Source organism: Psychrobacter proteolyticus (assembly GCF_038155145.1).
GTDB classification, from domain to species: Bacteria; Pseudomonadota; Gammaproteobacteria; order Pseudomonadales; family Moraxellaceae; genus Psychrobacter; species Psychrobacter proteolyticus_B.
The window spans coordinates 519,042-634,384 of record NZ_JBAKAY010000001.1 but is presented as its reverse complement, the minus strand read 5'-3'; the positions used below and the strand labels follow the sequence as shown (position 1 = coordinate 634,384).

91 protein-coding genes (1 of these 91 only partly in view) are annotated in these 115,343 nt (G+C 43.0%); 46 read left to right on the top strand and 45 right to left on the bottom strand.

Going from position 1 to position 115,343, the window contains the following annotated elements:
• Nucleotides 1–408 precede the first annotated feature (408 nt).
• Nucleotides 409–2,055 (bottom strand): sensor histidine kinase, encoded by a 1,647-nt coding sequence (locus V6252_RS02495; protein ID WP_341609131.1) that lies wholly within the window; start codon nucleotides 2,053–2,055, stop codon nucleotides 409–411.
• A gap of 14 nt (nucleotides 2,056–2,069) precedes the next feature.
• The gene (locus V6252_RS02490; RefSeq protein ID WP_341609130.1) at nucleotides 2,070–2,756 is read right to left on the bottom strand and encodes a response regulator transcription factor; all 687 of its coding nucleotides are present in this window, start codon (nucleotides 2,754–2,756) and stop codon (nucleotides 2,070–2,072) included.
• Nucleotides 2,757–3,133: 377 nt separating this feature from the next.
• On the opposite strand from V6252_RS02490, the gene V6252_RS02485 reads away from it, so the two are divergent.
• Entirely contained in the window at nucleotides 3,134–3,646 is a 513-nt protein-coding gene (locus V6252_RS02485) for a Spy/CpxP family protein refolding chaperone (protein ID WP_341609129.1), read from the top strand.
• A 149-nt stretch (nucleotides 3,647–3,795) separates the two neighbouring features.
• Here V6252_RS02485 and V6252_RS02480 read toward each other — a convergent pair whose 3' ends face one another.
• Both V6252_RS02480 and V6252_RS02475 read right to left on the bottom strand, forming a co-directional pair.
• On the bottom strand, nucleotides 3,796–5,394 hold the full coding sequence (locus tag V6252_RS02480; protein WP_341609128.1) for a hypothetical protein: 1,599 nt from the start codon (nucleotides 5,392–5,394) through the stop codon (nucleotides 3,796–3,798).
• A 55-nt stretch (nucleotides 5,395–5,449) separates the two neighbouring features.
• Nucleotides 5,450–7,570 (bottom strand): hypothetical protein, encoded by a 2,121-nt coding sequence (locus V6252_RS02475; RefSeq protein ID WP_341609127.1) that lies wholly within the window; start codon nucleotides 7,568–7,570, stop codon nucleotides 5,450–5,452.
• Nucleotides 7,571–7,909: 339 nt separating this feature from the next.
• Between V6252_RS02475 and ggt the strand changes: the two genes are divergently transcribed.
• The 5 genes from ggt to cysE all read left to right on the top strand — a co-directional run bounded on the left by ggt (nucleotide 7,910) and on the right by cysE (nucleotide 16,315).
• Complete coding sequence (gene ggt, locus V6252_RS02470; protein ID WP_341609126.1) at nucleotides 7,910–9,868, top strand: gamma-glutamyltransferase; 1,959 nt, start codon at nucleotides 7,910–7,912, stop codon at nucleotides 9,866–9,868.
• A 295-nt stretch (nucleotides 9,869–10,163) separates the two neighbouring features.
• Complete coding sequence (gene dnaE, locus V6252_RS02465; protein WP_341609125.1) at nucleotides 10,164–13,883, top strand: DNA polymerase III subunit alpha; 3,720 nt, start codon at nucleotides 10,164–10,166, stop codon at nucleotides 13,881–13,883.
• A gap of 72 nt (nucleotides 13,884–13,955) precedes the next feature.
• Entirely contained in the window at nucleotides 13,956–14,336 is a 381-nt protein-coding gene (locus V6252_RS02460) for an Hpt domain-containing protein (RefSeq protein ID WP_341609124.1), read from the top strand.
• Complete coding sequence (locus V6252_RS02455; RefSeq protein WP_341609123.1) at nucleotides 14,336–15,217, top strand: RNA methyltransferase; 882 nt, start codon at nucleotides 14,336–14,338, stop codon at nucleotides 15,215–15,217. The genes V6252_RS02460 and V6252_RS02455 overlap by 1 nt, the downstream gene beginning before the upstream one ends.
• A 189-nt stretch (nucleotides 15,218–15,406) precedes the next feature.
• Nucleotides 15,407–16,315, top strand: coding sequence for a serine O-acetyltransferase (gene cysE / locus V6252_RS02450; protein ID WP_341609122.1), 909 nt, complete (start codon nucleotides 15,407–15,409; stop codon nucleotides 16,313–16,315).
• A 206-nt stretch (nucleotides 16,316–16,521) separates the two neighbouring features.
• Here the strand turns inward: cysE and V6252_RS02445 are convergent, their stop codons facing one another.
• The 6 genes from V6252_RS02445 to pheA all read right to left on the bottom strand — a co-directional run bounded on the left by V6252_RS02445 (nucleotide 16,522) and on the right by pheA (nucleotide 23,575).
• Complete coding sequence (locus V6252_RS02445) at nucleotides 16,522–17,019, bottom strand: 2-amino-4-hydroxy-6-hydroxymethyldihydropteridine diphosphokinase (RefSeq protein ID WP_341609158.1); 498 nt, start codon at nucleotides 17,017–17,019, stop codon at nucleotides 16,522–16,524.
• 25 nt (nucleotides 17,020–17,044) lie between these two features.
• Nucleotides 17,045–17,482 (bottom strand): dihydroneopterin aldolase, encoded by a 438-nt coding sequence (folB, locus tag V6252_RS02440; protein ID WP_341609121.1) that lies wholly within the window; start codon nucleotides 17,480–17,482, stop codon nucleotides 17,045–17,047.
• A gap of 42 nt (nucleotides 17,483–17,524) precedes the next feature.
• The gene (gene rarD / locus V6252_RS02435) at nucleotides 17,525–18,487 is read right to left on the bottom strand and encodes an EamA family transporter RarD (protein ID WP_341609120.1); all 963 of its coding nucleotides are present in this window, start codon (nucleotides 18,485–18,487) and stop codon (nucleotides 17,525–17,527) included.
• Nucleotides 18,488–18,682: 195 nt separating this feature from the next.
• Nucleotides 18,683–21,016 carry a bifunctional prephenate dehydrogenase/3-phosphoshikimate 1-carboxyvinyltransferase gene (locus tag V6252_RS02430; protein ID WP_341609119.1) on the bottom strand — a complete coding sequence of 778 codons (2,334 nt, stop codon included), beginning with the start codon at nucleotides 21,014–21,016 and terminating at the stop codon, nucleotides 18,683–18,685.
• Nucleotides 21,017–21,126: 110 nt separating this feature from the next.
• Complete coding sequence (gene hisC / locus V6252_RS02425; protein ID WP_114701083.1) at nucleotides 21,127–22,269, bottom strand: histidinol-phosphate transaminase; 1,143 nt, start codon at nucleotides 22,267–22,269, stop codon at nucleotides 21,127–21,129.
• A gap of 133 nt (nucleotides 22,270–22,402) precedes the next feature.
• A complete protein-coding gene (gene pheA, locus V6252_RS02420; RefSeq protein WP_102092477.1) occupies nucleotides 22,403–23,575 on the bottom strand; it encodes a prephenate dehydratase in 1,173 nt (390 codons plus the stop codon).
• 474 nt (nucleotides 23,576–24,049) lie between these two features.
• Between pheA and V6252_RS02415 the strand changes: the two genes are divergently transcribed.
• Both V6252_RS02415 and V6252_RS02410 read left to right on the top strand, forming a co-directional pair.
• Complete coding sequence (locus V6252_RS02415) at nucleotides 24,050–24,994, top strand: transaldolase (protein ID WP_341609118.1); 945 nt, start codon at nucleotides 24,050–24,052, stop codon at nucleotides 24,992–24,994.
• A 110-nt stretch (nucleotides 24,995–25,104) separates the two neighbouring features.
• Nucleotides 25,105–25,572, top strand: a complete 468-nt coding sequence (locus tag V6252_RS02410; RefSeq protein ID WP_341609117.1) for a hypothetical protein — start codon at nucleotides 25,105–25,107, stop codon at nucleotides 25,570–25,572.
• A 150-nt stretch (nucleotides 25,573–25,722) separates the two neighbouring features.
• Here V6252_RS02410 and V6252_RS02405 read toward each other — a convergent pair whose 3' ends face one another.
• Complete coding sequence (locus tag V6252_RS02405) at nucleotides 25,723–26,289, bottom strand: adenine phosphoribosyltransferase (RefSeq protein WP_341609116.1); 567 nt, start codon at nucleotides 26,287–26,289, stop codon at nucleotides 25,723–25,725.
• 365 nt (nucleotides 26,290–26,654) lie between these two features.
• On the opposite strand from V6252_RS02405, the gene V6252_RS02400 reads away from it, so the two are divergent.
• On the top strand, nucleotides 26,655–26,819 hold the full coding sequence (locus V6252_RS02400; protein WP_057759803.1) for a rubredoxin: 165 nt from the start codon (nucleotides 26,655–26,657) through the stop codon (nucleotides 26,817–26,819).
• Nucleotides 26,820–26,846: 27 nt separating this feature from the next.
• Complete coding sequence (locus V6252_RS02395) at nucleotides 26,847–27,896, top strand: alpha/beta hydrolase (RefSeq protein WP_341609115.1); 1,050 nt, start codon at nucleotides 26,847–26,849, stop codon at nucleotides 27,894–27,896.
• A gap of 279 nt (nucleotides 27,897–28,175) precedes the next feature.
• Here V6252_RS02395 and V6252_RS02390 read toward each other — a convergent pair whose 3' ends face one another.
• Entirely contained in the window at nucleotides 28,176–29,198 is a 1,023-nt protein-coding gene (locus V6252_RS02390; protein WP_341609114.1) for a WG repeat-containing protein, read from the bottom strand.
• A 466-nt stretch (nucleotides 29,199–29,664) separates the two neighbouring features.
• On the opposite strand from V6252_RS02390, the gene V6252_RS02385 reads away from it, so the two are divergent.
• On the top strand, nucleotides 29,665–30,597 hold the full coding sequence (locus tag V6252_RS02385; protein ID WP_341609113.1) for a DMT family transporter: 933 nt from the start codon (nucleotides 29,665–29,667) through the stop codon (nucleotides 30,595–30,597).
• Nucleotides 30,598–30,748: 151 nt separating this feature from the next.
• On the opposite strand, the gene V6252_RS02380 is transcribed toward V6252_RS02385, so the two are convergent.
• Nucleotides 30,749–32,173 carry a solute carrier family 23 protein gene (locus V6252_RS02380; protein WP_102092484.1) on the bottom strand — a complete coding sequence of 475 codons (1,425 nt, stop codon included), beginning with the start codon at nucleotides 32,171–32,173 and terminating at the stop codon, nucleotides 30,749–30,751.
• 583 nt (nucleotides 32,174–32,756) lie between these two features.
• Between V6252_RS02380 and V6252_RS02375 the strand changes: the two genes are divergently transcribed.
• The gene (locus V6252_RS02375; RefSeq protein WP_425355842.1) at nucleotides 32,757–34,193 is read left to right on the top strand and encodes an L-serine ammonia-lyase; all 1,437 of its coding nucleotides are present in this window, start codon (nucleotides 32,757–32,759) and stop codon (nucleotides 34,191–34,193) included.
• A gap of 115 nt (nucleotides 34,194–34,308) precedes the next feature.
• Here the strand turns inward: V6252_RS02375 and V6252_RS02370 are convergent, their stop codons facing one another.
• From V6252_RS02370 to xthA, 3 genes are all read right to left on the bottom strand, one after another.
• A complete protein-coding gene (locus V6252_RS02370; protein ID WP_057759787.1) occupies nucleotides 34,309–34,707 on the bottom strand; it encodes a DUF4377 domain-containing protein in 399 nt (132 codons plus the stop codon).
• A gap of 361 nt (nucleotides 34,708–35,068) precedes the next feature.
• Entirely contained in the window at nucleotides 35,069–36,292 is a 1,224-nt protein-coding gene (argJ, locus tag V6252_RS02365; protein ID WP_341609111.1) for a bifunctional glutamate N-acetyltransferase/amino-acid acetyltransferase ArgJ, read from the bottom strand.
• A gap of 191 nt (nucleotides 36,293–36,483) precedes the next feature.
• Nucleotides 36,484–37,308, bottom strand: coding sequence for an exodeoxyribonuclease III (xthA, locus tag V6252_RS02360; protein WP_341609109.1), 825 nt, complete (start codon nucleotides 37,306–37,308; stop codon nucleotides 36,484–36,486).
• A gap of 205 nt (nucleotides 37,309–37,513) precedes the next feature.
• Here xthA and V6252_RS02355 point away from each other — a divergent pair, with 205 nt between their 5' ends.
• From V6252_RS02355 to V6252_RS02335, 5 genes are all read left to right on the top strand, one after another.
• Nucleotides 37,514–38,101, top strand: a complete 588-nt coding sequence (locus tag V6252_RS02355; protein WP_425355836.1) for a hotdog domain-containing protein — start codon at nucleotides 37,514–37,516, stop codon at nucleotides 38,099–38,101.
• Between the two features lie 6 nt (nucleotides 38,102–38,107).
• Nucleotides 38,108–38,947: an ABC transporter ATP-binding protein gene (locus V6252_RS02350; RefSeq protein ID WP_341609107.1), complete on the top strand. Its 840-nt coding sequence runs from the start codon at nucleotides 38,108–38,110 to the stop codon at nucleotides 38,945–38,947.
• A gap of 145 nt (nucleotides 38,948–39,092) precedes the next feature.
• A complete protein-coding gene (locus V6252_RS02345; protein WP_341609106.1) occupies nucleotides 39,093–39,869 on the top strand; it encodes an ABC transporter permease in 777 nt (258 codons plus the stop codon).
• Between the two features lie 461 nt (nucleotides 39,870–40,330).
• Nucleotides 40,331–42,028: an AMP-binding protein gene (locus tag V6252_RS02340; RefSeq protein ID WP_341609104.1), complete on the top strand. Its 1,698-nt coding sequence runs from the start codon at nucleotides 40,331–40,333 to the stop codon at nucleotides 42,026–42,028.
• A 653-nt stretch (nucleotides 42,029–42,681) separates the two neighbouring features.
• Nucleotides 42,682–44,382 carry an AMP-binding protein gene (locus V6252_RS02335; protein WP_341609103.1) on the top strand — a complete coding sequence of 567 codons (1,701 nt, stop codon included), beginning with the start codon at nucleotides 42,682–42,684 and terminating at the stop codon, nucleotides 44,380–44,382.
• 92 nt (nucleotides 44,383–44,474) lie between these two features.
• Here V6252_RS02335 and V6252_RS02330 read toward each other — a convergent pair whose 3' ends face one another.
• From V6252_RS02330 to sohB, 5 genes are all read right to left on the bottom strand, one after another.
• Nucleotides 44,475–45,344 (bottom strand): SDR family oxidoreductase, encoded by an 870-nt coding sequence (locus V6252_RS02330; protein WP_341609101.1) that lies wholly within the window; start codon nucleotides 45,342–45,344, stop codon nucleotides 44,475–44,477.
• 118 nt (nucleotides 45,345–45,462) lie between these two features.
• Nucleotides 45,463–46,227, bottom strand: a complete 765-nt coding sequence (locus V6252_RS02325; RefSeq protein WP_341609100.1) for a histidine phosphatase family protein — start codon at nucleotides 46,225–46,227, stop codon at nucleotides 45,463–45,465.
• A gap of 47 nt (nucleotides 46,228–46,274) precedes the next feature.
• Complete coding sequence (locus tag V6252_RS02320) at nucleotides 46,275–47,519, bottom strand: phosphotransferase family protein (RefSeq protein WP_341609099.1); 1,245 nt, start codon at nucleotides 47,517–47,519, stop codon at nucleotides 46,275–46,277.
• Between the two features lie 241 nt (nucleotides 47,520–47,760).
• On the bottom strand, nucleotides 47,761–49,011 hold the full coding sequence (locus V6252_RS02315; RefSeq protein WP_341609156.1) for an acyl-CoA dehydrogenase family protein: 1,251 nt from the start codon (nucleotides 49,009–49,011) through the stop codon (nucleotides 47,761–47,763).
• A 258-nt stretch (nucleotides 49,012–49,269) separates the two neighbouring features.
• Nucleotides 49,270–50,250 (bottom strand): protease SohB, encoded by a 981-nt coding sequence (sohB, locus tag V6252_RS02310; protein WP_341609098.1) that lies wholly within the window; start codon nucleotides 50,248–50,250, stop codon nucleotides 49,270–49,272.
• 374 nt (nucleotides 50,251–50,624) lie between these two features.
• On the opposite strand from sohB, the gene aspS reads away from it, so the two are divergent.
• The 4 genes from aspS to V6252_RS02290 all read left to right on the top strand — a co-directional run bounded on the left by aspS (nucleotide 50,625) and on the right by V6252_RS02290 (nucleotide 55,455).
• Nucleotides 50,625–52,451: an aspartate--tRNA ligase gene (gene aspS / locus V6252_RS02305; protein ID WP_191115386.1), complete on the top strand. Its 1,827-nt coding sequence runs from the start codon at nucleotides 50,625–50,627 to the stop codon at nucleotides 52,449–52,451.
• 67 nt (nucleotides 52,452–52,518) lie between these two features.
• A complete protein-coding gene (locus V6252_RS02300; RefSeq protein WP_341609097.1) occupies nucleotides 52,519–53,550 on the top strand; it encodes a lysophospholipid acyltransferase family protein in 1,032 nt (343 codons plus the stop codon).
• 150 nt (nucleotides 53,551–53,700) lie between these two features.
• Nucleotides 53,701–54,501 (top strand): glycosyltransferase, encoded by an 801-nt coding sequence (locus V6252_RS02295; protein ID WP_341609096.1) that lies wholly within the window; start codon nucleotides 53,701–53,703, stop codon nucleotides 54,499–54,501.
• 96 nt (nucleotides 54,502–54,597) lie between these two features.
• A complete protein-coding gene (locus tag V6252_RS02290; RefSeq protein ID WP_341609095.1) occupies nucleotides 54,598–55,455 on the top strand; it encodes a hypothetical protein in 858 nt (285 codons plus the stop codon).
• Nucleotides 55,456–55,514: 59 nt separating this feature from the next.
• On the opposite strand, the gene V6252_RS02285 is transcribed toward V6252_RS02290, so the two are convergent.
• Complete coding sequence (locus tag V6252_RS02285) at nucleotides 55,515–56,681, bottom strand: glycosyltransferase (protein ID WP_341609094.1); 1,167 nt, start codon at nucleotides 56,679–56,681, stop codon at nucleotides 55,515–55,517.
• A 260-nt stretch (nucleotides 56,682–56,941) separates the two neighbouring features.
• On the opposite strand from V6252_RS02285, the gene V6252_RS02280 reads away from it, so the two are divergent.
• From V6252_RS02280 to V6252_RS02265, 4 genes are all read left to right on the top strand, one after another.
• Complete coding sequence (locus V6252_RS02280) at nucleotides 56,942–57,943, top strand: capsular polysaccharide biosynthesis protein (RefSeq protein ID WP_341609093.1); 1,002 nt, start codon at nucleotides 56,942–56,944, stop codon at nucleotides 57,941–57,943.
• Between the two features lie 100 nt (nucleotides 57,944–58,043).
• Nucleotides 58,044–59,210: a nucleotide sugar dehydrogenase gene (locus V6252_RS02275; RefSeq protein ID WP_341609092.1), complete on the top strand. Its 1,167-nt coding sequence runs from the start codon at nucleotides 58,044–58,046 to the stop codon at nucleotides 59,208–59,210.
• Nucleotides 59,210–60,223 carry an NAD-dependent epimerase gene (locus V6252_RS02270; protein WP_341609091.1) on the top strand — a complete coding sequence of 338 codons (1,014 nt, stop codon included), beginning with the start codon at nucleotides 59,210–59,212 and terminating at the stop codon, nucleotides 60,221–60,223. The genes V6252_RS02275 and V6252_RS02270 overlap by 1 nt, the downstream gene beginning before the upstream one ends.
• 93 nt (nucleotides 60,224–60,316) lie before the next feature.
• Nucleotides 60,317–61,084, top strand: a complete 768-nt coding sequence (locus tag V6252_RS02265) for a hypothetical protein (protein ID WP_341609090.1) — start codon at nucleotides 60,317–60,319, stop codon at nucleotides 61,082–61,084.
• Here the strand turns inward: V6252_RS02265 and V6252_RS02260 are convergent.
• The 5 genes from V6252_RS02260 to glnE all read right to left on the bottom strand — a co-directional run bounded on the left by V6252_RS02260 (nucleotide 61,081) and on the right by glnE (nucleotide 68,315).
• Nucleotides 61,081–62,181, bottom strand: a complete 1,101-nt coding sequence (locus tag V6252_RS02260) for a glycosyltransferase (RefSeq protein ID WP_341609089.1) — start codon at nucleotides 62,179–62,181, stop codon at nucleotides 61,081–61,083. The two genes, V6252_RS02265 and V6252_RS02260, sit on opposite strands and share 4 nt — an antisense overlap.
• Before the next feature lie 64 nt (nucleotides 62,182–62,245).
• Entirely contained in the window at nucleotides 62,246–63,112 is an 867-nt protein-coding gene (locus V6252_RS02255; RefSeq protein WP_341609087.1) for a glycosyltransferase, read from the bottom strand.
• Nucleotides 63,113–63,215: 103 nt separating this feature from the next.
• Nucleotides 63,216–64,052, bottom strand: a complete 837-nt coding sequence (locus V6252_RS02250; protein ID WP_341609086.1) for a glycosyl transferase — start codon at nucleotides 64,050–64,052, stop codon at nucleotides 63,216–63,218.
• Nucleotides 64,053–64,158: 106 nt separating this feature from the next.
• A complete protein-coding gene (locus V6252_RS02245) occupies nucleotides 64,159–65,088 on the bottom strand; it encodes a branched-chain amino acid transaminase (RefSeq protein WP_238069605.1) in 930 nt (309 codons plus the stop codon).
• Between the two features lie 362 nt (nucleotides 65,089–65,450).
• On the bottom strand, nucleotides 65,451–68,315 hold the full coding sequence (glnE, locus tag V6252_RS02240) for a bifunctional [glutamate--ammonia ligase]-adenylyl-L-tyrosine phosphorylase/[glutamate--ammonia-ligase] adenylyltransferase (RefSeq protein WP_341609085.1): 2,865 nt from the start codon (nucleotides 68,313–68,315) through the stop codon (nucleotides 65,451–65,453).
• Between the two features lie 408 nt (nucleotides 68,316–68,723).
• Between glnE and tusD the strand changes: the two genes are divergently transcribed.
• The 4 genes from tusD (at nucleotide 68,724) to V6252_RS02220 (ending at nucleotide 70,313) form a co-directional block, all read left to right on the top strand.
• The gene (gene tusD / locus V6252_RS02235; protein ID WP_341609084.1) at nucleotides 68,724–69,185 is read left to right on the top strand and encodes a sulfurtransferase complex subunit TusD; all 462 of its coding nucleotides are present in this window, start codon (nucleotides 68,724–68,726) and stop codon (nucleotides 69,183–69,185) included.
• Between the two features lie 67 nt (nucleotides 69,186–69,252).
• Nucleotides 69,253–69,576: a hypothetical protein gene (locus tag V6252_RS02230; protein WP_341609083.1), complete on the top strand. Its 324-nt coding sequence runs from the start codon at nucleotides 69,253–69,255 to the stop codon at nucleotides 69,574–69,576.
• Between the two features lie 54 nt (nucleotides 69,577–69,630).
• Nucleotides 69,631–69,960, top strand: a complete 330-nt coding sequence (locus V6252_RS02225) for a hypothetical protein (protein WP_341609082.1) — start codon at nucleotides 69,631–69,633, stop codon at nucleotides 69,958–69,960.
• Complete coding sequence (locus V6252_RS02220; protein ID WP_341609081.1) at nucleotides 69,957–70,313, top strand: TusE/DsrC/DsvC family sulfur relay protein; 357 nt, start codon at nucleotides 69,957–69,959, stop codon at nucleotides 70,311–70,313. Before V6252_RS02225 ends, V6252_RS02220 begins: the two co-directional genes overlap by 4 nt.
• 152 nt (nucleotides 70,314–70,465) lie before the next feature.
• Here the strand turns inward: V6252_RS02220 and V6252_RS02215 are convergent, their stop codons facing one another.
• Nucleotides 70,466–71,026: a tRNA (cytidine(34)-2'-O)-methyltransferase gene (locus V6252_RS02215; protein WP_341609080.1), complete on the bottom strand. Its 561-nt coding sequence runs from the start codon at nucleotides 71,024–71,026 to the stop codon at nucleotides 70,466–70,468.
• A gap of 256 nt (nucleotides 71,027–71,282) precedes the next feature.
• Between V6252_RS02215 and V6252_RS02210 the strand changes: the two genes are divergently transcribed.
• The gene (locus V6252_RS02210; RefSeq protein ID WP_057759705.1) at nucleotides 71,283–71,423 is read left to right on the top strand and encodes an entericidin A/B family lipoprotein; all 141 of its coding nucleotides are present in this window, start codon (nucleotides 71,283–71,285) and stop codon (nucleotides 71,421–71,423) included.
• 101 nt (nucleotides 71,424–71,524) lie between these two features.
• Here the strand turns inward: V6252_RS02210 and hemW are convergent, their stop codons facing one another.
• Nucleotides 71,525–72,826: a radical SAM family heme chaperone HemW gene (gene hemW / locus V6252_RS02205; protein WP_341609155.1), complete on the bottom strand. Its 1,302-nt coding sequence runs from the start codon at nucleotides 72,824–72,826 to the stop codon at nucleotides 71,525–71,527.
• Nucleotides 72,827–73,142: 316 nt separating this feature from the next.
• Between hemW and V6252_RS02200 the strand changes: the two genes are divergently transcribed.
• From V6252_RS02200 to accC, 4 genes are all read left to right on the top strand, one after another.
• Nucleotides 73,143–73,622, top strand: a complete 480-nt coding sequence (locus V6252_RS02200; RefSeq protein WP_341609079.1) for an EVE domain-containing protein — start codon at nucleotides 73,143–73,145, stop codon at nucleotides 73,620–73,622.
• A gap of 392 nt (nucleotides 73,623–74,014) precedes the next feature.
• Nucleotides 74,015–75,382, top strand: coding sequence for an MATE family efflux transporter (locus V6252_RS02195; RefSeq protein WP_341609154.1), 1,368 nt, complete (start codon nucleotides 74,015–74,017; stop codon nucleotides 75,380–75,382).
• Nucleotides 75,383–75,622: 240 nt separating this feature from the next.
• Nucleotides 75,623–76,054 (top strand): acetyl-CoA carboxylase biotin carboxyl carrier protein, encoded by a 432-nt coding sequence (accB, locus tag V6252_RS02190; RefSeq protein ID WP_341609078.1) that lies wholly within the window; start codon nucleotides 75,623–75,625, stop codon nucleotides 76,052–76,054.
• A 125-nt stretch (nucleotides 76,055–76,179) separates the two neighbouring features.
• Nucleotides 76,180–77,541, top strand: coding sequence for an acetyl-CoA carboxylase biotin carboxylase subunit (gene accC, locus V6252_RS02185; protein ID WP_057759692.1), 1,362 nt, complete (start codon nucleotides 76,180–76,182; stop codon nucleotides 77,539–77,541).
• Between the two features lie 130 nt (nucleotides 77,542–77,671).
• Here accC and V6252_RS02180 read toward each other — a convergent pair whose 3' ends face one another.
• Together V6252_RS02180 and leuA are read right to left on the bottom strand one after the other, a co-directional pair.
• The gene (locus tag V6252_RS02180) at nucleotides 77,672–78,304 is read right to left on the bottom strand and encodes a hypothetical protein (RefSeq protein WP_341609077.1); all 633 of its coding nucleotides are present in this window, start codon (nucleotides 78,302–78,304) and stop codon (nucleotides 77,672–77,674) included.
• Between the two features lie 222 nt (nucleotides 78,305–78,526).
• Entirely contained in the window at nucleotides 78,527–80,311 is a 1,785-nt protein-coding gene (gene leuA / locus V6252_RS02175) for a 2-isopropylmalate synthase (protein WP_160021915.1), read from the bottom strand.
• A 221-nt stretch (nucleotides 80,312–80,532) separates the two neighbouring features.
• Between leuA and V6252_RS02170 the strand changes: the two genes are divergently transcribed.
• The gene (locus V6252_RS02170) at nucleotides 80,533–81,021 is read left to right on the top strand and encodes an Lrp/AsnC family transcriptional regulator (RefSeq protein ID WP_238053030.1); all 489 of its coding nucleotides are present in this window, start codon (nucleotides 80,533–80,535) and stop codon (nucleotides 81,019–81,021) included.
• 5 nt (nucleotides 81,022–81,026) lie between these two features.
• On the opposite strand, the gene V6252_RS02165 is transcribed toward V6252_RS02170, so the two are convergent.
• The 5 genes from V6252_RS02165 to V6252_RS02145 form a co-directional block, all read right to left on the bottom strand.
• The gene (locus V6252_RS02165; RefSeq protein WP_341609076.1) at nucleotides 81,027–82,283 is read right to left on the bottom strand and encodes a YbfB/YjiJ family MFS transporter; all 1,257 of its coding nucleotides are present in this window, start codon (nucleotides 82,281–82,283) and stop codon (nucleotides 81,027–81,029) included.
• A 128-nt stretch (nucleotides 82,284–82,411) separates the two neighbouring features.
• Nucleotides 82,412–83,755: an AarF/ABC1/UbiB kinase family protein gene (locus V6252_RS02160; RefSeq protein WP_341609075.1), complete on the bottom strand. Its 1,344-nt coding sequence runs from the start codon at nucleotides 83,753–83,755 to the stop codon at nucleotides 82,412–82,414.
• Between the two features lie 170 nt (nucleotides 83,756–83,925).
• A complete protein-coding gene (locus V6252_RS02155) occupies nucleotides 83,926–84,729 on the bottom strand; it encodes a HesA/MoeB/ThiF family protein (RefSeq protein ID WP_425355841.1) in 804 nt (267 codons plus the stop codon).
• A gap of 47 nt (nucleotides 84,730–84,776) precedes the next feature.
• Nucleotides 84,777–85,649 (bottom strand): peptide chain release factor N(5)-glutamine methyltransferase, encoded by an 873-nt coding sequence (gene prmC / locus V6252_RS02150; protein ID WP_341609073.1) that lies wholly within the window; start codon nucleotides 85,647–85,649, stop codon nucleotides 84,777–84,779.
• 50 nt (nucleotides 85,650–85,699) lie between these two features.
• Nucleotides 85,700–87,616 carry an AmpG family muropeptide MFS transporter gene (locus V6252_RS02145; RefSeq protein ID WP_341609072.1) on the bottom strand — a complete coding sequence of 639 codons (1,917 nt, stop codon included), beginning with the start codon at nucleotides 87,614–87,616 and terminating at the stop codon, nucleotides 85,700–85,702.
• 783 nt (nucleotides 87,617–88,399) lie between these two features.
• On the opposite strand from V6252_RS02145, the gene katG reads away from it, so the two are divergent.
• From katG to V6252_RS02120, 5 genes are all read left to right on the top strand, one after another.
• Nucleotides 88,400–90,583 (top strand): catalase/peroxidase HPI, encoded by a 2,184-nt coding sequence (gene katG / locus V6252_RS02140; protein WP_341609153.1) that lies wholly within the window; start codon nucleotides 88,400–88,402, stop codon nucleotides 90,581–90,583.
• Nucleotides 90,584–90,964: 381 nt separating this feature from the next.
• On the top strand, nucleotides 90,965–91,894 hold the full coding sequence (locus V6252_RS02135) for a LysR substrate-binding domain-containing protein (RefSeq protein ID WP_057759664.1): 930 nt from the start codon (nucleotides 90,965–90,967) through the stop codon (nucleotides 91,892–91,894).
• A gap of 204 nt (nucleotides 91,895–92,098) precedes the next feature.
• Nucleotides 92,099–94,633 (top strand): membrane-bound PQQ-dependent dehydrogenase, glucose/quinate/shikimate family, encoded by a 2,535-nt coding sequence (locus V6252_RS02130; RefSeq protein ID WP_341609071.1) that lies wholly within the window; start codon nucleotides 92,099–92,101, stop codon nucleotides 94,631–94,633.
• 330 nt (nucleotides 94,634–94,963) lie between these two features.
• Nucleotides 94,964–95,965 carry an LLM class flavin-dependent oxidoreductase gene (locus tag V6252_RS02125; RefSeq protein WP_191115163.1) on the top strand — a complete coding sequence of 334 codons (1,002 nt, stop codon included), beginning with the start codon at nucleotides 94,964–94,966 and terminating at the stop codon, nucleotides 95,963–95,965.
• A 48-nt stretch (nucleotides 95,966–96,013) separates the two neighbouring features.
• Nucleotides 96,014–96,178 carry a hypothetical protein gene (locus V6252_RS02120; protein ID WP_166739203.1) on the top strand — a complete coding sequence of 55 codons (165 nt, stop codon included), beginning with the start codon at nucleotides 96,014–96,016 and terminating at the stop codon, nucleotides 96,176–96,178.
• Nucleotides 96,179–96,287: 109 nt separating this feature from the next.
• Here V6252_RS02120 and V6252_RS02115 read toward each other — a convergent pair whose 3' ends face one another.
• The 5 genes from V6252_RS02115 to ispF form a co-directional block, all read right to left on the bottom strand.
• Nucleotides 96,288–97,247, bottom strand: a complete 960-nt coding sequence (locus V6252_RS02115; protein ID WP_298807703.1) for an AEC family transporter — start codon at nucleotides 97,245–97,247, stop codon at nucleotides 96,288–96,290.
• A gap of 239 nt (nucleotides 97,248–97,486) precedes the next feature.
• Nucleotides 97,487–99,382 (bottom strand): tRNA uridine-5-carboxymethylaminomethyl(34) synthesis enzyme MnmG, encoded by a 1,896-nt coding sequence (gene mnmG / locus V6252_RS02110; RefSeq protein WP_341609070.1) that lies wholly within the window; start codon nucleotides 99,380–99,382, stop codon nucleotides 97,487–97,489.
• 428 nt (nucleotides 99,383–99,810) lie between these two features.
• Nucleotides 99,811–100,359 carry a hypothetical protein gene (locus tag V6252_RS02105; RefSeq protein WP_341609069.1) on the bottom strand — a complete coding sequence of 183 codons (549 nt, stop codon included), beginning with the start codon at nucleotides 100,357–100,359 and terminating at the stop codon, nucleotides 99,811–99,813.
• 267 nt (nucleotides 100,360–100,626) lie between these two features.
• On the bottom strand, nucleotides 100,627–100,977 hold the full coding sequence (gene grxD / locus V6252_RS02100) for a Grx4 family monothiol glutaredoxin (protein WP_057759647.1): 351 nt from the start codon (nucleotides 100,975–100,977) through the stop codon (nucleotides 100,627–100,629).
• 116 nt (nucleotides 100,978–101,093) lie between these two features.
• Entirely contained in the window at nucleotides 101,094–101,597 is a 504-nt protein-coding gene (gene ispF / locus V6252_RS02095; protein WP_341609068.1) for a 2-C-methyl-D-erythritol 2,4-cyclodiphosphate synthase, read from the bottom strand.
• Between the two features lie 260 nt (nucleotides 101,598–101,857).
• Here ispF and mnmA point away from each other — a divergent pair, with 260 nt between their 5' ends.
• A complete protein-coding gene (gene mnmA, locus V6252_RS02090; RefSeq protein ID WP_341609067.1) occupies nucleotides 101,858–103,084 on the top strand; it encodes a tRNA 2-thiouridine(34) synthase MnmA in 1,227 nt (408 codons plus the stop codon).
• Between the two features lie 212 nt (nucleotides 103,085–103,296).
• Nucleotides 103,297–104,688, top strand: a complete 1,392-nt coding sequence (purB, locus tag V6252_RS02085) for an adenylosuccinate lyase (protein ID WP_296207684.1) — start codon at nucleotides 103,297–103,299, stop codon at nucleotides 104,686–104,688.
• Nucleotides 104,689–104,901: 213 nt separating this feature from the next.
• Here the strand turns inward: purB and V6252_RS02080 are convergent, their stop codons facing one another.
• The gene (locus V6252_RS02080) at nucleotides 104,902–105,087 is read right to left on the bottom strand and encodes an NF038104 family lipoprotein (protein WP_057759633.1); all 186 of its coding nucleotides are present in this window, start codon (nucleotides 105,085–105,087) and stop codon (nucleotides 104,902–104,904) included.
• Between the two features lie 190 nt (nucleotides 105,088–105,277).
• Here V6252_RS02080 and V6252_RS02075 point away from each other — a divergent pair, with 190 nt between their 5' ends.
• The gene (locus V6252_RS02075) at nucleotides 105,278–106,450 is read left to right on the top strand and encodes a cupin domain-containing protein (RefSeq protein WP_341609066.1); all 1,173 of its coding nucleotides are present in this window, start codon (nucleotides 105,278–105,280) and stop codon (nucleotides 106,448–106,450) included.
• A gap of 192 nt (nucleotides 106,451–106,642) precedes the next feature.
• Here V6252_RS02075 and V6252_RS02070 read toward each other — a convergent pair whose 3' ends face one another.
• The 3 genes from V6252_RS02070 to V6252_RS02060 all read right to left on the bottom strand — a co-directional run bounded on the left by V6252_RS02070 (nucleotide 106,643) and on the right by V6252_RS02060 (nucleotide 112,645).
• Entirely contained in the window at nucleotides 106,643–107,335 is a 693-nt protein-coding gene (locus V6252_RS02070) for a 1-pyrroline-5-carboxylate dehydrogenase (protein ID WP_101204808.1), read from the bottom strand.
• Nucleotides 107,336–107,346: 11 nt separating this feature from the next.
• Complete coding sequence (gene putA / locus V6252_RS02065) at nucleotides 107,347–110,610, bottom strand: bifunctional proline dehydrogenase/L-glutamate gamma-semialdehyde dehydrogenase PutA (protein ID WP_341609065.1); 3,264 nt, start codon at nucleotides 110,608–110,610, stop codon at nucleotides 107,347–107,349.
• A gap of 739 nt (nucleotides 110,611–111,349) precedes the next feature.
• The gene (locus tag V6252_RS02060; protein ID WP_101204806.1) at nucleotides 111,350–112,645 is read right to left on the bottom strand and encodes an NCS2 family permease; all 1,296 of its coding nucleotides are present in this window, start codon (nucleotides 112,643–112,645) and stop codon (nucleotides 111,350–111,352) included.
• 628 nt (nucleotides 112,646–113,273) lie between these two features.
• Between V6252_RS02060 and tolQ the strand changes: the two genes are divergently transcribed.
• From tolQ to V6252_RS02045, 3 genes are all read left to right on the top strand, one after another.
• Entirely contained in the window at nucleotides 113,274–113,996 is a 723-nt protein-coding gene (gene tolQ / locus V6252_RS02055; RefSeq protein WP_057759620.1) for a protein TolQ, read from the top strand.
• Nucleotides 113,993–114,451 carry a protein TolR gene (gene tolR / locus V6252_RS02050; RefSeq protein WP_101204804.1) on the top strand — a complete coding sequence of 153 codons (459 nt, stop codon included), beginning with the start codon at nucleotides 113,993–113,995 and terminating at the stop codon, nucleotides 114,449–114,451. Before tolQ ends, tolR begins: the two co-directional genes overlap by 4 nt.
• Nucleotides 114,452–114,524: 73 nt before the next feature.
• Nucleotides 114,525–115,343 carry the 5' portion of a cell envelope integrity protein TolA gene (locus V6252_RS02045; protein WP_341609064.1) on the top strand. Its footprint extends 204 nt past the window's final position, so the window shows 819 of its 1,023 coding nt (coding positions 1–819); it begins with the start codon at nucleotides 114,525–114,527; its stop codon lies beyond the right edge, outside the window.

The following is a 115,343-nucleotide window of genomic DNA, read 5'->3' as shown; positions in this document are numbered from 1 at the left end:
TTGTCAGATTTAAAAAATCAGAGATAAGATCTATGTCAGAGAGACGATGTGACAAAATAAAACGGGTTATAAGCTTATAATAACGAGACCTTGTTCAAATAATAGTTGTAGTAGTCTTTAAGGAATAAGACGTTCTGTTTTGTATAATCTTTATCACTCTCTGTATATATTAGTATTACCGAATATATACAGAGAGACAATGCCGTTCATCCGTGTTTTGATACCGTTCGTCAGTTATATTCATATAACCGAATATAATTACTTTTAATTTTTGTCTATTTATAATAAATTACGTCGGTTTTAAAAAGAGTCAGCTTTTATCTATTACTAAATATGCGCTTATACACATTAAAAATACATGATAAGCACATATTGGTTACATAAGTTATTTCTACATTATTTATCTTTTTATCTGCTAGGTAGCACTATTTGAACCACCAACCCTTGAATACCATCTTGCCGGTTATGAGCATTGATATATCCTTTATGCGCCATAACCACAGCATGAACAATGGCCAATCCAAGACCATAGCCGCCAGTATCACGATGCCGAGCAGTATCGAGCCGCACAAAGGGATGGAAAATACGTTCTAAGTCTTTTTCTGCGACACCGCCACCTTCGTCTGTTATATTAATTTGAACAGCTGGTGCCTTATTGTCCATTTGTATTGCCTTTATTTCAGCAATCACTGTCGAACCCGCTGCCGTGTGCATAAAAGCATTGCGAATGACATTTTCAAGTGCGCTATACAGCTGTTCAGCATTGCCTTGTACTGTCCAAAATCCTTCCAAATCATCCAACGCTGAGGCTTCAGGCGGTTGCCATTGCCAATGTACGTCTTTATGTTGAAACTCAAAGCAGACATCCTCTCCGATATTACTAATAATGTCAGATATATCGACTGCCTCACTCTCTAAGTTATCAACGGTATATTGCTGCATTTGCAGGGATTGAATATGAATGATTTGCTCAATTAGCTCATTCATTCGTGTAGATTCTTTATCGATACGGTCCAGATAACGATTGGCATTGGGCGCAAAGTCTCGAGTCAGCTCAGTCGCGACATCCAGACGAGCAAGCGGCGAACGCAGCTCATGTGAGATATCACTAAGCATTTGCTTACGTGCAAGCTCACTATCGACGAGCCTCGTTGATAGATGGGCAACGTCTTTGGCAAGTAGCCCCAACTCATCATCACCCATCTTAGACAGTTCTGGGTTGGCTTGATAATTACCATCAATCATACGGTGTACGGTATTTTGTACACGGCCAATTCGCTGGGTTAACGTACGACTGAGCCATATGCAGACCAATACACTAAAGATAACGATCAATAGCAAACGTATTGGGAAATTACCGTGCTGTATCTCTACCACGTCTGAAAAACGTAGGTGCGGACGCAACTGTATGATGATTGACTGACCATCAGGTAACTCAACAGACATATCGGCCAGTTCAGGACGAGTATCGATATCAGCCACTGCTGCGCTACTTGCCGTTCTTGGCTTTAGGAATTTTTGCCAAAAAGAAAGCTCATCTTTTGGTATCTCATTGTCGTGTTCACGCAGTCTATTGTCAGCATTACGACCTTCTACACCATAAACGTTATTCTCTACTCTAGGCGGTCTAGGCGACACCGGTCGCACCGGTTGTATCGGTTGTATCGCCCGATCCATTAGCTGCCGACCACTTTGCAGTTGTCCTTGCGTGCGCTCATCTTTGTCACGATAACGCGGGAATATGATAGCGCCCTGCTCATCATAGACTCTGATTTGATTCATCAACTGGCGGTCTTGACGATACATCTGCCTGACAGACTCTATATCACCAGCCCGTAGTGACGCGACCATCTCTTCACGCTTTATCAATAGACTATCGATTTGCACGTCCATACGAGAGGTCAGCTCTTTTTCAGCTAACCAGCGCTCTACCATGATAGACAATACAGAAGTAATTAAAATCGTCAATAATAGGCTCAGAAACAGACGCCAAAACAGAGTAATGCGCATCTTAAACTTAGGTGCTTTTTTGAGGGTCTGCTCAGAAGCTTTCATCGATATGTCCGTCATTACAGCACCAGTTGATAACCTTTACCACGCACCGCTTTTATTGGTTCATCGTGGAAAGGCTGAAGTTTTTTGCGTAAGCGAGATACGTGTACATCGAGGCTACGGTCAAATGGCTGCAACTCACGCTGCAAGACATTTTCTGACAACCATGCTTTACTTACCACCTCCCCTTTTTGTTTGAGCAAGGCCACGAGCAGATCAAACTCTGTACCAGTGACTTGCAGCGTCACCCCATCTATCTGGCAGGCACGTTGATTTTGATCGAGATGCAAACGACTTTCTGGCAACGGAGTATGCTCTGATACAGTCGTATTGGTACGTTTAATCACTGCATTGATACGCGCTAGCAGCTCTCTAGGGTTACAAGGTTTGGTAATATAATCATCAGCGCCAAGCTCTAGACCAATGATACGATCAATCTCTTCCCCTTTTGCCGTCAGCATAATGACTGGAATATCGATGATATTTGGTAATTGGCGCAGGACACTTAACCCATCTAGTTTTGGCATCATAATATCGAGTACGAGTAAATCATAAACCGTATCTTCGTGTGCTACTGCTTTGAGTCGTTGTATGACTGCTGCACCATCATGTACGCAGTCACAGCGAATGCCGTGATTGTCCAAGTACTCTTGCAATAACTGAGTTAACTCTTCATCGTCGTCGCCTATCAAGATGTTTGGCATGCTTCTCTCCTTTAATTTTTATTTATCTCTATTTACTCAATCCAATCACTCTATAATAATCATGACGCAATAAGTCCACGTACAAGTGTCATTTTGATATGGTTAGCAAAATTGCCGCCGTGGCATTTTTATTATCGTTAGACTGTAGTTAACCATATTATCAGGCAAGCACTTGCCAATTCACCAGAAACGTTACCTTTCTTAATACTTCATAAATGTTCGTAACCTTTAACTGTCGTAATATACTCCTATCAACAGCAAGTATTGCATTTCTAAGATGGCTGACCATAACGAGCGATAACGTTCAACAGATGGTACTTGCAAGATAAAAATTTAGTACTTATGAAATCAAACTCAATGTAATCAAGGATATTATGATGAAAAAATTATTATTAGGCTCAGTATTAGCAGCGTCTAGCATATTTACAGTAACGGCTTGCACCAGCGTTAACGCGACTACTGATACAACACCAACTGCACAAATGCAAAAGAACCACAAAGATGGCGCGATGAGAGGCCCAATGTCAAAACTGGATCTAACAGCGACACAGCAAGCGCAAATCAAAGCCATCATGCAAAACAAACGTGGCGATCGCACTGCTGACCGTGCAGAACATAAAGCAGAACGCGCGCAAATGGATCAGCAAATACAAGCACTGACCAATGCCAGCACTTTGAATACTGCTGCTTTAAACCGTCTGGCTGATCAAAGAGCGGCAAAAGAAAAGCAACGCTTTATCGAACGTGTACAAACACAACATGCTATCGCTCAAGTGTTGACTGCTGAGCAACGTGCAAAGATGGAACAAATGAAATCAGAGAGACAAGAAAAAGGTCGCAAGCACTCAAAAGAACGTAAAGGCCATGACAAACAGCATCAAGGTATGTAATAAGCCACTCCGGAAAAGTGTTATTTTACCTAGCTGTATACGTATAAAATGAAAAAGCGCGCCGTTAATAGGTGCGCTTTTTTTAATGTAAAATTATCCTGTTCAAAAACTAATAATGCTTTCTATTTACTCATTAATACTCTAATCAGTTACTCAACCGAACCAAAACGCTCTCTGACCATCGGCAACATGTTAAAGACCATTTTACCTACTGCTGTGCCATTACCATCTTGGTAATATTGCAGCAGCTCTGGAGCATACTTTCGTAAATCAATGCTATTGCTAGCGCTCGGCGTCTGCACATTACTTGGTAGGTTAGGAAACGCCAAGTCCTTAGTGCTGATAGCAGAATACTGCTGCAACACATCTATCCTCATACCTTTGTTGTTATTCGCTTCGCTAGTATTGTCCAACTGACGACGTAAGTGCTCCCACTTGAGTTGACCACTTTTATCAAACCCGTACAGTTCCTGTACTTCTGTATTGGCAACGACCTCACCTGTCGTGGATTCCTCATTCATTTGATTTTTTATCATAGCCAGTATTTTTTGTACAACAGACTTACTGGTGAATGCCTTTGGATTTTGAATCGACTCAAACGCTGTCATCGGTTCGGGTTCTTGTACCAGCTCTGGGTATTTTTCACTGATCCGATCATAAAAAATCTGCATATATTTCTGTTGCGACGCTTGATAATCCTCAAAGCTTTGTACTCGGCGAATGATTTGATCACTTGGTAACATAGCCGATAACTGGTGCGCAGGCAGCTTTGGAGACAGTGAAGCAAGTGAGTCAGGGGCAACATAATTAAACTGGCTGACAGGAGCCGCATCATAAGTCGCATCTAACGCCGCAAAGTGGCTTTTGATGACTTCACCACCAATCCCTTTAGGCAATGTACCATCATCAATGGCTATTTTTAACCACTTGTTTTGCCATTTTGTACCGAGTTTATCGTCTAACAATTCTGAGTTTAAAATCGCAAAATTATCTGCCCACAGGTAAATATCACCGTTTTTAAAATTCATATAAATAGGCTGGTTGATACTGCTGTGATGATTACGTGCTTGATATTGCGCACTAGCGAGCATCGTAGCCTTGCCTGCCATCGGTTGGTAGATACCTTGAGAGTCGATAGAGAGCGGCTTTAGTAGATACTCATCTAATAACTGTGCTTTCTTCCTATCTAACGGTCTTTGTTTATCTTCATAACTATCAAATAGCGCTTGATAATCTGGTGCTACTTTTACATCGCTATCGTATTGATGGTCATCCCATGCATGATAGGCATCTACGCACTCAAAATACGACTGCCTTATGCTGTCACGCTTAGTATCGTAATCCACCGCCAGGATATCTTTGTTTTGCTGTTCGGCTTGTAAGATTAGAGCCGCGTATGCTTGATCGTGGGCCTCTTCGCAGTGTTCATCTACATAGTTTGATGCCGCCATTTTCTCCGTACTAGTACTAGTATTAGTATCAGCATCTGTAAATTGTTGGTTATTACCAATTTCAAGATTGCTATGGTAGCTAAATGACTGACGACGCTGTTTTTGTAGTGCTGTTTCTAATGTCTTTTTGGCAACGCTAGGCGTTTGTTTTACAGCCGCCGTGCTGGACTGGCTCAAACTGGTAGACTGGCAACCTGTTAACAACAGTGCCCCTGTCAAAAATGCGCTGGTGACTAACAGATTGTTTTTAGTCTTACATGGCAGACGTTGTGCAATGGTGTGATGTACTGTTTTCATTTTTTATCCTTAATAGATATGAGCGTAAATGCAATGAGATAATGTCATTTGACTTCTATTTTTCATTCATATCATCTTGAGCATCGTCAACTCGGCTCTCATCGACAGCACCATTGTCATTGTCATTGTCATTGTCATTGTCATTGTCATTGTCATTATCGTTACCATACTCATCACTGCCATATTCGTTACTGCTATAAGCACCTTCGACACCGCTATCTTGATAGTCGTAGCGTGCATAGCGAGCCGTTTGTAATCTGTCTTTTTTATCGCGCTGCTTAGCTATCCATGCATTGCCATCGATAGGAGGCGTAGCGTCTGAACCAAAAGACTCAGCGAGCAGTGGTGTCAAGGCATGACGGTTAAAGCTGGCTTTATCGTAACGTACTTGGTTTAGCATGGTTGTGGTCGACCCCATAAAATCACTACCGATATTGACACGTTGCTGCTTGGCCAGCAGTCGATCTGAGCTGTCTAAGTAATAGTAGTTGATTTGATTAAACGAGATAGGACCGATGGCTTCAATCAGCTGCAATAGCGAACCGACATCCGCGCTTTGATAGCCTTTATTGTATAATTGCACTTTAGCTAGTGCTGTCTTTAGTGCAGCACCATCAGGATATTTATCTGGATTGGCATCTACATATTCTTGCAGTGATTTCGTCACATATTTGAGCGTCTTGCCAATTACTTCACCGCTTTGCTGGCTACCGAAATAGACTTTTACGGCGCGAGTCGCACCGACTTCTTTGGCAAACGCGTCACCACTGATATCTACTGCGCTAAAATGCTCGGGCGCCAGCTCAGCCATGCTGCTCTGTATCGCATTGAGCACCGCATCGTAGAGCACCGCTGGTGGCAATTGTGCCGTAATGCTTTCAGGCAGACCAAAGCTCACTGTATGCGAGGTCATCTGTGATGGTAATGGCGTATTCTCAGGGTTAACAAGTGCAACGATCGGCATAATGGCCGATGGATCTACTACGACACTGCTGTTATTAAAATCAAATGCTAACGGTATCTGTATCGATGAGCTAATCGTTGGTGTGGCGTAGTCGTAGCTATAGACGCTTTGTAGTTGGCGCTGCTTGGGACGGTATTGACTGACGCTATTGAATGTTAAATGCTCATACTGATAAGCATTGGATGCAGCTATTTGCTCAGGAGTACGATGGAACATATCAAGTATATTGCCAATCATGCCTGTAGATGACATTGGTAGGCTGCCACGATTTACCGTCTCTGTCTTAGCTTGCTGTTTTGCCATTTGCATGGCTTCATACTTTGCAGCCATTGACTTGGGACTTAACCCTGACATCCCTGAGAGCATACCTTCACCACCGCTACTGTATTCATCATAATTATCATAGTCGTCACTACTATAATCAGCGCTATCATAATCTGCTGTATCATAGGCATACTCGTTATCGCTGTTGGTATCACTGCTCGTAGGCTCATTCTCCCCCACTTCAGCCAATATAGCAGCAATAGCTCTTCTTTCTGCTTCAGCTTCTGCTCTAGACTTATCATAATCACTAGGATAGTCGGATTCTATCGAATCTTTCGCGTCATCATAATCGTTATAGTCATCATTGTATGGCTCATCATCACTTTCGCTATATGCACCCTCAGGCTGATACATATAGGTTTCTATAATCGTTCTAAGCAAGCTACTAGATCCTGCATCAATACTACTTGGGTCAATGAATGGTGCTAAGCGATAGTTGGCTGTGGCGACTGCGACATGCTCGGTCGCCAAGTGCTGACGAATGGCTGCAAGCAAGTGTGATTTGGCTTGGTTTTCGGTATTTGGATACTTCTCTTGATCAAACAGCTGCTCATAACGCGCGGCCTGAACGTTTTGACTGGCAGTAAAGGCTTGACCCTGACGTTGGCTCTGCGCGGCATCTGCAACACTAAAGTCCATCATGGTACTAGAGACGCTGCTATTCGAAGACAGATTGGAAGATGAGCTGGCTGGAGTTGATTGGCAACCTGCGAGTACAAGTGAAGCACTACCAACTATCAAGGCGATAGACGTCAATTTACTGGTTGGATATAGATGACTGTTATTGCTTTTGCCATTATAGTTTTTATGATCAGTGTTCGATAAACAAGCAGGCGCAGTCTCAGAGTAGCGCTGTCGATTGCGGTTATTAATATGGTGTGATGACATAGTAATCTCTTTGTATGAATAGACAGTCGATAATGAGTGTACATTGGTACCGTTATTTATATCACAAGACGTTACAATTTAGTAATATTAGCGAATATTTTTAAAGAATTTCTTCATTCATAAATAATTTTCTCTGCATAACTGCTGTCTTATCAGTAGCTTCATTTACTTGAAAATTAGCCTCATTTATTTGAAATACAGCTGATACAGACAAGCGCTATAAAAGCGTACACCACAAAAGATAATAAACAACTTTCTACTATTTCATATTTTCGTTACTATTTAGGCTTATCTATTTTTTAGCTCTATTCTCTCCACTCGCGTAAAAAGGACTTTGCGATGTCACAGTTATTATCTCGCCACCATCGAACCGCTCAGCAGCGTAAACCGAAAATTAATACCTTACTCAAATCTAGCGTCGTGCTCATTACCAGTACGCTACTGCTATCTATATCCGCACAGGCTGTAGAGTCAACGACCTCAGTAAGTAATGCGACGGTCAACAACACATCAATCAATACCAGTGCCATAAACTTGGCCATCGTGGCTGATAGTCCAACGGTATTATCTGAAACCAAACGCATCACGCGAGCGAAGACCAATACACTTAACATCACATCGAACAATGCTAACAATACTAATAGTGACCAAGCCATCTATTCTGAAGACGCCATTCATCATCCAGTTTGGGCAAAAAACGGCATGGTCGCTACCCAAGAAGCGCTTGCCTCTGACATCGGTTTACAGATTCTAAAGGACGGCGGTAATGCGGTAGATGCTGGCGTTGCGGTGGGTTTTGCCCTAGCAGTGACCTTGCCGCGCGCAGGTAATATCGGTGGCGGCGGTTTTATGATGATTTATGATGCCAAGCAAGGAAAAACGGTGGCGCTTGATTACCGTGAAAAAGCACCGAGTAGCGCCTCGCGCGATATGTACCTCGATGAAGCAGGCAATGCTGTCAGCGACTTATCTCGTTATCATGGCTTGGCAGTTGGCGTGCCAGGGACAGTAGCAGGACTACTAAAAGCGCTAGAAGAGCATGGTACGATGAGCCGCGAGCAAGTTATGACACCAGCGATAGCACTGGCTGAAGACGGCATAGAAGTCACCGCTGGCTTGTCAGAGTCACTCACGGCGCTGAGCGATCGCTTACAGAAATGGCCAAGTACCAAAAAAGTGTTTTTTAAGCCTGATGGCAGCGCTTATCAGCCAGGTGAACGTTTAAAGCAGCCTGAGCTTGCGCGTTCGCTAAAGCGGATTGCGGTACAGGGTACCGATGGGTTTTATAAGGGTGAGACCGCTCAAAAACTGGTCAAAGCAGTCAACGAAGCAGGCGGTAGCATGAGCCTGCAAGATTTGGCCAATTATCAAGCCATTGCTCGCGAACCTGTCAAAGGCGACTACCGTGGCTATGAGATTGTTTCTATGCCGCCGCCCTCCTCTGGTGGTATTCACATCGTGCAGATTTTGAATATATTAGAAGGCTATCCGCTCAAAGACTACGGACAAAACAGCGCACAGACTATTCATCTAATGGCGGAAGCGATGCAGTTGGCGTATGCAGATCGAGCTGAGTATCTGGGAGATGCCGACTTTATCGATGTACCTGCCAGCGGCTTAACGTCACAAGCCTATGCAGATAAACTGCGTACATTGATTGACCCCAATAAAGCCACGCCAGCATCTACTATCAAAGCTAACAACCCTCTGCCGTACGAGAGTGATCAGACCACGCATTTCTCTATCGTTGATAAAGAAGGTAATGCCATAGCCAATACTTATACATTGAACTTCTCTTATGGTACTGGTCTCGTTGCGGACGGTACAGGCATTCTGCTCAATAATGAAATGGACGATTTCTCTGCCAAACCGGGCGTACCAAATGGCTACGGTTTACTTGGTGGCGACGCCAATGCGGTGGAGGCCAATAAGCGTCCACTGTCTTCTATGAGTCCGACGCTCGTATTCAAAGACAGCAAACCTTATATCGTTACTGGTAGCCCAGGTGGTAGCCGTATCATCACGACTGTCACTCAAATTATCTCCAACGTCATCGACCATGATATGAATATCGCTGAGGCAACACATGCGCCGCGTATCCACGATCAATGGTTACCTGATGAGATTCGAGTCGAAAAAGCACTGAATATTGATACCGTGAAAAAGCTCGAATCAATGGGTCATACGGTCAGTCCAAAATCTGCAATGGGATCTACACAATCGATCATGCTCACACCAAACGGTGTTTATGGATCGTCTGATCCACGTATTGTCGATGCGGCAGTGGTTGGTTATTAAACAAACTGACTTTAATTATCAATTACGTAGCCCTCTATACCTCGTTGTATTGAGGGCTTTTTGATGTTGCCTATAACCGAGTTTTTATGACGTAATGACTTAACTTACGCAGATTAAACCCTTTGAACCTGTGGCTGTCTGCGGCAAATAATGCTATTATTGACGACCCCATTTAAAACGTATCAATATGACTATCGAGGTCTTATCGGCCACTAGATATCAGTATAATTGATTGATAATAATCAATTATTTTATCGGTAGCTTATTTCTTTGATCGTACCAGTAAGAGTCTTCTATGGCATTTGTACACCTTGGCATTCACAGCGAATATTCCATCACCGATTCTATCGTGCGTATCAAACCGCTGGTAAAAGCTGCTGCGGCTGACAATCAGCGTGCGTTGGCATTGACCGATTTGTCCAATTTATATGCCACGGTGAAATTTTATCGTGCCTGCTTAGGTGCTGGTATAAAGCCTATTATTGGCAGTGAAGTCATCATGGATAATGAAGACACACGCCTCACCTTACTTGCGATGAATAACGAAGGGTATCAAAACATTACCCGTATCGTATCGCTTGGGTTTACCGAAGGTCGCGCTGATCCTATTAATCATGGTACGCCGGTTATTAAGCGCAGTCATATCTTAGAGCATGCAGCAGGTGTGATTGTACTGCTCACCGAAAAGTCAGACGTGGGTCAAGCATTGGTCGGCTCGATGCCAGAAAAGGCTGATGAGCTACTTACTGAGTGGCAGGCGAAATTTGACGATCGTTTGTACTTTGCGATCAAGCGTACCAATCGCTCAGGCGAAGATGCTTTTATTAGAGCAGCCATCCATTCAGGTGCCAAACACAACATCCCTATCATTGCGCATAATGACGTGCGTTTCTTAGAGCAAGATGATTTTGATGCCCATGAAGCCCGCGTGTGTATTGCAGGCTCTTATGTTCTTGCTGATCCAAACCGCCCGCAGACTTATTCGGATGAGCAGTATCTAAAAACCCAAGCTCAGATGGAGCAATTATTCGTTGATATTCCGCAAGTCATTGACAATACCTTGCGCCTCGCTACACGCTGCAATGTAACTTTGACACTTGGTATTAACGTCCTACCTGATTTTCCTGTGCCTGAAGGCGAGACGATTGAATCGTTTTTCCGTGCAGAGTCACAACGCGGTCTTGAGCAGCGCTTAGATAAGCTGTTTCCTGTCGAAGCACGTACGGACAATTGGAGCGACTTCCGTCAGAGATACGATGAGCGCCTTGCATATGAGTTAGATATTATTCTATCCATGGGCTTCCCCGGTTACTTCCTAATCGTCATGGACTTTATCCGCTGGGCAAAAGCCAATGGCGTGCCAGTAGGCCCTGGACGTGGCTCTGGTGCAGGTTCATTGGTCGCATACGCATTAAACATTACCGACCTAGACCCGATTCATTACGATCTACTATTCGAGCGCTTCTTGAACCCTGAGCGTGTATCGATGCCCGATTTCGATATCGACTTTTGTATCGAAGGTCGTGACCGCGTCATTGATTATGTCGCGCAAACCTATGGCCGTGATGCCGTCTCACAGATTATTACCTTTGGTACCATGGCAGCGAAAGCAGTTGTGCGAGATGTGGCACGCGTACAAAGCAAATCGTACTTTTTGGCCAATAAAATATCTAAGCTGATTCCAAAAACGCCTGGCATCACACTGAGCCAAGCGCTTGAGCAAGAACCACAGCTCAAAGACTTGATCTCTAATCCTGACAATATGGATTATGAGGATGCCATTGAGATTTGGGAGATGGCGATTAAGCTTGAAGGCGTCTGTCGAAACGTCGGTAAACATGCTGGTGGTGTATTGATTGCTCCGCACAAAATCACTGACTTTAGTGCCATTTACTGTGATGATGAAGGTCACCGTGTCAGCCAGTTTGATAAAGACGATGTAGAAGCTGTTGGTTTGGTGAAGTTTGACTTTTTGGGTTTACGTAACTTAACCGTCATCAACGCTGCGGTTGAGAATATTAATTTACGCCGTGCAAAAGAAAACGTACCTGCCTTAGTTTTAGAAGATTTGCCGCTAGATGACAGCAAAGCCTATAAGCTGCTGCAAGATGCCAAAACCACGGCTGTCTTTCAGCTAGAAAGTATGGGCATGAAAAAGTATCTGGCCAAACTGCAACCGACCAACATCGAAGATGTCATCGCTATGTGTGCGCTGTATCGTCCCGGCCCACTCGATGCAGGCATGGTAGAGATGTATATCGACCGTAAGCATGGTCGCGAGGAAGTCATTTATGACCATCCTAATCTTGAGCCAATTTTAGAAAACACCAATGGCGTTATTGTCTATCAAGAACAGGTAATGCAAATCTCGCAGGTGATGGCAGGTTATAGTCTGGGCGGTGCGGATATGCTACGCCGTGCGATGGGTAAAAAGAAACCTGAAGAGATGGCCAAGCAGCGCGATATTTTTGTTACTGGTGCAACCTCACAAGGCATTGATGAAGTTACGTCAGGTGGCGTATTTGACTTGATGGAAAAGTTCGCAGGTTACGGTTTTAACCGCTCGCATTCTGCGGCTTACGGGGTATTGGCTTATCAAACGGCCTACCTAAAGCAATACTACCCTGCTGAATTTATGGCAGCGGTCTTAACTTCAGATATGAACAACACCGACAACGTCGTGTTCTTTATCAATGACTGCCGTGAAAACTTCGGGTTAACCGTAGTCAATCCTTCGGTCAATCGAAGTGAATGGCATTTCGTCGCCGATACTCCGACCAATATCATCTATGGTCTTGGCGCAATCAAAGGCGTGGGTGAAGGTGCGGTAGAGTCCATCGTAGATGCACGCCGCCGCGAAGGTCCTTTTAAAGATTTATACGACTTCTGCCGCCGTGTCGACATCAAAAAAGTCAATAAACGCACCCTTGAAGCGTTGGTCAGCGCTGGCTGTTTTGACGACTTTGCCGCCACGCTACGACCTGACTTGCCAGCCGATGAAGCTTACGAGATTCGCGGTGCCTTGATGAGTCAACTGCCAAGCGCGGTACAAGCCGCTGAGCAAGACCGTCAAAACCGCGAAATCGGTATGATGGATTTGTTTGGTGAAATGGATGGTGTGGTCGCAGCGCCGCCGTTAGTGATGACGCCAGAACTCATTTGGGGTGACAAACACCGTCTAAAAGCGGAAAAGAACACCTTGGGACTGTACTTAACGGGACATCCAATCAATGAGTATTTGGATGAGTTGAAGCGCTATACCTCTGGTGCGCGTCTCGATAAGTTAACCGATACTGGTTATAACGGCAGCTGCTATTTCTCGGGGCTTATCATAGATATTGCCAACTTTGGTAATCGCAATGTGATTACTTTAGATGATGGTACATCGAGACTCGAGGTCAGCTGCTATGCTGAGCGTTTTAATCGTGTCAAAGAACAGTTGAAAATCGATGAAGTCGTCATCATCAAAGGCAGCATCCGTGAGCGTGATGGGCGCTTATTTGCACGTCTTGATAGTGCCATGAGTATGGTAGATGCCAGACTACGTTGGCTCAAAAAAATCAGTATCAAAGTTCACGGTAGTGATATTAATCTGCTCACACGTCTACAGCCATTACTTAAATCAGCCCAAGCTGACATTATTCCCGAGCCGCGTCTGGCTTATAACCAAGAGCAAGACGAACAAGGTAATGGCGGTAACAATGTCTACGACCCTGCAATGGGTGGCAGCTTGTATGATGAGAACGGTAATGATTTATTGGCATTAGAGAGCGACATGAACCATGATGCGGCCAATCAAAACGGTATGTCAGCCAGTTATGCCAATAATGCCCTGAGTAATACTGACGCTTCTATCAATGATAACTGTCTGCCACTTGGACTAAGCATTTATGAAGTCTATGGCATCGCAAATGTTGGACTGTCTGAGCACTGGCGCGTTTATCCAAATGACGACAACCTGCAGACATTAAAGACTTTGGTCAGTGAAGAGAACTTACATTTCCATTACAGCTAAGACGTACATTACGTTTTAAAAATTCATTATAGTAATCTTATTGCTTTAACTTTTATAAATTGGACAACCACCATGGATGACACTATAAATAATAATATGCTCGGACAAACTGATGAAGAGATTATCAATCATGAACAGTTCGAGGACATGCGTGACCTGCTCGAAGAAGACTTTGTTGATTTGATACAAGTATATTTTGCTGATAGTAAGCAAAGAGTTGCAGCGCTGCGAATTGCCCACCAGAAAGACGATAACGCCAATGGTTTTGAAACTGCTCATGCTTTAAAAGGTGCCAGCGCCAACTTAGGTACGACTCAATTAGTCCGTCTTAGCAGCCAGTTACAAGAATACTGCCGTGAGCGCCGTATCAATGAACAAGCCGTCCTGATCGAAGAGATTGCCATTGCATTACACCGTGCTGAACAAGAAATCAATCAGAGACTGGGACAATAATGAGTAACGACGCTTCATTAGCCGTATCATCACGCATAGTGAACGACTACCTTGATTGCCTACAAGTGGTCATGGTTAATACAACTTTACCTGCCAATATTGGTTCGGCTGCCCGTGCGATGCATACCATGGGCTTGTCTCGCTTAACGGTGGTCGATCCCAAATTACCGATTGACGAAACCAGTGTATCTCATGCAGCGGGTGGCAGTGAATTATTATCGTCAGCTTTGATTGCACCCACTTTAGAGTCTGCTATCTCTGGCTGTCAGTTGGTGTTTGCCGCTAGCAGTCGTAGCCGTCATATGCCGCGCCCTGTCGTGACACCTACGCAAGCCGCTAAGATTATGTTTGACTTTATCGATGCACAGGCAGCTCTAAGTGTAGACGATAGTAATGCTGATACCTCATCTGCTGCGACTTCTAACAAACCAAATATTGCTATACTGTTTGGACGTGAAGACCGTGGATTGACCAATGAAGAATTGGCTTATGCCGATTATCACATTCAAATCGATGCCAATCCTGCTTACCCTGTGCTAAATGTTGCATCAGCCGTGCAAGTGATCGCCAGCTTTATTTTTGCTTATGCTCAAACGCACACTCAGACAGCTGATAGTTTAGATTCGGATACAAGCACAGACGCCCAATCGACAATCAATGTGAATTTGCGTCAGCAATGGGATGAGCCTGCTATTAATCAGCAGCAGTTGCAACAGCTCACTCAGCGCACCACTGACCTTATGGTGCAGCGTGGCCTAGCAAATAGCGAACATCTGAAGTCATTGCCATCACGCTTGTCTAGGCTTGGGTCACGCCTACAGCTTGATCAAAAAGAGTATCAGCTATTAAGCGCTTTGATTGCAAAACTATCAAAAGACTAAAACAAGCCATAGTTTATAAGCTTGTTTTTATTTGACAGCTTTTTACTATATTTTGCCGTATAAAGCTGTTATAACTTGCAGAAGCTTAGCGAAAATATATATTCCTGATTATCCGAGCTTTATGACCACAGATTAGAGGCATCGCTGTTTTCGCAACGACACTCTACCGACGAATAGATAGGACGCTTTATGTCATTGCCATCCAAATTGTTCAAATCACTTGTTACCATCAAGAATGATTTGAAAGAAGATATTGATGCAGTATTCACCCGAGATCCTGCGGCGCGTAATAGTCTGGAAGTGATTCTAACTTATCCAGGCATACATGCGCTTGTTTTGCATCGCGGTGCACACTGTCTTTGGAACAATGAACAGAAACTAGCCGCTCGCGTGATCTCTTACGGCTCGCGCATCATGACAGGTATCGAGATTCACCCTGCTGCTAAGATTGGTAGACGCTTTTTTATCGATCATGGTGTCGGCGTCGTCATCGGTGAGACTGCTGAGATCGGCAACGATGTGACGCTATACCATGGTGTTACTTTGGGCGGTGTATCTTGGAATAATGGCAAGCGTCACCCAACGCTAGAAGACGGTGTAACGGTCGGTGCTGGTGCAAAAGTTTTGGGGCCGTTTACTGTTGGTAAAAATGCTAAAATCGGCTCGAACGCAGTGGTAGTCAAGCCAGTACCAGCAGGTGCTACGATGGTCGGCAGTGCCGCGCGTATGATCTCAGATCATCACGATGAAAAAGGTAATCCAATCGCGACAAAAGTACAAGATGCCAAGCAACAAGAAAAAGTTGCGCATGCTGGTGAGAGCAACGATCAAACTAAAGACACTACCCCTACTGCCAAACGCACCAATACCTTCCGTGCTTATGGTATCGACCCTTATTCACAAGACCCTGTTGCAGAAGCTTTTGCTAAAATGCTTGAACACATCCAACAGTCAGAGAATCGCCTCGATCAACTACAGTCAGCGATGTGCGATATTGATCCTAATTTTTGCAAAAAAGAATATGACAAGCTTTGTCTAGAAGATTTAGATGTGATTGGTCGTGCTGATATCAATGACGCAGATAACGAGCAGAAGTAACTACTATAACTTCAGTAAAAGAAATAAAACTAAGGGGCGTACACTATACTGTACGCCCCTTAGTTTTATGTACTGCAAAAATATTAGATGTAGTCAGTGTCAGTGTCAGTGTCAGTGTCAGTGTCAGTGTCAGTGTCAGTTAAAATAAATTAATTTACCATCTATCTACTTATTATCAATTTTTTCTCAAAACGCTATTCAAACATCTAATCAGTAGATATGGTTAATTCCTTGACCCCCGCTTCCTCATGCGTTTTAAATGGATAACGATCGGCCATGACAATCCAATCAGACATTGATTTAGATGTCGATTCTTTGCTTAGGCTATTATTTTTATCAGTCAGCTTAATCATCAAAATATCAATATCCATCGTCACTTGTCGCACTTGATTTGGCTTAATCTGTCGACATCTATTACAGTCCCCTTCAAGCGTTCTAAAGGTTTGCTGTAGTTGTTGTAGGCTCACAGGTGTGGTCAGTGCTAGATGGACACACTGATTGGTATAGTCAGGCTTTGGTAATTGGGTAGTCGCGGTAAAATCAGGGTTTTGAAAAGCCGTAGACAATCGCACCTCACCTAGCGCTGCTAATCGCTGCCTAGCAAGCGGTAGATACTTGTCGGCTTGATAGTTACTACCTAGCGCTAACACTACCTCTACCACGGGCTGCGCTTGCACAGTCTCAGGTGCGCATTGTGTTAGCATTGCCAAATTCAAATCCATTGATGTTTTATGCATCATCAGATTGGCTGACGTTAACTTCTTTGGCATCTTCTTTAGTAGCTAGCTCGTTGGTTGATGCTGGCGCATAGCGCGTTATTTGCACCCCTACCGCATCAGCTTGAGCAATAGCGGTAGGCTTAGCAATGCTCAACGTTATTTTTTGACAGTCATATTTTGCAAATATCTTATCAGAGATCTGACCAGCCAAATGCTCAAGCAGCTTTGCTTGTATCTCTTTACACCACTCACTCACATCATCGCAGACTTCTTTATAACTCAGGGCATCGCTGACATCATCTGACACAGCAGCACGGCTAATGTCAGTCTCAAGCGCGATATCAATGAGTAATGGCTGAGTAATGGCTCGCTCCCAATCAAACACACCGATTACTGCATCGACTTTTAGACCTTTTATAAATACCACGTCAGACTGAGTATGAAACATGCTTTCATCCTTGTTTGCTAATTTTTTTCGTGTTTTTAATATTTACTTAACTGATTTTAGCGCTTCTTCACGTAGGCGCGCCGCTTTTAACGCTTTACTTGGACGATGGCGCCACAGGTCAATGCTGAATAATAGCAGACCTAACCAAATCAAACCAAATACTGCCAAACGTTGTAAATCGAACGGTTCTTTATAATAGAACACCGCCAAAAAGAAAATAAAGGTCGGCGTCAGATAGTTCATAAAGCTCAGAATACTGTATGCAACGAGCTTGGTAGATTTATTGAATAATAAAAGCGGTATTAGCGTAATCGGACCTGCGATCATAAGCAGCCAAATATTTGAGCTAAACCAAAAGCTCAGTTGATGACTTGCCACATCAGATTGCCAAAACCACCACAGACATAACGGTACTAGCATTGCGGTCTCGACAAACATGGCATCGACAGCAGTCAATGGCGTTTGTCGTTGAATCGTCCCGTAGGTACTAAAACTGAACGCCAAAATCAACGATATCCACGGCAGACTGCCAAGCATCACCACTTGAATGATGACAGACAGCAGTGCAAATCCAATAGCGACCCATTGTAGCGTGCGCAAACGCTCTTTGAACAAAATCATGGATAGCGCAACGCCGACCAATGGCCCGATAAAGTAACCCAAACTGGCCTCAAGAATACGGTCTTGATTGACCGCCCATACATAGGTCAGCCAGTTGGTCGCAATAATTAAACCAGACAAAAAGGTGAATACAATCCATCTTGGATTTTGCTTTAAGGTGTCAATCCACTGCCAGCGCTTGGTCGCTACCAGCAGCACCAGCAGACATAAAAATGTCCAAATAATGCGATGGCCAATAATTTCAGTGGCATCGTATTCAGATAACTGCTTGAAATACAATGGAAACCCGCCCCATATAAAAAAGGCAATGAGCGCAGTAATAATGCCGCGTCTGGTTGTGGTTATCGGGGCAACGGGTTTTTTGATGACATTTTGGGTAGTCATAATATAGGACAACTTTTTAGAGCAAAGCGCACTCTCACCTAATTCTAATTATTATTGTTAATCAAATCGTGAGAGCGCAGGGTTACTACAGTGAGATTATAAGGTAAAAAGCAATGTACTCATGCCAATAGTGACATGAGTACATTGCTAACGATGTTAGATTAAATCTTTAAGAGTTAATGATAGCTTAGCGACTTACTCAGCACCAGTATCCACTTGGATAGACATACCGATTTGGTTGGCAAGTTCAGCGAATCCTGGGAAACTGGTATTAACCGTTTCAACCCCTTCAATGGTAATTTGCTGGGATGCACGCAGACTGGCTACAGAGAAGCTCATCGCAATACGGTGATCATGATGCGAGACAATATGACTGCCACCAAAGACAGGTTGGCTATTGTTTACTTCACCGTTTTCAGTAGCAGCGCCTTTACCTTCGATAATCAGACCATCATCAGTTACAGTACAATCAATACCAAGTGTATGTAACCCTTCTGCCATCACAGCAATACGGTCTGATTCTTTGACACGCAGCTCTTTAGCACCAGTCAATACCGTACGACCTTGTGCACAGCTAGCCGCGATAAATAGCACAGGGAACTCATCAATGGCCAGTGGTACAAGATGCTCTGGTATCTCAATACCGACCAAATTTGAGCTGCGAATCGTAATATCAGCAACTGGCTCGCCGCCCACATGTGTCTCATGGCTTAAGCTAATATCTGCATTCATTAATTTAAGAATATCAATGATGCCAGTACGTGTAGGATTGATACCTACTTGGGTCAAGGTCAGCTCACTGTTTTGACTGATGGCCGCTGCCACCATAAAAAACGCTGCAGATGAGATATCAGCAGGAACCGCGATATCGCCGCCTGTTAGTGTGCCGCCACCAGTAACACTGATGCGATTGCCTTCTACGGTTACCGGATAACCAAAGGCCGATAGCATACGCTCAGTGTGGTCACGGCTGATCTCAGGCTGTGTGACCGTTGTCGTACCTTCTGCCCATAGACCTGCTAGTAGCAAGCAAGACTTTACCTGAGCTGAAGCAACTGGCATATCATATTCAGTGCCTTGTAATGGCTTACCCACCGTGTCACGACCAGTGATACTGAGCGGCGCAGTACCACTATGACCAGTGCTCTGAATCACAGCTCCCATCGTGCGTAGCGGTGCCGCCACGCGCTCCATTGGGCGTTTATTCAAGCTAGTATCACCTGTCAACACGCTATCAAACGATTGCGCTGCCAAGATACCAGATAGCAGACGCATACTGGTACCAGAGTTACCCATATACAGTGGGGTTTTGCTAGGTTTTAGACCATTCATACCGACGCCATGGATGGTCAAGTTGCCATTATCAGGGCCTTCGATAGCCACACCCATATCACGGAATGCTTGTAGCGTCGCTAGCGCATCTTCTCCTTCCAAAAACCCAGTCACATTTGTCACGCCTGTGGCAAGACTGCCGAGCATAATGCTGCGATGCGAGATAGATTTGTCACCAGGAATCGCGATGGTGCCAGAAACAGTATTGCTAGGGGTAATATTATAAGAAGCTGACATAGCAGAAGTATCCGTATAAGGGGTGCTGGCTAACATATGGCCGAAATGTCGCCGTGCGGCTTGCGCGCGGCCCAAAAGTCCCATCAGGGCGGTTGAATTTTGATCAATGATAAGCTGGCGCATCGTCTGTAAATAGACACCATACTCATCAAGGGCGCTAACAATCGCGTTTTGGTTGGCAAAAAATATATCATGCCACATTTTAGGGTCACTGGCAGCGATACGCGTAAAATCGCGGAACCCACCAGCAGCATAACGAAACATATCTAAATTATCATCATGGCTTGCCAATTGCTCAACCAAATTAAAGGCAAGTAAATGTGGCAAATGGCTGGTGTGCGCTAATATGCGGTCATGATGCTCAGCATCCATTGACATAACATTTGCGCCCACTGATTCCCATAATAGTCGCAACTTTGCAATAGCAGTTGCACTGGTTGTCGGTAGCTCGCAAATAATAACGCTATGATTAACAAATAAACTGGCGCGGCGCGCATGATACCCTGAATTTTCAGCCCCAGCAATTGGATGCGCTGGCACCAATCCTATCGGCAGCGAGCCGAACACTGCTTTAGCGGCATCAATGATATTGACCTTAGTACTACAGACATCTGTCATGATGCAATCATTGGCAAGCTGTCCGTTATCCATCGCTTGTTTGATATCAATGAACACTGCTTGAACTGCCTGTACTGGCACTGCAATAATGATTAAATCACTGTCAGCGATAACGTCTTGTAAGTTTGCACTACCTGCATCTAGCAGACCATGCTCAATAGCTTCTGTAATACTTGGCGCATGTCTATCGACTGCTACCAGACGCGCGCTTAAGCCATTATCTTTAATAGCTTGCGCAAAACTGGCACCAATCAGCCCAAGTCCAATCACACAAACTTGTTTAAATATAGGTAGCGTAGTATTTAGAGACGATTGAAGTTTATTATTTTTCTGACTACTCACGGCTTTTCTCGTTGGACACACTAAGACATAGATAGGGCCAGTCTTAGTGTTATAAATTTTAATGGCTAACAAAGAACAACTTTTTAATGAAAAAACATTAATAGATGCGCTTAGTCTTCAGTCAAAATAGAACGCAAAGTATCAATCAAACGTAGGTTGTCTTCAGCCACACCTACTGTGATACGTAGCCAGTTAGGTAGTCCATAAGCATCCAACGGACGGACAATAACGCCTTGTTCAAGTAGTGCCTGATGGATAGAAGCAGCGGTTATATCTTCCATCTCAACCTGCACTTCGACCATAATAAAATTGGCATGCGACTTCACAAAACCCAATCCTAGCGCGTCAAACTGCTTTTCTAACCAGCGCATTTGCTCATCGTTTATCAGACGAGTTTTTTCGATAAAGTCTTGATCAGCAAGTGCAGCAGCAGCAGCAGCTAAACCGACACGGCTGACGTTAAATGGCTGACGAATACGGTTTAGTAAATCCGCCACTGCCACCGAGCTTAGAGCATAACCGACGCGTAAACCTGCCAGCCCATAAGCTTTAGAAAAAGTACGCACGATAATGACATTATCGAACTCATCTAATAGTGCGCGGTTGTTACTCTCAGGACTATACTCGATATAAGCTTCATCTAGTACCACCAAGACTGAGCTTGGCACACTGGTAACGAACTGATACAGCTCTTTTTGCTCTAGCTGCGTACCCGTTGGATTGTTCGGATTGGCAATAAAGACGATTTTGGTATTCGGATTGTCTTGAACCGCTTGGCTCATGGCTTTTAGATTATGGCCGAAGCGTTGAGCAGGCACTTCAATGCCCGTGGCACCTTGCATCTTCGCTAGCATAGGATATACCACAAAAGCATACTGACTATAGACGATGGCATCATCAGCACCCACAAAGCTGCGTGCTAAAATATCGAGCAAATCATCAGAGCCATTACCTAAGGTAATTTGATTGGCATTGACATCGTTAAAATCAGCCAGCGCTTGCTTTAGATAGTAACCATTGCCATCAGGATAGCGCGACAACTGCCCTAGCTGCTCAGTCACTGCTAGCGTCACTCGTGGGGAGCATCCCATTGGATTCTCATTGCTAGCCAGCTTGACCACATCTGAGACACCATACTCACGTGTCAGCTCCTCAATTGGCTTACCGGTTTGATAAGGTGCCAATGCCAAAATACTGTCGTAAGCTGGCGTTAACGGCGATAGATCTGACGCGGTCAATTGAGTAGTCTGCATGGTTTATCCTTAGATGGTATCTGTAAATGCTTTTTTTGAATACTATCTGCAAAAGCTAAGACCCATCTATTATGTATGAATACCAGTGAGTAAGCCTGTAATTATCTATAAGTAGTTGTCTATAGGTAGTCGTCTATAAGACAGCTTTTGGATATGAGCCCAATATGCGCAAATCCTTGACCAATGGACGAATATCATTGATGGCAGCGCTAACGTTTGGATCATTAACATGACCATTCATATCGATAAAGAATACGTATGCCCACTTGTTAGGACGCTCAGGACGCGTCTCAATACTGGTCATCGATACGCCATGATATGACAAAGGTTTCAAGATTTCGATCAGTGCGCCTGCTTTGTCGTGAGCGGAGACGACGATAGAGGTTTTGTCTTGACCAGATGGCGCAATTGCTTCATGACCGATAATAAGGAAGCGTGTGGTGTTACTTGGATTGTCTTCGATATTTGAGTAGAGCTTATGCAAGCCATACTCTGCAACAGCGACATCACCTGCAATCGCAGCTGAATGCCATTCATTTTTAAGGCGGCGAGCAGCTTCACCGTTGCTTGATACTGCAACGCGCTCAACATTAGGGAAGTTTACATCTAGCCAATGACGGCACTGAGCAAGCGACTGCTGGTGCGAATAAATACGGCTTAAGCCATCAATCTTAGTATGTTCAGCAACCAAGAAGTTTTGATGAATTGGCAGTTCAACTTCGCCAATGATTTTCAAAGTAGAAGATAAGAAGCCATCTAGAGTATGGTTGACTACGCCTTCTGAAGAGTTTTCGACAGGAACCACGCCATACATCGCTGTACCCGCTTCGACTTCGCGGAACACATCAGTAATGGTCGTCATCGGTACGGTATCAGCGGCTTTACCAAAGTGCTTGAGCGCAGCGGCATGCGTAAAGGTACCGACAGGGCCCAAGAAGGCAATACGCTGCGGCGCTTCTAAATCCAAGCATACTGACATGATTTCACGGAACAAACGCGCCATTTTCTCATCAGCGATTGGACCTGCATTACGCTCCATGACAGCTTTTAGTACCTGTGCTTCACGCTCAGGGCGGTAAAAGATAGGATTGCTATTGTCATCAGCAGCGGTATGATTTTTCTTTACCATGGCTACTTGCTGAGCCAACTTTGCACGGTTATTGATTAACGTTTGGATCTCACAGTCTACTGCGTCAATATTTTGGCGAATATTGTCTAAAAACTCTTTTTCAGTTGCGGTATCGCTAGCGCCTGTAGTGGTTTGATTTAGATTATCCATTGTTTGCTCTGGTGACTGCTCGCTCATTACCGCCCATCCTTTTTAGATTTTATCGCTGTTAGATATTACTATTATTTAAATATTGTTATTACATTGCTATTACTTAGGTAGCTCTATTGCCAAATCTGACTGTTTTCTGTTTTTAGTTAAAGACTAAGACTGATAGTAGAAACTATATTCAAAATCAACCTCAAAACAGTCTATCAAAAACACCTTATATTGCTAGTGCCATTTAGCGTTAATGCTATATTTACTGCCAAATACAGCAGCTTAATACATAGCCGGCTCTACTATAGCAAAAACTAAGGTCAGTGCCCATGCGTAAATGCGTATAAATATACCAACTGTTATTAATATTAGCACAGCTGAGCCAGATAACAGCGACGCATAGCATAACTATGAGGCAACACCTGCCCAAAACTGTGTTACAGTTCCAGTTCAGCTCCCTACCCTGTTATATATAAGAGGAGCATCATGTGATTAATAAGAAAAGGATACCTGATGAGCGCATTACAACAGCTACGCACTATGACCACGATTGTTGCTGATACTGGTGACCTTACCGCTATTGCCCGTTTAAAACCTATTGATGCAACCACCAACCCAAGCCTTATTACCAAGGCTCTGATTCATCCTGACAACCAAGGCATGTTGTCAGAGACCATGAGTCGTCACAATGGTGACGTGGATGCCGTAATCGATGCGCTGACCATTCAGGTTGGCTGCGATATTTTAGAGCTGATCGAAGGCCGAGTCTCTACCGAAGTGGACGCTCGCTTATCTTATGATACTCAAGCGACGATAGATAAGGCTCTGGCGTTTATGGATGCTTACCAAAAAGCGGGCGTCGATTCAGAGCGAGTATTGATCAAAATGGCGGCAACTTGGCAAGGTATCGAGGCAGCACGCTATCTTGAGACTCAAAATATCCACTGTAACCTGACCCTACTTTTTGGACAACATCAAGCGATTGCTTGTGCAGATGCTGGCGTGACCCTGATATCACCTTTCGTTGGCCGTATTCTAGATTGGCAAAAACGCCAACAAAGCCGTCAAAACGTACCGGCTGCTGATGACATGGGCGTACAGTCAGTCAAGCTCATTTACCAGTATTACAAACAGCATGGTTACCAGACGCAAGTAATGGGCGCCAGTTTCCGATCTACCGAGCAAATTTTGGCATTGGCAGGTTGTGACTTACTGACTATAGCTCCCAACCTCATTGATGAGTTGGCAGCCATGGATACCGATGTAACTCGCCAACTGTCTCCAAGCATGTCGATGGGTATGAAAGCGATGACTCAGGTAAGCTTAACGCATGAAGAGTTTAGTGCTGCGTATCAGCAAGACAAGGTTACGCAGGACTTATTACCTAAAGGTATTGACGGCTTTATCGGCGCGCGTGACGAGCTGGCTAAGACATTAGCAGCCATTCGCGGACAATAATAACCACACGACAGAGCACGACGGATACTGGGCTGGCACAAAAGATATTTGCCTACTAATAGTAAGTTGGCTATCATTACCTACTTCAAATGACAAGAAGCAAGGCTTATATGAAACGGCTATCAATATTATTGGCAGGCAGTGCTTTAGCGATCAGCGCCCAGGCAGTTAACTGGGTAGAGGTGTCCGAGAGCAGCTCTGGATCAATTTTTAGTATAGATTTGGATTCTATTGAAAGCTCTGACATCAGTATCATAGATGAAAAAGACGTCGAAAATATCACAGTATCTATCCTTAGAACCTATCCTAAAGACAAAGATGCCGATAAAGATGAATCGAAGGAAGAAAAAAGCAATATTGACCATAGTGAGCAACAACTACTCATTTCATGTAAAGACGCCAGTTACTATAGACGAGCCTTCGTTAACTACGATGCTGAAGGCAAAGTAACCAAGTCATGGCAGTCAGAAAAACCAATATTGACCACAAAAGATTTTAAAGTCACTACCCCAAAGACAGTCGGTCGTACGGTGATAGAGCAGTCTTGTAAGGACTACGAACAAGACGAAGAGCAATGAATACAGCCTACTCAACACAGTACTAAAAAACATCAATACAGTACCAAAAAAGCGCCCTGACATAGTATCAGGGCGCTTTTTTATTTGGAGAATCGTTTAACTATATCGACAATACGATGTGTCTAGTAGTCAAAAACATAGCAATTTACTTTAGGCTTTTAGTACCGTATAAACAGGTACTGGGAACTCGCCATGCAAGTCGACCAAGTCCAGTAACACTAGCGCACCGACCACAGTATGGTCAGCTGATTGACACAGCTCGTAGGCAGTGGTCAACGTACCACCAGTTGCCAAGATATCATCGACCAATAGTACACGCTCAGGTGGTAGATTGTTTTGCATCTCAAGCGTGTCTTTACCATACTCCAGTGCATAGGCTTTATTGGCAACAGGTGGCGGCAGCTTACCTGGTTTACGTAGCAAGATCATGCCTTTGCCCAGACGACCTGCTAACATACTGGCAAATACAAAACCGCGCGCTTCTACTGCGCCTAGACAATCTACCTCGTCCATAAGCCCTTCTGGCAAAGCGGTAAGTAGCGCATCGATAACAGCGTCAACATGACTGCGCAGTAACGGGGTAATGTCATAAAAATCAATGCCAGATTTTGGAAAGTCTGGTACTGTGCGAATAATCTGCCAAAACGGATGGTCAGTATTGAGCACATGGGACGTCTCATTGTTGGTGGCGGATGTGGCGGCGGCATTGGTACTCATGATGACCCTTAGCTTATGTATTTAGATGGTTTAGTTAGTTTAGATAAGACAACAACTAGATGATATATCAGCGATAAATGCTAAGCATTACTGTGAATTTAGCGGCGATCATTATAGCATAATTGGTTTTCGTATGGCGGGCTGGCGTCCAGTCTTGTTATTAAGCGCTAATAAGGTAACGTATGTGATTGACTTGATAAAAGAAAAGTCATCTCAATATACAAGTGTAAACTTAACTATGAAAATTGCGGTTATATGCTAAACTACGTGCGTTTTTGCAGTCTAATATAATAGCTGTAATATTAAAAATGAGCGTTTATAGCACGCTGTAACTGTAATACTGGTAATGATCGATAGGACTATTTATGAAACGTTATGAATGTATTGTCTGCGGCTGGATATATGATGAGGCGCTTGGCTGCCCAGAAGAAGGTATCGCACCTGGTACTAAGTGGGAAGACATCCCTGATGACTGGACTTGCCCTGAGTGCGGTGTCGGTAAGCTTGATTTTGAGATGCTTGAGCTGTAGTAGATGACCCTCTAATTAGGACACTTCATGACAAAATCAAATGACATCAATAGTGCCAAATTGCCTGAAACGCTAGATAACCATCTAGAAGATCATCTGAATAACTACCCTACTCCTGAGTGGCGCAAATTTGGGGAGCATCAATGGCGCGACTCTGACTTGAGTAAGCACCTTCGTCAAGCAATGATTGACATCGGTGATGGTATTGAGTTGTGCGTCGAAGCTGGCGGTAATCCCAATAATCCGCCGCTGCTGATGATCATGGGGCTAGGCTCACAAATGATATTTTGGCCAGACAATTTTATTAAGCGCTTTATCGATGCTGGTTTTTTTGTGATTCGTTTTGATAATCGTGATATCGGCTTGTCTTCTAAAGTACAGATAGAAGGCTTGCCGCGTATTAGCCAGCTCAAAATGATGGTACGTCTACAGACAGGGCTGTCTAACAAAAGCACACAGGTTGCTTATAACTTGACGGACATGGCTGAAGACACCGCACGTTTGATTAAAGCACTCAAGCTTGGTAAGACACATCTGCTTGGGGCTTCGATGGGCGGTATGATTGCACAAATCGTGGCGGCACGTTATCCAAGCTTAGTGCAGCGAATGGCGCTTATGTTTACCACGACCAATCGTGCGTTTTTGAAGCCACCCAAGCCCAAACAGCTATACACCCTTATCAATCGTCCAGAGAGTCATTCTGAGCGTGATATCGTGCGTCATAGTGTTTGGTTTATGAAGACCGTTGGTACACCAGGTCATGTGAATGTGCGGATGGTTCGTGAAATCGCTAAGATTCGCTATCAGCGCAATTTTCACCCGCTTGGTACAGTACAGCAGCTCAATGCTATCTTGGCATCAGGCTCTATCAGTCGATTTAGTAAGCAAGTCAAAGCACCAACGATTGTATTACATGGTAGCGCTGATGGACTCCTACCTGCCTCGCAGGGCCGAGTCGTTGCCAAGACTATCCCTAATGCTACGTTCCATCTCATCGAAGGCATGGCACACGATATTCCAGAGTATTATCAGCCTTATATGGTTGACTTAATCAGCAATCATTTATCGAGCAAATAGCTTTAAAAACATCAATGTCAAAAAAAGAGTATAAAACCTAGCGAAAAATCACAGGTTTTACACTCTTTTTATTGCCTATTTAATCCTAGGGCGTGTCCTCAATTCAATCGATAGTTATCTAAATGGGTTAAAAATGGCTAAATCTTGCCAGACAGCGTCAAATAGCTGACTAATATCTCGATATTATCTGCGCTATTTTCCTTGTTTGACTGCGATTTATCTCATTTTATCTCATTTTTATCACCATTTTTAAAATGAGGACACGCCCTAGTAATTGCATCAATCACAAGCAACACCAGCCCCTTCTTTATCAATGCACATTTTATTCCCATTCTTTAGGTTACCAATCCACGCCTTACCACCTGTAAATACAAAGGAAGGTTTGCCCTGATAGCTATCGTTAGCGTTCAGACCATTGTTAGCAAAGCGAAAAGGAATCACCAGCTCACCGCCTAAATTGATAAAGCCCCACTCTTCACCGATACGCACGCCAGCATATTCCTCAGAAAACGGACGCACTTCATCAAATGAGTACGTAATCATCGTGACATTATTGTCATCGACGAAACCCCATTTACCATCTTGCTGACGCGATTGAAGCGTCGTAAAGCGCGCTGGTACAGACTGTGATGCTGTGCTAGATTTTTCGTTAGAAGAAGTAGGTTTATTCACTGCCTGAGTGTCATTCTGGGCATTTGGATCATGTGCTGCATTACCGTTTTTATCTACCCAACTGGTTGCACGGCCTTTGCGTACACGCGCCACCCCATTACGATAATTATCAATATCATCAATCGCTGCAGAAAACGAGACAACGGTACTATTGGCTGTATTAATCACACCATAGTTACCCTCTTTTTTTACCACGATACGCCCATCCGATACAGGACGCGCCCAACCTTGACTCTCTGTCAATATATCGTACATGGCAGGCACGACTTCACGGCCCTGCATATTAAGATAACCAACGCGACTGTTGCGCAGTACAGGTAACAGACCGCCTGACAGTTTATCGGCATCGACTTTTTGATAACGTGATAAATCAACGACTCGTTTGCCTTTTTTATCGATTAAAGCCACTGGCGCACCAAAGTCTTTGATCGCCAAAAAGTAACTGCTACTGGCTGTGCAGGAAACGTTTTTATAATAACTTTTTGGGATTTTACAACTAGCGGCATATGCACTAGGCATCAAAAACAATGCGCTAGATAGCATCGTTACGACAAAACTGTATTGCGATATTTTTGGTAGCAAGCCAGACAATGTATGTGGCTGTTTTTTTGATAGCAATCGTTGAAGCATAAATAAACCTAGACAAATAATATAGATTGTTTGGTATAACAAATCAGACGTTGAGTACATTATATCGTCAATCTACTATACATGTGTTGCCGCGTTAATGTCGCTTAAAGTGCTACACACATATCCTCCGTGCAGAAATATCACTTGCATACATTATGCGCTTTCATACTCCTACGAATCGTCGCTCTGATACAAATATTTTGATATAAATACTATTACCCAATTATCATAAGTCTATTGTGAAAAACGCAGCCATATCAAACACTTTGATTATTTATTTGCGTCCAACATGCCCAATAATTTTCCTTACAGCGATAGCATCTGCATTCACCGTAATAAATTGTGGTTTTGCCATTTCATTTTGCACTTAAAACCACGACAATATGGCTCTATGTCAACATAAGTTCTGACATGATGCAATGATAATAAGAGTGCTGTTATTCAAATACTGTTATAAGGATAAATTATGGCTATTGCTTCAACGCGATCTGCACCTATTGGCTTAGTCATTGGTTGTATCATTTTTGGATTGGGCAGCTTAATTGTCGCTCATGTCGATATTGGCGGTTGGGCCATGTCGTTTTGGCGATTGGCTGTTTCTGGTATTGTATTTGCGGTATTGGCTAAGATAATGGGCCAACGTATGCCCAAATCAAGACGGGCCATTTTTTATGCGCTACTATCAGGGGCGTTTTTAGGATTAGATTTGGCGCTGTGGCATGAGAGTATTTATGCGGTTGGGCCTGGTATTTCGACGCTGCTTAATAGTCTGCAAATATTTTTCTTGGCCGCGATTGGGTTTATGTATTTTAATGAGCGTCAGTCTATCGTACAGCTTATTAGTTTGTTTTTAGCCATGATAGGCGTGGCAATGATAGGTAGCCCTGAATTTGCACACAACACTGCTGCGACTTGGGGCTTTGTCACTGGTATTGTATCGGGTGCCATGTTAGCAGCGTCAATGACATTTATCCGCAAAACGCATGACACTGAACCGACGCCTATATTTATGCTCATGCAGCTAATTAGTATCGGCGGCGTCTTAGCCATGATTATACCGATGTTTGTATTTGATACAGGTAATATCCTGCCCAATACATGGTCTGAGATTGGTTGGGTACTTATCTATGGTACGGTGATGCAGTGCTTGGCATGGGGATTGATTGCCTACTCTATTCCTAAGCTATCTCTGGCACTGACTGGACTGCTATTATTGACTGAACCTATTGCAGCCCTTGTCATTGACTATAGTTGGCTGGACAAGCCGATTAATATTTTGCAGTGGAGTGGCGCACTACTAACGATGTTTGCTATTTACTTAGGCTCTTTAAAACCAAAGCCACGTGCCCTTCGCCGCTATCGGTTTTTTTCAAGATTTTATAAGCGAGATTATAAATAGTTCCCATACTGTTGTTCGCTACTACTGTTGCTCAATATTGCCATACAAAAAAGCGCCCATGCTATCGATAGCATGGGCGCTTTTTGTTAGATGAGATATGCTTGGACCATCTTTATCTGATAGGCACAAACTTCAATCTCATCAGTATTACTTATTTCGCTTCAGAGCTTTGGTTAAACAAAGCATTCAACACGATAGCAGCTAAAGTAGCAGTACCGATACCGCCTAAATCAAAGCCGCCTAAGTGCAAGCTAAAATTACCAGTACCCATAATGACCGTCACTGCCGCGATGATTAGGTTGCTGTTTTTACTAAAATCAATATGGCTATCGATCCAGATTTTTATCCCAGCAACCGTGATAAGACCGAAAACAACAATAGAAGCACCGCCCAATAAAGCCGCTGGGATGGTCTGAATGATCGCACCAAACTTTGGTGAGAGTCCCAATATGATAGCAACCAATCCTGCTACGACAAATATCGTCGTGCTATATACTTTGGTAACCGCCATGACACCGATATTTTCAGCATAAGTAGTAACACCTGTACCACCAAATCCTGCCGAAAAAGTCGTGGCTAAACCGTCCGCCAAAAATGCTCGGCCCATATAAGGGGTCACACGAGCCTTGGTCATACCCTCTACTGCCTTAAAATGCCCTAGGTTTTCAGCTACCAAGATAAAGGCCACAGGTGCAATTAGGATAATAGCGCTCATCTCAAAGCGCGGCGTATGAATGCTTGGTAGTCCAAACCATGAAGCGGCGGCTACCGTACTAAAATCAATCGCAGTACCAAAGCCTAAAATATTGGTCATGACAAAATAAGCAACGTACGACAGAACCAGACCAACGAGTAGCAACAAACGACGCAACATGCCGCGAGTAAATACTGCCACACCACTAATGAGCAATACGGTTAAGGTAGCCATCCAAGCATCAAACTGATTGGCAGACACCCCTTGAATGGTCACTGGCGCCAAGTTAAGACCGATAATCATGACAATCGCACCCGTCACGATAGGCGGCATCAAACGCTCAATCCAACCTGTACCCGTCTTCATCACTAGCAGACCAATTAATGCATAAATAATACCGCAGGCCATAATACCGCCTAGCGCAACATTTAGATTGTCATTGAACCCTGCGCCTGCATAAGCGGTCACCGCGATGACTGGGCCTATAAAAGCAAAGCTCGATCCCAAGTAGCTCGGCATGCGCCCACCGGTAATCATAAAGAACATTACCGTACAGATACCGGACATCAAGATGGCTAAGTTAGGATCAAACCCCATCAATAAAGGCGCAAGCACAGTTGCACCAAACATCGCAAAGGTATGCTGTATACCGAGCAATACGCTTTTTGACGGAGGTAAATAGTCGTTGATACCGACTGGATCACGATCCAAGTCGCCCTTATAAGGACGCCATGTCGGAAACCAACGGCCATTTTCAAAATCTGGATTGTGCGGATAATTGATAGCGGCTGAATCAATGCCTGCAGACTCCAAGGCATTTTGAGTCGATAGATCTTGAGCGCTATTGTCTGACGCTGATGAAGGGTCTTTTTGAGATGGCATGCGCGCTTGTCCTATGTGAGCTAAGCTAAAGTAATAGGCTGGGGCGTGTTGAATATTCGGCCATGGCACTGACAGAGACTATTTGTGAATGTTCAATACGCCCTTGAATAACTGATAAAATAAGTATATTAATAAATGGACATATTTCTAAGGGCTTGTATAAATAGCAGAACGTTGAGTCTTTCTATCTATAATATGTCATCCCAATTCATTCATTTATGTTGTAATATGACAAACCAAAAGTATTATTTGGTATGATAACCATATCTTGCTAGATGTATGAATACGGATATGTCTGACTGAAAAACTCAGTCTTTTTTAATCCGTCTTATTTTACGATGATAACCAACTTACAGGATGTTACATAGTTGTTGACTGCGAGCATGATAACGGAGTTTCAAAATAAATAAAAGTTATTATTCAACTGCCTTCAGTGCTCATTTACCTTATAACCTTCATAAATAGTGTCTCGCGCCCACCTATCAATGGTGACTAGGAGCGATGGCTGTCTATTATATTTTTCACAAAAGCGCCCAATGCCATAGATAAAATAGGCTAAAGCGCTTAAAATTTTTGGTGACTTATTATGATCAGTGTTTTTGATTTATTTAAAATCGGCATCGGCCCATCCAGTTCGCATACAGTCGGACCGATGGTCGCTGCAAACTTATTTTTGACCTCGCTAACTGAGCAGATGGAACTGACTGCGGTTAAGACCATTGAAATTGAACTGTATGGCTCTTTGGCAGCGACTGGAAAAGGCCATGCGACAGATACCGCTATATTGTTAGGACTGCTTGGACATACGCCTAGCACAATAGACACACGTATGACCAGTAGCTACCTATCTCCTATCTTCTCTGACAAAATTCTCAATGTATCAGGCACGCATACGATTGCTTTTGATACAGAGCAAGATATCTACTGGTATGACGATACCGTGCTACCTTATCACCCTAATGCATTAACGCTACGCGCTATTTCAACTGAAGGCGTTCGCTATCAGCAGACGTACTATTCAGTCGGTGGCGGTTTTGTGATTAATGAAGAAGATGCAACTAACCCAGACGAAGATCATGCCAGCCCGACCATCGATAGAGTTCCCTACCCGTTCAATAACGCAGCAGAGCTACTAGAGCAATGTCGTGAGCATGACTTGAGCATCAGCGAATTGGTACTAGCAAACGAATGTCACTTCCATGCCAAAGAAGAAGTATTTGATTATCTAGATAGCATTTGGGAAGTAATGCAAGACTGCGTCAAACAAGGCTGTGAAAATGGCGGTATCCTACCGGGTGGATTAGATGTAAAGCGCCGTGCCCAAGATTTGCATACGCAGCTGTGCGCTGAAAAAGACCAACCTATCACCAAGACTGATAAGTTAGCCGCTATGGACTGGGTCGATTTGTACGCGCTCGCCGTTAACGAAGAAAACGCCAATGGCGGCAAAGTAGTTACAGCGCCAACCAATGGCGCAGCAGGTATCATCCCTGCCGTACTGCACTACTATCGTGATTTTTTGCCCAACTACAGCCAAGATGGCGTTCGTAAATTTTTGCTAAACGCCACTGCTATCGGTAGCCTTATCAAACAAAATGCTTCAATCTCTGGTGCTGAAGTTGGTTGCCAAGGTGAGGTTGGTTCTGCGTGTGCAATGGCAGGCTCTGCACTGGCAGAAATCATGAATGGCACACCAGCTAAATGCTTAAATGCTGCTGAGATTGGTATTGAGCACAATCTAGGCCTTACTTGCGACCCTATTGGCGGACTGGTACAAGTGCCTTGTATCGAGCGTAATGCGATGGGTGCAGTTAAAGCAATCAATGCAGCACGTCTAGCCTGTAGAGGTAATGGTCAGCACTTCGTCTCTTTAGACAAAGCGATAGAGACGATGAAGCAAACAGGTGCCGATATGTCTGATAAATATAAAGAGACGGCACGAGGCGGTCTGGCGGTCTATGCTGATAGTAGAATCCCTACAGCAACGCGCGGTGTTAGCGTCAACTACAGTCAATGCTAATTTGACTTCTCAAAAACTAATTTACTGATAATAAAAACAACAAAAAGGCCTCTAATTCGTTAGAGGCCTTTTTGTCATGTATAACTGGTTTATCGTCTATATATTGCTATCAATATTATTCAGCAGTTTTTGATACCACTTCGTTTAGAATCCAAACTGGCTGTACGACATTAGAGCCCTCTGCTGTTACTGCTTCTTGACGTACATCTAGGACATAACGATAGTTCGGCTCATAGGTAAAGCCTTGAATATTACCGTTTAGCGTGGTGTAGTTTTTCTGATAGGTCTGACGATACTGCAAGCACTGTGATTCGACCATGCTGCCATCAGTAGCAGTCAGGTCACATACTGCTTTACGCGGTGCAATTTCTACTTCAAAACTTGGAATATTTACTACTTTTACATTCATAGGTTGTCCTTCAACAACCATCGTGCGCTCATTGTCCATACCCATCGTAGAGCAACCAGAAAGGGCAAAAGTCGTCATCAATGCTGCAAGTGCTAATTTCTTCATTATTCAATCCTCAGATAATTTATTATTGATTCTTTATTGATAGCTTAGTTACTGGCTTATTTATTGATTTAGCTAATAACTCACTGTTACTTAGATAAACTTATTATTTTGAACACTTTATCTTGCTTTGCTACAAGCTAATAAGGCTGTTTGCTTCTTACTGAAACCAGTATAGGTCGCTAGTCGTCTTGCCCTCTATGACTGCTTTGTAAAGTAACGTCAGCTTTTGCAACTGATGTTAATGAAGCGTATTAAATAGCGGAGTTATTTGCTACTGAGGAGATGATTGACATTAAAAAGCCAGAACAATATTTGTTCTGGCTCTTATACAACTATGCAAATTCTGTTTTATTGAAGAGTACTAGCTACGATAATCAGCATTTATTTTGACATAATCGTATGATAAATCGCAGGTATATACGGTATCACTAGCATCGCCACGTGCAAGGTCGATATGAATGGTAATCTCAGGTCGGCTCATGACTGTTTTGCCCGCTTCCTCTGTATAGTCAGGTGCAACACCGCCATTTTGACAAATCATTACCTCGTCTAGATACACATCAACTTGCTCTGTGTCTAAATTTTCGATACCAGCATAGCCCACTGCTGCTAATATGCGTCCCCAGTTAGCGTCACTGGCAAAGAATGCCGTTTTTACTAAGGGTGAATGTGCGACTGCATAAGCCACATCGCAGCATTCTTGCGTGGTTTGACCGCCAGTCACTTTGACCGTCATAAATTTAGTAGCGCCTTCGCCATCACGTACAATCAGTTGTGCCAGACGGACAAATACGTCGGCTAATGCATCGAATACAGGCTGATAATGTGGATGCTCTGGACTATCAATCACCTCTGAGCTAGCAGCGCCTGTTGCAATCAACACACAACAGTCATTGGTTGAGGTATCACCATCAACAGTAATTCGGTTGAAAGACTGCTCATTGATAGCGCTTAGCATTTCTTGCAGTAAGTCAGCGGTGATATTAGCATCTGTCGCCACATAGCCCAGCATAGTCGCCATGTTCGGACGTATCATTCCTGAACCTTTAGACATACCAGTAATATGATAGCTAGTACCTGCTACATCAATTTTTTGGCTAGCCAATTTAGGAATGGTATCTGTTGTGCGAATGCCATTAGCAGCAGCTAGCCAGCTATCTGGCGCTAGATTAGCCAATGCATTATCCAAACCTGCGATGACCGCATCACTATTCAATGGCTCACCAATCACGCCAGTAGAGAATGGCAATATCGTATTGGTATCTACACCGGCCTTTTCAGCCAATGCTGTACAGATATCAATAGCGCGGCGCTTGCCATCAGCGCCCGTACCTGCATTTGCGTTACCTGTATTGGTGACTAAATAGCGCGGGCTGACCTTAGCAAAGTGCTCACGCAATACTCGCACTGGCGCTGCACAAAAGGTGTTTTTAGTGGTTACAACCGCAATAGTAGCTTTGTCAGATATTTCGATGACTACTAGATCGTCGCGGTCCTTATAACGGACACCTGCCGCTGTGGCACTGAGCTTGATGCCGTCGATAGGATAGATAACGTCAGGTACTGATACATTTCCAACAGCCATAATAAAATCCTTATTTCTCAATTTTTATCGTTATTTATGGAATACGAAGTGATAAATATATAGTCAGTTTAAGACAGTTCAGATACAAGAAGAACTAGCTGCAGCACTACAATAAGCAGACTGAACAAGCTAATAATCGTATCTAATTGACATCAGAATTGACTATATATAGGTATCACGGTATATAAGTATTACGGTTTCTTTAAGTCAAATGCCGACCAAATCGGTGCATGGTCAGATGGTTTCTCCATAGCACGTAGCTCATAACTGATACCAGCATCGATACATTTATCGATTAGATCTGAGGTACATAGGATATGATCAATACGTAACCCGCGCTTAGGTTCATCATTGAAGCCGCGACTGCGATAATCAAACCAACTGTATAACTCGGTGCTCTCTGGATAATGCAGACGGTAAGTATCTGTCAGCTCACGTGACATCAATGCTGAATACCATTCGCGCTCTTCCGGCAGAAATGAGGTTTTTCTGTTTTTCAACCAACGCTTGGCATTAACTTCACCAATACCAATATCGATATCTTCTGGCGCGATATTCATATCACCCATGACGATGATCGAACGACCTTCAGATTTTAGCGTATCAATATAAGCCATCAAGTTGGCATAATAAGCGCGCTTCATTGGAAATTTGGTCGGGTGATCTTGGCTCTCTCCTTGCGGGAAGTAACCATTGAGCACATCCACTTCACGACCTTCAAACTCATAACGTGCATGGATAAAGCGCTTTTGGGCTTCTTCATCTTCGCCAGGGAAGCCTTTTTGTACAAACACAGGTGCAGCTTTGGATAATAGTGCAACGCCGTAATGCCCTTTTTGTCCAAAGTACTCTACGTGGTAGCCCAGACCTTCGATATCGCTAAGCGGAAATTGATCATCATGAACCTTGGTTTCTTGTAGGCCCATGACATCAGGATCGATTACCTCGCGCACCGCCTCGAGCTGATGCTGACGTGCACGGATACCATTGATGTTAAAACTGACAAAACGGGTCATAAACTGTCCTATACTGATTGGTTAGAATATAGCGCTCTATAAATGGGGGAAATATAAACGGCTATGATAACAAATGTAAGCGGTTCTAGCGGTTGCATGGCCTGATATCTTAAGCTAGAGTAACTCTATTATAAGCACTATTTATTATTGGTCTATCTGAAACACTTTTATTCAACAATACTTATTAAAAATATCGAGCATCATTATGACAACAATTAAGCAAAAAAATACGACATCAGCCATGAATGATGACACTAAACCATTATTTGCTAAAGATTATAACGTCTATATTAACCATACTGATGCTGGCGGTATAGTCTATCACGCCAATCACTTGGTGTTTTTTGAAAACTGCCGACGCGACTGGTTTACTGAGCTGGGCTTAAATGGGTATTTTTTGCAGACTGATAGCGGTGAAGTGCAGCATTTTGTCGTGAGTCAGGCGGACTTGCAATACAAAAGAGCCATTCTATTAGATGAGGTAATTAGCGTACGTATTGATAAAGTGGAGCTAAAACCTGCCAGCATCATATTTTATCAAAGTATATATCGCAATTTACCAAATCATGGCTCTACCGAAACAGATAATAGCCAGCTACTAAGCAGCACCAAAATCGTCATTGCCTGCGTACAAAACCTCGTCAAACCAGAGCCAATGAGTAATGATGAAATAGGCAGCGATAAACCAGATACTTCAGCGACAACCCCACCAATGCGTCCTATTCGTGTGCCAAAAAAACTGCGCGTTACGATCGAACAGGCTATCTCTGAGCAAGTGCATGGTCAGCAGTAGAACGCTATGAGCATAGATACCGATAGAGTATTGCTTGAATTTGATAATCTATGGGTACATAGCCAACGAACGATACGTACTCATAGTATTAAAAAAAGCAAAGAAGCCTCGAATAAAATCCCTATGCTGTCTAGCATTTATCAAAAATGGACAAGCAAGCTAACCGGTAACGCCTCACTGGATAAAGAGCCATCAATTCATGATCGAACGCTAATAAGCGGTGCGAACGGTACGCTATTGTCAGGGCAGGTCACTGTTTTGACAGGAGCGTCTGGTAGCGGTAAATCAGTACTATTGCGAGTATTGGCAGGATTATTGCCAATGAGCAACGGTACTATTCGTTTGCATGATAATGACACGTCAAGTAATGTTTATCACGATACTCATGAGACTGCACCTATACGGTGGCGCCAGCAAGTTGCCCTACTTGCTCAGCACCCACAGTTGTTAGACGGCAGTGTCCTTGAAAATTTACAAATGCCTTATCAATTGCATGCTCACCAGCCACAGACTTTTGATAGAGACTGGCATGTTGCTCAGCTTGAACACTTAGATAGAAGTGCAGATTTTTTACAACAAGACGCCAAACATTTATCTGGTGGCGAGCGCCAACTGGTCAATACATTGCGCCTATTGCAACTCAGTCCACAAGTTCTATTACTAGACGAGCCAACCGCCGCTTTGGACATTGACACTTCAGCACAGCTAGTCAACTTACTTATCAACTGGTTGCACGCAGATGCACAGCGCACACTCCTATGGGTAACTCACGACATAAAAGATATCATGCCTTTGGCAAATAGACACTGGCATATGCAAGCAGGTGTGCTCACTGCGGACTCTTGAAGAGCTTTTATCAGAAACATTTAATCAAATGAGTAAGTCGTCGCTTAGTTGCTAAGAAATTTGGCACGTTAATGACCTCAACCCTCACCTTATATTATTACCATAATTACTTCTTAAATAAGCTCATACGAGTGGTACGAATGATATGCAAATTTTTCTCACTTATAGTGATATTGCTCTTGCCAGTAGTTTAATTATTATCGTATTACTCATCTCTTGGCGGTTACGTTTAAAGCTAAGCAAGACCCTTTTAATAGCGGCACTTCGTACGATTATACAGCTTAGCTTTATTGGGCTGATACTGGCGTGGATTTTTGCACGTGAACAATGGTATGAAGTGCTACTTATCTTAACGGTCATGACTCTAATTGCAGGAAGTGCCGCCAAAAATCGCGTTAAACGCAGTTATAAAGGGTTATTGACAGATACATTATTGGCAGTCGGTATCTCAGCAATACTAGTAACGGCGATTGCGATTATAGCGATTTTGAATGTGCAACCTTGGTATACACCGCAATTCATTATTCCTATATTGGGTCTGATATTAGGTAACTCTCTGACTGCCATTTCGTTGACGAGCAATCAATTGATTGAATCCTTTCATGAGCAATCTGGACGTATCGAAATGATGCTCAGTCTATCTGCTAAACCATTCGAAGCCGTCCATGAGCAGATAAAATCAGCTATCACTAATGGCATGACCCCAACTTTAAACTCTATGCTAGTCGTCGGTATTGTTAGCTTACCAGGCATGATGACTGGTCAAATCCTAGCGGGTGCCGATCCCACTCAAGCCGTACGCTATCAAATAATCACTATGTTCCTGATATGTGTCAGCAGCACGCTTGGCTGTACTATCAGTGCATTACTTATCTATCGAAGATTCTTTAATAAAAAAGATCAATTCATTTTACCGCAATAATTTTGGCATCTACATTCGTTTGTGTTTTGTCAGCTCACCAATATTAGTTATTTAATACTTCGTTGATGAAATAAAAGAGCCAATATATTCTTATAAGTTAATATATGTACTGCTCAGTATCGCTTCCTGTTATTGTTTTAGACTAAATTCATGCTAATGTATTGCTCAAATGTATCGTTTTTTTGATACTTTATTTGTAAGCAGCAGATAAATAGTTTTAGAACGAGCATTATTTTTATTATTGAACTTTTTATTTATTTGTTTTATCTAATGCTTTATCTAAATGTTCATTAAATAAAATGCTGTGAAAATAGCAAAAAAAATAGCTATTAATCAATAGACAGGGATGCTATTGAATATGGTATATACCACCTAAATAAGTAGTGGTTTGTACCATTGATAGATTGACAACTACCTTCTTAAAATACTTTAGCCTATATCAAATCGCAAGGATGCTAACTATGATATCGAACAAACCTTGGCTTTCTCAATATCCAGCCGGTGTGCCAAAAACCATTAACCCCGATAGATATAGCAGCATCATGGAGCTGTACGAAGAATGCTTCGATCGCTTCCGTGGACATCCGATGAGCATTTGTATGGGAGTGACTCATACTTATGGTGATATTGATAACGCTTCAATGGCAGTCGCCGCTTGGCTACAGAACCAAGGCTTGCCAAAAGGCAGTGTCGTCGCTTTGATGATGCCAAACGTTCCACAGTATCTACCAACTATGATTGGCATTTTGCGGGCAGGCTATGTATGTACCCCTGTCAACCCACTATATACTGGCCGAGAATTGCGCCATCAGCTTAACGACTCAGGTGCTCAGGCAATTTTTGTGGTCGATAACTTTGCCCAAGCGCTTGAGCAAGTCATTGAAGAAACAGCTATCAAACGTGTCATCCTATCGAAAATGGGCGATATGATGGGATTGAAAGGTATTTTGGTCAATACGATTATTCGTCAGGTCAAACGCTTAGTACCCAAGTATAATCTCAATGACCCCAAATACCATGTCACTAAATTCCCCGACGTGCTAAAAAAAGGTAAAAACTTACCTTTTCAACAACCAACCATGTCTCTGGACCAGAAAGCATTTTTGCAATATACAGGTGGTACCACAGGACTTTCGAAAGGCGCTATTTTGTCACAGCGTAATATCGTAGCAGCAGCGATGCAATCAGAAGCATGGACTCGCCCTATCACGTCAGAAATCAACGAAGTATATATCAATATGGTAATGGCACTGCCGTTGTATCATATCTTCGCATTCATGCTTAGCCTACTTGGTATGCGTTCAGGTTATACTTTTATATTGATACCCAATCCTCGCGATATTCCAGGGTTCGTCAAAACCTTGTCAAAACAACCGTTCCACATTTTCCCTGCAGTCAATACCCTCTTTAAGGGGCTGCTCGATAATCCAAACTTTAAAGATTTGAACTTTAGCTCTTTGCGTATCTCACAAGCTGGTGGTATGGCGGCTACTGAGCAAACTGCGAATCGATGGTTAGAAGTGACTGGCTGCGCGATGATCGAAGGTTGGGGTATGACAGAAGGTGTTGCCGTCGGTACTGCCAACGTCATTACCAATCGTGAGTTTAACGGTACTATCGGTGTACCAGCACCTGGTGTCGATGTCATCATTATTGATGAAGATGGCAAGCATGTAGGTTTAAACGAAGGGGGTGAGCTATGTATTAAAGGCCCTAACGTAACCTCTGGATATCTGAATAGAGACAGTAGTGCTGATTTTACTAGTGATGGTTATTTCCGTACTGGTGATATCGTCAGCATGGATGACAAAGGTTATATTAAACTGCTCGATCGTAAAAAAGATATGATTTTGGTTTCAGGATTTAATGTATTCCCGAACGAAATTGAGTCTGTGATGCTTGACTGTGATGGTATTCTTGACTGCGCAGTAATTGGTATTCCTGACGATCATCAAGGTGAAGCGGTCAAAATATACGTAGTACCTGAAGACAATAATGTTACCAAAGAAGTGATTACAGACTTTGCCTTAGATAATCTAACGGGTTATAAGTGTCCACGCCACATCGAGTTTGTGAGTGACCTACCAAAAAGTAATGTCGGTAAAGTACTGCGTCAAAAATTACGTGAAAAGCATAATGCAGATTACCCACAAAGATAAAACAACCTTAAATTTTAACTTTTCAAAAATTTAATTTTACTTTTACTAAAGAGCACCTTACATTTAATGTAGGATGCTCTTTAGCATATTTATTCTTAATTATTTATATTTGAGGATACTCTTCTAAAACTCTCGTTATTATATTCATAAAATTAATTATTCTGGTTTTCTTAATACAGGTAATGATAATTATTTGATAAGACAGTGATTTATTTTTATGAACCAATTGCTCAATAACTGTATCCTACAACATATATTCTTTTATTTATCAAATTTAATTATAAACTATCAAGTTCTTGTATAAGAATAACAGACCTAGTTGTAGTTATGTTAATGTATCGCCAAAATGTGTCACTATACTTTCTGTTATTTTAATATTATAGTACTTTTAATTAAGGCCAATTGATTAATATTATTTTACAAGTGGTCATTTTCATTATCAAAAATAGTAATCGGCTTTTTAATCTACTTAGATGTTTACGCTTTGTGGTTAAATCAAACTTTATATAGGCCCCATATTTTAGCAGTATGTGAATACATAGGATAGCACTCAACAATTTCTTGCTAATGGAGCAGCAACTTGAATTGTTGACATGGACGTGACTACTTTTTTATAGAGCCTTAACTTATTTCAATATTTAAGGACACTAATCATGACAGTAGATAAACCTTGGCTTGCTCAATATCCAGAAAACGTACCCAAGACGATTAATCCTGATCAATATGAAAGCCTCATAGAGTTATATGAAGAGTGTTTTAACCGCTTTCGTATGCATCCGATGACTATCTGTATGGGTGTTACACATACTTATGGCGACGTTGATACAGCCTCACTTGCAGTAGCAGCATGGTTACAAGCACAAGGCCTACCTAAAGGCAGTGTAGTAGCTCTTATGATGCCAAACGTTCCCCAATATCTACCAACTATGATTGGTATTCTACGTGCAGGTTATGTTTGCACTCCAGTAAACCCACTATATACGGGTCGCGAGTTGCGTCATCAATTGAACGACTCGGGCGCTCAGGTTATTTTTGTTGTTGACAACTTTGCTCAAGCCTTAGAGCAAGTCATTGAAGAAACCAATATCAAACGTATCGTGCTGTCAAAAATGGGCGATATGATGGGTCTAAAAGGTATTTTGGTCAATACTGTCATCCGTCAGGTTAAACGTTTGGTACCTAAATATAACTTAAATGATCCTAAGTATAACGTTACTAAGTTCCCTGAAGTTCTAAAGAAAGGTAAGAATCTACCGATTCAAGCGCCAAAAACTACCCTACAACAGAAAGCGATTTTGCAGTATACAGGTGGTACTACTGGGTTGTCTAAAGGTGCTGTCCTAACACAACGTAATGTTGTCGCTGCTGCTATGCAGTCAGAAGCATGGTATCGTCCTGTTACTTCAGACATCAATGAAGTCTATATCAATATGGTTATGGCATTACCGCTATATCATATTTTTGCCTTCATGCTGAGTCTGCTCGGTATGCGTTCAGGTTATACCTTTATCTTAGTACCTAATCCGCGCGATATGCCAGGGTTTATTAAAACGTTATCAAAACAACCATTCCACATCTTCCCTGCTGTGAACACTCTATTCAAAGGGTTACTTGACCAGCCAAACTTTAAAAACTTAGATTTTAGTTCATTACGTATCACTCAGGCTGGTGGTATGGCGGCAACTGAGCAAACCGCAGCACGTTGGTTGGAAGTAACTGGCTGCCCTATGGTTGAAGGTTGGGGTATGACGGAAGGTGTTGCGGCAGGTACTGCTAACGTGATTACTGATCGTAAGTTCAACGGTACTATTGGTATACCTGTTCCTAGTGTCGATATCATTGTAGTAGATGACAGTGGCAAACGTGTGGGCCTAAATCAAGCAGGCGAAATGTGTATTAAAGGCCCTAATATTACGTCTGGTTACTTTAATAAAGACAATACCAATGATTTCACAAGCGACGGCTACTTCCGTACCGGTGATATTATCAGTATGGACGAAAAAGGCTATATTACCCTACTAGATCGTAAGAAAGACATGATCTTGGTTTCTGGATTCAATGTATTCCCTAACGAAATCGAATCTGTCATGCTCGACTGTGATGGTATCGTCGATTGCGCAGTAATTGGTATTCCTGATGACCATCAAGGTGAAGCGGTTAAAATTTATATCGTACCTGCCGATAACAATGTCACTAAAGAAGTCATCAAAGAATTTGCGCTGGACAATTTGACTGGTTATAAATGTCCACGCCATATTGAGTTTGTCAGTGAATTACCAAAGAGTAATGTTGGTAAAATACTGCGTCAAAAATTGCGTGAACAGCATATGTCAGACAACCCTCAAACGTTGTAATACTTGCCCTGCTATTTCAGAGCAAATAAAAGAAGAAGCCCACTATTATTGTAGTGGGCTTCTTCTTTTCAGCATTAAGAAAATCGATTTGATTAGCTTAGTTTATTCATTACCTGTAATGGCAAGTGCTTCATCGCATGACTGACAATAGACCAAGGCAGGCTCGGCACACAGGCTTCATCTACACCCACTTCGATAGCTGCGACAATGGCTTTAGTACCAGTATCTGCATCGACTTCAAATGGTAATGGCTTAGACCCTTCGTTGATTTCGGTGCGAATATAGCCTGGGTAAATCGTAGAAACCTTAATAGGAAGATTAGTCAAAAGCATATCAGCACGAATGCCTTCTGCTAAGTGAGCCAAGCCAGCTTTACTTGCACCATAGGTTGTCAGATGCCTAGGCAATCCACGCATGGCTGACATGCTAGATATCACGACCAAATGGCCACTGTTCTGAGCACGGAAGATATTCATGGCGGCTTCACACTGTGCCAGTGCTGCTACAAAATTGACATCGGCAGTGCGACGATTAGTCTCAAAATGCCCTTTACCAATGCGGCGGCTATCACCAATACCCGCATTGACCACTACTCGCTCAATGCTACAGAAATCATCTGCAAAAGCATCAAATACTTGAAAGACCGTATCATAATCACTCACATCTAGTGCTTGGTATTCGACTCGGATATCAGGATACTTGTCCATCATTTCCGATTTTAGGTGCTCTAAACGATTAGTACGACGTGCACATATGGCCAAGTTGTAGCCAAGGCTAGCAAACAATCTTGCCATACCCTCGCCCAGACCTGAACTGGCACCTGTGATAAGCACTGTTTTACCTTTGCCTACTTGCTGCTGACTCAAGTCTTTTAGATAGCTTGCAGGTCGTACCGCGCCTACTATCTGGTTTTTGCTATGGCGCGCACTTTTAGCAACCAATTTTATTAATTTGTTTTGCATGTACAGTCCTTTGTATATCGATATTACACAGAATCAAATCGGTATCTAGTATAAACGCTGATAGTGCTTATACCTTAAATAGGTATGACACTACATTATTCGCAAGTCATATATAAATTTATCGCCATGTCACGAATGGTTTACCATCAGAAAATAAATGACTGTATTCATTTAAAGACAACAAGCGAGAACTTTGATTCTTTAAAGTAATAGAGGTCACACCCGTATTAACCAAGCTTTTATTCAGCTGATAAGCGGTTTGACTGCCTTGCCGCAATAACTGTGCAGTTATTGCAGCGATCACACCGCCTGAAGTAAATACGAGTACGGTGCTGTCCTGATCTAAGCTCATACTTGCTACTTTTGTACGTACTTGTTCAAGGGCTTGCTGTGCACGATCATTAAACTGTGGCCAACTCTCAAGATAATCTTGGTCATTGTCACCAGCATGCCAGCGTTGCATCGCTTGATCAAATAGCTCAGCCAGTCGTGTCGCTGGCGATTCTGCTTTGGCGATTTCAGCTGAGATGTCAGATCGATTACCAGATGCCTCTGCTGACTTAACGAACACGTCTTTATGATTAAATTCATCAAATTGCGGCAGAATATAACTATCAGGCTGATCAAAGTTGATTACAGGCGCAACAGCTGTGCCATTGCTATTATTGGCATGTACAGATGACTGGTAACGCTCCCAAAAATGACGTGCTGAGTCTTGCTGTCGCACCAACCTACCAGTAAATATGGCATCGATACGGCGCTGCGTAGCTGCATAGTGCTGACCTAGCATTTGTGCTTGGACAGTGCCTAGTTCTGAGAGTTGATCATAATTTTCTTGTCCAAAAGATGCTTGGCCATGACGTGCTAAAAGTATGGTTGTCATAAATTATTACCTTTTATCATATTTGCAAAGTACGGTTTACTGAATGCTTACGCTTCAGGAGAGTCAGGTGCTTTTGCAAAATAGCCTTTTGGTAAAATACTTTTGACCACTTTTTGAACAGGGCTTGGTAACTGCTCGATAGCAGCAGCATCTACGCCTATGTCTTCTAAATGCGGCTGCACATGCGCATTGAATAAGGCTTCGCCTTCATATTGCGCAATTAGTTTCAAACATTTAGCATGCATGACATGTATAACGAGCCAAGCGTTTTTGAAAGCTGGATTGGTGGTTTGCTTATGATAATAACGATAGTAGATTTGTTGAATAATGCCTGAGAGGCGGAACAATCCAAACACTTCATAAAAGGTCCAATTATCTATCTCTAAACCTGACTGTTTTAGATAATATTCAACCACTTCATCACGCGTCATCATGCCTTCTAAATGTGTTGGCTGACGACGGAACTGCTGCATGATGATATTGTCATCTTCTTCAATCCAGTAAGCCAACGCACTACCCAAGTCCATCAATGGATCGCCAAGGGTTGCCATCTCCCAGTCGAGCACGCCAATCACTTTGGTCGGCTCATCCGCATCAAGTATGACATTGTCAAAGCGCCAATCATTATGAATGATACAAGTTTTGCTATCAGCAGGCGTGTGCTTAGCAAGCCATTGTCTGACCAATGCAAAGCTTGGTACGTTTGGTGTCTTTGCTTTAACATAACGTTTGTCCCAGCCACTAATCTGGCGTTCGCAGTAACCTTCACCGCGACCCAAATTAACCAGATCAGGATGCTCGGTATAGTCTATCTGGTGCAGCTCTACCAAAGCGTCTAATACATTGGTGCAAAGCAGACGCGTTTGCTCAGGATTTAGATCGATACCTTCTGGTAATTCTGCACGAGGAATAATACCCTCCATACGCTCCATCACATAAAAATCAGCGCCGATAACAGCTTCATCCGTACATAGCGCAATCATCTCAGGTACATAAGGATAAGCATCTTTTAACGCTTTTTGAACGGTGTACTCACGCACCATGTCATGGGCAGATTTTGCCTTGGTACCTTTTGGTGGACGACGTAATATGAGGTCTTGGTTTTTATCTTCACCCTCATACTGTAGTCGATATGTCCAGTTTGATGCGCCGCCTGAGAACTGAGTGACTGTAGGCTCGCCTACCACGTCGACACCTTGACCGCGAAGCCATTCACTGACTGCTTTGGCATCAAGCTCTTCACCCTCGCGTACGGCACCGCCTTTGTCTAGTACTTTACTATCAGTTGCCATGAGACATTCCTTATCATGTGGTCATTTATTTTTATAACAGATATGCGAGCTAGTTCTCAATTCAATTTATCTGATTCTTATAACTATTTTTGAAATGAAAACTCGCTCTAGTGATGAAAAATTCACTACTAAGTCGTTAATAGTGAATTTTCAATTAGCATTTTGATTGGCTTATTCTTGATAGTTGCGTGAGCAAATCGAAACTAACTCACACAACCGTTTGTTAAGATTAAGCTTAAGACTAAACTTTGTCAGATTTAGCAGAACGACTAAAGCCTTGGCGTTTTAGTTCCAGCTTAGCAATCATGGTTTTATGTACTTCATCTGGACCATCTGCTAAACGTAGTACACGTGCTTGCGCGTAGAAATTTGGTAGCAATGTGTCCTGACACACGCCCATACCACCATGAATCTGAATCGCCATATCGACGACTTCTTGTAGCACAGTTGGCGCCACTACTTTGATAGCAGAGATTTCCGTCAATGCTGCTTTGGTGCCTTGAGCATCCATTTTTTGAGCGGCGTACAATGTGAGCAAGCGTGCTTGGTCAATTTTGATACGGGCCTCGCTGATACGCTCAAAGTTACCACCCAATTGTAGTAATGGCTTACCAAAGGCAGTACGCGACATACCACGCTTGACTGCTAATTCAAGAGATTTTTCGGCAGCGCCGATACAGCGCATGCAATGATGAATACGACCTGGCCCTAGACGACCCTGTGCAATCTCAAAGCCCTTACCAGGTCCACCAATGAAGTGACTGACTGGCACACGTACATTTTCAAAGCTAATCTCGCCATGGCCATGCGGTGCATCATAATCACCAAACACTTTAAGCATACGTTTAATGTTCACACCTGGTGTGTTGACTGGCACAAGCACCATCGAATGCTGATGATGACGGTCTGCACTTTCATCCGCGGTATATGCCATCACAATCAAAACATCAACCGCTGGATCGCCAAGACCAGATGACCACCACTTGCTACCATTGATGACAATCTCATCACCATCTACTACGGCTGTTGCTTGCATGTTGGTTGCATCACTTGACGCCACGTCAGGCTCAGTCATACAGAATACAGAGCGTGTCTTACCTTCTAGGATTGGGGTAAGCCACTTGTCTTGCTGCTCTTGAGTACCGTAGCGCCATAACAGCTCCATGTTGCCGCTATCAGGTGCATTACAGTTGAATACATGAGGTGCTAGCAAGCTACGACCAGTCAATTCTGCGATAGGCGCATAATCAGTGACTGACAGTCCTGCACCTAATGTGTCATCTGGCAAGAATAAATTCCACAAGCCTTCTTCACGTGCTTGCTTGCGCAGGTTTTCGTAGGCTTCTGGCCACTCCCAATTTTCCCAATTACCATCAGGGTTTTTCTTATGACAATCTTCCCAAAATTGGGCTTCGATAGGCTCAATATTCGTTTCGATAAACGCTTTGACTTTGGCATGCATGGCTTGACCATGTTCTGTTGCGGTAAACATTAAATTGTCGTTAGACATAAATGACTTCCTTTTCTTTATTGATTGTCTAAATCAAATGTTGATAAAAAGCTCTACTAGAGCTTTAGTGCACGCACGTATACTGTTTTCCGTGTGCTACATTTATAACACAGCAATTGTCAATAAACAGCAAAAAGGCGCGACCAGCTAGGCCACGCCTTTTACAAAATATAAACAATGTATCCAAAAACTTCTAAGTACTAAAATACCATTATTTAACTATCATAATGATAACTAACATTATTTCAGAATATTTAGGCGACTATTCAAATCAAAACGTGCAAGTGCATCAGGTAATTTATCTACAGCCATTCTCAATGTCGCTTCTGCTGCTTGAGCCAATCCTAACTTTTCTGCTAACGTCGGTTTCTGACGTGAATATAGTGCATACACTTCGTTGTCTTCCATACGTTCCAAAATATAGCTGTCTGAAGTTTGTAGACTATCAATTAAGTTAAGCTTTAACGCATCTTCGCCATACCAATGCTCACCCGTAGCTACTTTGGCCACATCAAGTTCTGGACGATAGTTGTTTACGAAGTGCTTAAATAGCTCATGCGTCTGCTCTAATTCTTCTTGGTACTTGGCACGGTCTTCGGCATCATTTTCACCAAATACAGTTACCGTACGTTTGTAGTCACCAGCGGTAAACATCTCATAATCGACGTCATGGTTTTTTAGCCATTTATGAAAGTTTGGCAGCTGCGACACCACACCGATTGAACCAATGATAGCGAATGGTGCGGCTATTACCTTGTCTGCAACACAAGCCATCATATAACCACCGCTCGCCGCCACTTTATCAACACAGACCGTCAATTTCAGACCAGCATCTTTTAAGCGAACCAATTGCGCTGCGGCCAAACCATAACCATGTACCAAACCGCCGCCTGATTCGAGACGGACGATAACTTCGTCACCTTTATTTGCAGTACTAATTAAAGTACTGATTTCTTCACGCAAATGTTTGACCGCAGTTGCTTTGATATCACCGTCAAAATCGAGCACAAAAACTTGTGCCTTATCATCAGAATGTTTTTTCTTATTTTTGGTTTTTGCTTTCAATGCTTGCTTGGCTTTTTTGGCCATGACTTTTTTAAACTGTTTGAGGGCAGCTTTGCCTTGGGTGGCTTCCATCAAATCTTCACGGCGCTGCTTTTGAGCATCATTTAAGTGGCGTATTTTAAGCTCAACAGGGTTTTTAGGGGGATGAAATAGCATGGTTACAAATCCTCAAGTCAGTAAATATATTGATATGGCTGTTTTTGTTAGCGTGCGGTTGATATGTGCACACTAAGCGGCGTTTTCAAGCATGATGACAATATTTAACCCAATATAAATAACGCAGAATAAATACCTCAGATACTTGCAGACTCCCGTGCTTTGATTGAACTCAGCCGGTTGTATAACAAGGGCAGATTAGGCATAATATGCGTTTATATCAAATTTTCTGCAGCCAACGTGATGACCATATGTCTTAATCGCGTTGTTTGTGTGTTTTTTTTGCAAATAGCTTGAAACGCACAACAATGGCTGCATTATTATACTTCGAATTGGGCTGATAACTGGATAACCATATTATGACGCAAAGCACTATGACGCATAGCGAATACCGAGACGAGTATTGCGGAGCCGTAACCGAGAGCTTGCTTGAGCAAACCATTAGTATCGTAGGCTGGGTACATCGTCGTCGCGATCACGGTGGCGTGATTTTCTTAGACATGCGTGACCGCGCAGGTATCTTACAGGTCGTGGTCGACCCTGATACCCCAGAAGCTTTTGCAGCAGCTGATGCTGTACGTCCTGAATACGTGCTAAAGATAACTGGCCGCGTACGTCGTCGTTATGAAGGTACTGAAAATAATAATATGACCAGTGGCCAGATTGAGCTATTGGGCAAAGAAATTGAAGTACTGGCTAAATCTGAAACACCGCCATTCCCATTGAATGACGAAAAAACGACCGTATCTGAAGACTTGCGTCTAAAGTATCGTTATCTTGATATGCGTCGTCCGCAAATGCAAGAGCGTATGGTGTTCCGTGCCAAGGCAACGTCAGCGATTCGTCGTTATTTAGACGATCATGGTTTCTTGGATGTTGAAACGCCTATCTTGACTCGTGCAACGCCTGAAGGTGCGCGTGATTATCTTGTACCATCACGTACCCGTCCAGGTAACTTCTTTGCCCTGCCGCAGTCACCACAGCTATTTAAGCAGTTATTGATGGTGTCAGGTTTTGACCGTTATTATCAAATTGCTAAATGCTTCCGTGATGAAGATTTACGTGCCGATCGTCAGCCTGAATTTACTCAGGTGGATATTGAGACTTCTTTCTTGAACGAAGAAGAAATCATGAACATCAACGAAGGTCTTATCAAGCATTTGTTTAAGACAATGATGGACGTTGAGTTCGAGCAGTTCCCACGCATGACTTACGCTGAAGCAATGCGTGACTATGCATCAGACAAGCCTGACTTACGTATTCCACTAAAGTTGGTTGACGTTGCAGACTTGATGAAAGACGTTGACTTTAAGGTATTTGCCGGTCCTGCAAACGATCCTAAAGGTCGTGTTGCTGCCCTACGTATCCCTGGTGGCGCATCGTTAAGCCGTAAGCAAATCGATGCTTATACCAAGTTTGTTGGTATTTATGGCGCACGCGGTTTGGCTTATATCAAGGTCAATGACGCTAGCAGCATTAACAACGGTGTGGATAAAGAGTCTGGTCTACAGTCTCCTATCATCAAAAACATGACTGATGACGTGCTTGTGAGCTTGATCGAGCGTACTGCTGCAGAAGATGGCGACATTATCTTCTTTGGTGCGGACAAAGCCAGTGTCGTGAATGATGCAATTGGTGCATTACGCCAAAAAATCGGTCTAGATCTTGAAATGACGACTTGTGAATGGGCACCACTTTGGGTGACCGACTTCCCAATGTTTGAAGAGACTGACGATGGTCGTTGGACGTCGATGCATCATCCGTTCACTAAGCCTAAAGGCTCAGTTGAAGAGTTGAAAAACAACCCAGAATCTGCCCTTTCTATCGCTTATGACATGGTATTGAACGGTACTGAGATTGGTGGTGGTAGCTTACGTATCAACACTTATGATATGCAGCAAGCTGTACTTGAAGCCTTGGGTATTGGTGAGCAAGAAGCTGAAGATAAATTTGGTTTCTTACTTGATGCTCTAAAATTCGGTGCGCCACCGCATGGCGGCCTAGCATTTGGTTTGGATCGTTTGATTATGTTGATGGTAGGCGCAAGCTCTATCCGTGACGTTATCGCCTTCCCAAAAACCAAAACAGCTGATTGCCCATTAACTCAAGCACCTGCTGGCGTTGATAGCAAACAATTACGTGAGCTTGGTATCCGTGTGCGTGAAAAAGCACAGGCTGATACCAACAAGCCTGCTGAATAAATCGTTTGATAATGCGCGGTTGCTGTCTACAGTGCTTGTTACGTGATTCATTACCATGTGAGTGGTCATGAATCCGTATCATATTTTCAAAATCGTGCCATTGTCTGTACTGCAGATGCTGGCACGTTTTGTTGCGTGGGTTATTATTAAGATACCCAGTTTAAGTATCATGCGTACCATTCAGATCAATATGGCGCTGATTACTCATACCTTGTCTGAGCAGCAAAAGCGCGCATTGACCAAAGACATTATTTATCATCAATGTCTGACCAGTATTGAATCTATAAAAAGTTGGGCGATGCCTCCTGAGTGGAGTATTGCTCAGATTCGTGATGTCCATAATAAAGACATTTTTTTAGAAGGTCTTGCCAATCCAAATGGCATGCTTGCTATCGTCCCGCATCTCGGCACTTGGGAGATGATGAATGCTTGGCTCAACCAGTTTGGTGCGCCAACCATTATGTATAAGCCAGTTGTTGGCAAATTCGCTAATGAGTTTATCCTTCAAGGACGAGCGCGACTTAACGCGACTTTGGTACCTACTGATGGTAGCGGCGTCAAAGCCGTGTTTAAAACGCTCAAGCAAGGTGGTTTTAGTATTGTACTGCCCGACCACGTTCCAGAGCCATCAGGCGGCGTTGTCGTTCCGTTCTTTGGTATCAAAACATTGACCAGTACCCTTGCCTCCAAATTGGCAAGCAAAACCAAATGTGCGCTGGTTGGCTTATCTTGTATTCGCCGTACCGATGGACGCGGTTTTGACATTTACTGCTACAAACTCGATGATCCAGCCTTGTATGACCGCAATGCTGAAGTGGCGACTCATGCTCTCAATCAGGCCATGGAGCGTATGATTACAGACAACTACAGTCATTATATGTGGGGCTATCGACGTTTTAAGCGTATACCAAATTTAGGCAACCCTTACCGAAAAGATAAAGAGACTTTAGCAGCTTTTATTCAATCTCACTACTCTAACGTTTCTAGTCGTTCTGATAGTGATATCAACGATAGCGTTCGAAATAACAACGTTGAAAGCGACAATGTAAAAAGCGATAGTGCTATTAAAAATGATAACACTAAGCTCGACAATCATTAGTCATCACTAACCTAGCGTTGCACTATTTAGACATGCCATCAGTTTAGACGTACCATCAGTCACAGCTATGCTAATATTGGCTGAACTCTATATCCTTTTACTTTTATTAGTCCTTCATTTATCTGACTATTATCTCAATACGAGTGCATTATGACATCTGACGTAACTAAGACCTCATCTCTAGACCCTAATCAAACCAGTACAAATGCTGCTGAACAGCGTTATATCATCTGTATGAAATGGGGCGACAAATATGGTCCTGAATACGTCAATCGTCTCTACAACATGGTTAGTCGACATCTAACCCTAGATTTCCAAATGGTTTGCTTGACTGATGACAGCGCAGGTATTGACCCTGCGATTGCCTGCTATCCTATACCCGATATGGATCTACCAGCAGGTCCTGAACGTGGTTGGAAAAAACTGACTACCTTTAAGCCTGAGCTGTATGATTTAGAAGGTGTGGCCCTATTTTTAGACATTGATATCGTCATTGTCGATAATATCGATGCGTTTTTTACTTATCAAGCTGAGCATGAGGACAGTGTCGTCATCATCCGCGACTGGAAAAAACCTTGGCGCATGATTGGTAACAGCTCCGTCTACCGCTTTAATATTGGTATGAATACCTATCCTGATTTACTGTCCAATTTTGAGCGAAACTTTGAAACCATTCGCACCCAAGTACGTCACGAGCAGGCTTACCTTTCTAACTATTTGCGTGAGCATCATCACCTAGAGTATTGGGATAAGACATGGTGTGTTAGCTTTAAGTACCAATGTATTGCGCCGATTCCTTTTAACTTTGTACGCACACCTACTCTGCCGGATGATGCCAAAATCGTTATTTTCCACGGTGAGATTAACCCGCCCGATGCAATTGCTGGTAGTGGCGGTAAATGGTATCGACATGTGAAGCCAAGCCCATGGCTAAAAGACCATTGGCAATAAATGCTTAGCAATTAACCATATGTAGACAATTTATAATTAGCGTAAAGGCAGTGTATTAAGATATAAGATAGGTGAAATAAACGACTGGAAAATAGTATGGCGCTATATTTGAGATTACCTGCTACCGCTGGGTTCAATATTGATAATGAGCTCGTCATTATCAATGCTTTTAATGCCAATGAGCCAGCACAAAGCCTGCATGGAAAAGATGTCAATATTATCGCCTCAGGGCCATCTATACAGCAGCTACCGTTAGCAGCGCTACTAGATACGCCTACTATTTTTGTCAATGGCAGTATCAGCCTGATTGGGCAGCATCAGTTTACCGATATTGCTGGTTACGTCATCAGTGATGCGCGCTTTATCAATCATCAGCCTGAGATTTTACAGCAGTACTATACGGGTCAACCTCTATATGCAACATTAGCTGTCTTTGAAGCAATGGCCACCACGCACCCTGATATTATGCAAACGTACTATCATGCCATGCGGGTGTTGTACCCAGTGGATAGGCCATGGGGAGTCAAGTCAAACAAGCTATCTTTTAATAAGCTGATCTTTAAGAAAAAATTACTCAATAAAAAAATGCCGCTATCGTACTTTATCAATAATCCAAACTTTATTATTGATAGCGATCATAAAGCGGCTGACATTGGTGTCTCTCTTAACATTACTCATGGATTTGTGGAGGCAGGTACTGTCGCTTATGTCGCGGCGCAGTTGGCGTTTTCGCGTCAAGCAGCGAGTATTCATCTGTACGGTATTGATCTGCTTAACAGTAAGCAACCACGGTTTTATGAAAATAAAAACAATAGTGCACCAAGTATGCTCAGCAAAGTCATGAACGAGCGCATTATCCCTTCGTTTAACTTGCTCGGCAGAATCTATCAATCGCATGGTGTCCCTGTCGTAAATCACTCTCCTATTTCTAAATCGCTATTTGACACTTTCTAGTTAATGACTCGTAATTAATAACCTCTACTTGATTGCGTTTCATTAAGAACCACTACAAGTTATAAACCTTCATTTTTCTCTGAATCTAAAACAGAACCAAACGCTAAGTACTGTCTTGCAATATGTTCAGGCAGTAACTGCTGGTTTAGCGGCACGATATAATCTGTAAGATTGTCTATGGCTTGATCGATGAGCATGGCCAAGCCATCAATATCACCTACCGCTATTAAGTTTTGCTCAGGTAATAACTCTCGTGGACCAAAAGGACAATTCGTACTGATTACTGGTACGCTCAGTGCTTGCGCCTCTACGATGACATAGCCAAAGCCTTCAAACTTAGAGGTGAGTACCATCAGTGCAGCTGATCTAATTAATGGATAAGGGTTAGTCTGGAAGCCTAAAAACTTAATACAATCGCTAATATTTAGTTGGACAGCCAACTGTTTAATCTCTTCTTCAAGCCTACCTTTACCTACTAGTACTAATGGTAGCTTTCGTTCTGTTTTGGCATATGTATGTAGCAAGTCTCGGTGACCTTTCATGTCATCAAATGAGGCGACATGTACGATGTATTTTTTATCTACTAAGCTGAAATGTTCTAGATGGCTAGATGCTGCTGCTTTGGTATTTATAGCGATAGCATCACAAGGGTTATAGATTGTTGTGGTTTTGGTGATATTTCCGATAAGAGCAATCAAGTCTTGGCGTGCACCCTTACTCACACAGCTACAAGGATGAGCGCCATAGACCATTTTCAAATGGTTTATAGTCTGTACTGGCGACTCTAATAATTGATTTCGGAACTGCTTTGATAGCGCTGTATGCAGTACATTTACGATATTTGGCAACTGGCTATATGCCATAATCCAGTTTATCTTATAAATATTGGCCAGTATCAAATCTGGCTTCCCTATTTGGCTAAGCACATAAGTATCAATACGTTTAGCAACTGATTCGTAGGCTTGTGCTTGCGTAGATTCTGGGTAGAGATTCTGCTCAGAAAACACCTCGTCATATAGCACGATGTGATATTGCACACGAGCGTCTAGTAGCATATCTTGCGTCGCTTCCAAACATAGGATATGAGTGCGATAGCCCATATCTGCATAAGCGCTTGCCAACGTCGTAACCATACGCTCAGCACCGCGACCTTCAAGCGCTTTTAAAATAAATAGAATAATAGGTGGCATTGGTGTCTCAGCTTGATTTTTTAACGGTATAGGCATGATAGGTTAGCCAAATGAATGCAACTATGGTCATAATTATTGCAGCGTTCTGACTTTATATGCTAGTCTCACCTACCGCTGGTGCTCGGCATTTACTTAGTAAAGTACGAGCAGGATTTAACGGTATCTCTATAAAAAATTATAATTAGTCTAACTATCTAAATCGATTAAACCTTGTTAATAATCGCATCAGCAAATATCATGGCTGATCTAATATCGCTACTAAAATAGATGTGTATCCGCAAAGAACAGGATCAGTTATGAAGCAGCCTAATGAAAATACATTAGACATCGTCGTTGCTTGGGTAGATGGCGCAGACCCTATACTCAAACAAAAGCGAGAACAGTATAAGCCAACTAAAGAAGTGGCATCTGACGCAATAACTGACACGCGTTTCGCTAGCGACGATGAGATATATTATAATATTGCTTCTATAATCAAATATGTGCCTTTTTGTCGTCATATATATATTGTCACAGATCAACAAAAGCCCATGTTCATCGATGAGTTTGCCAAGCAAGGTATTTGTTCAGCAGATAAAATACGCATCGTTGATCATAAAGACATATTTTTAGGTTATGAACAGTTTTTACCTACGTTTAATACCCGATCGATTGAGTCGATGATATGGAATATTGAGGGGCTATCTGATTACTTCATCTATATGAATGATGATTTCTTTTTTAACCAACCAGTAAAAATAGATGACTTTTTGAATGGTAAAAATCTGAACATTCACGGCCACTGGCGTAAAAGTGCGGCATTAAATGCTAAGCTTAATTTCCGAAAATCGCGCTTTAAATTGTTTGGCACACCGATTCAACCAAGGCATACTATCGCCCAAATGCTAAGTGCCAAAATAATCGGTATGGATCAATTCTTTGAAATTCATCACTATCCTCATATCGTCGATAGGAACATATTGAAAGATTATTTACTAAATCATCCTCATCTACTGACAGAGCAGATTAGATATAAATTTAGAGATGTGGCGCAGGTGAACCCAATAACCCTGATGAATCATCTTAAAATTCAAAAAGATGAAGCAAATCTAAAACCCGATACCTCTGTCAACTACCTAAAAAATGAAAGTAGTGTCGAGGGTTTTATTGCTGCTTTAGAAGATGAATCTATCAAGTACGGTTGTATCCAGAGCCTAGATCTTCTTGAACCAGATTTACACAAGAAAATCAGCCAAGCTATGAAGCATAAATTTTTAGCGTATCTCCCCGTTTCTGTGACGGGAACACCAGCTCTCTGAGCTAAGGCAACCTGACACCGTATCGTGATTTTGAATCTTATTTAGCATAAACCAATTTTGGACTAGATCTATCAAAGCATAAACATTAATTGGATATATTATGAAAATAGCAGTAGTAGGTACAGGCTACGTAGGCTTATCAAATGCAATGCTATTGGCACAGCATAACGAAGTCGTCGCTGTCGACATTGTTCCTGAAAAAATCGACTTATTGAATACTCAGCAGTCCCCTATTGAAGATGAAGATATTGAGGATTTTTTATCAAATAAAAATCTCAACTTTTCTGCGACACTTGATGCGGCGGCAGCCTATAAAGGCGCTGATTTTATTATTGTGGCGACACCAACTGATTATGACGCCAAGACCAATTATTTTAATACATCAACGGTAGAAGCAGTGATTGAGCAAGTACTTCTGGTCAATCAACAAGCGACTATTATTATAAAGTCTACCGTACCAGTAGGATATACGGCGAGTATTAGAGAGCGTTATGCAACTGACCGTATTATCTTTTCACCCGAATTCTTGCGAGAAGGTAAAGCGCTGCATGACAACCTTTACCCTTCCCGAATCATTGTAGGTGAACAGTCAGAACGAGCTCAATTATTCGCTAACTTACTCCTTGAAGGCGCAATCAAAAAGGACGTGCCGCTACTGTTTGTAAAGCCTACTGAAGCTGAGGCAATCAAGCTGTTTTCTAATACTTATTTAGCAATGCGCGTGGCCTACTTTAATGAGCTTGATACTTATGCTCAAACCTTTGGGCTCGAAACCAAACAGATTATAGAAGGTATTGGTTTAGACCCGCGCATTGGTGATCATTATAACAATCCATCATTTGGCTATGGTGGCTACTGCTTGCCTAAAGATACCAAACAGTTATTGGCAAATTATGACGAGGTGCCAAGTAACCTAATAAAAGCCATTGTCGACTCCAACAGAACTCGTAAAGATTTTATAGCCGATAAGATTATCGAGAAGAATCCTAAAGTAGTAGGCATCCATCGACTGGTCATGAAAAGTGGTTCAGACAACTTTAGAGCTTCTGCGATACAAGGCATCATGAAACGTATTAAGGCTAAAGGTATTGAAGTCGTTGTTTACGAACCAGTATTGAAAGAAAGTACCTTTTTCAACTCACAAGTTATTCAAGACCTAGAAGCGTTTAAATCAATGAGTGATGTCATTGTGGCAAACCGTTTATCTACTGAAATCGAAGATGTGGCGGACAAGGTCTTTACCAGAGATTTATTCGGGAGCGACTGATGAATATATTAGTCACTGGTGCGGCAGGTTTTATTGGTTTTCATCTCGTCAAGGCACTACTAGAAATAGAGCTGCATGATAACAATAATTGCATCGTTGGTATTGATAATATCAACGACTACTATGACGTGAGCTTAAAAGAAGATCGCTTAAGACTACTAAATGAAATATCAGAACCAGAATACTTTACTTTCATTAAGCTAGACCTTGCTGATCGCGAAGCTATGTCTGATCTTTTTTCTACCTATCAATTCGATATTGTCATTAATTTAGGTGCCCAAGCGGGTGTGCGCTACTCTATCGAAAATCCGAATGCTTACATTGATTCAAATGTGGTTGGCTTTGTTAATATACTTGAGGGCTGCCGCCATCATGATATCAAGCATTTAATCTATGCCAGCTCCAGCTCGGTCTACGGTATGAATATAAAACAGCCATTTACCACCGCTGATTGTGTTGATTTTCCTATCAGTTTATATGCGGCTACCAAAAAATCTAACGAGCTCATGGCTCATAGCTACAGCCATTTATATAATATCCCTACGACAGGATTAAGGTTTTTTACCGTTTATGGTCCTTATGGTCGACCTGATATGGCCTATTTTTCTTTTACCAAAAAAATTATAGCTGGTGAGCCAATCAATGTCTTCAATAATGGTGATATGCAGCGTGACTTTACCTACATTGATGATATTGTAAAAGGTATTATTCGGATAATGGATAAAGCCCCCTCTCCTCAATACTCTACTATCACTACAGCGGCCGCCCCTTATAAAATATATAACATTGGCAATAACCAACCAGTAACTTTACGCCGTTTTATCACTGCCATCGAAAGCGCTTGTGGCAAAAAAGCGCAAGAGAATTTATTACCGATGCAAGCAGGTGATGTGCCTATTACTTATGCAGATATAGACGAGCTAGTAGATGATATTGATTTCAAACCTGATACCAGTATCGAAGATGGAATCACAAAATTTGTCGAATGGTACAAGCAATACTATTCAGTTTAAGCAGAAATATTTCATAAACCACTTTGGTATCAATTTTTTCGAAAGACGTTTAAGCTCTAATTACATCATACTTGTTCAAAGGATTTTAGTGACATGACTACACCTTCAAACTGGCAAAGAAAACTGCTATTGATATTTCTAAGTGAAAAAAGATTGAATGCGGGTAAGATTGTCAAAAACTATGATGGTAAAAGCTTTGATGAGATGAAAACGACAATAATCACCGAGTCATCGTGTGATATTGAAGCACTGACAGATGAGCGTAAAAGTACAGACTTAGAAATCCACTTAAATAATTTAAAGTATCAATCTTTAGGAGATTCTGAGCTCTGCTTTTATCACAATACGCTTATTATATTAATGCGCCGCAAATACAAAATAGATAAAACTTTTGCTGAATTTGAGAGGCTTTGGGAGTCAGAAAGCGACTATTTATTAGAGCATCTTTCGCTGCGCTGGATTGTCTCAGCCTGCGATACTTTCATTGATCACTCAAATAACAGTATTAGAGCTGCTATTTTAATGAATGTCATCACTCTAATGAATACATTAAGGGTTCATGAGACCAAAAACTTTTTACAACTGAGCACTAATGCTGAACCTATGCCGTTATTAAACGAAAAAACCGACATACTTTATGCCGGCGATTTGCCTCTATACGATGGGCTTACTTATTTCCGTATTGGTACCGATGATAGCTTAAGAAATATGCGTAAACGCTATAATAAATTTCAGAAAGTCGATAAATTGGCTACGACTATACTGCTTGCTGTATTCGAAAAACTACAGAATAACCAGAGTGCTTTCGCTACTCTACGGCAATTGCATAGAGATGATTGGTCCAAATGGTGGTTAGATTAAGACCTTTTATCTATATTCTTAACATTCGATGCAAATTCAATATACTTCTTGGCTATTGTGACAGGAAGAAGTGCTTCGCTAAATTCAGAGTGGAATTGCTCTGGATCTTTCATAGCTAGGCTTAATTTAGCTGCAATAGCATCTATGTCTCTCATAGGCATTAGGTTTTTTTGAGGTAACAACTCACTTGGCCCGGATTGGCAGTCAGTACTGATAACTGGTGTTCCTAACACTAAAGACTCTGCTATCACCAAGGCAAACCCTTCCCAATCAGAAGTCAATACTTTAAATTGCGCATGCTTTATATACGGAAAAGGGTTTTCATGGAAACCTAAAAAGACAACTTTATCTTCTAAGTTGAGCTCTGCTACCAACGCCTCTGTACTGCTTTGAAGCTTACCTTTACCCAAAAGAAGCAACGGCAAAGACTGATCTGTCTTTGCGTAAGCTCTCAATAGCACATCATGACGTTTTGCTTCTTTAAAACTGCCAACGTGAATAATATAATTTTGATATTCTGGAATGAAAGCATCAGCTAACTTCTGAATACCGTCTCTATCAATAGGATTATGTATTGCTGTAGTTGAGGTAACATGACCAAAGTTTTCTACAAAATCTTTTTCTACTCCGTTACTGACACAGGCACAAGGATTTTTGGAATAAATTCTCGTAAAGTTTTCTTTTCTCTGATGACCAACATCGGTTTTTGCAAACTTATACAATAATGACAAAGTATTATGAATCACGTAAATGATGTTCGGCAGGCTACTGTAGCTAAAAATACTGTCTGAACGATCAAGGTTAGACAAAATGATATCAGGCTGTCCGATATTTTTTTTGACATAACGATCTACCGCATGAGCGAAAAATTTATCGCGACGCTGTGTTCCTGGTATCATCTTGTAGGGCTTGAATTTGAGCACATGATAAATAAGGTTTGGATTAAGATCATATTCAACCCGTGGTTTGAATCTTAAAATATGTACTTCGTATCCTAATTCGTAAAACCCCTGCCCCAAAGTAAGAACGACTCGCTCTGCCCCTCCACCTTGTAAACAATTAATAGCGAGCAACGCTACTTTTTTATCCTGCTTCATAAACGACAACCTATGGATGAATTTCTATTCATTTAACGTGTGAAATATTATTATATTAAATGAATCAACGTTTAAATAATTTTGCAAATAGTGATTTAGAAGCCTTTGGTCGAGTCACTTTATTGCCTATATATCCTTGTTGTGATTTTTTTGGAAAACTACCAAATGGCTCAATTCGATAACTTTCTAGATCATATCCAGCAGTAAGCGCTTCATTATAGTAGGTATCGAAAAGATCGACCAAATCCTGTCTTGGATGTGGTAACACCTCACCGTCAAACCAATGCTCAATTCCTTCCTCATTCACTCTAGGTAAGGAGTACTTATGACTGAATTGCGTGCCCATATCCGAATAATGCAAAATTTTTATTTGCTCTACTGCTAAGTTTTCACCATCGATACAGTTATAGCTATCTTGATAAGGCTCAATCAGTTGCGGTTTTTTCTTAAACAAAGCCATCATTTCTTTGTGGCTTTTGGGATCTTTTTTAAGTTTTTCGATAGGTAAAACCACATTTTTTGCAGCATCACAATCCCACACACAGGTGCATAGACGAGTCATATCAGCATTTACTTTAGCGGCTACTATAGACTGCCCTTGGATAGGATGCTGCCATAGCTTTGCTAGATCGTCTAAAATAACAACATCAGCATCCATATAGATCGCACGCCCAGAATAATTGCAATACTCTGGAATCGCCCATCTAAAACCAGAAAAAGGCGTTGACCACTTAGTAGTATCCCAACCCTTACTAGTCTCAGGATTTGAATACCAATAGCTATCCGGATCGCGCGATAACTGCATCCATACTATTTCCACTGGCATACTAGTATGTTTATGAATACTATAATCTAGAACCATCATCTGCTCTAAATCACAGTTATTTGGGTCACAGCCAACAAAGACTCTGATGGTATCATTTGTTTTCATAATTCTATCCATTCACTGGGTCATGCTTCTATCTTCACGAGTATAAAGATAGAAAGCATCAATACTAACGTTTGCTAATATGGTAATAACTATAAAATTAAATCTATTCTCTCCAGTACTTCTCAATCCACCCTACTGGCAAGATAAAATGACGCAAATGGCGCAATGGGCGTTTCAAGTTTTTAGGCTCAGTAAGTCTTTTTAGATGGTCTTTGGCATTGTTGGCGGCGTTTTTATTGTATCTGCCTTCAATAGCGTGCGTAGGATACAAATCACCTGGGAAGATAACAATACGCGCGCCTTTAGGAATCTTTGGTTCTTTGATGTAGTTAAGCGGGAATGGTTGACGGCATTTACGTCTAAAGTGTGCGACCCACGCCTTTGGAAACAGCTTCACGCCACCTGGTGCATTGCGGGTGACAAAGCGTTGCTCAAAACGATATTCATCGGCGATACCTTGTGGATCAGCTTTGAACTTCTCTTGGAGTGAAACAAGTGAGCCTATCTGAAATCTAAAACAAGATGTCTGCCCTAAGCGCTCTAATGGATTACTAGGGTTGTAAGACAAGATAACATCATCTGGCTCGCCATATTCAAAGAAAGGATCGAGGCTATCGACGATAATCACATCCAAATCTACAAATAATACTGTCCCTGTTAAATCACCGAGCTTTTCACCCCACAAACGGGATTTCGGCCACTTTCCTAACGTATTCGTCGGCATGGTGACATCTAATGGTGGCAATTCTTGACATTCGATTTCTGGACGTACGTCAGTCGTATCATCCGTAAAACACACAAAACGAAACGGCGGGGTGATATTACGAGATACCATACCATATAGTTTATTGGCGTAATCAGCACCGTATTTTGTACCCCATTTAATACAAATAATTTGTTTGATATTTTTATTATCGGCTGTACTAGAATCTATTGGCATTGACTGCTCACTTTAATCGTATGAATAAATATGATGGCTATATTAGCATAAAAAAAAGACTGAACAATTATGTTCAGCCTTTTTGGTCTTTAAAGTAACGGCATTATTAATCAATGAAGCTTAACCAGTCCATATATTTCTCATTACGACCATGGACTACATCAAAGTATAGGGTCTGTAGTTTTTCAGTCAATGGTCCGCGGCCACCATTACCGATGATGCGATCATCATATTCACGAATAGGTGTCACTTCAGCAGCAGTACCTGTCATAAATATCTCGTCAGCTAAGTAAAACTCATCACGAGTGATACGGCGTTCGATAACATTGATACCCAAGTCAGCCGCGAACTGTAAGATAGTACGACGAGTAATACCGTCTAACGCTCCACCTGATAGGTCTGGCGTATGTAGCTCACCATTTTTTACCAAGAATAAGTTCTCGCCTGCGCCCTGACATACAAATCCTTGTGGATCCATCAAGATAGCTTCGTCGTAACCATTACGCGTTACTTCTTGGTTGGCCATGATAGACACAGGATAGTTACTAGAGGCTTTTGCCTTACACATAGTCACGTTTGGCATGTGATGCGTATATGATGACGTTTTTACACGGATACCATTTTTGATGCCCTCTTCACCAAGATAAGCACCCCAATGCCACGCAGCAACCATTGCATTGATGCTGTTATCACGTGAAGACAAACCAAGTTTTTCTGCACCTACCCAAATGAGCGGACGAATGTAAGCTTCTGCCAAGTTGTTTTGCTTGACCACATCCTTATGTGCCTGCTCTAAAGTGGCAGCATCAAAAGGCACGTCCATTTGGAAGATTTTAGCTGAGCCAAGTAGACGCTCAGTATGTTCTTTTAAGCGGAAAATAGCAGTACGATTATCCGCTGTTTGGTAAGCGCGTACGCCTTCAAACACAGCCATACCGTAATGCAAGCTATGTGTAAGCACATGAACTTTAGCATCTGGCTGTTCGATCATCGTGCCATTCATCCAAAGCTTACCATCTTGTGTTGCCATATTCATTTTATTGTCCTTATGCTAGCACTGACGTCTAACTTTTTTAGGTAGGTTTTATTTAACAGTATTGATCAACATCGTATGATAACACCGCAGCGTCAATTTTTATTGCCTAAACAACAGCTTCATTATGACAAACGACTAACAGTATGATGATGATGTGTGACCGATTATATCACTGGCCGTCTTGGCAAATGAAATCTTTTGGTTTGGCACTATATGGTTTTTAATTATATCGTTCCTAGCTACCGATTCTATCCATAGTTTTTGTTCAGAGCTTTTGTTCATAGCTTCTATTCATAGAAACGCATTACAGTTTAAGCGCCTCTTGGACTATCGGCAAGGCCTTAATCATACAAGTTTCGATATTATTCGTCGTCTGTCTCTACGCCCATGAGATGCTGCCACTGTGACTGTACTAACGCTCGCGTCTCCTGCCACAATGACTCATCAACGAGCAAAGACTGCTCTGATAGTGCTAACTGATGCGTGGCAGCACGTATTCTTAGATAGGCATCGGTCAAATCCTGACAGACTTGGTCATCCCAAATACCAAGCAAGGCAACTTCTGCAAAAATTCGCACATTATCGCTCCATTTGGTCAAACTCGGATATTCATGTGAGTAAGCCAATACGGCAAACTGTGCTAAGAACTCAATGTCTACAATACCGCCTGCATCTTGCTTAAGATGAAATTTACCCGCTTCCTGCTGCCATTGGCTCGTGCCTAGATGCTTTTGCATTTTGATACGCATGCTGGTGACTTCGCTACGTACTTGATCGAGTGTCCGTGGCAACGACAATACGTCGCGGCGAATATCGCAAAAGCGTGCAGTGACTCGTCTGTCCCCGCAAATCGCACGAGCACGTACCAACGCTTGATGCTCCCATGACCATGCTTTATCCATTTGATAGGTTTCAAACGCATGACAAGACACCACCATCATGCCAGCATTTCCTGAAGGCCGCAGACGCATATCAATCTCATAGGCACGGCCATCACGGGTTTGAGTATTGAGGTAATTCGTCAGCTTTTGTACAAGACGCGCGGCAAATTTCATACCACTGACTGATTTTTCACCAGTGGTCATGCCTTGCTCTTTTATCTTGTGTAAAAATACCAAGTCCAAATCTGAAGAATACGATAGCTCTAAGCCACCAAGCTTGCCATAACCGATAATTGCAAAGCCGCAGTCCGCTTCAGTGACTGGGTCTCCATCTTGGCCAATAGGATACCCATAACGGTTAACAATCTCTGCAAAAGCGCGCTCTAGTGCGGCTTCTAGTACGACCTCAGCGATATAAGTCAATGAATCCGATACTTTCATAATTGGACGTTCAGCCAATACATCGCTAGCAGCGACCGCCAACACTTGATTCTTTTTAAACAGACGTAGGACGCTTAACAGCTCTTCTTCATCGTTTGGCTCGACGCGTAGCAACTGTTGACGCAAGATATCACGCAGCTCACGCTTATCTGGCAGATGACGATAACGCTGCTGCAAAAATGTATCCAATAATACAGGATACTGAGCCAACTCTTTTGCGATCCACGGGCTGGCAGATAGCATTGGAATCAGCTCAATCGTTGCATTGGGGTTTTCAGCAATCATGACCAAGTAGATAGAACGGCGGCAAATCGCTTCAAGTAGTGAGATCAATCTTGGTAAAGCAGTATTGGCAAGTTGCTGCTGTTCTTGATGCGCTAACAACGCATGGACAATGACAGGATATGCGTCGTCTAAACGCTCTCTGGCCTCATCACTTAAGTTAGCCACCATTTTTGATTGCCAAAAATTCTGTAGCAACGCGCGATTTTCTTCTGTTAACACTTCGTTTAAACGGGCAATTTGCTCATCTAAGTGCTCTGGCTCTAGGTCGGTATCTTCGTTATCAGGTATTTGACGCTCAGTGACCATACGCTCAAACGGCACATTGACACTGTCGCGATGACGATTAAGCTGATCTAATAAGGAATGCCAGTTTTCAAAGTCCAACGTCACTGCTAGATTATGCTGCCATTGCTCATCGTGTGGTAAGCGCTGGGTCTGTTGGTCATTAATCGCTTGAATAGCATGCTCAAGCCGGCGTAAGAACCGATACGCGGCCTGTAGCTGCTCGTAAGTTGAGTGCTCCAGATAGCCAAGCTCACACAATACTTGCATCGCTTGCAAGCAAGGTTTGATTTGCAGCTGTGGATGCCGGCCACCATAGATAAGCTGAAAGGCCTGTACGATAAACTCAATATCTCTAATGCCGCCCGCGCCAAGCTTGATATTGTCCAAGTCTTCACGCTGTGCAACTTGGTTTTGAATAAGAGACTTCATCTCTCTCAATGCTGAAAACGCACTGTAGTCCACGTAATAACGAAAGACAAATGGCTTAATCAGCGATTGTATCTCTTCATAAAATGGCTGGTCTATTTGTCCGACCACGCGTGCTTTTAACCAAGCAAAACGCTCCCATGCACGCCCATGCATCATAAAGTATTTTTGTAGTGCAGACAGATGAATGGCCAAATCACTTCCATCACCCCATGGACGTAAGCGCATATCTACTCGAAAGACAAAACCGTCGGCGGTCTTGTTATCGAGCAGTTTAATAATGCCTTGACCCAATCTGGTCATAAAACGTTTATTATCTATGCTACGTGTGCCTTTTGCCTTATTGCCATTGGTCTCGCCGCGTGCTTGATGGACAAAGATAAGGTCAATATCACTTGATAAATTCAGCTCTTGCGCACCAAGCTTACCCATGGCCATGATTGCCATATCATCAATCTGTACATTGCCTTGTTCATTGATAAAGGTCGGCTCACCATATTTAGCAACCAAGTGCTGATAAGTATAATCTTTAGCAAAAGAGATACAGCCATCTGCAAACTCAGACAACTCATCGGTTAGCTGCTCCAGACTGATCGTCTGCAAGGCATCTTGCCAAATCCAGCGCATCATTAGTAGCGTGCGCAAGTGACGCAGACCACTCATGACCTTGTTTTCATCAGCGAGTTGATAGTTTTCATCTAGCGTATAATCTTGTATCAGATCATCGATTTGCTGGCGGGTCAGCGTACTATTCAATGGATAGCTACGCAAAAACGTCTGACATGCAACGGTCCGACTTTCCCAAATCTGATAAGCAAATTCGCTCGCTGTCTGCAGGACTTGCAGTTGTTCTACGGTAGGCTGATAATCTGTACCATTGTTCACACGTGAGGGCATAGCAGGTAACATAGTGACAAGAACTCCTTACATAGAATGGTAAGACTACGTGAACCTAGCTCATAAGTTTATTGTTTTTTCTTACGAGGCAGTCACAGCATCAAATAATAATACTCAGTGTGCCTACATTTGAGATAAAACCACGTTAAATAACAGTGACTCTATTTGGTTTGCGGCGCTTTATGTTAGCATAAACATCTTTGATAGAAACGACGCGCCGCTCTTTTATGACATAACGATATTTGATGTGACAGTATGATCCGCTGTATGTCTCATTATCAGTATAAATTCTGTTTTCTATCACGCAAATTTGCACACAAGCACTATAATAATAACGACCAAATTATTTTATACAAAGCATTTATAGCAACTCGGCCATAATTTTTAAACTCTTATTTATAATATGTGATACCGCGCCCTATGACGACCACTTCCCCGTTACTACTGATTACTGCTGACCCTAGTCACCCATTGGCACACTTGGCGTTACGCTATGCACGCGCTTATCTGAAGGGCGCAGCGAATAGTGATGATGTTGATAATACTGACACTAATAGTACAGGCAGCAGCGATAATGCTACCTCTGAACAACCCCTGCTCAATGTCTTCTTTTATGGCGACTCGGCTCACATAGCCAATCGCTTGCGTTGGCAGTCAGCCGATCAACTAGACTTGACCAAAGAATGGCAGTCATTGGCTGAGCAGTATCAATTACCCCTGCCTGTCTGTGTCAGTACAGCCCTTAGCCGCGGCGTGAGTGATGTAGACAACAGCTCACGCCATCAGCTTGACGGTGCCAATATTGCGACAGGGTTTACCTTAGTGGGACTTAGTGAGCTTGCGATGATGATGCAGGATGACAGTCGTTTGATACAGTTTTGATAGCGTGTCGTTTGATGGTTTGTCTATTAACATCACTGGTAGCGGTAACTATTTTTAGGAATACATAATGAGATTATTAATTCAGCTGCATACGCCCACTGAAACAGCAAGCTACGAAGGCTGTGCACTTGCGCTAACTCTAGCGACATTTGGTCATGAGGTGCAATTGTTCTTAGATGCGCCTGTCTTCGGCTTATTGATGCAATCTGACTCGCGGCTGCATGGCATGATGCAATCACTTGAGCTTTACGATATGCCCGCAGCTTGGCTACCTGATGATGTCTTTAGTGGCTGGGTCACTGGTATGTTGCCGACAGATCTGGCATTACAGCTCACACTTGTGCCAGAGGTCATCAACGCACAAGACTTTGAGCAGATACTTACCTTTTAAATCGCTGTATAACTTAGATTTATAAAATAATAAAGCACGTAATCGGACACCTTTATGGCAACTTTATATCAATTGCATAGCACGATGGCTACCCTTAGACGCAGTACTGAAGAGATGTCTCGCACTTGGCGCACGGGCGACAGTATTCTCTTGCTTGGCAGCACTCCTGCTTTTATCGATTGGCTCAATGCTTATTTAAATGATAGCGATATCGAGGATATTGCTGGTATTTACGCATTAGCAGATGACATCGCACAGCTCACAGCAAATACAACTGGCAAGCTTAATTTAGAGACTAAGTTAACTGCTATTTTAACTGACGCAGAATGGGTGAATCTGACTCAGCGCAGTCAGTTTGATAAAGTGGTAACGATTGCCTTATGAGTAATGATATGACCACTCACAACGCTGCATTATCGGCGGCTGATATCGAATTAGATCAAGACGGCCATCTATGTGACCATATGATTTGGACACCTGTGATTGCGCAGCAATTGGCAGACACGTTAGAGGTTAATCTGAGCGATGAGCATTTAGAAGTTTTGCAACAAGTGCGCGCGTTTTTTGACAAATTTAATCACGCGCCAGCAACCCGTCCACTAATCAAATGGCTACAAAAGACTTTACCAGAACTCGATATTAGCAATCAAAAGCTACAGCAATTGTTTAATACAGGTTTGGTTGCGCGTCATGTCAATCGCTTAGCAGGACTACCCAAACCACCAAACTGTTTATAAGTGCTTTATAGTCGATAAGATATGATAAGCGATAAGATATGATCGATGGCGCACTAGAAAATTATCATATGTACATGAGCAGCATCTAATACTTCACTGCTCATTGAGTACGCAAATACTTTTAAGTCTATAGTTATTGCTTTGTAGAATCGCTATTTTGGGTCATAGACTGTCAATGTCTCATACCCAATACTACGACCTTCATCGCCTGAAAATCCTTGCTGTCGCCATATTTCGTACAGACATATAGCTACGCTATTTGATAAGTTCAAACTACGCGAGTCAGCTAGCATGGGCAGTCTTAACCAGTTATCAGCACCGATATCTTCACGTATATCATCTGCCAGACCTGCCGTCTCAGAACCAAAGACTAGCGCAATATTGGGCATAGCAGCCTTATCAGATGCTTCAGAGTCCGAGTGCTTACCAAAGTCATAATCATAAAACGGTTTGCTCAACTTAGTCGTCAATGCGGTAACGACATGGCAATCAGCAGTTTTTAGAGCTTGTCTCGCAGCCGTCCAATCGTCATGCACTTGCAAATGAGCATATTCGTGATAATCAAGACCTGCACGGCGTAGCTTTTTATCGTCAAGCTCAAACCCTAACGGTCTGACTAAATGTAGCTGTGCACCGCTATTGGCACACAGTCGAATAATATTGCCAGTGTTGCTCGGCATTTTTGGTGCTACTAGCACGATATGGATGGTCATTCTTACTCCACAAATATTCAGCGCTCTATTATTTAAATTTATGAGCGGTAGGTAATCGAAAGTTACAGTTTACTGCCAATAATTACATTTTGATACTGTGCAGCGTTTTTAACTTTCACTATGATGTCTGTAATGGATAACGCGATAGCATTTATGTATGACTGTCTCATCCAATACCCCTTCAGTGAAGCTTGAGCACACGCTTAGCGTCACTGTTGTTATTTATAACCATTCATTTATCTTTGAGGATACTATTATGAAAAAAGTAATCATCGCATCTTTAACTGCTATGTTCGTTCTAACTGGTTGCAACACGTTCAAAGGCTTTGGCCAAGACGTATCAAGCGCTGGTGATGCTGTAACTGGCGGCGCACAAGAAGTACAAAACAAAATCTAAGGTCTGCTTTTTTTAGATTTTCAAAAGGGCTTATCATTTATTTGATAAGCCTTTTTTGTGTTCTTATTTTGCTGCTGTTAAACAATTACTCAAGCACGATTTTATAAAAACGCGCGTAATATCTGATTGAGATAACGCTGACCTAATATGGTCGGTTGCAACTGCGTATCACTATCTACCAACAATCCTTGTTTGACCAAACTGTTTACTTGTTCAGCAATACTATCAAGCGTTAACCCAGTTCTCTTTCCAAACAGTGACCAAGCGACGCCGCCACGTAAGCGCAGTGCGTTTAGCATAAACTCGCTCACCAACTCTTCTTGATCAATCGCTTGCCAGCCAACCATCTTTGGTGTGATTTGGCGTATATCAGACATCTCCGTGGCATCTGGATTCATTACTACATAATCTTTTGGCAAACGTGATTTGCTAAAACGATAGATACCTGACGCTACTAACAAGTCCTCTTTCATTTTATCTTTTACGTCTGATGAATTGCTATCGTTACGACAAATCGTCACCTTACCATGTGCTCCAGCGCCAATAGCTAGATAGTCGCCAAACTGCCAATAATTGATATTATGACGGCATGGTTTGTCTGACGCACCTGCCCATGCTGACACCTCATAATTGCTATAACCTAATTGCTGCAATAGCGACTGACCTGCTTGTTCAATATCTGCCAAATTGTCTTCATCAGGTAAAATAGGTTGGCTACGGTAAAACACGGTATTTGGCTCAATGGTTAGTTGATACCAAGAGATATGCGTTGCACCAGCATCATGCGCCATTTGGATATCTTCTAGCGCTTCATTCATAGTTTGCTGCGGTAGACCGTGCATCAAGTCGACGTTGACCCGTGCAAATCCAGCTGCTTTGGCAGCTCGAATTGCTGATAATGCTTGCACAGGATCATGGATACGTCCAAGCACTTTAAGCTTATCAGCAGCGAAACTCTGTACACCGATAGACAGACGATTGATACCAACCTTTAGATACTGGGCAAATGGTGCATGCTCAAGCGTGCCAGGATTGGCCTCCATCGTGACTTCGATGTCTTCTGCAAATTCAAAACACGTACGTAACCCAGAGAACAATCGCTGATACTGAGAAATGGGTAGCAAAGACGGCGTACCACCACCGATAAATATCGAACCAATTTTTCGGTTCTGAGTTAAAGGTTGCTGCATCGCGGCGTCTAACAGTAATGCATCGACGTATTCCTCATACATGGATAGCTCACTGTCTATCGGTAGCTCATGCGAATTAAAATCGCAATAAGGACATTTCTTCACACACCACGGAATGTGAATGTAAAGAGACAATGGAATGTCGGTCACGTCTACCGCGATAGTATCCGTCGTTGGTTCAGTAAGACTTAACGTATTTAGGTCATTTAGCATACTGTCTGTATTCACTTTGGGCATAAATAAACTTATTTTGTAGTGAGCAATAATGATCGATATTAAAAGTAACGCTAGGATAGCGACTAGATGAGATAAAGAAAAGCCTATCTATTATAAAATTATTAACAAAAACACGTAGAAACGCCCTATTCACCATAGCAACTTATGGGCAGTATATAGAGGCTCTATTAAGAACAGCCTCTACTAAGAACAGACACTATTAAAAACGGGTTTGAGAATCAGTTAAGAAAAACTAACCTTGGTAGTTTTAAGAACGAATTGAAAAATAAATAAAAAAACAAAGGACATATATATGGCGTATTGGTTAATGAAATCCAACCCTAAATTTTTTGGCATTAAAGATTTGCAGCGCTTGGGCACCGACGGTTGGGACGGCGTTCGCAACTACCGTGCGCGTAATTTTATGCGTGATGATATGAAAGTTGGCGACAAGGTGTTCTTTTATCACTCTAGCGCCAAGCCGTCTGGAGTCGCCGGTATCATGACAGTTACTACAGCAGGGTATCCTGATCCTACTCAGTTTCACCCTGAGCATCGTCATTATGATCCTATTGCGACTGAAGAGAAACCTCGCTGGTATATGGTCGATCTTACTTTTGAGCAAGCTTTTACAGAGGTGTTACCATTATCAGAGCTAAAATTTTTGCCAGCTTTGGAAGATTCTTTATTACTAAGGAAAGGCTGTCAGCAGTTAACAGTGATTCCATTAGAGCCCAAACATTGGCGGGCGATTATGGATATGGCGGAGACACTTGAGTTGTTGCCAGAGTAAACTTATTGAATTAACTATTGGCTATTGGCTATTGGCTATTGGCTATTGGCTATGAAATAGAGTACAAAAAACCTAAGATTAATGCCTGCATAGCGGTGCTAAAGCGTTGACATCATAGTGTGGCTTCTTTACCATCTTACTATGTATATGACCTGTCAATCCACTACTTGGATCGACGGGTTATTTTTATTTTAGTGTCTTTACTTTTATTTTCATACTCTGCCTATCTACTTATGCAACATTATAAGCTTGCTCATATTATTTATCGGAGTATTATCGTCGGCTCTACTCTCTCCTTGCTGCGTCAATCTTAGTCGATTGATAGTAGTGTTTGTTTATTAATAAGAACTACCTTAATAACAATTACCGCAAAGAATAAAAAGTTGCTTACCATGGTTTTTCCATTGTCTTTCAAAGATTTTAAAAGCTACAGCTTACGTTTGGGCATACTTGCCCTCCCTATTTTGATTACTCAGTTTTGCCAAGCCGCACTTGGCGTGGTTGATGCCATCATGGCAGGTCAAGTTTCGGCGCTTGATTTGGCTGCGGTAGCCGTTGGGTCTGGTATTTGGCTACCGCTGTTTTTATTGGCCACAGGTGTGCTTATCGCAACCACGCCTCTAATTGGTGAAGCAATTGGTCAAGACCAGCACGGCCAAGTACCGCATATCACGCAGCAGTCTCTATGGACCGCAGGTGTTATTGGCATTATCGGTTTTATCATTGTTAATTTAGCTCCCAATGTCCTTGGCATTATGGGTGTCCCAGAAAACATTCAGCCGATAGCGACGCAGTATTTACATGGTGTCTCATTTGGTTTCCCAGCGCTCGCTGTATATGCTGTTCTACGCAGTTATTGTGAGGCATTGGGTCGTCCTGAGCCTGTAACTGTCATTAGTATCATTGGCCTGCTCGCAGATATTCCTTTGAACTATATTTTTATTCATGGGTTATTTGGGATGCCAGAAATGGGCGGTGCAGGCTGCGGGGTGGCGACAGCATTGGTATTATGGATAAATGTCCTATTATTGGCGGCCTATACTAGCTTCACGAAACGTCGCGAATTTATAAGTACGCGATTTTTTTATGGCTTCTCTAGCCCTAATCGTACACAGATCAAAAAGCTGTTAAAACTTGGTATTCCTATTGGCATCTCTATTTTCTTCGAAGCCAGTTTGTTCAGCTTAGGCGCACTCGTTATCAGTCCATTGGGTGAGCTAGCAACCGCATCGCATCAAGTAGCGCTGTCAGTGACCTCACAGCTATTTATGATACCGATATCGGTCGCCATGGCGCTCACTATCATGGTCTCTAATCGATTTGGTCAAAAAAACCTATTGGCACTGCGCCAAGTGCAAGCTACTGGACTGGTATGGACCGTATTGATCGCTTTGACTTGTATGCTTGGGATATGGCTATTCAGACCAGAACTGGCAGCAGCATTCACGGATAACCCAGAAGTTAGAGCACAGTCTATGCATTTGCTGATCTTTGCGCTTGCTTATCAGTTATTTGATGGCTGGCAGGTTAACGTCGCTGGTATATTGCGCGGCATGCAAGATACCACCATACCGATGTGGGTAACGCTCTTCTGCTATTGGTTAGTTGCCCTACCACTTGGCGTCTATCTAGTGCGTTTTACTGACGTTGGTGCACAAGGGTTTTGGATGGCGTTAATTACAGGTTTGTTCTTATCATCTATTTTACTTACTTTGCGTCTACGCTATCAGCAAAAACGCTTAACTGTGCTATGGGGTTAAGCCAATTGCTTATGGATTGAATTTTATAATCATTATTAGCGTCATTTGATCATACAGACTATGAAAAATCGTAGATATTTTCTTGCTAAAAAGATGGCTTACGTCAAAATATGTAAAAATTCTCAGTTAACAACTGTACATTGATTGCTCATTGCCCTGAATCTAGGTATCATTAGCAATTAATTAGACAATATTTAGTTACACTATTTCTCGAATTTAGTACAAGGCCAGATAAAAACTATGGATATTGAAAAAATACGCACCCTCATCGCCCTTATGGAAGAAAGTGAACTGGTTAATTTAGAAATCAGTTCTGACGACGAGCATATTAGCTTAACTCGTCACTATGACGCGCCTGCGCCAACTATGATGGCTGCCCCAGCTGCGAGCTCTGCTCCTGCTGCCGCTGTCGAAGGCAAACCTGCAGAAAAAGCAGGTAGCGTTGAGTCTTCGCCAATGGTTGGTGTTTTTTATTCAGCACCAAGTCCTAATGACCCACCATTTGTAAAAGTCGGTCAAAAGGTTCAGGCAGGTGATACTTTAGGTATCATCGAAGCCATGAAAATCATGAACCCGCTTGAAGCGACTCAAAGTGGTATTGTTGACGAAATCTTGGTAGATAACTCTGAAGTCGTACAGTTCGGTCAACCTGTCATACGCTATAAAGCGTAACGATATTTGCCATACTTTATTTCATTATGGCTGACTTTTGGTATATATACCGCGTCAATGCTAAATAACATGATGCTATGTATCGAAACTCAGTCAATGACTGACGCTTCGACAAGGATGAACCCATGATAAAAAAATTGCTCATTGCCAACAGAGGTGAGATTGCCCTGCGCATCGTCCGCGCCTGTAAAGCGCTAGGTATCGAAACGGTAGGTGTCTACTCTACTGCGGATGCCAACTTGATGCACTTGCGCTTTGTTGATGAGGCAATTTGTATTGGCAAGCCTAATGCTAACCAAAGCTACCTTGATATCAATACCATCTTAACCGCTGCTGAAATCACTGGTGCAGATGCTATCCATCCTGGTTACGGCTTTTTGTCTGAGAATGCTGAATTTGCTGAACAAGTAGAAGAAGCAGGATTGACCTTCGTTGGTCCTAATGCTGATCATATTCGCCTTATGGGCAACAAAGTTTCTGCCATCAATGCTATGAAAAAAGCTGGCGTACCAACTGTACCTGGTTCAGTTGGCGCTGTGACCCTGCATAATGCTGAAGAGCAAGCCCGCAATATTGGCTTCCCACTATTGATTAAAGCGGCTTCTGGCGGCGGTGGACGCGGTATGCGTGTGGTTGAACGCTTTGACGAACTAATTGGTCAGGTACAAGCGGCCAAACAAGAAGCTGAGCTCTGGTTCGGTGATGACACTGTCTATATGGAGCGCTATCTACAAAACCCGCGCCACGTAGAAGTACAGGTGCTAGGTGATGGTAATGGTAATGCTATCCATCTATATGATCGTGATTGCTCATTACAGCGTCGCCATCAAAAAGTCCTAGAAGAAGCACCTGCCCCAGATATCCCAGATGATGTACGTGAGCCAATTTTAAAGGCGTGTGTAAAAGCGTGTGAGCTTGTTAAGTATCGCGGTGCTGGTACGTTTGAATTCTTATTTGAAAATAACGAGTTTTTCTTTATCGAAATGAACACTCGTGTACAGGTTGAGCATCCAGTGACTGAGATGATTACTGGTATTGATGTTGTCGTCGAGCAGCTCAAAATCGCAGCCGGTTACGGCCTGTCTTATCGTCAAAGCGAGATTGAGATCCAAGGTCATGCGATCGAATGTCGTATCAATGCCGAAGATGCAGCGACTTTCGTACCTTGCCCAGGCACTATCAGTCAATTGTTCACGCCAAGTGGTTCTGGTATTCGCTTTGACTCTCATTTATACCCTGGCTATGAGATACCGACCTATTACGATTCATTGATTGGCAAATTGATCTGTCATGGTCAAACTCGTCAGCAAGCTATTGCTAAGACAGTACATGCCCTTGATGAGCTGATTATCGAAGGTATCAAAACCAATATACCTTTACATCGTGATGTGATTTTGGCGGATGATAACTTTACTCGTGAAGCGCAAAATATTCACTATCTCGAAAGAGAATTGCTGACTGCGAATAAAGCTAAAAAAGACTCATAGGCTGAAATGCTTGCAGAGTTTGCTAAGTTTAATTAAAACAGCACATAAAAAAACCGCTATTAATATAGCGGTTTTTTTTATGTCATCAATAAGCTGTCAATTATAAGTAAAGTACAACGAGCATCTCTAATTATGGTAACACTCTATTGAAGTTCATAAAGCATTCGTTACCATCAGGGTCAGCACACCATTGCATCTGGTTGCCATCATGATTAATAAATGCAATTAACGCTTCATCAGTTTGATCGATCTGATTGCCTGAGCAGTCTACTTCATTATTATCATAAACGGTCTTAATCGCAATAACTGGCAGTCCTTCTTCACGATGGGTGACCAGATAGCGGCCGTATGTCCACTCTTTGCCACTGACAGACCACATCTCATTATCCGCACCAAAGTTATATAGCTCGCGGCACTGGTCAGACTTACCAACTGACGCAAGTGAGTTTTTGCTAGTCGTTGGTTGAATGTTTAGAACCCGCTCTTCACTTTGAGTCAGTACGCCGCCGTCCATGCCTGTTATCACCTTGGGCTCTACACTGCTAGGCTGTTGTGCAGTATTTGCCAACTGGTTAGCTTCCGCTTCCCTAGTCATCATAGCCTGAGTAGAATGAGCGCTACTATCCAAGTCTATTTCCCACTGTCCGGCAATGGCTGGACTAATATGAGTGGTGATGGTCGGCTTGGTAATAGCCTCACCGTTCGCAGGCAACGAAGCCAAAATAGATGCTAGCGTGAATGAAGCAAATGAGATAGGTTCCATAATTAACCTTTTATTTATAATATTTTAATATATACATTAGCGTAAGTCTTAGACACTAAAAACACAAGTAACATTATGCTATTGCTCATAAACCTGTAGTCGGAATTTCATAGGTATTGATAGCAAAAAATAACGCCATCGCTTTACTTGCTAGAGACAAGAAGCGATGGCGTTATTAGCATACAGAATTTTGCATAATATTATTTGCTACTTAGCCAACCACTAAGCAGCTTCTGTATTTAGCGCTTGAGCAAAAGCTGATAACGCCCCTTTTAGCATGGCTGACACCGTACTGCTGCAAGTACCGATGCCTGAATACACTTCGCCATCAACATTTAACTGAATGTAAGCAGCAGCGTTGGCATTGGTTTTGTTATCACTATTGGTATCATCATCGATACCATTACCACTGTTATGATGCGGGTTAATCGCATGCTCTGCATAGTTAATAATATGTAGTGATTTGCCCGTATGTTGCGCAAGTCCGTCAATAAACGATGACAATGGGCCGTTACCAGTACCATCAATATCGATGGTGTCGCTATTCATTTGTACTTGACCACTAAAGTAAACCGCACCGCCTTTATTGTTGACACTATAATCTAGCAGTTCAAACTTGCCTTGCTGCAAGTAAGTATCTTCAAAGGTCTGCAAGATTTCATCATTCTGCAATTCGCGTGCAGCCGCTTCAGCTTGCTTTTGTACAACACGGCTAAAGTCAATCTGCATCCAACGTGGCAAGTTAAAGCCATAATTACGCTGCAAGATATATGCGACGCCGCCTTTACCCGACTGGCTATTGATACGTACCACATCTTGGTAGCTACGACCAATATGCGCAGGATCAATGGGTAGATAAGCCACGTCCCAGACATTGTCTGTTTCGCTCTGATTGCTTTCATTGTAATCGAGAGATTTCTTGATAGCATCTTGATGTGAGCCACTAAATGCTGTGAAGACCAACTCGCCTACATAAGGATGACGAGGGTGCAATGGTAAGTTATTGCATTCGCTCACAACCTGTACGATTTCACTCATATTGCTAAAATCAAGCTCAGGATCGATACCTTGGCTAAACAAGTTCATGGCCATGACCATGATATCCATATTTCCTGTACGCTCACCGTTACCAAGCAATGTGCCTTCGATACGATCCGCACCCGCAAGCACGCCCAATTCAGCTGCCGCTACCGCACAGCCACGGTCATTATGAGTGTGCAAGCTCACAATCACATGCTCGCGCTGCGCTAGATTACGGCAGAAGTACTCTACTTGATCAGCAAAGACATTGGGCATAGAAGCCTCGACCGTCGCTGGCAAGTTAAAAATAACTTCCTGACCTTGCTGTGGTTGCCACACATCACACACTGCATCGCAAACCTCTACTGCATATTCAGTTTCTGTCTGGCTAAAGCTCTCTGGCGAGTACTGAAATACCCAATCTGTCTCAGGATACTTTGCTGCATATTCTTGTAATAGCTTGGCACCTGCAATAGCAATCTCTTTGATTTCAGCTTTATCTTTGCCATAGACTTTTTCACGTTGTACACGGCTGGTTGAGTTATAAACATGGACAACCGCACGTTTAGCACCTTTTAATGATTCAAAAGTACGGGCAATCAAATGCTCGCGCGCTTGTACCAATACTTGTAGCGTTACATCTTCAGGTACGTGGTTTTCTTCAATAAGCTTACGCGCAAAGTCAAACTCTACCTGCGCCGCTGACGGAAAACCAATCTCAATCTCTTTAAAACCAACATCTACTAAGGTCTTAAAGAAGCGCATTTTTTGTTCAATGGTCATCGGATCAATCAGTGCTTGGTTACCATCACGCAGATCCACACTTGCCCATATCGGTGACTTCTCAATCGTCTTGCTTGGCCAAGTACGATCTGGCAGCGATGGCGCAAATGCAAATGGACGGTATTTACGGAAGTCAAAAGCGGCACTTTTTGGTGTAATCTTTGCAGTCCCTGTGGCTGCAGTGTGCGTGGCTTGGTCAGACATAATCAATCCTTAGATGATATGGTTATTTATATATTTAGCTAGGCGATTAGCTGTTGATTAGATCAGTATTTATCATACGAGATAACTAGTGTTCATACCATAATAATATCAAAGTTTAACAGAGAGAAACCTGCTTTCTTTTACTTTATTTTCTGTTATTTTAGTGGAAAAACACAATTTAGACATTATAATCGAATAAATTCACTATTAAGGCTTAAGAAATGCTAGATAATCATATTGATAGTACAGGGACTGCAGATATAGACGAGATAGATAGACAGTTGCTGCGCTTATTGCAAACGCAGGCGCGCATGAGTATTACTGAACTTGCTGAACGCGTCAACCTGTCTGCCACCCCTTGCGCACGTCGTATCAAACGCCTAGAAGATGCAAACATAATCACTGGCTACCATACCAAAACCGATGCGCAAAAACTTGGCTATCCGCTAGCCGTGTTTATCGCTATTAGTATGGATCGACATACAGCAGAACGTTTTGAGCAGTTTGAACGCAAAGTTCAGAGCTTTGAGGAAGTCATCAGCTGTAGTATTGTCACAGGACGCACCGAAGACTATCTGATTAAGGTCAGAGTACGTGATATGACACATTACGAAGAGTTTTTATTACATCGCCTCAATCGTATCGAAGGCGTAGCCCAAGTTCATACCAGTTTTGAACTACGAGAAGTATTTAGCCGTAGCGTGGTTTAGACGATCTAAGCGGTCGTTGGTGACTGTCGACGAAACCATACCAATAGTACAAATCCGATCATTAATCCAATAGCAGCGACAAGTAAGCCTGCATTGAAATTACCATCCTGCCCTGCCAGCGCTACCGTGACCAAAGGCCCCAAAAACTGCCCTAACGCATAAGCCAACGTTGCCAAAGCAATCAGTAAATTAGAATAGGCAGGATTGATGTTTTTAAATAAAGTCAGTGTCATCGATACCATACCGACAAAGGTCAATCCTAAAATTGCAGCATTGCCATACAATCCAAGCGCCCCATCAAACCATATCGGCAAGCACATCCCAAATGCTTGCAATACCGTCAGCCCCATTAAGGTTTTTATCTCACCGATACGTTTGGCAAGCGCGCCCCATAGGGGGTTTGACAACATCGCAAAAATACCAACAACCAACCAAATCATGAGTCCAGCATACATCTGTGTTGTTAGACGTTGTGCTGCCATGACGGGCAAAAAAGTTGCTGAGCTAATATAACCAAACCCTGCCAGTACGTAGCTGACAAAAAGCAAAGCAAGCGCTTTATGGTGCCCAGAAATGGCTTCATATAAGGAGCGTTTAAAGTTTAAATAGGCCTGATGCATTGATACGTGTTGTTTGGCATCAATCTGCTGTGAATCAACAGCTTGTACTTGTCTTGGCTTTATCGCATAAAGTAGCCACACAAGCGGTAAACTGGTGACGCCTGCGACTAGCCAAATTACATCGAAGTGATAGCCTAATTTTAATAGCCACCACGTTACGATGGCAGAGGCGCTGATGCCGACACCAATACCTGCATAATGGACTGCTGATAATACAGAACGGCGCTCAGGGCTGAGGGTTTGAATCACAAAAGATGAGCTTAGAATCATCGCCACGCCACTTGCAATACCTGCGATTAAGCGAAGGATATACCATAGCGTGAGCGACATATTTGGTATGACTAGTAGCATTGTTGTGACAACACTAATAATCGCCCACAGCGTCATGGCCTGCCACGTTGAGCGCTGAGGCACAAACATAGCAATAAGCGCACCGATAAAGTAGCCGATATAATTGATTGATGCCAGCCAGCCTGCAATCGTCGTTGATAGCGACAATTGCACCATAATATCAGGTAAGGTGGCGGTAAAAAGAAAGCGACCATAACCCATAACGACTGCCATGCAGTACATACCGATACAGGCAATGGCAGCTTCATTGGTAATCGTCGGGATCATACGGCTTTTAAAAGCAGTCATCATGACAGCGCCATTTTTGTGGCAATTAGCACACAATCCTTTGTGTTAGACAGTCAAAAGCAGTAATAAATAAACGCAGAAATAGAGAAGTTATCAGATGCATTAGGCCAGCATAAAGTTATTAGCGAAAACTATGATACGTCTAACGTTGGCGTCTCTACCGTATCCTGTCCTAGCATTTGTACCCGCTGATCGCTAAACATATCCATATCTGGAGCTAGCGTACGCATAAACCGATCAAAATACAACATCTGTTTGGTCAATAGAGCAAAGTCGCGTGGGAAATGGATACCATGACGTTTGCCAACTTCAACAATCTCAAGCATCATCTTATTAAGCTCATCGGCTTGTTCTTTACTATTAAACGGCACACCACTGGTAAAGGTCTTATCTTCTGCCATAATGGCTGTCATCATGCGCTGCAAGTCATTCCCCAGTGCAGTCACATCGACTTTATTTCCACCATGTGTCATCTCCATATCAATCATATGGCGAGCCATGGCTTGATAGTCACTATCTTGCATGGCTTGCATCATGCCCATGCACGCACGCCAGCTCTCAGCTTTGAGTTTACCGACAATTCCAAAATCCAAAAATCCAATACGGCCATCGGTCAATAGCATTAGATTACCAGCGTGTAAATCCGCATGGAAACTATTGCATAACATAAGACTGGCAAACCATGTGTTCAAAGTGTCTGCCATAACTTGGGCAGGATCTGCACAGTATTGGCGCATGAGCGACTCATCGACCATAGAGACGCCATATAGACGGCTCATCGTTAGCACACGCTTGGTAGTCAGCTTTTCATAGACAGTTGGTGCAACGACACGAGTATTACCTGATACCGCTAAGAACTGCTGAAAATCGCGAATATTCTGTGCTTCAGCGATAAAGTCAGTCTCGGCAAGCATACGCAGGCGAATCTCATCGATAATCGGCGCAATACTCGCAAACTTCATCGATGGCATCAGTATTTCAAGTAGCTTAGTTACGCCATGCAATACACCCAAGTCTGTCTGCATGATGGTTTCGACGCCAGGCTTTTGTACCTTTAGCACCACTTCGTCACCATTGTGCAACCGTGCTGCATGCACTTGAGCGATAGAAGCTGAGGCTAATGGCTCTGAGTCAATATGCGCAAACGTATCATCAAGCGTCATGCCATTAGTCGCTAGCTCCTCTCTTAGCACTTGCTCGATATAAGCATAAGACAATGGCGTGGTTTGATCCAAGCAGCTTTGGAAAGCCTTAACATAATCACGTGGAAACAGCGACGGCGTACTGGCGATAAACTGACCGATTTTGATATAAGTCGTGCCCAATTGCTCAAAGGTTTCTTTGAGTAGCATCGCGTCAGGTTTTTCACCTTTTGCCACTCTTAGCGCAGACAGACCTGCCACACTCGCTGTTTGGCGAACACGATTAACGACATTAAAAGTATGTTTTAATAAATGCGGACGATGAATTTTCATAAAAAACAACTATGGTAATAAGAAGGATGTTTGAAGATAGGCAATACAATATAAAAATGCGTAAAAATCAGATTACTCAGTTATAGTCGGTTCAATATAATTTTGATACGAGGAAGGCGAGTGAAAGTACTACAAGTCGTAGACTAAGCCAGCCTGACACCGTATCCAATTTATAGAGGATTGACTATAGGACTGCTACAGACAGGACACTGCGGGTCTTTTCGATAGCCCATCAGCCGCTGCTGCATCTGACTACCATCCCATATGAGCAGCTTGTTTGTCAGTGGATTTTTGGTTAATCCTAAATATTGCAGTGCAGTATTGGCTTGCAAATTGCCCATGACGGCAGTGGTACTGGCTAGCACACCAGAGTTGGCACACGTACGTTCGTCAGCGGCTTCGTCAAGCACCACTGAGCCAAACACGCAATGATAGCAACCAGTATCGAGCTGAGGTTCGAACAGTGCTAATTGCCCTTGCATCGCAATCGCTGAGGCAGATAGTAATGGAATTTCATAACGTACGCTAATGCGATTAATGATATCGCGCGTGGCAAAATTATCCGTACAGTCTAAGAGTAAGTCAGGCTTGCTTGCTGCCATATCGAGCAATTCATAGGCGTTGTCTTCATCTAACCGCGCCACTGTGCCGCGAGCCTTTATCAAGGGATTGATACGCGCTAACATGTGCGCTGCTGTCAATGCTTTAGACTGACCAACATCTTCTGGCAAAAACAGCGTTTGCCGTTGTAAGTTGCTCGCTTCAATCTCGTCATCATCGATCAGACGGACATGACCCACTCCAGCACGTACCAATGTCTCAGACGCAGGGCAACCTAGCCCGCCTGCTCCTATTATGACCACGCGTGCTGATTTCAGTCGCAGCTGAGCGTCCATATCCCAACCGTCTAATAATACTTGTCGAGCATAACGGAGCAGCTCATCATCCGATAGCTGTACCATCTCTTCTACCATATTCATCTACAACCTATAATCAAAGAAATCCACTACCAAAAAACTACCTATTGAGCTTGCCCTAGCGTAACGCGGTCATTACCACCGTAGTCTTTTACGGTATGTACTGACTCAAAATTACTATCCAAAAACAACTTGCGAACAGCAGAACCTTGATCATAGCCATGTTCGATTGCCAATAGCCCACCTATGCATAGGTATGTCGTTGCCTGCTGGACGATATGTTCGATATCAGCCAAGCCCTGATTGGGTGCACTGAGCGCACTAATCGGTTCAGCTGTTAGACCTGCCAAATGCTCGTCTGTCTCGTCAATATAAGGAGGGTTTGACACGATGATATCAAACTGCGGCTCATCGTAAATAGGTAGTGCTTGATACCAACTGCTTTGGACAAACTCAACATTGGCAACATTATTGCTCACAGCATTGTGCTGAGCAACTTTAAGCGCCTCTAACGATAAATCAACCGCCACGACTTGCCAATTAGCGTGTTTTAATTCATGGGCAAGACTGATAGCGATACAACCTGACCCTGTCCCCAAATCTAACAATCGCTTATTACTAAGTTGCGCTGGCTGAGCATTTATCCAGTTCAATACCTGCTCGACCAGTACTTCGGTATCAGGCCTAGGAATCAGAGTATGCTCGTTCACTTTAAAGTTAAGCGACCAAAACTCCTGCTGTCCAGTCAGGTACGCAAGCGGTATGCCTTGCTGCATTTTTACCATACCGTCATTGAAACGTGCTACCTCACTATCAGTGAGCTGATAATCTTCATCAGTCATCAACACTATCGCAGGCTTATCAATGACGTGCAACAACCAATCCGTTAGCCAAAACGACGGCAGCTGATTATCAGTATCACCATTCGTCAGTTGTTGAATATGCTGCTTGATGTGACGAATGGTTGATACGGTCATAAATAGCTCTTAAAAAACAATGAATGGATAAAGGTAAAATGCTGCTTAGCCTACTCTGATGCGCGTGGTGGCTCTTTGGTATCGGTCAAGTTAGGATTGGTTTTGCTTAGCTTGTCACCTACCCCATTGCCACCGCTGCCATCATTATTGTCATCGCCATAAATATCATCGTTATCACCAATGACAATATGTCTATCGACAAAGTAAATCAGTGCCAGAATTGGAATACCAATAGCAAAGGTAAAGATAAAGAAAAACGGATAACCCATATTATCGACGATAGCACCAGAATAACCACCCATCACTTTTGGTATCAGCGTCATCAATGAGGAAAAAATCGCATACTGTACAGCAGTAAAGCGAATCGAGGTCAGTGCTGATAAGAAAGCGATGAATACAGCGCTCGCAAGGCCCGCAGCCAAATTATCAAATATCACTGCCATATACATGATTGGCAGGCTACCTGGGTTGTATGTCAATACCACAAACAACAGGTTGGTCGCACACGCTAAAATTGCACCAATCATCATGGCATGCATGATACGGAAACGCTGAGCCAAAATCCCGCCCAAGAAGCCACCTGCAATTGCCATAATCACACCGACCAGTTTTACGGCATTGGCGATATCAGTTTTGCTAAAGCCCATGTCTTGATAAAAGACGTTGGAGATCACGCCTGCGACGATATCTGAGATACGGTATAGACCAATCAATGCCAATAGCAGCAAGGCTTTTTTGCCGTAACGTCGGAAAAAGTCTAAAACAGGCTCGATCCATGTTGCCATGGCTACTTCTTTTTTCACCAGTCCTACTTGTACCAGGGCATAACCTGCTGCCATTGCCGCGCCTAGGCTTACTAACAAGTGCAAGGTTTCTACAAAGAAACTAGAAAACGCGCCTTCAAACTCTGGTAAGACTTGTCCCATCAATATATAAGCAGCGATAAAGGCAATCACTGAAAATACAAACAACGCTACCAGTCTGACGTAGTCTTCACGAGTTTCAGCGACCAACGGGGCTTTGTTAATGATTTTTGGTTGGTTAATAATAAAGTACAGCAGTAATAATGGCGCGAACGCGACCAATGCTAAAAAGTAAAACTTAATCGCTGGCATTACCATTAGTGGTATCAAGGCCACTGTGCTATCAAATACTGTATTGATCAAAATATTAACTAGGTAAATAACACCAAACAGTAGGCCTGGGATAAGCAGTAACGCTGAATAAATCAGGAATACTTTTAAGTTACCCTTTTGCTTTTTACTTTGCAGGGTCTCAGCGGTTGGCTCATAACTGGCAAACGTCGTTAACACCCCTAATGTCATAACCCCTGCCATGATGTAATAGGTATTGCGCCACGCTTCATAACTATAAAATGTCTCATTTGAGCCGAAATAATCAGCCAAATATAACGCGCCTGCCCCTGCGACAATCATGCCGATACGGTAGCCTGACACATAGATAGAGGACAAGATAGACTGCATAGACGGCGGTGCAAGCTCAATACGGTACGCATCAATTACGATATCTTGCGTCGCAGAAGAGAACCCAAGCAACACGGCCGCGCCTGCCATATAAACCAAGACATCTTCGCTAACAGGATTTACCCTTGCCATCAAAAAGATCGCCAGCACGATAAGCAGCTGTGATACCACCATCCAACTACGACGACGCCCTAGCCACTTGGTCAAAAATGGTACAGGGAGCGCATCAATCAATGGCGCCCAAATAAATTTGAACGAATAACCCAATGCTGCCCAACTGAACATAGTGACGACACTACGATCTATGCCTGCTTCTCTCAGCCATAGCGATAGACTTGAGAAAATCAGCAGAATAGGTATACCCGCTGAAAACCCCAAAAACAGCATAATAATGACACGAGGATCGAGATAAGCTTTTGTAGCCTCGCCCCATGACTTTTTGGCAATTGGTTGATTGGGCGGTACAGATTTGACAGCAGACATAATAACTCACCAACAATTCAGACAAAGAACACAACCGCGCACAATTTTTATCAATCTTTAGAATCAGTTATCGACAAAAGGATCGATAAAAATTGCTCTACGTTGCACCAATATTATCATTACAACAAAATCCAGTTATGGTACTTGAGAACCTTTATCTTGACTAGATGTTTTTGCATTAACTTAGCGATTGCAGGCCATGTACAATCGCTTATATTTCTTAATAGTAACGCAAAAAACTGCAGTGTCTTACCAAGGTTATCTTAGCTCTCTTTTTTATTGCTAATTTCTATTTTGAAAGATGTCTGACAATGACATTATTTATAGGTAATATAAAGGTAGTAGTAAAACTGACGCAGGCTTGATTGGTTGAGTGCACTCTATTGGTTTACTCTTAACTGGCGATGATAAGCACGGGCGTTAATGAAGATTTAGATAAACAAAACATCAAGTCTTTTATGATTGGTAATTTAAAACTTATAATTCTTATATATTAGTTTTATAAATCCACTCAGCTTAGTTATGCTTTGTACATAAACAACGACTACCGAGATTCACAGTTTGTTCTTTCGATTATCATAGCCTAGGAGTTATACCATGTCCGACTCAACCAATAAAACCACTGATAAAAACACTACCCCAGATGCTGCTCGTTGTCCTGTAGATCATGAAAGTAACAATAACAATGCGCCTGCTAACACAACCTACGATCAGGGTGATGGTCAAGGTCCAACGATCCATAGCGAAAACGTCGATAACTCGCATGAGCCTCAGCGTCCTAGCATGGGTGGCTGCCCTGTTATGCATCAAGCGCATACTACCACTGCTTCTGCTGCGACAGATTGGTGGCCAAATGCTCTAAACTTAGACATATTGCATCAGCAAGACAAAAAGACTGACCCAATGGGTGAAGACTTTGACTATGCTGAAGCTTTTAAACAGCTAGATCTAGAATCGGTCAAAACTGACCTAAAAAATCTAATGACTGAGTCGCAAGAATGGTGGCCAGCGGATTGGGGTCATTATGGCGGCTTGATGATTCGTATGGCTTGGCATTCAGCTGGTACGTATCGCGGTGCTGATGGTCGCGGCGGCTCTAATACTGGTAACCAACGCTTTGCACCATTGAACAGCTGGCCTGACAACGTCAACCTTGATAAAGCCCGTCGTCTATTGTGGCCAATCAAGAAAAAATACGGCAATAAATTGTCTTGGGCCGATTTGATGATTTTAGCAGGTAACATGGCTTATGAATCTATGGGTTTCAAAACTCTAGGATTTGCTGGTGGCCGTGCTGATATCTGGCATCCAGAAAAAGACATCTACTGGGGTTCTGAGCGCGAATGGTTAGCTGAAACCAAAAACCGTTATGACAGCGACGAAGACCGTACGTCACTAGAAAACCCACTAGCAGCAGTACAAATGGGCTTGATTTATGTCAATCCTGAAGGTGTCGACGGCAACCCTAACCCACTAAAAACCGCTCAAGATATGCGTACTACTTTTGCTCGTATGTCAATGAACGATGAAGAGACGGTCGCTCTAACCGCTGGTGGACACACCGTTGGTAAATGTCACGGTAATGGTGATGCGACGATACTAGAAGATGAGCCAGAAGCCGCTGACGTTAAAGAGCAAGGTCTAGGCTGGCGCAATCCTAAAGGTCGTGGTAATGCAGGCGATACCGTTTCAAGTGGTATCGAAGGCGCATGGACCACCAATCCGACCCAGTGGGACCACGGTTATTTCGAGCTACTATTGAACCATGAATGGGCACTGACCAAAAGTCCAGCCGGTGCATGGCAGTGGGAACCAACTGACATCAAAGAAGAAGATCGTCCGTTAGATGCTCATGATCCAAGCGTCCGTCGTAACCCAATCATGACTGATGCAGATATGGCATTGAGCAAAGATCCTATCTATCGTGAGATTTCAGAAAAGTTCCATAACAACCCAGAGTACTTTGATGAAGTATTCGCTAGAGCATGGTTCAAACTGACTCACCGCGATTTGGGACCGAAATCTCGTTACTTAGGTGCCGACGTACCGAACGAAGACTTTGTATGGCAAGACCCTATTCCTACAGGTAATGCGGACTTGACTGCTGATGATATTGCAACGCTAAAATCGCAAATATTAGACAGTGACCTTAGTCGTCGTGAGTTAATCATTACAGCATGGGACAGCGCTCGTACCTTCCGCGCTTCGGACTATCGCGGCGGTGCCAACGGTGCACGTATCCGTTTAGCCCCACAAAAAGACTGGGCAGGCAATGAGCCAGAACAATTACAGCGTGTGCTTGAGACATTGACCAGCATTCAGTCTGGCTTTGAGAAAGACGTAAGCTTAGCAGACCTCATTGTGTTGGCTGGTAACGCTGCTATTGAACAAGCAGCAAACGATGCAGGCGTAGATATTACTGTACCGTTTAATCCAGGTCGCGGTGATGCTGACGCTGAAATGACTGACGCTGAATCTTTCGCTGATTTAGAGCCACTACATGATGGCTATCGTAACTGGATTCAGGGCGACTATGCGGTATCGCCAGAAGAGATGCTACTTGATCGCACGCAGCTAATGGGACTGACAGCGCCTGAGATGGTTGTATTGCTTGGTGGTATGCGAGTGCTTGATACCAACCACGGTCAGAGCCAACATGGCGTCTTTACGGAACGTGCTGGCGTGCTTACCAATGACTTCTTTGTTAATTTAACAGACATGAACTACACATGGCACCCTGTAAAAGCAGCCGACAATACTGCTAATAGCTACGAAGTACGTGAGCGTGGTACAGGAAACGTCAAATGGCAAGCAAGCCGTGTAGACTTGGTATTTGGCTCTAACTCTATATTACGTGCTTATGCTGAGCTATACGCGCAGGATGACAACTTAGAGAAATTCGTTCGTGACTTCGTCCGCGCTTGGAACAAGGTTATGAATGCAGATCGCTTTGATATTGCCAAATAAACTGAGCTTGAAGTTGGTCAATACCGACTAATTAATAGTAGTAAATATTAATAGTAGTAAATAACTTTATAACTAACGAACAGCTATCTTTTAGAAGGTAGCTTTTTTTTATACTCAATAATGACCGTTCTTTATAAATTGTTAGGTCAAGTTACCTCACTGAATAAAAAAGCATTCACTGGCTAAGCAGCATTTACTGAACGAATAATTTTTTAGCATTGCAAAATACAAATTCTATATTCATAATTATCATAAATTGATAGCTATTTATTATATACAAGAATAATAGCTTTGTTTTACACTACTTTATTACTGTATGTTCAGACATTTTTACTTTCATATACAGACGGGGTTTGTATATTTATACAATAGGATTAAGTTATGGCAATCGACGTAGTGGTCAACCAACGGCATTTGCAGATTCAGCTCAAACAGCTAGAAACAGTATGGCATACGGTGATTAACGGTTATAACTTAAGCCAAGCGGCGACCGTGCTACATACCAGTCAATCAAGCTTATCAAAGCATATTGCTGCGCTAGAAAATCAGTTAAAGACGGAAGTATTTGTGCGCCAAGGCAAACGCCTGACGGGATTGACCACTATGGGCACAGCGCTCATGCCTCATATCGAGTCTATTTTTGCTGAAATTCGTACCATTGAAAACCTAAGTTTAGATTTTAATAATCCTAACATCGGTACGCTGACGATTGCCACCACTCACACACAAGCGCGTTATGTACTGCCGCAAGTGGTTAAAGAGTTCAAAGATCGTTTTCCTAAAGTGAATTTGATTTTGCAACAGGCAGATCCTGAGACCATCGCTCAGATGGTCATCCGTGGCCAAGCCGATATCGGTATCGCCACTGAGTCCTTGCTGCATAACAACTATTTAAGATGCTATCGTTACTATGACTGGACGCATCGCGTTATAGTACCGAGTGATCACGAACTGGCTAGCCAAGAGTCTATCGACCTGCCCACGCTTGCCAGCTATCCAATTGTGACCTATCACGGTGGTTTTACAGGACGCGGCGCGATTGACAAGACGTTTGATGAAGCAGGGTTAGAACCGGATATCGTACTAGCAGCGCTCGATGCTGATGTAATAAGCACCTATGTCGGTCTGGGCCTAGGTATTGGTATCATCGCAGAAATGGCATTTGAACCAAGCCATTATCAAAACCTGACGGCCATACCCGTCGACCATTTTGGTCGCTTTACCAGTTGGATGGCAGTACGTGATGATGCAGAAATCCGTCAATATGGACGTGCGTTCATGGAGCTATGCCAAAAACAATTTGCAAATTAATGAGCATTTGTTAAATAAAGTATCTCAGACTTGCTCACCCTTACTAGACTGAGCTGTGGATGATAAAATAGATTCTAGAACGTTATTCAATGTTTCTTTTATATATTATTCACACTTGTATTGATATTTGGTCGAATGAAATTGACTAATGACTAAATATCAATACATATTAACTTGCTCTTTTGTAAACAGGTGATACCGCTCATGGAAAAATTCGTAGCGATCATTATGGCAATTTTTGCCGCCCCTCTACTCATTGGCGGCGCTTATTTATTGTCCTTAGGCGGTAGTCCTTACTACCTCATTGCTGGCGTTATTATACTAACGACAGCTTTTTTATTGTTCAAAAAACACTGGAGTGCTTACGGGTTATATGCGCTATTTATCGTAGCAACCATGGCTTGGGCACTTTGGGAATCTGGGTTCTATTGGTGGGCGTTAGCACCTCGAGTTGGCTTCCCGCTTATATTTGGTTTGCTCATGCTACTGCCATGGGTATCCAACAAAATGCGTGGGCCTAAAACTCAAGTAGCTTCAAATAGCACATCAACCACAAACACTGTTAAGAAAAGCCCTCTGTATTATTGGGGTCTACTCGTAAGCGTAACCGTAGGTGCACTACTCTCTTTTGGTAGTCTAGCCAACAATGCCACTGACAAACTCGGTGAGCTAGATTTGACTGCTGCAAATGATGACGAGCAAAACGTCAGCTCAGATGAGACGTCAGCTAACCTTGGTGATCCGTTATCAAACGGTCAGCAAACGCCAGATGGCGAATGGAGCGCGTATGGTCGTACTGATTACGGTCAGCGCTACTCACCTTTAGATAAAATCAATACCGATAACGTCAAAGATTTAGAGCTAGCATGGCAAATCCAAACAGGTGACGTCAAAGGGCCTAACGATGTCGGTGAGACCACTTATCAAGCAACACCATTAAAAATCGGCAACGGTTTATACCTATGTACCCCTCATAACTGGGTACTAGCGCTAGATGCCGACTCTGGTGAGACGCTATGGAAGTTTGATCCTCAAGTAGAGGAAAACTTACAACGACAGCACCAAACCTGTCGCGGCGTATCTTATTATGCGGGTCAAGCGACCAGTCCTGACCCTATCGCTACCGCTGCTAATAATTCAGCAGAGAATAGCAACAGTACAGCTAGCCCCGTGCAAGTACAGAAAATTGCTGGTAATACCTTTGAAAACGCATCTAAGCAATGTGATGCCAAGATATTTATCCCAACTTCTGATGCGAAACTATATGCACTTGATCCAAATACTGGGCAACGCTGCCAAGACTTTGGGGATGATGGTGCACTAGACTTGATGCATAACATGCCGTTTAATCAAGCAGGTTACTATTACTCGACGTCACCACCAGTCATCGCGGGTGATACCATCATCGTCGCTGGTGCTGTCAATGACAATTACGACGTCAACTCGCCTTCTGGTGTGATCCGTGCGTATGATGTCAATACCGGTGAGCTTCTTTGGAACTGGGACTCAGGTGATCCTGACAATACAGCACCTTTCGATGTCAATGATCCAACCCAAACTTACAAGACCAGCTCGCCAAATTCATGGTCAGTTGCTACTGCCGATGAAGAGCTTGGATTGGCATACTTCCCTATGGGCAACCGCACACCCGATCAGCTAGGCAGCTACCGAAATGCCGCTGAAGAAAAATATGCAACGTCTGTTGTCGCTCTAGATATCGAGACTGGTGAAGCACGCTGGGTTCAGCAGTTTGTCCATCATGACCTTTGGGACATGGACACGCCTGCTCAGCCAACTTTACTTGATCTAGATACGGCCGACGGTGTACAGCCTGCGCTGGTTGTACCAACCAAACAAGGCGATGTATACGTCTTGAACCGCGCAACGGGTGAGCCTATTGTACCGATTAAAGAGCGTCCTGCACCGCAAGGCTATCTCATAGCGGGAGAGCATGCGGCACCGACTCAGCCTTACTCTGGCTTGAGCTTTGAGCCTGAACCACTGACTGAAAAAGACATGTGGGGTGCCAGTCTCGTTGATCAAATGATGTGCCGTATTGAGTTCAATCAGCTCAATTATGATGGTCGCTATACCCCGCCATCAACCAATGGTAGCTTGGTCTATCCTGGTAACTTTGGTACCTTCAACTGGGGCGGTATTGCAGTCGATCCTGAGAATGGCGTGATGTTTGGCATGCCAACTTACTTGGCATTTACCTCAAAACTCATTCCTAGAGACACGTTGGGCGATGCAGAAACCAATAAAGGCGAGCAAGGCGTCAATGCCAATGAAGGTGCAGATTATGCAGTAGAATTGGGGCCCTTCTTGTCACCATTAGGCGTACCTTGTCAGCAGCCACCATGGGGCACAATCGCTGGTGCTGATCTGGCCACAGGTGATATTGCTTATCAACGCAAAAATGGTACGGTACAAGACTTGTCTCCTATTCCTATCAAACTGGAACTGGGCGTACCTGGTATCGGTGGACCTATCATCACCAAAGGTGGCGTCGCGTTCTTGTCAGCAGCGACAGAAAACAACTTCCGAGCTTATGACTTGAAAAATGGTGACGTACTATGGAATGTTCGTATTCCAGCGGGTGGTCAAGCCACGCCAATGACTTACTTGAACTCTAAAGGTGAGCAAATGGTCGTATTGGTCGCAGGTGGTCATGGTTCAGTTGGCACAACCATTGGTGATTACGTCTTAGCTTATAAGCTTGGTGACCAAGATAAATAGTATTTCATTTGGTTCTTAATACAATGATCATTTAACTTATCATTATCTTATAATCGACTAATTAGAGAAGCAGGTAACCTAGGTTGCCTGCTTTTTTAATGCCATAACATAATGCTACTAAATCCTTTTATGACCTTATTTATGGTTTATTTATCGCTTATTTTGACCAACGACAACCTCTATAAATACAGATTAATGATTGTTAAGCGAGCTTAAAAACAGAGTTAGCTGGCTTTGTTATGATTCATTAACAGTGACTAGCGGCACTTGAAACTACCACTACCTATAAGCATATCAGTAGAAAATAATTTACACACTACTGGAACATTTATGAGTAATAAAATCCCGTTATCTTTCTTAGATCTAGCGCCTGTGCCTCAAGGCAAAACCATCGCTGAAGGTATCGCTCAAACGGTCGAAACCGCGCAGCAAGCGGAAAAATCAGGCTTAAACCGCTATTGGATGGCAGAGCATCACAATATGCCCGGTATTGCCAGTGCAGCTACTTCAGTACTACTATCGCATATCGGTAGTCAAACCGACCGTATCCGTATTGGTGCTGGCGGCGTTATGCTACCGAACCATGCCCCTCTCGTGATTGCTGAGCAGTTTGGTACTTTGCAGGCACTATATGGCGACCGTGTAGACTTAGGTCTAGGCCGTGCGCCCGGTACTGATGGAGCGACGTTTCAGGCACTTCGTCGACAAATGAAAGACGCAGAACGCTTTCCACAAGATGTGCAAGAGCTGATGTATTTCCTAGGTAATGATACAGATGGCAGTCCTGTTCAGGCATTCCCTGGCGCAAAATCAGGCATACCGATTTGGATATTAGGCTCTTCTCTATTTGGTGCGACCTTAGCCGCACATTTAGGACTACCTTATGTGTTTGCTTCTCACTTTGCCCCACAAATGCTTGGGCAAGCAATTGAGGCTTATCGTGAACAGTTCAAACCGTCTGTCTATCTAGATAAGCCTTATGTCATGCTGGCTGCAAACTTATTGTTGGCTGATGATGATGCGACCGCTCAATATCACTTTACCTCAGCACAGCAGAGCTTTGTACGTCTGCGCCGTGGCGAAACAGGTCAAATGCCTAAGCCTACCCACGATATGGACAGTATCTGGAGTCAAGCAGAGAAAATGATGGTAGATAACGCATTGTCAGTATCATTCATTGGCTCTGTCGACACGGTCAAACCAAGACTCGCTGCGTTTTTGGCAACCTATCAGCCAGATGAGCTAATTGTGACGGCCAATATCTATGACCAAGCTGCTCGCATCCGTTCACTTGAACTTACACCGGAGCTAAACTTATTTACTTTACAATGAAATGAGACACTTGCATAATTATTGATGAACCTTAACTGGATTTTTGACATGGAAGCAACTCCCATTATCGGTGCATCGCTCATGATTGGCTCGTCAATATTTATGTATATCGTCGCCTTTCTTGCAGTTATGGCTATCGGTGGTTATTTGACCTATCGTACTAGTCCAAAGCGCAAGCAGCGCCGTGAAGACAAGCGTAATAATGAACGCTAGATTAATAAAAAAGCCTTCTTTTCAAATAAGAAAAGAGGGCTTTTTTAGGGCTGTCAAAATTAGATAAAGCGAAAGTACTCACTTATTTAAAAATAGTACAAAATCTGCATTACATCAACCCAAGCGCACGTAACGTCGCTGCCCCAATCGCCATACCAAACATGCCGACAACAGTGGTAAATGCCAAAATATTAGCCGCTAATACATCATTGCCACCCATTGCTTTTGCCATGACATAGCTAGCTGCAGCTGTTGGTGATGCGACCATCAAAAACAACACTCCCATATGCACGCCTGATAGTCCAAACCCGAGCCCAACAGCGATAGCAATCAATGGTGCGATGACAATTCGTCCAATACTCGCCTGCATGGATAAGCCCGAAGGATGCAACATAGACTTTAGGTTAATACTAGCACCTGCACAAATCAGTGCTAGCGGCAGAGCTACCGCTGCCAGTAAATCACCAGTCGTATGAATTACCCCAGTGAGTGGCGGTAATGGTAGTGCTTTATAGACGAATGCCCCAACCAATGCCAAAATCAAAGGATTGGTCAGTAACTTTTTCACAATCATCGTGCCGCGACTAACCCATGTGTCATCCACGCTTTTGGATACGCGGCTTAGAGTAATGACCGCCAAGATATTAAACAGTATCGTCACTACGCCCATATAGACAGCACCGATACTTAATCCTTGCGCGCCGTAAGCGTTGGCTACGGTTGCAAGGCCAATAATGGCCATGTTGCTACGAAATACGCCTTGTACAAACACACCTTGGTCTTCAGGATGTTTAACGAAGCGTTTGGCATAAAACTCTGCGCCAATAAATAATATAAACGTCACCAAGATACCAACAAGGATAAGCGTAATTTGCTTACCATAATCGACGTCGCTATCAACCACGCTAAAAAACAATAAACACGGCAAGCAATAATTAAAGACAAAGCTTGATGCCTGATCGATAAAAGTTTGGCTTGCCTCACCGCGTCGTTGCATAAAAAAACCCAACCACATTAAGGCAAGGTTGGGTAAGACAATGGTAATAGCAAAAACAATAGCATCAATCATAAGTAGACTCAGTTCGGTGACAAGCCCATCAATATATGGACATCAGCGAGACAAATTAACAAGTATTAAGAAAATTTACTGACCTAGTATAGAGACAAAGTAGTAAGTAGGACAAGGTTACATGTGACTTTCTTTTAAAACTAAAGGTTTTTTTGACAAACAAAAGCCCGTAACGACATGTCGTTACGGGCTTTTTATACTATAAGTACTTTATTATAAAAGGCTTTATTACATAGCTATTATGAGTCCAATGCAGCTTTTGCTTTTTTATGCTTTTTAACCGTCATTGCCAACAACTGAATAGCAGCAGGGGTTACACCGCTTACGCGTCCCGCTTGAGCTAGCGTCGCAGGACGAACTTGCGTGAGTTTCTGTACTATCTCGTTCGATAGACCTGACACGATACTATAATCAAAGTCTAATGGCAGCGCCGTGTTTTCTAGACGCTTCATTTGGTCAATGTCTTCTTGTTGACGGTCGATATAGCCGGCATATTTGACAGAAATCTCTATCTGCTCGCCCACTTGCGCATCGACGGTTGAGTCCGTGATAGCCGCGATATCAGCAAAATGTATTTGCGGACGCTTTAGCAAATCAAAGGCAGTCGACTCTTTAGACAGCACTTCACCTGTTTGCTCAGTCACTTGCTTACCTAAAGCATTAGCAGGCGTGGCCCACATATCTTTTAGACGTGAGGTTTCTGTCGCGATGGCTTCCATTTTTTCTTGATAGGCTTGCCAGCGTACATCGTCTACTAGACCTAGCTTACGACCAGTCTCTGTCAAACGCTGATCTGCATTGTCTTCACGTAAGAGCAAGCGATATTCTGCACGGCTCGTAAACATACGATACGGCTCGGTAGTACCATGGGTAATCAAGTCATCAACAAGCACACCAAGATACGCTTCATCGCGGCGCGGGGTCCATGTGTCAAACTCGCTATTGTTAGTAGTGACCAATGCCGCATTGGTACCTGCTAGCAAACCCTGCACGCCCGCTTCTTCATAGCCTGTCGTACCGTTGATCTGACCCGCAAAGTACAGACGATCAATCGACTTGGTTTCAAGCGTTGGCTTTAGGTTTTGTGGATCAAAGTAATCATACTCAATCGCATAACCCGGACGAGTAATATGGGCATTTTCTAAGCCTTTCATACTATGAATAAAGTCTAACTGCACATCAAATGGCAAACTGGTTGAGATACCATTGGGATACAACTCATGTGTGGTCAGACCTTCTGGCTCGATGAAAATCTGATGGCTGTCTTTATCCGCAAAGCGATGAATCTTATCTTCGATAGATGGGCAATAACGCGGGCCTACGCCTTCGATTTTGCCAGAGAACATTGGTGAACGGTCAAGGTTTTCACGAATAATGTCATGAGTACGCGCATTGGTATGGGTTATATAACAATTGACCTGCTCAGGATGCATAGAGACGTCACCCATATAGCTCATCACTGGCAACGGTGTATCACCTGGTTGTACGGTCATCACGCTAAAGTCAACACTACGTGCATCAATACGTGCTGGTGTACCCGTTTTTAAACGACCGACTGGCAGCTTAAGCTCACGTAAACGATCTGCCAACTTGATAGAAGGCTGATCCCCTGCACGGCCACCATTTGAGTTTTCCATACCAATGTGAATAACGCCGCCCAAGAAAGTCCCTGAGGTCAGTACCACTGTTTCGGTCTTAAAGATAATACCTGTAGAAGTCACGACTGCCGTCGCACGGCCGTTTTCGACCAAGATATCATCAGCAGCTTGTTGAAATATATCCAGATTTGGCTGATTTTCTAGCGTATGGCGGATAGCTGCTTTATACAAGATACGATCTGCTTGCGCACGCGTGGCACGAACGGCAGCCCCTTTACGGCTGTTTAGTACGCGAAACTGGATACCTGCTTTGTCCGTTGCCAGCGCCATTGCACCGCCCAACGCATCAATCTCACGTACTAGATGCGATTTACCGATACCACCAATCGCAGGATTACAACTCATCTGCCCGAGCGTCTCAATATTATGCGTCAATAATAAGGTCTGTGCGCCCATACGTGCAGCCGCCAAAGCAGCTTCTGTACCAGCATGACCACCGCCGATCACTATCACGTCGTAATGTTTTGGGTATTGCATGTGTGCCTCACTTGACTCATAACGCTGCCGATGGTCGTGTTCTATTAGTAAAGAACAAGACCATCGACAAATAAACGTCAGTCGAATTTATAAGAAGATAACGACTCAGATAAGTCATTCATAATTGGTTAGGGCGTGTTCTTATTTTGAAAATGGTGATAAAAATGAGGTAAATTGCAGTCAAACAAGGAAAGTAGCGCAGATAATATCAGGATATTAACCAGCTATTTGACATAGTTTGACAATACTTAACCATTTTTAGCCCATTCAGATGCTTTTGTTCAGATTAAGAACACGCTCTGAATAACCCATAATTATAACAATTTTTTGATACTTAAAAAACGTTAGAACAAAAACTATTAAAATTAAGCGAAAAGTTCTCTACTCTGGTTACTGTTTTGCTAGTTGTTGCCTCACTAATGACTATTTTAATCATCATTTTGATTATTATTGCCAGGGCTAAGCGGTACGATCTGATCTGATTGCCCACTAGACAGCATATGATGGCTACCATACCCTTCTGGATTGATCTGTAGATAGGCGTTCATTTGACCAATCGCCTCACCATCATCACTGGCCAAAATCTGCTCTTTGATGAGATCAACTGGCGGTAACGGTAAGTTTTTAAGCAATGCCAAGCGCTGATGGTTATCACCCTTGTTGACTACCAAATCGATAAGCTGACGAGCATCGATTGGCAAATCAGGTGTGTTTTGTGCTAAAAGTGCCAAATGATAAGCACCTGCAGGGTCTTGGTCTACAACGATGCGCTGCTCAATCGCAACATATGTCGCTTCAGTTGCACCGCCTGCCACACTAAGCTGATGAATACATTTAAGTGCTGAGTATGACTCATTGTTAGCAATCTCAAGAATGCGTGTCGATTCGTTTTTTAAACGTTCACGGCGTTTTTCAATCGCTGCCTGCTCAGCCGCTTCTCTTTGCTCATTTAACTGTTCGCTGGTTTGGTTATTCATAAAGCTCTCTTACTCATTTGATAATTATTATTTATATCGCTGGTATCTTGGACACTATATGGGGGTAAATCCTATAAAAACAACGAAACCTAATGACATAGACGCGTGTAAATACTAATGGGGACAGGAATAGATACGCTACTAACAATACTAATAGCGACAATAAAAAAACCCAAATAGCCATCAAATGACTATCTGGGTTTGCTGTGCTCGTCTCTTGCAAAGGCTAATTGGGCATTAAAGACATCCAATTCACACTTTTAAGTATTAAGCAGCAGGGCTGTTTGCTTCAACCAATGGCTTTAGCTCGCCCGATTGATACATTTGCAAGATGATGTCTGATCCACCCATCAACTCACCATCAATCCATAACTGCGGGAACGTTGGCCAGTTCGCAATTTTTGGCAACGTTGCACGGATTTCTGGGTTTTCTAAAATATTTACAAACGCAAATGGACGACCAATCTGAGTCAACACTTCGATAGAGCGCGCTGAAAAGCCACACTGTGGAAATTGCGGTGTGCCTTTCATGTAGATAATAACTTTATTGTCACGGATTTGATCACGGATCAATTGTTCAACGTCGTTTGCAGCAGTGTTTGGGGTTTGCTCACTCATAAAAGCTCCTATTGATAAAGCGGTTCATTAAAATGATTATTTATATAAAATAATTGTGTAAAGACGTGGCTGATACATGGGGCGACTGCCGCTGTATTACAAGCACGAATTTCTATCTATGTAGGTTCGACAGCATTAGGGACTAATAATACCACGGCATTGGCCATGATGCCCTCTTGACGACCCGTAAATCCCAATTTTTCAGTCGTGGTGGCTTTTACACTGATATTGCTAATATCTGTTTGCAGGTCACTAGCAATATTGGCGCGCATGGCTAGATTATGCGGCGCTAACTTTGGCCGCTCGCACATCACGGTAATATCAGCATTACCTAGGCTATAACCAGCCTCTTGCACTTTACTATAAACATAACGCAGCAGTACTCGTGAATCCAATCCAGCATGTGCCGCATCGGTATCGGGAAAATGCTGCCCGATATCACCAAGCGCCAATGCGCCAAGCAGTGCATCAGCGAGCGCATGTAACACCACATCACCGTCAGAGTGTGCAAGCAAACTGTGAGTATGCTCAATAGGCACGCCTGCTAATATGACATATTGCTGCTGCTGACCATTATTATGGAAAGCATGAACGTCGATACCTTGACCAATTTTTATCATTATTATTCCAAGATGAGTTAAAGGTGATTAAAATAATTCAAAACCATTATCTGAATTTTCAAAGTGGTTTTACTAGTAGCCAGACACCATCGGTCGCCATCAGTTTCAATTAACTGGTATAATATGACGTTTATTTTATCATAATACCAGATCCAAAAGACAAGCTGACGTTGTTATGCTGAGACTACGTATTGTAGTGATTACATAACACTTGGCGTTGGCATGTACTTTGGATAACGTATAAATAGTTGAGCCGTTTTATGTCAGCCATACAAAATACCTCAAGCACAACCGTTTCTGAGTCTTTTAATGCTCATCGTCCTTTAACACTTGCTGATGTCGAAAATCCTAGTACCAAGCATGTGATTGTCGGTATGTCAGGTGGGGTCGATTCTTCTGTATCAGCCGTATTACTTCAGCAAGCAGGCTTCAAGGTCGAAGGCTTGTTTATGAAGAACTGGGAAGAAGATGACGGCACCGAATACTGTACGGCGATGGATGATCTAGCAGACGCGCAAGCCGTATGTGACAAAATCGGTATGAAGCTACACACGGCTAACTTTGCTATGGAATATTGGGATCGCGTATTCGAGCATTTTTTGGCAGAATATAAAGCAGGACGCACCCCAAACCCTGATATCTTGTGCAACAAAGAAATTAAGTTTAAGGCGTTTTTGGACTATGCATTGACCCTTGGGGCAGATTATATCGCTACAGGTCACTATACACGTCGCAGTGTGAACTATACCAATGCCGAAGGTGACGAGGTTGCACAACTCTTACGCGGTCTTGATAATAATAAGGACCAAAGCTATTTCTTGCATGCGGTTGGCGGTGACAAAATCGCCAAAACGCTATTCCCAGTTGGTGAGCTTGAAAAGCCAGTGGTACGTCAGATCGCTGAAGAGCATGACCTAGCGACGGCTAAAAAGAAAGACTCTACGGGTATTTGTTTTATTGGTGAGCGCCGTTTTAAAGACTTCTTACAGCAATATCTGCCTGCCCAAAAAGGCGAGATACTTACTGATGATAATAAAGTTATCGGTACTCATGATGGCCTCATGTATTACACATTGGGTCAACGCGGCGGCATCGGCATTGGCGGGGTTAAAGACCGCCCTGAAGAACCGTGGTTTGTATTGGCAAAAGACTTAGAGAAAAATCGTTTAATCGTCGGTCAAGGGCATGAACATCCCATGCTAATGAGCAACGAGCTAAAAGCCTATAAGCTCGATTGGATTGATGGTTTACCGCCTGCGGATGTGTTTAGCGACGAAGGTCTAGCCTGTATGGAGAAGTCTCGCTATCGCCAGCCAGACCAAGCCTGCCGTGTATTTGCGACCCATGCTGATGGCAGCGAAGTACGCGTGGTATTTGATGAGCCGCAGCGCGCCGTCACCCCTGGTCAGTCAGCAGTATTTTATATCGATGAAGTATGTCTAGGCGGCGGCGTTATTGAATCTATTGATGCACCTTGCGGATTTTAATTACTTCTTAAGACCCAACTTAAATCATAGATGTTGACGCAGTGAATAGATTGAGTTTAACGAGCGTCAACATCGCTTTATTTGCATAGACCGCTTTTTTAATATCATATTTCTGCTATATTACGCGCAACGATTTTGACGTCGTTTATTATATGGTAATTTTTCATCCAGACTCTTGCAGTTTTTTATTTCATAACTACTGAGGCATAACCATGACCCCACTTACCGCTCTCTCTCCAATTGATGGTCGTTACGCATCAAAGGCTGACAGCTTACGTCCTTATTTATCTGAATTTGGTCTAATCAAAGCTCGCGTTACGGTAGAGATTCGCTGGTTGCAGTCTTTAGCTGACAACAGCGCAATTGGTGAATTAGCAGCATTTGATGACCAGACCAACGCTTTTTTGAATGCAATCGTTGATGACTTTAGCGAAGCAGATGCTCAAGCTATCAAAGACATCGAAGCGACGACCAATCATGATGTAAAAGCGGTTGAGTACTTTATCAAAGACAAGTTCCGTGGTCAGGATGCCTTGATTGACTCACTTGAGTTCATTCACTTTGCTTGTACCAGTGAAGATATCAATAACCTATCGTATGCATTGATGCTCAAAGACAGCCGCGAGCTAGTCGTTGCCAAAATGCAGCAAGTGACTGATAGCATCGTTGACTTATCTATTGCTCACGCTGAGCAGCCAATGTTATCACGTACACATGGTCAGACAGCCAGTCCAACGACACTTGGTAAAGAGATGGCAAACGTAGCCTATCGCCTAGCCCGTCAAATCAAGCAAATCAATCAAGTAGAGCTATTAGGTAAAATCAACGGCGCCGTTGGTAATTATAATGCACATTTTTCAGCGTATCCTGATGTCGACTGGCAGAGCCATGCTGAAGCGTTTATCAATCAGCGTTTAGAGCTAACGTTTAACCCTTATACGACTCAAATCGAGCCACACGACTATATCGCTGAATTGTTTGATGCCGTTAAGCGCTTCAATACAATCTTGATCGATTTCAACCGTGATATTTGGCAATATATTAGCTTAGGCTATTTTAAGCAGCGCCTAAAAGACGGTGAAGTTGGTTCTTCTACTATGCCACATAAAGTTAATCCAATTGACTTTGAAAACTCTGAAGGTAACTTAGGCGTTGCCAATGCGATGCTGGCCCATTTGGGTGAGAAGCTACCAATTTCACGTATGCAGCGTGACCTATCGGACTCAACGGTATTGCGTAATATCGGTGTTGGTCTAGCACAGAGCATGATTGCGTTTGATGCTTGTCTAAAAGGTGTGGGCAAACTTGAGCTAAATGCACAGCGTTTAAATGATGACTTGAATCAAGCGCAAGAAGTATTGGCAGAGCCGATTCAAACGGTCATGCGTCGCTACCGTGTTGAAAACCCATACGAGAAACTAAAAGCCTTGACTCGTGGTAATGCCATGACTCGTGAAGCCATGCTAACGTTCGTCGAAAGTGATGAGCTATCGGCAGTTAGTGATGCGGATAAAGAACGCTTGCGTGCATTGACGCCTGCTACTTATATCGGTAATGCCGCTGAGCAAGCACGCGCTATTAAAGAATGGATTGCCAAGCTTTAATAACTGATAAGAGCATACTGGTAATGAAATCAAACTAGAAAGGTAGGAGCGCCTAGTATTATTTACTCGCTCCTACCTTTCTAGCACTTTTATCTTATTCAGTTGTTATCTTAATAGCTATTGTCTGAATAACTAGCAACCTTACTTTGAACGCTATGATTGGTTTTGATTCGATTGCTTTTGATTCAAAACCCATAGTCGATAAGTAAGGTTTTATTTTTTATCATCATCGTCATCACTGTCGCCTGGTATGATGGCTTTACCCACAGCAACGGTTCCTTTGACCACGCCTTTGGTAGTTTTATAAGCGATTTTTGCGGGTACTGTGACGATTTTATGGACACAGGCCTGTAGCAAAAACACGCTAGCGATGATGACAACAAAATGCAGCTTTTTCATAATGTTCCTACGATTGAGTGGATGCTCTGCTGACAGCTATTATTTTGATAATCGTTATTGCTTATATGTACTATATAAACGTCACCAAAATAATAGACATCAAATAGATGACAATCTTAAACTATTAAAACCTTCCTATAAAGCATCCCTTATTATTAATCTTGTACACTGCCAAAATATGGATTTATCAATGACCTCTATCCCTCTTTGTTTACCCGACTCTATCACGCCTGAGCAATTCCTGACTGAATACTGGCAAAAGAAGCCACTGCTTATTAAGCAAGGGTTGCCACAGCTAATTGACATGTTTGAGCCAGATGACATGATTGGTCTTGCGCTTGAAGAAGATGCTAGCGCAAGACTGCTGACTCAAGCAGCCAGTAAAAAAGAAGGTCAGGCACAGTGGCAACTCAAAAAAAGCCCGTTGAATGAGCCTGATTTTGAAAACCTACCAGAGCAATGGACCGTATTGGTACAGAATCTTGAGCAATGGTCGCCAGAGCTTGGTCAGTTGTGGCAAGCGTTTGACTTTATTCCGCAGTGGCAGCGCGATGACATCATGGTTTCCTACGCGCCAGCAGGTGGGTCGGTCGGTAAGCATTATGACGACTACGATGTGTTTTTGGCACAAGGCTATGGCTCTAGACGTTGGCAGTTGGGCAAATTCTGTGATGACCAAACAGAGTTTGTTGCTGATGAGCCGCTTCGTTTATTTGACGACATGGGCGAGCTTGTTTTTGATGAGATACTAGAAGCAGGTGATGTGCTTTATGTACCGCCGAAACTATCGCATTTCGGTGTAGCACAAGATGACTGTCTGACTTTCTCGTTTGGATGTCGTCGTCCAAACCTGATGCAAATCATCGATAGCGTGGCTGATATCGCGACCAATGACAGCAAGTTATTTATCCCGATGCTACTACCGCAAGCGCTACAAGCGTCAGGTGAATTGCAAGCAGATAGTATTGCCGCTATCAAGGCGCAATTGCTAGAGATGCTACAATCTGATCGCGGTGATGATATGATTCGCCAAGCAGTTTCTGAAGTGATTAGTAAACGCCAATATGATGCGCTGATGCCAGAAGAGACGTTAGATACCGATGAGCTTATGCAAGCGCTATCAGAAGGGGCCACATTGCAGGCGGACTATAGCAACCGCCTACTCTATAGCCAGACCACTGATGGCACCGTGCTGTATGCCAATGGTCAACGTATCGATGGGCTTGATAAAGCGGCGATAGCAGTATTAGTACGCTTGGCCAATGGTGAAGCATTACAACATAGCGACGTCACCGATGTTGATGCAGATGATTTGAGCGAATGGCTAGAGAACGGCTGGGTGTGGGTTGATATTGCTGAATAACATCCTGTCATCAGGCTTCAGTTAAATAGCATAAACAAAAAAACCGCTATCTGATAATTACTCAGATAGCGGTCTTTTCTTATACATCTTATACAATCACTATTTTGGTAGTTATAGCGCTACCAATGCACCGCTCAGCCTTTATGAGAATTGATATAAAAGCTAAGCGGATTCGTAATTAATGCAGTGATTCTACTCTGTACCAAGCTCAAGCAAGCTCGCGTTACCACCGATTGCTGTGGTATTGATAGTCTTGACTCGCTCAGTGACAAAGCGATGCAGATAATCAGGCGTTAGCATTTCTGACAAGCCTTCCATATCAGTGACACTGATGACCTGTGTCAAAATACCGTCAGTATTGGCAAGCTCTTGACTGATGGCTTGCACTTCGCTGCGGCTACCAGAGACAGCCACTTGTGCTAGACGATCGATATATAAAAGCGTCACAGTTTGCGAATCGTTAGCCACACTTAATACATCTTCGCTGATACCTGTGTCGTGCAGTATCTTAGCAGCTTCATTACACATCTCATCTTGGCTCGGGCAATGCAATATAACTTCATTACCTGTCAACAATGCCGCGATAAGCTGACCTAATACTGCCATAGCTCTAGCAGTTTCGCCACCGATGACCATCGTCTTACCACGACCAGTCACATACAAGTCATTCGACTCGCCTGTTGCCCCTGTCATACGATGCATCTCATCCAAGCTAGGCGCAGCGCTCAACAAATGGTTGAATAAACGCTTTGCTTTATTGGCGTCACCAGTGAGCAATGCCAGTTTTGGAATGGCTGCTTGTAGATACGTTGCGCGGTTGACTGCGCCGAGTAATCGCCAAGATTCACAAACCTGGGCATGATTTTTTTTGAATTCAGTCGCCATGTTGCTACTCCTTATGCGAGTTCTGTTTGAGTGGTAGTTTGGGTTTCGGTCGCTGTTATATGAGCAGCTGACTGTTCAGCATTAACTGATTCTGAGTTAAGTTGCATGAGACGCGCGACATAGTGCGGGCCACCAGCTTTAGGACCAGTACCTGATAGACCACAACCACCGAATGGCTGTACGTTTACGACCGCGCCGATTTGGTTACGGTTGATGTAAGTGTTACCAACAAAGGCACGGCGCTCAATGTGCTCAACAGTATTTTCAATACGGCTATGGATACCTAGAGTCAAACCAAAGCCTGTGTTGTTGATGGCATCAATCAGCTTATTCAAATCACGCGCTTGATAACGAAGTACGTGTAGAATTGGGCCAAAGTGCTCACCACCGATCACATCGATGCTTTTCACTTCGATTGCGGTTGGCAATACAAAAGTAGACTTCTCTTGACTGACGACTGAGCTTGAGCTCATTGGCGTCTGTGCCAAAATAGTAGCAGTCGGCTCAGCACTCATACGTTCGATGTGCGCCTCTAAACCATGCTTAGCATCAGCATCAATCACTGGACCTACATCTGTCGCAGCATATAGAGGATTACCTACAGACAGCTCAGCCATATTACCTTGCAATAGCTCGATTAAATCATCCGCCATCTCTTCTTGTACACACAATATGCGACAAGCTGAACAACGCTGACCTGCTGAACCAAATGCTGATAGTACCGCATCTCTAACGACTTGCTCTGGCAATGCTGTTGAGTCAACGATCATCGCATTTTGACCGCCAGTCTCAGCGATAAAGACAGGCAATTCACCGCTAGCTTGTGCATGATCATTTAGGCTTTGGTTGATACGTTGGGCTGTTTGAGTAGAGCCTGTAAATATCACACCTGCGATATTATCAGCAGCCGTCAAAGCACCACCTACGTCACCTGCACCAATGACCAATTGCAATGCTTCTGCTGGTATACCCGCTTGATACATTAACTGTGCACCAAAGTGAGCTACCAAACTGGTTTGTTCAGCAGGTTTCGCTACTACGGTGTTACCTGCAGCAAGTGCAGCTACAATCTGTCCCGTATAGATAGCCAATGGGAAGTTCCATGGACTGATACAAACGAAAGTGCCACGTGCTTTATACACTTGACGAGACTGCTTACCAGCCAAGTCTGTGAACTCATGTACGACGTCATCTAGACGCTCTGCTTCGTCAGCATAGAAACGACAGAAATCAACGGCTTCTTTGATTTCATCGATGCCATCTTGCATGGTTTTACCCGCTTCAACTTGGCATAGTGCCATTAGTTCAGCGTAGTTTTCTTCGTATAGCTCAGCAATCTTACGTAATATCTCAGCACGCTTAGCAGCTGGTACATTTTTCCATAAATCTTGACCAGCAACAGCAACGTCAATCGCTTGGCGAGCCACTTCAGCGTTGGCATAAGTTACTTTACCAGCACTAACTTCGTGGTTCCAAGGCGCAAGTACAGTCTGCGTATCAAGCTGATTCGTTTGACCATCTACTTCGTAGGTATCAACAGCTTTACCATTAATGATAGAGGTTGCTGACCATGTCTTATGCAGATGGCTATCAATAGCTGATTTGAACGGCAACCATTGTGACTCTACAAAGATATTAGGGCCAAAACTTGCACGACGTTCACCGTAAATCTCTAACGGTAACGGGATGTCTGGATTATGCAATGTTGCATTACCAAGCAGCTTGTCGTATGGATGCACTGTTAGCTTTTCAATTGGATAAGACTTGTCTAGCAACTGATGAACAAACGAGCTGTTGGCACCGTTCTCAAGCAAGCGGCGTACCAAGTACGGTAGCAAGTCTTTATGCGCGCCCACAGGAGCGTAGATACGTACAGGAATCTCATAAGCTTGCAAAATATGATCATAAAGCGCATCGCCCATACCATGCAGACGTTGGAACTCAAAGTCCCTATGTGCACTCATGGTCATGATTGAAGACAGTGTATGCGCATTATGCGTCGCAAACTGTGGCCAGATTAGCCCGCGCAGATGGTCTGACAATAAGAAGCGCGCACAAGCAAGGTATGCAGTATCCGTACCTTCTTTACGTGTCCAAACGGGATAGCCTGATAGACCTTTTTGCTGAGCAAGTTTGATCTCAGTATCCCAGTAAGCACCTTTTACTAGACGTACTGGAATACGATCACCGACTTCAGTAGACAAACGAGCAAGCCATGCTAATACAGCGATAGCACGTTTAGAGTACCCTTGTACAACGATACCTAAACCATCCCAGTCCGCTGTCAAATTATCACGGTACAAAGACTCAAACAGTTTTAGAGAAATCTCAAGGCGATCTGCTTCTTCAGCATCAATACTGATATCGACATTGACTTCACGTGCCGCTTCAATCAATAGCAGGCAGCGCTGACGCAATAAGCCCATTACTTGTGCTTCTTGCGTAGCTTCATAGCGAGGATGCAGTGCTGATAATTTGATAGACACTGACGGCTTTGGCATGCCTTCTTTAACTTTTACGTTCGCCGTAGCTCTGATCGCATGTAGATAGTCGTTGAAGTATTTTTCCGCATCTTTATGCGTGATCGCCGCTTCGCCTAACATATCAAATGAATAGGTATAGCCTCTATTACGATATGGTTGGCTGTTTTTATTGGCGTCTTCGATGGTTTCGCCCAATACAAACTGATGGCCCATGATACGCATGGCTTTTTGCATCGCACTACGAATGACAGGCTCACCCATCTTCTTAGTCATGCGATCCAAGAAACCTGATGCAGTGGTGCTGCTGTCAATACTGACAACGCGACCAGTCATCATCATGCCCCAAGTAGAGGCATTGACCATAAAGCCATTGTCATTTTTAATGTGCTTTTTCCAGTCAGCCACACTCATTTTGTCATGAATCAATGCATCAGCCGTATAGTTGTCTGGCACACGAATCAAGGCTTCTGCCAAGCTCATTAGCAAGATACCTTCTTGGGTATCAAGGCTATACTCAAGCAATAATGAGTCAACCATCTTGACGGCTTTACCATCATTACGTACGTGCTCGACCAGTTTGCGCGTTTGCTCAGCAGCAGCATCGCGTTCTTCTATACTGGGTTTGGCAAGTGGCAATAACTCAGACAACCAACGTTCTTCATCGGCGCTATATAGCGGCGAAATACGCTTATTTAGCGCTTCTGCTGACTGGGCGAGATACTCAGGCGACAGCATATCAACAGGATTAAACAAGATCGGCTCTTGCGGGGTAAATTGGTCTACTGGGTTCATAATAACTCCATAACTATCGTTTAAAAACCATAATAAATGGTGCTTTAGGAAGTCTGATCGTCCTGTATAACTGCTCATAACCGCTATCAAAAAATAGGGGTTATTGACGGATATTCACAGCAATAATCAAAAGACCAAACGGCGCCATCACAAAACTAAAAATCCAGCATAGGCTGGAGACGGTTAAGTAGGTCGTTCGACTGTTAAACGGGCTACGTTAACAATACAAAGGCAACAACGAAAAGCTAAGCGGCATTAGTGCCTTCTTCTTGTTAGTAGTGAAAGGAGTGTGATGACCAAATATCGCCTTATTGAACCGAAAAATCGCTCTAATAATCACAAATCTGTCATCTTTGGTGATGCTAATTCACTGTAAGAAAAACCTCTACGGCGTTGATTGAGGTGATGCGCTTAACTCGGCTATAATATCACGAAAGTTTTTTTCAAACTAACGAAATTTATTATTTTCATAAATTAATATATATCTAAATAACAATAACTTACAAGCACTTTATTGGCCATGACGCTTTGGTTACGTTTTTTTGTTTACTATTGCCCATAGTTTGGCATCACCCTACTTAATACTGGTATCAGAAATACTAAACATTACCCCCAAGAATACTGAGCTCAAATTAAGACGATAGGCTTATAATGCTGACAAAAAAAACCCTCCTTATCAGCTAATGATAAGGAGGGTTTCTTGTTTAAGACGCTATCTAATGTCTCACAATGCGTTGCATTATAGGAAGATAATCTTGAACAACAATATAGCAGTCAAAATCCAGACAGCGATACTGATATCTGCAAACTTGCCTGCAATTGCTTTTACAGCTGTAAAGGTAATAAAACCAAGTGCGATACCGTCAGCGATAGAGTATGTAAGCGGTGTGAATAGCAATACCACGACTACTGGTGCTGCTTCTGTTAAGTCGCTCCAGTTGATGTCCTTTAGGGTACCCATCATAAGTACGGCTACATAAAAGATAGCGCCGGCCGTTGCATAAGCTGGAATCATACCCGCTAGTGGCGAGAAGAAAATACTGAATAGGAATAACACACCTACCGTAACAGCCATTAAGCCTGTACGGCCACCTGAGGCGATACCAGAGATACTTTCAATATAACTGGTCGTCGATGAAGTACCCAGTAAAGAACCCGCTACTGTCGCTGTTGAATCAGCGAGTAGTGCCTTGCCCATGTTCGGGATATTGCCATCTTTGTCCGTTAGTTTTGCTTGGCTAGTGGTAGCAATCAAAGTACCCGCAGTATCAAACAAATCGACAAATAAGAAAGCAAAGATAACACTGATCATGCCCACATCAAATGCACCAGCAATGTCTAACTGCATAAGCGTCGGTGCAATAGAAGGCGGTGAAGAGATGATACCTGTGAACTGCGTATAGCCCATTAATAAGCTAATCAGTGCAACCAATAAAATACCAATAGTTACCGCACCTGGGACTCTCTTGTAAGATAGGCCAATGATAACGACAAAACCTAATGAAGCCATGACAGGACCAAATGATGTCATGTCACCAAGGCCAACTAAGGTTGCATCATGATTGACGATGATGCCTGCGCTTTGCAACGCAATAAACGCCAAGAACGCACCAATACCAGCGACTACGCCGTTCTTGAGGGATGTTGGAATGGCATTAATGATTGCTTCACGAATCTTAAATAGACTCAATAATACGAAGATACAACCAGACAAGAACACCGCACCTAACGCTGTCTGCCATGCGTAGCCCATACCAAGCACCACACCATAGGTAAAGAAGGCATTAAGCCCCATACCTGGTGCAAGCGCAACTGGTAGTCGGGCGTAGATACCCATAATGAAACAACCTACTGCTGCTGCTATACAGGTCGCTACAAATACGGCCCCTTTATCCATACCCGCATCGGCTAAGACGTTAGGGTTGACAAAGATAATATAAGCCATCGTCAAGAACGTGGTTATACCAGCGATGATTTCTGTTTTGATCGTGGTATTTTCACCATTAATCCCAAAATAGCGTTCAATTGCATTCATAAGTGTCGCCCCCGACTGGCTAATAAAAAGTCATCATTACCTAAAATTGAACATGACCTCAGCGAAAAAATAACGATGCCACAATAAGAATAATGTAGTAACAAAGCGTAACATATTAGACCAGTTATCTTACAAACTCAATCGTTGATAATGTCTATCTCGTACAAAATAGGATTTTGAGAGACTTCAAGACTATTGGTCAGAAAAGCCATATGAAAAGCCACATACAGCCATGTTGCCCTACGCTATTCGAAAAACTACTTTCTATTCGTCATTAAGGTGATATTCGGTTTGAGTCATGAGTTTTAGGTAGTAAGTATTTGCTCGGTCATTATTCATGTTATCCAACTAACTATTGAATGAATCAATAGCAGCCCAACTAAATAGTCGTTTAACACATTAATAATGACCTTTCTCTCATTTAGAAGTAAACTAGGGGGTTATTATACCGATACCTAAATCGCGATACTTACTGTTGCAGCATTTTTCTAAGCACAGTTACAAATTTTTAGTAAAGAAACGTGCTGCGTATTAAATAATAAAAAGTAAATAGTGTTTGTTTAGAGGTTGTCTGGTTCGGATATCACTATTCCAGCCAGCTGTTATCAATTATTCGTGAGTCCATTACATGCCTGAATCATTAAATATTGTCGATCTTATTACCCAAGCCAGTCTATTGGTGCAGATTGTGATGGCACTATTGTTATTAGCCTCTTTGCTCAGCTGGGTTATTATCTTTCGCATGAGTGCGCGACTTGGTACAGCCAAAAACTTTGATCAACAATTTGAGACTTGGTTTTGGTCAGGCGAAGATTTGGCCAAGCTATATCAAGGCATTCAGGGCTCTCCTGACCGTCAAGGACTTGAGCAAATTTTTTATGTGGGCTTTTCAGAATACCTGAGAATGCATAAAAAGCGTCAACCTAAAGACGATATTATCGATGGTGTTGAACGCAAGCTACGCGTCGGCCTAGGTCGTCAGCAGCAATTGCTAGAGTCAGGACTGACGACGCTAGCCAGCATTGGCTCCGTTGCTCCGTACATCGGATTGTTCGGTACAGTGTGGGGCATTATGAATGCCTTTTTGGGACTGTCTCAAACTGAGCAAGCTACCCTCGCCTCGGTAGCACCCGGTATTGCCGAAGCACTGATTGCTACAGCAATGGGTTTGTTTGCCGCTATCCCTGCAGTATTGGCATACAATCACTTCACAGCAAAATCGAGCCGACTATATGACTCGCGTGCCTTATTTTGTGATGAGATGACAGGTATGTTGCAGCGTGAGACCAGCGTACAAGCGCCTATTAGCAAAGAAACCCAAGTTAATGCAGGTCAGGTGACAGGGCTATGAAACCAAACCCCTACGGCCGTGAAAAAAAAGCCCTTAATGCAGAAATGAACGTCGTACCTTACATTGACGTCATGCTGGTGCTACTGGTGATATTTATGGTGACAGCGCCGATGCTAATTACAGGTGTGGATGTTGATCTGCCAAAAGAACAAACCAATACCATGAGTCAGAGCCAACTACCTGTGATTGTTTCTTTGACTGATAAGGGTGATATTTTTATCAGTTATGAAAGCAATGTCGATGTGCCTGTAAGTGAGCCTGAGCTGATTAATACTTTATCTAACCTACAGTCTCAGAGCGATAATAGTAATGCTGAACCAGTACAGGTGATGATCAATGCTGATCAAAACAATCAGTACGGTGCCATCATGACGCTTATGGCAACCTTGCAACAAGCAGGTATCGAAAAAGTTGGGTTACTGACCGGTGCGCCTCTACCCACGCCTTCTTTATAGTGATAAGCGCCCTTTAGCAAACGTTTCATATCACAATAGCCAATCCTAGTAATCATTCTGACAAATCACGTTCATGAGTATCCCTACCATGCATAATGCTCCTGCCGTCTATGTACCTACTGAACCAGAAAGCAACGGGCTAACACTGCCGACGTTGCTAAGCTTACTGGCGCATGGCCTTGTTATCGGCATACTGGTTTATAACTATCAAACCACTGAAGTTGAGACTGCTGGTAGTATTGAGACAGTCATGGTATCTCCCGAGCAACTTGCTGAAATGCAAGGACAAATACTGGCCAACCGTGCAGCAGCCAGCGCAATGCAGATGGATAGTAGCACTAGCGACTCGTCCAGTAGTGCTCAGCCAGAAGTGTCTGGTAGTAGCGTCAGTGCGCAAAATCCAAGTCAGACAACCTCTCAGCGCGTGCCTGTATTTACACGATCTGAAGAGCCATCTGGTCAACCCATACTGATGAGCGAAGACCATCAACAACGTCTGCTTGAGCAAAATCAAGAATATGAGCGCAAAATGGCTGAGTGGGCGGCACAACTAGACGAGTCAGCCATGGAAGAGCTTGACCAAGTCGATCAAAGCAAACGCGATCAGCTTATAGAAGAACAAAAAAGACTGGGAGAGTTTCGTCAAAAGCAAAACAATCCACCAAAGATAAAACGTCCCACTGCTAGCGATCGCAATATTGAGATTGATACTGCTGGCTCTGGCAATGCAGGGAAAACCTTTAGCCTGTCAGATGGGCAGTCTACTATATCTGGTGATACGTCAACCTCTAGTACGTCCAAGGGCAGTAGCCGCTCTGCATCCAGTGGCAGTCGCGGTGCCAGCAACAGCGAAATCATCAATTTAATCAAGCGCAACTATACGCCGCCTACT

Excerpts from the sequence above, each read along its gene's own strand:
- V6252_RS02495 (WP_341609131.1), bottom strand. The coding sequence starts at position 2,055 with ATGAAAGCTTCTGAGCAGACCCTCAAAAAAGCACCTAAGTTTAAGATG.
- V6252_RS02490 (WP_341609130.1), bottom strand. The coding sequence starts at position 2,756 with ATGCCAAACATCTTGATAGGCGACGACGATGAAGAGTTAACTCAGTTA.
- V6252_RS02485 (WP_341609129.1), top strand. The coding sequence starts at position 3,134 with ATGAAAAAATTATTATTAGGCTCAGTATTAGCAGCGTCTAGCATATTT.
- V6252_RS02480 (WP_341609128.1), bottom strand. The coding sequence starts at position 5,394 with ATGAAAACAGTACATCACACCATTGCACAACGTCTGCCATGTAAGACT.
- V6252_RS02475 (WP_341609127.1), bottom strand. The coding sequence starts at position 7,570 with ATGTCATCACACCATATTAATAACCGCAATCGACAGCGCTACTCTGAG.
- ggt (WP_341609126.1), top strand. The coding sequence starts at position 7,910 with ATGTCACAGTTATTATCTCGCCACCATCGAACCGCTCAGCAGCGTAAA.
- dnaE (WP_341609125.1), top strand. The coding sequence starts at position 10,164 with ATGGCATTTGTACACCTTGGCATTCACAGCGAATATTCCATCACCGAT.
- V6252_RS02460 (WP_341609124.1), top strand. The coding sequence starts at position 13,956 with ATGGATGACACTATAAATAATAATATGCTCGGACAAACTGATGAAGAG.
- V6252_RS02455 (WP_341609123.1), top strand. The coding sequence starts at position 14,336 with ATGAGTAACGACGCTTCATTAGCCGTATCATCACGCATAGTGAACGAC.
- cysE (WP_341609122.1), top strand. The coding sequence starts at position 15,407 with ATGTCATTGCCATCCAAATTGTTCAAATCACTTGTTACCATCAAGAAT.
- V6252_RS02445 (WP_341609158.1), bottom strand. The coding sequence starts at position 17,019 with ATGCTAACACAATGCGCACCTGAGACTGTGCAAGCGCAGCCCGTGGTA.
- folB (WP_341609121.1), bottom strand. The coding sequence starts at position 17,482 with ATGTTTCATACTCAGTCTGACGTGGTATTTATAAAAGGTCTAAAAGTC.
- rarD (WP_341609120.1), bottom strand. The coding sequence starts at position 18,487 with ATGACTACCCAAAATGTCATCAAAAAACCCGTTGCCCCGATAACCACA.
- hisC (WP_114701083.1), bottom strand. The coding sequence starts at position 22,269 with ATGCAGACTACTCAATTGACCGCGTCAGATCTATCGCCGTTAACGCCA.
- pheA (WP_102092477.1), bottom strand. The coding sequence starts at position 23,575 with ATGAGCGAGCAGTCACCAGAGCAAACAATGGATAATCTAAATCAAACC.
- V6252_RS02415 (WP_341609118.1), top strand. The coding sequence starts at position 24,050 with ATGAGCGCATTACAACAGCTACGCACTATGACCACGATTGTTGCTGAT.
- V6252_RS02410 (WP_341609117.1), top strand. The coding sequence starts at position 25,105 with ATGAAACGGCTATCAATATTATTGGCAGGCAGTGCTTTAGCGATCAGC.
- V6252_RS02405 (WP_341609116.1), bottom strand. The coding sequence starts at position 26,289 with ATGAGTACCAATGCCGCCGCCACATCCGCCACCAACAATGAGACGTCC.
- V6252_RS02400 (WP_057759803.1), top strand. The coding sequence starts at position 26,655 with ATGAAACGTTATGAATGTATTGTCTGCGGCTGGATATATGATGAGGCG.
- V6252_RS02395 (WP_341609115.1), top strand. The coding sequence starts at position 26,847 with ATGACAAAATCAAATGACATCAATAGTGCCAAATTGCCTGAAACGCTA.
- V6252_RS02390 (WP_341609114.1), bottom strand. The coding sequence starts at position 29,198 with ATGCTTCAACGATTGCTATCAAAAAAACAGCCACATACATTGTCTGGC.
- V6252_RS02385 (WP_341609113.1), top strand. The coding sequence starts at position 29,665 with ATGGCTATTGCTTCAACGCGATCTGCACCTATTGGCTTAGTCATTGGT.
- V6252_RS02380 (WP_102092484.1), bottom strand. The coding sequence starts at position 32,173 with ATGCCATCTCAAAAAGACCCTTCATCAGCGTCAGACAATAGCGCTCAA.
- V6252_RS02370 (WP_057759787.1), bottom strand. The coding sequence starts at position 34,707 with ATGAAGAAATTAGCACTTGCAGCATTGATGACGACTTTTGCCCTTTCT.
- argJ (WP_341609111.1), bottom strand. The coding sequence starts at position 36,292 with ATGGCTGTTGGAAATGTATCAGTACCTGACGTTATCTATCCTATCGAC.
- xthA (WP_341609109.1), bottom strand. The coding sequence starts at position 37,308 with ATGACCCGTTTTGTCAGTTTTAACATCAATGGTATCCGTGCACGTCAG.
- V6252_RS02355 (WP_425355836.1), top strand. The coding sequence starts at position 37,514 with ATGACAACAATTAAGCAAAAAAATACGACATCAGCCATGAATGATGAC.
- V6252_RS02350 (WP_341609107.1), top strand. The coding sequence starts at position 38,108 with ATGAGCATAGATACCGATAGAGTATTGCTTGAATTTGATAATCTATGG.
- V6252_RS02345 (WP_341609106.1), top strand. The coding sequence starts at position 39,093 with ATGCAAATTTTTCTCACTTATAGTGATATTGCTCTTGCCAGTAGTTTA.
- V6252_RS02340 (WP_341609104.1), top strand. The coding sequence starts at position 40,331 with ATGATATCGAACAAACCTTGGCTTTCTCAATATCCAGCCGGTGTGCCA.
- V6252_RS02335 (WP_341609103.1), top strand. The coding sequence starts at position 42,682 with ATGACAGTAGATAAACCTTGGCTTGCTCAATATCCAGAAAACGTACCC.
- V6252_RS02330 (WP_341609101.1), bottom strand. The coding sequence starts at position 45,344 with ATGCAAAACAAATTAATAAAATTGGTTGCTAAAAGTGCGCGCCATAGC.
- V6252_RS02325 (WP_341609100.1), bottom strand. The coding sequence starts at position 46,227 with ATGACAACCATACTTTTAGCACGTCATGGCCAAGCATCTTTTGGACAA.
- V6252_RS02320 (WP_341609099.1), bottom strand. The coding sequence starts at position 47,519 with ATGGCAACTGATAGTAAAGTACTAGACAAAGGCGGTGCCGTACGCGAG.
- V6252_RS02315 (WP_341609156.1), bottom strand. The coding sequence starts at position 49,011 with ATGTTTACCGCAACAGAACATGGTCAAGCCATGCATGCCAAAGTCAAA.
- sohB (WP_341609098.1), bottom strand. The coding sequence starts at position 50,250 with ATGCTATTTCATCCCCCTAAAAACCCTGTTGAGCTTAAAATACGCCAC.
- aspS (WP_191115386.1), top strand. The coding sequence starts at position 50,625 with ATGACGCATAGCGAATACCGAGACGAGTATTGCGGAGCCGTAACCGAG.
- V6252_RS02300 (WP_341609097.1), top strand. The coding sequence starts at position 52,519 with ATGAATCCGTATCATATTTTCAAAATCGTGCCATTGTCTGTACTGCAG.
- V6252_RS02295 (WP_341609096.1), top strand. The coding sequence starts at position 53,701 with ATGACATCTGACGTAACTAAGACCTCATCTCTAGACCCTAATCAAACC.
- V6252_RS02290 (WP_341609095.1), top strand. The coding sequence starts at position 54,598 with ATGGCGCTATATTTGAGATTACCTGCTACCGCTGGGTTCAATATTGAT.
- V6252_RS02285 (WP_341609094.1), bottom strand. The coding sequence starts at position 56,681 with ATGCCTATACCGTTAAAAAATCAAGCTGAGACACCAATGCCACCTATT.
- V6252_RS02280 (WP_341609093.1), top strand. The coding sequence starts at position 56,942 with ATGAAGCAGCCTAATGAAAATACATTAGACATCGTCGTTGCTTGGGTA.
- V6252_RS02275 (WP_341609092.1), top strand. The coding sequence starts at position 58,044 with ATGAAAATAGCAGTAGTAGGTACAGGCTACGTAGGCTTATCAAATGCA.
- V6252_RS02270 (WP_341609091.1), top strand. The coding sequence starts at position 59,210 with ATGAATATATTAGTCACTGGTGCGGCAGGTTTTATTGGTTTTCATCTC.
- V6252_RS02265 (WP_341609090.1), top strand. The coding sequence starts at position 60,317 with ATGACTACACCTTCAAACTGGCAAAGAAAACTGCTATTGATATTTCTA.
- V6252_RS02260 (WP_341609089.1), bottom strand. The coding sequence starts at position 62,181 with ATGAAGCAGGATAAAAAAGTAGCGTTGCTCGCTATTAATTGTTTACAA.
- V6252_RS02255 (WP_341609087.1), bottom strand. The coding sequence starts at position 63,112 with ATGAAAACAAATGATACCATCAGAGTCTTTGTTGGCTGTGACCCAAAT.
- V6252_RS02250 (WP_341609086.1), bottom strand. The coding sequence starts at position 64,052 with ATGCCAATAGATTCTAGTACAGCCGATAATAAAAATATCAAACAAATT.
- V6252_RS02245 (WP_238069605.1), bottom strand. The coding sequence starts at position 65,088 with ATGAATATGGCAACACAAGATGGTAAGCTTTGGATGAATGGCACGATG.
- glnE (WP_341609085.1), bottom strand. The coding sequence starts at position 68,315 with ATGTTACCTGCTATGCCCTCACGTGTGAACAATGGTACAGATTATCAG.
- tusD (WP_341609084.1), top strand. The coding sequence starts at position 68,724 with ATGACGACCACTTCCCCGTTACTACTGATTACTGCTGACCCTAGTCAC.
- V6252_RS02230 (WP_341609083.1), top strand. The coding sequence starts at position 69,253 with ATGAGATTATTAATTCAGCTGCATACGCCCACTGAAACAGCAAGCTAC.
- V6252_RS02225 (WP_341609082.1), top strand. The coding sequence starts at position 69,631 with ATGGCAACTTTATATCAATTGCATAGCACGATGGCTACCCTTAGACGC.
- V6252_RS02220 (WP_341609081.1), top strand. The coding sequence starts at position 69,957 with ATGAGTAATGATATGACCACTCACAACGCTGCATTATCGGCGGCTGAT.
- V6252_RS02215 (WP_341609080.1), bottom strand. The coding sequence starts at position 71,026 with ATGACCATCCATATCGTGCTAGTAGCACCAAAAATGCCGAGCAACACT.
- V6252_RS02210 (WP_057759705.1), top strand. The coding sequence starts at position 71,283 with ATGAAAAAAGTAATCATCGCATCTTTAACTGCTATGTTCGTTCTAACT.
- hemW (WP_341609155.1), bottom strand. The coding sequence starts at position 72,826 with ATGCTAAATGACCTAAATACGTTAAGTCTTACTGAACCAACGACGGAT.
- V6252_RS02200 (WP_341609079.1), top strand. The coding sequence starts at position 73,143 with ATGGCGTATTGGTTAATGAAATCCAACCCTAAATTTTTTGGCATTAAA.
- V6252_RS02195 (WP_341609154.1), top strand. The coding sequence starts at position 74,015 with ATGGTTTTTCCATTGTCTTTCAAAGATTTTAAAAGCTACAGCTTACGT.
- accB (WP_341609078.1), top strand. The coding sequence starts at position 75,623 with ATGGATATTGAAAAAATACGCACCCTCATCGCCCTTATGGAAGAAAGT.
- accC (WP_057759692.1), top strand. The coding sequence starts at position 76,180 with ATGATAAAAAAATTGCTCATTGCCAACAGAGGTGAGATTGCCCTGCGC.
- V6252_RS02180 (WP_341609077.1), bottom strand. The coding sequence starts at position 78,304 with ATGGAACCTATCTCATTTGCTTCATTCACGCTAGCATCTATTTTGGCT.
- leuA (WP_160021915.1), bottom strand. The coding sequence starts at position 80,311 with ATGTCTGACCAAGCCACGCACACTGCAGCCACAGGGACTGCAAAGATT.
- V6252_RS02170 (WP_238053030.1), top strand. The coding sequence starts at position 80,533 with ATGCTAGATAATCATATTGATAGTACAGGGACTGCAGATATAGACGAG.
- V6252_RS02165 (WP_341609076.1), bottom strand. The coding sequence starts at position 82,283 with ATGATGACTGCTTTTAAAAGCCGTATGATCCCGACGATTACCAATGAA.
- V6252_RS02160 (WP_341609075.1), bottom strand. The coding sequence starts at position 83,755 with ATGAAAATTCATCGTCCGCATTTATTAAAACATACTTTTAATGTCGTT.
- V6252_RS02155 (WP_425355841.1), bottom strand. The coding sequence starts at position 84,729 with ATGGTAGAAGAGATGGTACAGCTATCGGATGATGAGCTGCTCCGTTAT.
- prmC (WP_341609073.1), bottom strand. The coding sequence starts at position 85,649 with ATGACCGTATCAACCATTCGTCACATCAAGCAGCATATTCAACAACTG.
- V6252_RS02145 (WP_341609072.1), bottom strand. The coding sequence starts at position 87,616 with ATGTCTGCTGTCAAATCTGTACCGCCCAATCAACCAATTGCCAAAAAG.
- katG (WP_341609153.1), top strand. The coding sequence starts at position 88,400 with ATGGGTGGCTGCCCTGTTATGCATCAAGCGCATACTACCACTGCTTCT.
- V6252_RS02135 (WP_057759664.1), top strand. The coding sequence starts at position 90,965 with ATGGCAATCGACGTAGTGGTCAACCAACGGCATTTGCAGATTCAGCTC.
- V6252_RS02130 (WP_341609071.1), top strand. The coding sequence starts at position 92,099 with ATGGAAAAATTCGTAGCGATCATTATGGCAATTTTTGCCGCCCCTCTA.
- V6252_RS02125 (WP_191115163.1), top strand. The coding sequence starts at position 94,964 with ATGAGTAATAAAATCCCGTTATCTTTCTTAGATCTAGCGCCTGTGCCT.
- V6252_RS02120 (WP_166739203.1), top strand. The coding sequence starts at position 96,014 with ATGGAAGCAACTCCCATTATCGGTGCATCGCTCATGATTGGCTCGTCA.
- V6252_RS02115 (WP_298807703.1), bottom strand. The coding sequence starts at position 97,247 with ATGATTGATGCTATTGTTTTTGCTATTACCATTGTCTTACCCAACCTT.
- mnmG (WP_341609070.1), bottom strand. The coding sequence starts at position 99,382 with ATGCAATACCCAAAACATTACGACGTGATAGTGATCGGCGGTGGTCAT.
- V6252_RS02105 (WP_341609069.1), bottom strand. The coding sequence starts at position 100,359 with ATGAATAACCAAACCAGCGAACAGTTAAATGAGCAAAGAGAAGCGGCT.
- grxD (WP_057759647.1), bottom strand. The coding sequence starts at position 100,977 with ATGAGTGAGCAAACCCCAAACACTGCTGCAAACGACGTTGAACAATTG.
- ispF (WP_341609068.1), bottom strand. The coding sequence starts at position 101,597 with ATGATAAAAATTGGTCAAGGTATCGACGTTCATGCTTTCCATAATAAT.
- mnmA (WP_341609067.1), top strand. The coding sequence starts at position 101,858 with ATGTCAGCCATACAAAATACCTCAAGCACAACCGTTTCTGAGTCTTTT.
- purB (WP_296207684.1), top strand. The coding sequence starts at position 103,297 with ATGACCCCACTTACCGCTCTCTCTCCAATTGATGGTCGTTACGCATCA.
- V6252_RS02080 (WP_057759633.1), bottom strand. The coding sequence starts at position 105,087 with ATGAAAAAGCTGCATTTTGTTGTCATCATCGCTAGCGTGTTTTTGCTA.
- V6252_RS02075 (WP_341609066.1), top strand. The coding sequence starts at position 105,278 with ATGACCTCTATCCCTCTTTGTTTACCCGACTCTATCACGCCTGAGCAA.
- V6252_RS02070 (WP_101204808.1), bottom strand. The coding sequence starts at position 107,335 with ATGGCGACTGAATTCAAAAAAAATCATGCCCAGGTTTGTGAATCTTGG.
- putA (WP_341609065.1), bottom strand. The coding sequence starts at position 110,610 with ATGAACCCAGTAGACCAATTTACCCCGCAAGAGCCGATCTTGTTTAAT.
- V6252_RS02060 (WP_101204806.1), bottom strand. The coding sequence starts at position 112,645 with ATGAATGCAATTGAACGCTATTTTGGGATTAATGGTGAAAATACCACG.
- tolQ (WP_057759620.1), top strand. The coding sequence starts at position 113,274 with ATGCCTGAATCATTAAATATTGTCGATCTTATTACCCAAGCCAGTCTA.
- tolR (WP_101204804.1), top strand. The coding sequence starts at position 113,993 with ATGAAACCAAACCCCTACGGCCGTGAAAAAAAAGCCCTTAATGCAGAA.